The sequence below is a fragment of the Coprothermobacter sp. genome (genome assembly GCA_013824685.1).
In the GTDB taxonomy this organism is placed as follows: Bacteria; Caldisericota; Caldisericia; order Cryosericales; family Cryosericaceae; genus Cryosericum.
Genome location: PNOG01000022.1, coordinates 1 through 95265 on the forward strand (window position 1 = coordinate 1; position 95265 = coordinate 95265).

86 protein-coding genes are annotated in these 95265 nt (G+C 60.8%); 65 read left to right on the forward strand and 21 right to left on the reverse strand.

All coding sequences use genetic code 11. From position 1 onward, the window contains the following. The first annotated feature begins 76 nt into the window (after positions 1-76). The 8 genes from C0398_07100 (at position 77) to C0398_07135 (ending at position 10453) form a co-directional block, all read left to right on the forward strand. Positions 77-1510, forward strand: a complete 1434-nt coding sequence (locus tag C0398_07100; protein ID MBA4365742.1) for a nicotinate phosphoribosyltransferase — start codon at positions 77-79, stop codon at positions 1508-1510. A 17-nt stretch (positions 1511-1527) separates the two neighbouring features. Beyond that, positions 1528-2076 carry a nicotinamidase gene (locus C0398_07105; GenBank protein ID MBA4365743.1) on the forward strand — a complete coding sequence of 183 codons (549 nt, stop codon included), beginning with the start codon at positions 1528-1530 and terminating at the stop codon, positions 2074-2076. 167 nt (positions 2077-2243) lie between these two features. Beyond that, positions 2244-5246 (forward strand): hypothetical protein, encoded by a 3003-nt coding sequence (locus tag C0398_07110; protein ID MBA4365744.1) that lies wholly within the window; start codon positions 2244-2246, stop codon positions 5244-5246. A gap of 9 nt (positions 5247-5255) precedes the next feature. Continuing rightward, a complete protein-coding gene (locus tag C0398_07115; protein MBA4365745.1) occupies positions 5256-5915 on the forward strand; it encodes a hemolysin in 660 nt (219 codons plus the stop codon). Position 5916: 1 nt separating this feature from the next. After that, the gene (locus C0398_07120; GenBank protein MBA4365746.1) at positions 5917-6792 is read left to right on the forward strand and encodes a hypothetical protein; all 876 of its coding nucleotides are present in this window, start codon (positions 5917-5919) and stop codon (positions 6790-6792) included. A gap of 66 nt (positions 6793-6858) precedes the next feature. Further along, complete coding sequence (locus C0398_07125) at positions 6859-7500, forward strand: addiction module toxin RelE (protein MBA4365747.1); 642 nt, start codon at positions 6859-6861, stop codon at positions 7498-7500. After that, positions 7497-9542, forward strand: a complete 2046-nt coding sequence (locus C0398_07130) for an excinuclease ABC subunit B (protein MBA4365748.1) — start codon at positions 7497-7499, stop codon at positions 9540-9542. Before C0398_07125 ends, C0398_07130 begins: the two co-directional genes overlap by 4 nt. 206 nt (positions 9543-9748) lie before the next feature. Beyond that, entirely contained in the window at positions 9749-10453 is a 705-nt protein-coding gene (locus tag C0398_07135; GenBank protein MBA4365749.1) for a hypothetical protein, read from the forward strand. Positions 10454-10555: 102 nt separating this feature from the next. Here C0398_07135 and C0398_07140 read toward each other — a convergent pair whose 3' ends face one another. From C0398_07140 to C0398_07170, 7 genes are all read right to left on the reverse strand, one after another. Then, positions 10556-11845, reverse strand: coding sequence for a hypothetical protein (locus C0398_07140; protein ID MBA4365750.1), 1290 nt, complete (start codon positions 11843-11845; stop codon positions 10556-10558). A gap of 98 nt (positions 11846-11943) precedes the next feature. Next, positions 11944-12798, reverse strand: coding sequence for a hypothetical protein (locus tag C0398_07145; GenBank protein ID MBA4365751.1), 855 nt, complete (start codon positions 12796-12798; stop codon positions 11944-11946). Further along, entirely contained in the window at positions 12798-13961 is a 1164-nt protein-coding gene (locus C0398_07150) for a hypothetical protein (GenBank protein MBA4365752.1), read from the reverse strand. The genes C0398_07145 and C0398_07150 overlap by 1 nt, the downstream gene beginning before the upstream one ends. A gap of 67 nt (positions 13962-14028) precedes the next feature. Beyond that, positions 14029-14778, reverse strand: coding sequence for a hypothetical protein (locus C0398_07155; GenBank protein MBA4365753.1), 750 nt, complete (start codon positions 14776-14778; stop codon positions 14029-14031). A 2-nt stretch (positions 14779-14780) separates the two neighbouring features. Further along, a complete protein-coding gene (locus C0398_07160) occupies positions 14781-15752 on the reverse strand; it encodes a hypothetical protein (protein ID MBA4365754.1) in 972 nt (323 codons plus the stop codon). Between the two features lie 132 nt (positions 15753-15884). Then, entirely contained in the window at positions 15885-16646 is a 762-nt protein-coding gene (locus tag C0398_07165; protein MBA4365755.1) for a hypothetical protein, read from the reverse strand. A 49-nt stretch (positions 16647-16695) separates the two neighbouring features. Next, on the reverse strand, positions 16696-17409 hold the full coding sequence (locus C0398_07170; GenBank protein MBA4365756.1) for a hypothetical protein: 714 nt from the start codon (positions 17407-17409) through the stop codon (positions 16696-16698). Between the two features lie 117 nt (positions 17410-17526). Between C0398_07170 and C0398_07175 the strand changes: the two genes are divergently transcribed. Genes C0398_07175 through C0398_07200 form a run of 6 tightly spaced genes read left to right on the forward strand, consistent with a single transcriptional unit; the run spans position 17527 to position 24003 of the window. Continuing rightward, positions 17527-19995: a copper-translocating P-type ATPase gene (locus C0398_07175; protein ID MBA4365757.1), complete on the forward strand. Its 2469-nt coding sequence runs from the start codon at positions 17527-17529 to the stop codon at positions 19993-19995. A gap of 26 nt (positions 19996-20021) precedes the next feature. Beyond that, entirely contained in the window at positions 20022-20237 is a 216-nt protein-coding gene (locus C0398_07180; GenBank protein MBA4365758.1) for a hypothetical protein, read from the forward strand. A 25-nt stretch (positions 20238-20262) separates the two neighbouring features. Next, positions 20263-20949, forward strand: a complete 687-nt coding sequence (locus tag C0398_07185; GenBank protein ID MBA4365759.1) for a hypothetical protein — start codon at positions 20263-20265, stop codon at positions 20947-20949. A gap of 9 nt (positions 20950-20958) precedes the next feature. Then, positions 20959-21231 carry a BCR family protein gene (locus C0398_07190; GenBank protein ID MBA4365760.1) on the forward strand — a complete coding sequence of 91 codons (273 nt, stop codon included), beginning with the start codon at positions 20959-20961 and terminating at the stop codon, positions 21229-21231. Positions 21232-21242: 11 nt separating this feature from the next. Next, positions 21243-22628: a hypothetical protein gene (locus C0398_07195; protein MBA4365761.1), complete on the forward strand. Its 1386-nt coding sequence runs from the start codon at positions 21243-21245 to the stop codon at positions 22626-22628. 1 nt (position 22629) lies between these two features. Next, on the forward strand, positions 22630-24003 hold the full coding sequence (locus tag C0398_07200) for a hypothetical protein (protein ID MBA4365762.1): 1374 nt from the start codon (positions 22630-22632) through the stop codon (positions 24001-24003). A gap of 121 nt (positions 24004-24124) precedes the next feature. Here the strand turns inward: C0398_07200 and C0398_07205 are convergent, their stop codons facing one another. Then, positions 24125-29830 carry a hypothetical protein gene (locus C0398_07205; protein ID MBA4365763.1) on the reverse strand — a complete coding sequence of 1902 codons (5706 nt, stop codon included), beginning with the start codon at positions 29828-29830 and terminating at the stop codon, positions 24125-24127. Between the two features lie 198 nt (positions 29831-30028). Then, complete coding sequence (locus tag C0398_07210) at positions 30029-31960, reverse strand: hypothetical protein (protein ID MBA4365764.1); 1932 nt, start codon at positions 31958-31960, stop codon at positions 30029-30031. Positions 31961-32277: 317 nt separating this feature from the next. Here C0398_07210 and C0398_07215 point away from each other — a divergent pair, with 317 nt between their 5' ends. From C0398_07215 to C0398_07305, 19 genes are all read left to right on the forward strand, one after another. Beyond that, positions 32278-33714: a phosphomannomutase gene (locus C0398_07215; GenBank protein ID MBA4365765.1), complete on the forward strand. Its 1437-nt coding sequence runs from the start codon at positions 32278-32280 to the stop codon at positions 33712-33714. Between the two features lie 20 nt (positions 33715-33734). Next, entirely contained in the window at positions 33735-34619 is an 885-nt protein-coding gene (gene galU, locus C0398_07220) for a UTP--glucose-1-phosphate uridylyltransferase (GenBank protein MBA4365766.1), read from the forward strand. 45 nt (positions 34620-34664) lie between these two features. Beyond that, on the forward strand, positions 34665-35534 hold the full coding sequence (gene rfbD, locus C0398_07225; GenBank protein ID MBA4365767.1) for a dTDP-4-dehydrorhamnose reductase: 870 nt from the start codon (positions 34665-34667) through the stop codon (positions 35532-35534). Next, positions 35531-36271, forward strand: a complete 741-nt coding sequence (locus tag C0398_07230; protein ID MBA4365768.1) for a spore coat protein — start codon at positions 35531-35533, stop codon at positions 36269-36271. The genes rfbD (C0398_07225) and C0398_07230 overlap by 4 nt, the downstream gene beginning before the upstream one ends. Further along, on the forward strand, positions 36271-36837 hold the full coding sequence (gene rfbC / locus C0398_07235; GenBank protein ID MBA4365769.1) for a dTDP-4-dehydrorhamnose 3,5-epimerase: 567 nt from the start codon (positions 36271-36273) through the stop codon (positions 36835-36837). The genes C0398_07230 and rfbC overlap by 1 nt, the downstream gene beginning before the upstream one ends. Continuing rightward, a complete protein-coding gene (gene rfbD, locus C0398_07240) occupies positions 36834-37691 on the forward strand; it encodes a dTDP-4-dehydrorhamnose reductase (protein ID MBA4365770.1) in 858 nt (285 codons plus the stop codon). Before rfbC ends, rfbD (C0398_07240) begins: the two co-directional genes overlap by 4 nt. Beyond that, positions 37684-38685, forward strand: a complete 1002-nt coding sequence (rfbB, locus tag C0398_07245) for a dTDP-glucose 4,6-dehydratase (GenBank protein MBA4365771.1) — start codon at positions 37684-37686, stop codon at positions 38683-38685. The genes rfbD (C0398_07240) and rfbB overlap by 8 nt, the downstream gene beginning before the upstream one ends. 74 nt (positions 38686-38759) lie before the next feature. Next, a complete protein-coding gene (locus tag C0398_07250; GenBank protein ID MBA4365772.1) occupies positions 38760-39068 on the forward strand; it encodes a hypothetical protein in 309 nt (102 codons plus the stop codon). 136 nt (positions 39069-39204) lie between these two features. Beyond that, complete coding sequence (locus C0398_07255; protein ID MBA4365773.1) at positions 39205-40212, forward strand: 3-oxoacyl-ACP synthase; 1008 nt, start codon at positions 39205-39207, stop codon at positions 40210-40212. Then, positions 40115-40840 (forward strand): hypothetical protein, encoded by a 726-nt coding sequence (locus C0398_07260; GenBank protein MBA4365774.1) that lies wholly within the window; start codon positions 40115-40117, stop codon positions 40838-40840. Before C0398_07255 ends, C0398_07260 begins: the two co-directional genes overlap by 98 nt. Then, positions 40794-41210 (forward strand): hypothetical protein, encoded by a 417-nt coding sequence (locus C0398_07265; GenBank protein ID MBA4365775.1) that lies wholly within the window; start codon positions 40794-40796, stop codon positions 41208-41210. Before C0398_07260 ends, C0398_07265 begins: the two co-directional genes overlap by 47 nt. Continuing rightward, a complete protein-coding gene (locus C0398_07270) occupies positions 41207-42331 on the forward strand; it encodes an erythromycin biosynthesis sensory transduction protein eryC1 (GenBank protein MBA4365776.1) in 1125 nt (374 codons plus the stop codon). Before C0398_07265 ends, C0398_07270 begins: the two co-directional genes overlap by 4 nt. Continuing rightward, on the forward strand, positions 42328-43386 hold the full coding sequence (locus tag C0398_07275; protein ID MBA4365777.1) for a hypothetical protein: 1059 nt from the start codon (positions 42328-42330) through the stop codon (positions 43384-43386). Before C0398_07270 ends, C0398_07275 begins: the two co-directional genes overlap by 4 nt. After that, a complete protein-coding gene (locus C0398_07280; protein MBA4365778.1) occupies positions 43383-44228 on the forward strand; it encodes a glycosyl transferase in 846 nt (281 codons plus the stop codon). Before C0398_07275 ends, C0398_07280 begins: the two co-directional genes overlap by 4 nt. Further along, entirely contained in the window at positions 44225-45202 is a 978-nt protein-coding gene (locus tag C0398_07285; protein ID MBA4365779.1) for a hypothetical protein, read from the forward strand. The genes C0398_07280 and C0398_07285 overlap by 4 nt, the downstream gene beginning before the upstream one ends. After that, positions 45192-45971: an ABC transporter permease gene (locus C0398_07290; GenBank protein ID MBA4365780.1), complete on the forward strand. Its 780-nt coding sequence runs from the start codon at positions 45192-45194 to the stop codon at positions 45969-45971. The genes C0398_07285 and C0398_07290 overlap by 11 nt, the downstream gene beginning before the upstream one ends. Beyond that, positions 45968-46705 (forward strand): sugar ABC transporter ATP-binding protein, encoded by a 738-nt coding sequence (locus C0398_07295; protein ID MBA4365781.1) that lies wholly within the window; start codon positions 45968-45970, stop codon positions 46703-46705. Before C0398_07290 ends, C0398_07295 begins: the two co-directional genes overlap by 4 nt. Continuing rightward, on the forward strand, positions 46692-47648 hold the full coding sequence (locus C0398_07300) for a rhamnosyltransferase (GenBank protein MBA4365782.1): 957 nt from the start codon (positions 46692-46694) through the stop codon (positions 47646-47648). The genes C0398_07295 and C0398_07300 overlap by 14 nt, the downstream gene beginning before the upstream one ends. Further along, a complete protein-coding gene (locus tag C0398_07305; protein MBA4365783.1) occupies positions 47635-48990 on the forward strand; it encodes a hypothetical protein in 1356 nt (451 codons plus the stop codon). Before C0398_07300 ends, C0398_07305 begins: the two co-directional genes overlap by 14 nt. A 230-nt stretch (positions 48991-49220) precedes the next feature. Here the strand turns inward: C0398_07305 and C0398_07310 are convergent, their stop codons facing one another. Both C0398_07310 and C0398_07315 read right to left on the reverse strand, forming a co-directional pair. After that, positions 49221-50261, reverse strand: a complete 1041-nt coding sequence (locus C0398_07310) for a cytochrome C biogenesis protein CycH (protein ID MBA4365784.1) — start codon at positions 50259-50261, stop codon at positions 49221-49223. Positions 50262-50581: 320 nt separating this feature from the next. Continuing rightward, the gene (locus tag C0398_07315; protein MBA4365785.1) at positions 50582-52624 is read right to left on the reverse strand and encodes a hypothetical protein; all 2043 of its coding nucleotides are present in this window, start codon (positions 52622-52624) and stop codon (positions 50582-50584) included. 241 nt (positions 52625-52865) lie between these two features. Between C0398_07315 and C0398_07320 the strand changes: the two genes are divergently transcribed. The 24 genes from C0398_07320 (at position 52866) to C0398_07435 (ending at position 81918) form a co-directional block, all read left to right on the forward strand. Then, positions 52866-55304, forward strand: a complete 2439-nt coding sequence (locus tag C0398_07320; protein ID MBA4365786.1) for a hypothetical protein — start codon at positions 52866-52868, stop codon at positions 55302-55304. 96 nt (positions 55305-55400) lie between these two features. Further along, positions 55401-56693 carry a hypothetical protein gene (locus C0398_07325; GenBank protein ID MBA4365787.1) on the forward strand — a complete coding sequence of 431 codons (1293 nt, stop codon included), beginning with the start codon at positions 55401-55403 and terminating at the stop codon, positions 56691-56693. Beyond that, positions 56690-57688, forward strand: coding sequence for a hypothetical protein (locus tag C0398_07330; GenBank protein ID MBA4365788.1), 999 nt, complete (start codon positions 56690-56692; stop codon positions 57686-57688). The genes C0398_07325 and C0398_07330 overlap by 4 nt, the downstream gene beginning before the upstream one ends. Positions 57689-57700: 12 nt before the next feature. Further along, on the forward strand, positions 57701-59032 hold the full coding sequence (locus C0398_07335; GenBank protein ID MBA4365789.1) for a hypothetical protein: 1332 nt from the start codon (positions 57701-57703) through the stop codon (positions 59030-59032). Positions 59033-59230: 198 nt separating this feature from the next. Next, the gene (locus C0398_07340; protein MBA4365790.1) at positions 59231-60532 is read left to right on the forward strand and encodes a UDP-N-acetyl-D-glucosamine dehydrogenase; all 1302 of its coding nucleotides are present in this window, start codon (positions 59231-59233) and stop codon (positions 60530-60532) included. Beyond that, positions 60529-61599: an oxidoreductase gene (locus C0398_07345; protein MBA4365791.1), complete on the forward strand. Its 1071-nt coding sequence runs from the start codon at positions 60529-60531 to the stop codon at positions 61597-61599. Before C0398_07340 ends, C0398_07345 begins: the two co-directional genes overlap by 4 nt. Continuing rightward, positions 61589-62338 carry a UDP-3-O-(3-hydroxymyristoyl)glucosamine N-acyltransferase gene (locus C0398_07350; GenBank protein MBA4365792.1) on the forward strand — a complete coding sequence of 250 codons (750 nt, stop codon included), beginning with the start codon at positions 61589-61591 and terminating at the stop codon, positions 62336-62338. The genes C0398_07345 and C0398_07350 overlap by 11 nt, the downstream gene beginning before the upstream one ends. Beyond that, complete coding sequence (locus C0398_07355; GenBank protein MBA4365793.1) at positions 62335-63489, forward strand: erythromycin biosynthesis sensory transduction protein eryC1; 1155 nt, start codon at positions 62335-62337, stop codon at positions 63487-63489. Before C0398_07350 ends, C0398_07355 begins: the two co-directional genes overlap by 4 nt. Positions 63490-63498: 9 nt before the next feature. Further along, positions 63499-64665, forward strand: a complete 1167-nt coding sequence (locus C0398_07360; protein ID MBA4365794.1) for a hypothetical protein — start codon at positions 63499-63501, stop codon at positions 64663-64665. Then, the gene (locus tag C0398_07365; GenBank protein MBA4365795.1) at positions 64662-66065 is read left to right on the forward strand and encodes a hypothetical protein; all 1404 of its coding nucleotides are present in this window, start codon (positions 64662-64664) and stop codon (positions 66063-66065) included. The genes C0398_07360 and C0398_07365 overlap by 4 nt, the downstream gene beginning before the upstream one ends. Continuing rightward, positions 66062-66328: a hypothetical protein gene (locus C0398_07370; protein ID MBA4365796.1), complete on the forward strand. Its 267-nt coding sequence runs from the start codon at positions 66062-66064 to the stop codon at positions 66326-66328. Before C0398_07365 ends, C0398_07370 begins: the two co-directional genes overlap by 4 nt. Before the next feature lie 15 nt (positions 66329-66343). Beyond that, positions 66344-67540: a hypothetical protein gene (locus C0398_07375; protein ID MBA4365797.1), complete on the forward strand. Its 1197-nt coding sequence runs from the start codon at positions 66344-66346 to the stop codon at positions 67538-67540. A 195-nt stretch (positions 67541-67735) separates the two neighbouring features. Further along, positions 67736-68380, forward strand: a complete 645-nt coding sequence (locus tag C0398_07380; protein MBA4365798.1) for an acetyltransferase — start codon at positions 67736-67738, stop codon at positions 68378-68380. Next, positions 68358-69416: a UDP-glucose 4-epimerase gene (locus C0398_07385; GenBank protein ID MBA4365799.1), complete on the forward strand. Its 1059-nt coding sequence runs from the start codon at positions 68358-68360 to the stop codon at positions 69414-69416. Before C0398_07380 ends, C0398_07385 begins: the two co-directional genes overlap by 23 nt. After that, positions 69379-70542: a capsule biosynthesis protein CapF gene (locus C0398_07390; GenBank protein ID MBA4365800.1), complete on the forward strand. Its 1164-nt coding sequence runs from the start codon at positions 69379-69381 to the stop codon at positions 70540-70542. The genes C0398_07385 and C0398_07390 overlap by 38 nt, the downstream gene beginning before the upstream one ends. Further along, positions 70539-71660, forward strand: a complete 1122-nt coding sequence (locus C0398_07395; GenBank protein MBA4365801.1) for a UDP-N-acetylglucosamine 2-epimerase (non-hydrolyzing) — start codon at positions 70539-70541, stop codon at positions 71658-71660. Before C0398_07390 ends, C0398_07395 begins: the two co-directional genes overlap by 4 nt. Beyond that, positions 71642-72883: a hypothetical protein gene (locus C0398_07400; GenBank protein ID MBA4365802.1), complete on the forward strand. Its 1242-nt coding sequence runs from the start codon at positions 71642-71644 to the stop codon at positions 72881-72883. Before C0398_07395 ends, C0398_07400 begins: the two co-directional genes overlap by 19 nt. A gap of 76 nt (positions 72884-72959) precedes the next feature. Continuing rightward, positions 72960-73853: a hypothetical protein gene (locus C0398_07405; GenBank protein MBA4365803.1), complete on the forward strand. Its 894-nt coding sequence runs from the start codon at positions 72960-72962 to the stop codon at positions 73851-73853. A 32-nt stretch (positions 73854-73885) separates the two neighbouring features. Then, positions 73886-74836, forward strand: coding sequence for a hypothetical protein (locus tag C0398_07410; GenBank protein ID MBA4365804.1), 951 nt, complete (start codon positions 73886-73888; stop codon positions 74834-74836). Beyond that, positions 74659-76710: a polysaccharide biosynthesis protein gene (locus C0398_07415; GenBank protein MBA4365805.1), complete on the forward strand. Its 2052-nt coding sequence runs from the start codon at positions 74659-74661 to the stop codon at positions 76708-76710. The genes C0398_07410 and C0398_07415 overlap by 178 nt, the downstream gene beginning before the upstream one ends. Positions 76711-77381: 671 nt before the next feature. Continuing rightward, on the forward strand, positions 77382-78554 hold the full coding sequence (locus tag C0398_07420; protein ID MBA4365806.1) for a hypothetical protein: 1173 nt from the start codon (positions 77382-77384) through the stop codon (positions 78552-78554). 279 nt (positions 78555-78833) lie between these two features. Beyond that, on the forward strand, positions 78834-79742 hold the full coding sequence (locus C0398_07425) for a hypothetical protein (protein ID MBA4365807.1): 909 nt from the start codon (positions 78834-78836) through the stop codon (positions 79740-79742). Between the two features lie 69 nt (positions 79743-79811). After that, positions 79812-80714 carry an NAD(P)-dependent oxidoreductase gene (locus tag C0398_07430; protein MBA4365808.1) on the forward strand — a complete coding sequence of 301 codons (903 nt, stop codon included), beginning with the start codon at positions 79812-79814 and terminating at the stop codon, positions 80712-80714. A gap of 37 nt (positions 80715-80751) precedes the next feature. Beyond that, entirely contained in the window at positions 80752-81918 is a 1167-nt protein-coding gene (locus C0398_07435; protein MBA4365809.1) for a hypothetical protein, read from the forward strand. 278 nt (positions 81919-82196) lie between these two features. On the opposite strand, the gene mviN is transcribed toward C0398_07435, so the two are convergent. The 5 genes from mviN to C0398_07460 form a co-directional block, all read right to left on the reverse strand. Beyond that, positions 82197-83927 (reverse strand): murein biosynthesis integral membrane protein MurJ, encoded by a 1731-nt coding sequence (mviN, locus tag C0398_07440; GenBank protein MBA4365810.1) that lies wholly within the window; start codon positions 83925-83927, stop codon positions 82197-82199. 82 nt (positions 83928-84009) lie between these two features. Beyond that, the gene (locus C0398_07445) at positions 84010-84783 is read right to left on the reverse strand and encodes an abortive phage infection protein (protein ID MBA4365811.1); all 774 of its coding nucleotides are present in this window, start codon (positions 84781-84783) and stop codon (positions 84010-84012) included. A 71-nt stretch (positions 84784-84854) separates the two neighbouring features. After that, positions 84855-85448, reverse strand: coding sequence for an abortive phage infection protein (locus tag C0398_07450; GenBank protein MBA4365812.1), 594 nt, complete (start codon positions 85446-85448; stop codon positions 84855-84857). A gap of 252 nt (positions 85449-85700) precedes the next feature. Beyond that, positions 85701-86252 carry a hypothetical protein gene (locus tag C0398_07455; GenBank protein MBA4365813.1) on the reverse strand — a complete coding sequence of 184 codons (552 nt, stop codon included), beginning with the start codon at positions 86250-86252 and terminating at the stop codon, positions 85701-85703. After that, the gene (locus tag C0398_07460; protein ID MBA4365814.1) at positions 86218-86553 is read right to left on the reverse strand and encodes a hypothetical protein; all 336 of its coding nucleotides are present in this window, start codon (positions 86551-86553) and stop codon (positions 86218-86220) included. The genes C0398_07455 and C0398_07460 overlap by 35 nt, the downstream gene beginning before the upstream one ends. Positions 86554-86723: 170 nt before the next feature. Between C0398_07460 and C0398_07465 the strand changes: the two genes are divergently transcribed. The 6 genes from C0398_07465 to C0398_07490 all read left to right on the forward strand — a co-directional run bounded on the left by C0398_07465 (position 86724) and on the right by C0398_07490 (position 91347). Next, complete coding sequence (locus C0398_07465; GenBank protein MBA4365815.1) at positions 86724-87116, forward strand: hypothetical protein; 393 nt, start codon at positions 86724-86726, stop codon at positions 87114-87116. Beyond that, complete coding sequence (locus C0398_07470) at positions 87116-87358, forward strand: hypothetical protein (protein MBA4365816.1); 243 nt, start codon at positions 87116-87118, stop codon at positions 87356-87358. Before C0398_07465 ends, C0398_07470 begins: the two co-directional genes overlap by 1 nt. Before the next feature lie 153 nt (positions 87359-87511). Continuing rightward, complete coding sequence (locus tag C0398_07475; protein MBA4365817.1) at positions 87512-87847, forward strand: hypothetical protein; 336 nt, start codon at positions 87512-87514, stop codon at positions 87845-87847. Between the two features lie 22 nt (positions 87848-87869). Continuing rightward, positions 87870-89873 carry a hypothetical protein gene (locus tag C0398_07480; GenBank protein ID MBA4365818.1) on the forward strand — a complete coding sequence of 668 codons (2004 nt, stop codon included), beginning with the start codon at positions 87870-87872 and terminating at the stop codon, positions 89871-89873. A gap of 438 nt (positions 89874-90311) precedes the next feature. Next, complete coding sequence (locus C0398_07485; GenBank protein ID MBA4365819.1) at positions 90312-90698, forward strand: hypothetical protein; 387 nt, start codon at positions 90312-90314, stop codon at positions 90696-90698. Continuing rightward, positions 90688-91347, forward strand: a complete 660-nt coding sequence (locus tag C0398_07490; protein ID MBA4365820.1) for a hypothetical protein — start codon at positions 90688-90690, stop codon at positions 91345-91347. The genes C0398_07485 and C0398_07490 overlap by 11 nt, the downstream gene beginning before the upstream one ends. On the opposite strand, the gene C0398_07495 is transcribed toward C0398_07490, so the two are convergent. The 3 genes from C0398_07495 to C0398_07505 form a co-directional block, all read right to left on the reverse strand. After that, positions 91344-91901 carry a cysteine hydrolase gene (locus C0398_07495; GenBank protein MBA4365821.1) on the reverse strand — a complete coding sequence of 186 codons (558 nt, stop codon included), beginning with the start codon at positions 91899-91901 and terminating at the stop codon, positions 91344-91346. The genes C0398_07490 and C0398_07495 overlap by 4 nt on opposite strands. Positions 91902-91973: 72 nt before the next feature. Then, complete coding sequence (rpiB, locus tag C0398_07500; protein ID MBA4365822.1) at positions 91974-92435, reverse strand: ribose 5-phosphate isomerase B; 462 nt, start codon at positions 92433-92435, stop codon at positions 91974-91976. A gap of 4 nt (positions 92436-92439) precedes the next feature. Further along, entirely contained in the window at positions 92440-92919 is a 480-nt protein-coding gene (locus C0398_07505) for an acid phosphatase (protein MBA4365823.1), read from the reverse strand. A gap of 108 nt (positions 92920-93027) precedes the next feature. Here C0398_07505 and C0398_07510 point away from each other — a divergent pair, with 108 nt between their 5' ends. Beyond that, a complete protein-coding gene (locus tag C0398_07510; GenBank protein ID MBA4365824.1) occupies positions 93028-93495 on the forward strand; it encodes a hypothetical protein in 468 nt (155 codons plus the stop codon). 104 nt (positions 93496-93599) lie between these two features. Here the strand turns inward: C0398_07510 and C0398_07515 are convergent, their stop codons facing one another. Together C0398_07515 and C0398_07520 are read right to left on the reverse strand one after the other, a co-directional pair. After that, positions 93600-93941 (reverse strand): hypothetical protein, encoded by a 342-nt coding sequence (locus C0398_07515; GenBank protein ID MBA4365825.1) that lies wholly within the window; start codon positions 93939-93941, stop codon positions 93600-93602. Further along, positions 93928-94164: a hypothetical protein gene (locus C0398_07520; protein MBA4365826.1), complete on the reverse strand. Its 237-nt coding sequence runs from the start codon at positions 94162-94164 to the stop codon at positions 93928-93930. The genes C0398_07515 and C0398_07520 overlap by 14 nt, the downstream gene beginning before the upstream one ends. Positions 94165-94307: 143 nt before the next feature. Between C0398_07520 and C0398_07525 the strand changes: the two genes are divergently transcribed. Continuing rightward, the gene (locus tag C0398_07525) at positions 94308-94967 is read left to right on the forward strand and encodes a recombinase (GenBank protein ID MBA4365827.1); all 660 of its coding nucleotides are present in this window, start codon (positions 94308-94310) and stop codon (positions 94965-94967) included. Positions 94968-95265: the final 298 nt, after the last annotated feature.

Below are 95265 nucleotides of genomic sequence, written 5' to 3' on the forward strand. Positions count from 1 at the left end.
CAGTGGCCCCAGGGACACATTGAGGCTATACTGAACATAGCCAGGTTACCGGCATCGTGTTGAAAGGAGCATAACCATGGACAAACGACGTGGGCAGGCGTATCACCGCAGATTCTCGCCACTCTATACGGACTACTACGAGTATTCCATGACGCAGGGCTACTACCTCTCCGGCAAGGGGCAGGACCAGGCCGTGTTCGATCTCTTCTACCGCCAGAATCCCTACGGAGGAGGGTACGCCATCGCGGCGGGCCTCCGTGACGCTGTCGACTACGTACTCAACATGCGCTTCACGTCGGAGGAACTAGGATACCTGAGTTCGCTTGGCTACCGGGACGATTTCCTCCGGGTGCTCGAGAAGACGCGGTTCACGGGCGACATCACAGCCGTGCCCGAAGGCGAGGTCATCTTTCCGGGGGAACCCATCATCAGTGTCAAAGGACCACTCATCGAGACCCAGCTCCTGGAGGGTCTCATCCTCAGCACCGTGAACTTCCAGACGCTCATCGCGACCAAGGCACGCCGCATGGTGTGCGCGGCCGAGGGAAGGAGCGTCTACGACTTCGGTCTCAGGCGGGCGCAGGGAGACGGCGGCATGGGCGCGAGCCGGGCGTGCTTCGTGGGCGGCGTCACGTCGACATCCAACGTCCTGCTGGCGTTCGAAGAAGGCGTGCCCGTGGGCGGGACCATGGCCCACAGCTGGATCCAGAGCTTTGGCTCGGAGCTGGAGGCGTTCCGTGCCTACACACAGATGCATCCGGATGACTCCGTCCTGCTCCTCGACACCTATGACACGCTGAAGCAGGGACTGCCCAACGCCGTCATCGTCGGCCAGGAGCTGGAGGCACACGGCCACCACCTCTGGGGCGTGCGGCTGGACTCCGGCGACTTCGCGTACCTCAGCAAGAAGGTGCGGGCCGTGCTGGACGAGCATGGACTGAGCCACGTCAGGATCTCGGTCAGCAACCAGCTCGACGAGTACGTCATCGAATCGCTCGTGGACCAGGGCGCCCCCATCGACATCTTCGGTGTCGGGACACGCCTGGTGACCGGCCACAACGACGGCGCGCTGGACGGCGTCTACAAGATGGTCCAGCTCAGGGACAGGCCGATCATCAAGATCTCCGAAAACCCGGCCAAGATCAACATTCCGGGCGAGAAGGAACTGTACCGGTACTATGACTCCGGGGACGGTCTCTGGCTGCTCGACGGGCTGTGCCTGGCACGGGGTGACGACGAGCCGACCGTCCTGATGCACCCGGACTTCGACTACAAGAAGACCGAGGTGGCAGGGTTGAAGCGGGAGAGTATTCGCAAGGAAATCGTCAGGAATGGCGAACTCGTGTACGCCTTTCCCACCCTGCTCGAGACCGCGGCATGGGGCGCACAGCGGTTTGCCCTGCTGTACGGGGAGCACAAGCGTTTTGCCAACCCGCACGCCTACCACATCGGCGTGAGCCGTGAGCTGTTCGACCTCCGTCGCAGCCTGATCGAGGTACGCTCATCGTGAGCCAGGAACGCTTCAGCCTGGACACCGCTCTGCTCGTCGTCGACGTCCAGAATGACTTCTGCCCCGGGGGCGCCCTGGCCGTCGCCGGCGGGGACGCCATCATCCCGGTCATCAACGCATGGATACCACGGTTTGCCACAGTCCTGGCCTCGCGCGACTGGCACCCCCCGGACAGCGTCCATTTCACCAGCTGGCCTCCTCACTGCGTCGCGGGCACGTATGGCGCGCAGTTCAGAGCCGGGCTCGACACCGGGCGCTTCCTGCTGGTCCTGGACAAGGGGACAAACAACGTCGACGACGGCTACAGTGCGTTCGAGGCGACCAGCGAGGACCTCGAGAGCTGGCTCCGCAGCCGGGGCATCGAGAAGCTGTATGTTTGTGGCCTTGCGACCGACTACTGCGTTCTGCAGACGGTGCTCGACGCCCTTCGCCTCGGGTTCGGCGTCACGGTCATCCGTGACGGCATTGCCGCTGTGGAGGTCAACCCTGGCGACGGACAGCGTGCCATCGACGCCATGGAGGCGGCAGGCGCCCTTGTAACAGGGTGTAACAGGGGACAGCCCTAATTGTTGTAACACCTTCTTGTAACACGGGACAGTCCCAATTGTTGTAACATCCTTCCGGCGGAGCAGTATTCTGACTGGAGTGCAAGCGCAGGAGAAGGCCAGGGTTGGCTGTTTGCTGTTCGGCCACATCGCGGCTACGCCGAAAGAATTCATCTTCGAGGAATGAGGTGCACGCAGACTTGAAGCAGACACGCCTGTCGAATCGTCAGACCATCTTTGTCCTGATCGTTGCGCTGCTTGTCTCCGCAGCGCCTGTGGCAGTCTCCGCGGGCGGCACGAACCCACCGGACACCTACATCCGTGCGCGTCTCAAGGATGCAGCCCTGCGCTACAACGTGCCGTCGGCCATCCTGATGGCCATCGCGTATCAGGAATCGGGATGGCGTCAGTTTGACGCAGGGGGAAACACGGTGATTGGCTCGAATGCCACGTCGCAGGACATCGGCATCATGCAGATCAACACTTCGGTGCGCACTGACATCGACCGTCTCATGACCGACATCGACTACAACATCGAGATCGGAGCGAAGATCCTGGACGGAAAATGGAAGCTGGCCCCCGGTATCGGTGACCGCGACCGGAACGTCCTGGAGAACTGGTACTATGCCATCTGGGCCTATAATGGCTTTTCGTCCACCAACAACCCCAACACGCCAGGCGGCCGGCACTACCAGGACCGTGTGCTCGCCCTCATGGCGCGCCAGGTGCTGGGCAGCGACGGCCAGCCCCTCTGGCCGCCGGTTGTGGTCACACTGCCCAACCCATCCATTATCACGGACCCGCCCGCATGGATCCCGACACCCCAGCCCGTGCACTATGGCGACCTGTATGGAGGATTCAACCAGGGAGACAACTTCCGGGTGCTGGAGAGTCCGGCCGGCGCAGTCCTCTCGACAAATGCACAGACAACGGTCGGGTTCCTCGTGCAGAACGTGGGGACGACGACGTGGGATGTCACATACGATGCGTTTCTCAGCGCAGGGGACCCTGTGGTCGCAATGCTGCTGGGGCAGGGCTCCGGTCAGCAGGTTCTGCCCGGTGGCACCGTCGCCCTGACGTTCACACTGCCACCCGGGCTGCCGGTCGGGGCACTGAACCTGAGCCTTGCGATGCGCAGGAATGGCTCGCCGTTCGGTGCCGCATGGCTGTCTCAGGTGACCCTCGTCGACATTGCAGCGACCGCAACCGTCCCGGACAGCGCCCTCCTGGGCAGTATGCTCGAGGTGCCCATTCTTGTTTCCGGTACCCAGTCCATGACCGTCACCCCCAGCTTCGAACTGCGCGACATGCAGGGCAGTCTGATCGATAGCTCGGCCCTGGTTGCAAGGCGCTATGGCACCCCTGCGGGTATCGTGTCCATGACCATCCCCGGCGAGCAGACAGGGGGGATCCGCTACTTCCTCGGCAGGACAGCCGTTGGCATTCTGCAGCCCGGCCCGTACCAGTTGACCGTGACCTTCATCTCCGGGGCGTCGGCCATGGCGGGCGTGTCGAGTGCCCTCGCCTTCGCCACGACCACACATCTCCTGCAGGTGCTCCCTCCCGAGCAGCCCGGATTGCTCATCGTCGATTCCTTGCCGCTCGGGGCTGCCGTATCGATCGACGGTGTGTCACAGCCCCTGCCGACACCGTGCGCGGTCCCGACGACGCCCGGTCCGCACCTCGTCCAGCTCACGGAGGCCAGTTCCGCCCCGTTCGAGACGACCGTGGACACGGCCGCGGCCCCCGTGACCCTTGTCGGGCCGACCCTGACACCGATGGCGACCATCCCCGTCGTCCTGACACCCTCGCCGGTGAACCTCGATTTCGGCGTCCTCAAGGCAGGTGTTGGCGTCACCGGGCAGCTGATTCTGCAGGTAACCGGCATCGGCGTCTCCGAGGGTGTCGTGTCCACGTCCGCCAACTGGATCCGGGTCAGCCCGCTCACCTTCGACGGCAGCCAGGCGTTCACGGTCGGCATCGACGCCCGCTGGGTCGATCCCAATGCCAACAACGTCGGCACGATCACATTCACCATGGGAGACGTTCGAGGGAGCATTCCCGTCAAGGCGGGGTTTGCCCCGACCCCGACCGTCGGGTTCATCCTGTCGCCCCAGAGCGTGCGTGTCGGCGAGGGTGACGAGTTCGCCCTCGACCTGAAGGCGCGCAATCTGCAGATGCTGTTCGACCACGTGGATCTCACGGTGGCCTGGGACCCCGCACTCGTCGTCCTGCAGGGCGCTGAGGCGTCGGCATCGCTGACGACCCCCGTCGAACCTTCTGTGGAGCCTGGCATCCTCCGCATCCAGAGCGACGTCACAGGACTGTCTGGCGGGGAGACCGTCCTGGCGGCCTTGCGGTTCACAGCCATGGCTCCGACCGACAAGACTGGGATCAACCTGCGCGGAACCGTCTCGCTCGGCGGCGCCCCCGTCCGCGCGACCACGGGCGGCTGTGCGGTCAGCATCAGTCCACGCTTCGTGCCGCCCGGGACTCCCGGCGGATTGACGGCGACGGGAGAACAGGGGCAGGTGAGGGTAAGCTGGCAGACGTCGACCCCGGGAAGCTATCCTGTTGCGCGCTATGACGTCTACCGCATGCAGGGGGCGCCGGACATCGAGACGGCCGAACTCGTGGGTGAGGCGAAACCCGGGGCGACGCAATTTGTCGACCGTGGGCCGCTCGAGCGGGCCACCTATTACTACTGGGTCATGTGCGAGGACACCCGGGGGAACGTCAGCAACCCAGCGGGGCCTGCCAAGGCGCAGCCCATCATCGTCACGAACCCCATCACCAAGGTGACCCTTGTCTTCACCCTCGACAAGCCGACGGTCGTCATGAACGGCGTGACGGTACCCATGGAGACGGCGCCAGTGATCGAGAACGGGCGGACCATCCTTCCTGTCCGATATATCGCCACGCCGCTGGGGGCGCAGGTCCTGTGGAACGCCAAAGAACAGAAAGTCACGCTCATCGGCAGCAAGAAGGTCGAGTTGTGGATTGGCAAGCCGACGGCACGGGTTGATGGCGTTGACGTACTCATCGATCCGGCCAACCCGAAGGTGGCGCCTCGCATCAGCGGTGGCAGGACCATGCTTCCCCTCCGCTTCATCAGCGAGACCTTCGGTGCCGAGATCGTATACGATGCCAAACTGCGCACCGTCACCGTCACCCTGAGCAAGGCAACCTAGGAGACATTCGTGGTCAAGTTCAAGGAACCCTTCAACGGCATCTCGCACCTGCTCGGAGGCCTGGCCGCCATCGTCGTCACCGTCCTGCTTGTCAGGGCGGCCGTCATCAGCGGTGGCAGCAGGGCGGGTGTCCCCTTTCTCGTCTATGGTCTCAGCATGGTCCTCCTGTATTTCTCGAGCGCCTGGTACCATCTGCTCGACGTCAGTCCGAAGACGCACGTCATGCTGCGAAGGCTCGACCACATCAGCATCTCCATCCTCATCGCGGGCACCTACACGCCCATGTGTCTCATCGCGTTGCGGGGCAGCGTTGGCACGTTGCTCTGCTGGGGCGTGTGGGGATTGGCCGGGGCCGTCATCCTCACCGACGTCTTCTGGCTCGACGCCCCACGGGGCATCAAGGCCGGACTTTACGTTCTGCTCGGCTGGTTCGCCGTGTGGGCGACGATCCCACTTCAGCGTGCCATCGGGTGGGGCGGCATCGCCTGGATGCTGGCTGGAGGCCTGGCCTACAGCGTCGGGGCTCTGCTGTACGCGATCAAGAAGCCAAATCCCTGGCCCGGTGTCATTGGCTTCCACGAGATCTGGCACCTGTTCGTGCTGACCGGCAGTGCAGGCTTCGTCGTGCTGGTCTGGCGCTACGTATTGCCCATGGTGAAGGCCCTCTGACATGAGCCTGCAGTTTGAAGCGCTGACGCCTCATCTCTGGACGGCGAAGTGCCACGGATACGCCATGAACACGGGCATCCTGCACGACAGTGGGCATGCCGCGCTCATCGACCCGGCTCTCCTTCCCGACGAGGTGGAGGACGTCGTCGCCTTCTGCGAGGGACAGCAGCTGAAGGTCGAAACAGTCGTGATCACCCATCACCACTGGGACCACATCCTGGGAGCCGCGCGGTTCCCAGGTGCCCATGTTGTGACCCACCAGGCGTACGTCGCGCAGACCGCCCTCGACCTGGAGCACACGCGGCGTTCGATAGGGCGCTTCTACGAGGCGGAGGGCGTCGCGACGGCCGCCCCGTTCGACCCGCCCATGCCCGACCAGACCGTCGACCACATCGTCGGGCTCATGGTCGGCGGGTTCCGTGTGCAGCTGGTTCATACGCCCGGGCATGCGCGCGATCACCTCTCGGTGTACGACCCCGAGGCCACATGTCTGTGGGCCGGGGACCTCCTGAGCGACCTCGAGATCCCGTTCGTGAGTGACCGGCTCGATGCGTTTGAGCGCACACTCGGCATGTTCGCGGCGATGCAGGTCGACCTGCTGGTCCCCGGTCATGGAAGCCTCACGCGCGATGTCACCGAGATCAGGCGCCGCATCGAGGCAGACCGTGCGTATTTGTCCGACCTGCGTGCGCGGATCGAAGCAGTCGTCCTCGCGCGCGGCAACGTTCAAGCGGCCGTCGCGGCGTGCGCCGACATGGTCTTCCGCAACCCGGGCGAGAATGCCGAAGCGCACGTCATGAACGTCGAGCAGGTCTTCCTCGAATGCGATGGCTCCGCCCTGGCAACCTCCCGTCTCGGCTGGGCCCGCGAATTGTGACTCCTTTGGGGTCAGGCACTTTGACATTCACAATTGATAAACCACTGCATCAAGGAGGCATGGGAGATGGCTAGACCACTGCGCATCGAGTATGAGGGAGCCGTGTATCACGTGACCAACCGGGGCAACGGCCATGAGATGATCTACCGGGAAGAAGCTGACTGGAAGGCCTTCCTGGGCATCATGAGTGATGTCGTCTTGAAGTTTGGCTGGCGGATCTACACGTATTGCCTGATGGGCAACCACTACCATCTGCTGCTGGAGACCCCTCAGCCCAATTTGTCCCAGGGGATGAAGGAACTGGACCAGCAGTACACTAGACGGCATAACTGGAGATACGAACATTCAGGACACGTTTTCCAGGGTCGTTATTGGTCAGGGCTTGTACTCAATGACAACTACCTGGTCGACGCGGCGAGCTACCTGCTGCTCAACCCCGTGCGGGCTCAGCTGGTGCACTCGCCGGAGGAATGGCGCTGGTCGAGTTGCGCGGCCATGGCCGGGCTTGTCCCGTCGCCTTCATGGCTCGATATAGACTGGCTGCCAGTCGACTACCGCAGTGCACCGGGCGACCCGAATGGTCCATTCCTGTCCTACGTCCGGGAGTGCATTGGCAAGCCGCGTCCGGCGAACCTGGAGACGCAGCGTCACCACACTCACAGGAATGTGAAGGCCATTGTGCCTGACCCCACGGGGGTTCACAATTGAGCATCTTCAAGCTGAAGGCACCGTTTGAACCGTCAGGGGACCAGCCGCAGGCTATTGCCAAGCTGATCGCCGGGATCCAGGGGGGCGACCGCTTCCAGACGCTGGTCGGCGTCACCGGTTCTGGCAAGACGTTTACGATGGCAAGCGTCATCAAGGAGTTCGACCACCCAGTCCTTGTCCTGAGCCACAACAAGACGCTTGCCGCACAACTGTACAGCGAGTTCAAGGCCTTCTTCCCTGAGAACGCGGTCGAGTACTTCGTCAGCTACTACGACTACTATCAGCCCGAGGCGTATGTCCCCACCATCGACCTGTACATCGCGAAGGACGCCGACATCAACGAAGACATCGCCCGCCTGCGGCACTCGACCATCCGATCGCTCGTCGAGCGCAAGGACGTCATCGTCGTCAGTTCAGTGAGCTGTATCTATGGCTGGGACTCGCCCGAAGAGTACCGGGAGGGACTGCTGACGGTGACGCAGGGCGCCGCGATGAAGCGCGACGACATCGCCCGATCACTCATCGGGCTCCGCTACGAACGCGTCGAGGACGTGGGCAAGGGTGGCTCCTTCCGTGTGCGCGGGTCGACGGTGGAGGTCATGCCCAAGGAGACGGAGACCGGCATCCGCATCCGGCTGTCGCTGGACGGGACGGTCGAGAAGATCCAGGAGTTCGACCTCGGTTCGCGCCAGGTCATCAAGGAGTACAAGGAGTTCATCTTCTTCCCCGCCGCGCAGTTCGTGACCAGCCCGGAGCGCATCGAGAAGTACATTGTGCTCATCCAGAAGGACATGGAGGACCGCGTCGCAGCCTTCACCTCGCTGAACAAGTTCGTGGAGGCTCAGCGCATCGAGGAGCGCACCAAGAACGACATCGAGATGCTGCGCGAGGCCGGCTACTGCAACGGCATCGAGAACTACAGCCGCTACTTCAGCGGCCGCGCTCCCGGTTCCGAGCCATACACGCTGCTGAGCTTCCTGCCCAAGGACTTTCTACTTTTCGTGGACGAATCGCACATCAGCGTTCCACAGATCCGCGGGATGTTCAACGGCGACCACCAGCGCAAGCAGACGCTCATCGACTACGGCTTCCGCCTGCCGTCGGCGCTCGACAACCGTCCGCTCATGTTCGACGAGTTCATGCGGTACGTCCAGCAGGCCATCTTCGTCAGCGCGACGCCGTCGGACTATGAGTACCAGGTCTCGACGCAGGTCGCACAGCAGCTCCTGCGCCCCACGGGCCTCGTCGATCCGCTCATCGAAGTGCGCCCCAGCAAGGACCAGGTCCCCGACCTGATGGGCGAGATACGACAGCGCGTCGAGAAGCAGGAGCGCGTGCTCGTCACAACACTGACGAAGAAGAGCTCGGAACTGCTGGCGGACTACCTCCAGCAGGAAGGCATCAAGGCGCAGTACCTGCACAGCGACCTGGATGCACTGGCACGCGTGCACATCCTGCGCCAGCTGCGCTCGGGCGACATCGATGTCTTGGTCGGCATCAACCTCCTGCGCGAAGGCCTGGACCTGCCGGAGGTCTCCCTGGTCGCCATTCTGGACGCCGACAAGGAAGGGTTCCTGCGCAGCGAGACGTCTCTCCTGCAGACCATGGGCAGGGCCGCCCGCAACGTGTCCGGCACCATCATCATGTACGCTGACGAGATCACCGGTTCGATGAGCCGCGCCATGGCGGAGTCGCGCCGGCGCCGGGAGTACCAGCTTGCGTACAACGAGGAGCATGGCATCACGCCCCAGACGATTCACAAGGCGATCTCAGAGCTCATCGACCTGCCGTGGCGCAAGCCGGACGAGGTGGAGAAGCTGGGCAAGGAGATGCTGGCGAGGATGTCGCCGACCGAAGTGCAAGCTCTGGTCATCCAGCTCAACGAGGAGATGCTGGCGCACGCCGAGTCGCTGGAGTTCGAGGAAGCTGCTAAGCTGCGCGACAAGATCGCCCAGCTGCGCGCACTGCTCACCGGCGAGAAGCCTCCCAAACCACAGGCGCCGGGCCTCATGCCCCATATGGGCAGGCACAAAAGCCGCTGACCGCTGCTCTCATGGCATGGACCTTGCGCGAGGACGCAGGATCTCCTTGTTGCGCGCTTGACAGCGACATGACGGGTGGTAGCATGGGGCGGCTGCAGGAGAGAGCCGGCACAACGCAGTGACACGGAGGTTGCAGGGCGTATGAGTGAGTGCACACCTGACTGGGAGAACCCGGCATCATGAGGACCTGCGCGAGATTGGGAGTGATGTTTCTTGCCGCTCTCGTCGTGATCGTGGCCTGCACAGGCGTTGTGCGTGCACAGCCGGTTGAGACCGCAATTCCTGCGGATGCACGCATCCAGAGACTGCTGGACCTGCATATCCTCTTGGGAGCCCCCGATGGTGACCTTCAGCTGGAGCGTCAGGCGAATGGCGGCGAGTTCGTGGTCCTTCTCGAGCGCGTCCTTCAGCAACCAGAGTCGACGTCACAGAGCCTTGGGACCCCCTCCGAAGGCGGCGAGGCGAACGGATGGATACGCGCCTACGCATGGACGAGAGGTGTATGGGACCGTGTGCTGTACGTGCGGGGGAAGATTCGGCACGTCTGGTTTGGACTCCGCTACAGGCTGGTAGAAGGCTCCGGATGGGGCATCGAGCGCAGCCACTGGATGTTCACGTCGTTGCGCGACGCCTACCTCGACGGCGGACTGATCGACCTTTCGTTCCAGCCCAAGAAGCGGATGAGTGGCAGTGAGGGCATCAACATGCTCCTGACAGCGGCCGGTTTCGGCGGCGAGGTCGCTGCCATGCAGGCTCAGATGAATGACCCTGTCGGTGATGAGGCTCTGCGTGTCGTCTGCAGACAGCATGGATTGGACAACGTCATGGACTACGCCGGCAAGCCGCTGACCCGTCGAGGTGCCGCGTTGCTGGCTTGGCGACTCCTCGCCGAACGGACCGGCTCAGACTGAAGAAGGCAGGCAGCAGCGCCTGAACCTGCAGTCCGCGTCTCCTCCTGCCATCCAGGGACCGGGCCTCTCTCGTACCCGATGCCCTGCGGCACCGCCAATCGGCTAGTCGGCCTGTACGGGAATCGTCGGTGGGCAGACCATGCTGGGGTGCTGCATCGCGGGATGGTGACGGAAGGACAGGACGAAGAAGAGGAGGTAGATGCCATAGATGGCGGCCGTCAGGACCATGGGCAGGGTGAACCCCGTCTTCTGAATGAGCCAGCCTCCCAGTGCCGTCGAAACGGCCCAGGACCCGGTCCATGCCATCTGGAAGATGTTGTGGGCTACAGAGCGCTTGTCGGATGGCACCAGCTCCAGGCAGAACTTGTCCGTGACTGGCGTTGAGCACATCATGAGACCTGCGCGCATCCAGAATGCCAGGGCGGCGATGACGACATTGTGCGTGAGGGCCATGATAACCAGGAACACAAGCGAACCTCCGACGGTGACGGCGATGGTGCGCAGCAGGCCTGCCCGCCGGACGAGCCATGGGGCGAGCAGGACACCGACCGTGAGGACGGCGTTGCTCATGGCGAACAGATTGCCGACGACCACCGTGCTTGCGTGAAAGCGGTCGGTGAAGTAGAGGTTGAGGTAAGGAATGCTCAGCCCGGCGCCAAACCCGATGATGACGTTGACCGCCGCGTATCGGAACGCGAACCGCTTCCACGAGGGCGTGACCTCCGGCTCGTTCTGGAGGGTGCTGTGGGTGTCCACCGCCTGCTCGCCGGTGCTACTGTGATGTTCCCGCAGGCGGATGAAGACGCCGGTGCTCGCAAGGATGAAGGCTGCTCCCACAAGCAGGGTCAGGCGGAGCCCGGTGACGGGCGATGCCCCGAACCGGGAAAACAGGCGTGGCAGGAGTCCTCCCACGGCTGACGCGATGACCGACATGACCGTCCCTGTGGTGAACGCGAGGCTGAAGGCGACCTGCCGGTCCTGGGGGTCGGTGCTTCGCATCATCTCGGGATTAAAGGTGGCTCCGTACAGCATGGTGCTGGCCGAAATGCCGACTTGCAGGACGACGAGCAGCGCGGGCACCAGGATGTTGGCCTGAACGGCGCCGAACACGGCGATGAGCGCGCACGAGAGGACCAGCGATTTCCTGCTGCCGAGGCGGGTCACCAGCAACCCTGCCGGGATGGCAAGCGCAAGGGACCCGATCGTCCCGAGGGAGTTCAGCCGGCCAAGGAAGGCCTCACCCAGCCCACCCTGCTTGAGATACAGGTTGAAAAAGGTCATGAAAATCCCGTTTCCAAGCCCCAGCAGGGCTGCGCCGGCAAGCAGCAGCCGCATGTTCGTGCCAAGGTGGCAGATGGCGGTCCAGTAGCGTCTGAATTCGTGTTGTATCATCTGTCCTTTTCCACCAGCAGGATATTGTTCAGGTTCCGAAACAGTTTAGCCTGTATGGGCTCTCCCGCAAGGAGTCGGCCTTCACACGCCTCGGCCTGCTACGAGATCGCGGACGCGGTGAACAGGAGGACGCCGCCCACGAGAACGGCAGGGCCCATCTGCTCCCCGATGAACAGGACAGCGAGCAGGGTGGCGAACACGGGTTCCAGCGAGTAGATGACGCTGGCCTGCGCGACGGTCACGTCGTGCTGGAAGCGGTTCTGCAGCAGCAGCGTGATGACGGTCGTGAAGATGGCGAGGTACAGCAGGGATGGCCATGAGACAGGGTTCACGGCGAGTGTCTGCTTCGTGACCAGGGAGTAGGCGAGCGAGCACATGGCGACGGCCAGCAGCTGGAAGAACGTGGTGGCGTAGAAGGAATCCCTGTGCGAGAACAGGTGGATCATGAAGACCTGGACGCCGAACGCCAGGGCGGACAGCAGCGTCAGGAAGTCGCCCATGCCCATGCCGCCGACACGGATGGTGAACCCGAACGAGATGATCCACAGACCGTTCACCGCCAGGATAAGTGCCAACGCGACCTTCCATGAGCGCTTCTCGCGCAGGAAGAGGAACGACAGGACCGGCGCGACGACGACACACAGGCCCGTGATGAAGGCATTCTTGCTTGCCGTCGTCATCGTGAGTCCCGTGACTTGCAGCATGAACCCGAGGTACTCCGGGATGCCGATGGCAAGCCCCTTCAGCAGGTTGGGCCACGTGAACTCGATCCTGCTGCGGAAGAGCACGTATACGACCGCCGCAGCGATGGCAAAGCGGATCAGGATCAGGAGCGCCGGCGAGATACTCCCCAGGCTCTCCTTCATGACGGCAAACGTCGTCGACCAGAGCACGACTGCCAGCAGCAGGAGCAGCTCGGACCTGCGGGTGGACCTCACGGGGCGCACGGCCATCAGGCATTCTGGACGGCCGGTCGGCGCAGGAGCAGGACGCAGGCTGCCCCGATGCTCGTCAGGACGCCCGCCATGATGAAGCTTGCGAGATAGCTGCCGGTCGCGTCACGGACGATGCCGCCGACCGCTGGGCCGAAGAGGACACCAAGGTTCAGCATGCCGGCCAGGATGCCGTATCCCAGGCCGCTTTCCCTGCCGTGCAAGAGGTAGGGGGCCAGACCGAAGACGGCTGCCGGGGCCAGTGCGAAGGTGAAGCTGACGCCGAGGAACAGGGGCAGGACGCTGCCAGGGAGAACACCGAGCAGGATCACACATCCGGCGAACATGAGACAGGCCAGCACCGCCCCCCGGCCCTGCCAGCGCCTGCGGTCCAGGACGTGGCCCATGAACGCGGACGCGGCGACAGGGAACAACATGAGGATGCTGGCCATGGTCCCTGCTGTCTGCGGAGACATGCCCCGGCCGACCAGAAGGTCGTTGGCGAACGTCAGGAGAACGAGCGCTCCCGCGTTCCAGAACAGCCAGACGAGGCCGAGGACCCAGACCTGAGAATTCAGGCGCCGCAAACCTGCGACGAGTGAGACCGGGGCCTCCTCATGCCGCGATGCGGGGTCCTGGTAGAACAGGACGTATGCGACTGCCACGACGCAGGTGAAGGCCAGGCACGCCCACACCGGCGCCTGCCATCCCCGTGCAGCCGCGAGGCGCGAGAAACCCAGCTGGCTGATCAGGATGCTGGTCGGGACCGCCGTATTCATGGTGCCCATGGCTGCGCCGAGGTACCTGGTGCCTGCGAAGTTCTGGCTGATGATCTGCGCGCCGAGGATGGACAGCGTCGCAGAACCAATGCCCATGGCGAGGCGTGCCATCAGCAAATTCGTGTAGGACGTCGAGCATGCGAACCAGGCCTCGGCAGCGATGAGACAGGCGAGACCCAGGAGTCCGACGGTCCGGCCGCCCCAGCGGTCGGCAAGGTAGCCGACCAGCGGCGAGACGACAATGCCGAACAGCGCCAGCGACGACATCAGTGCCCCCGCCTGCCCGGCGGTCATGCTGAGGGTCGTCTTCATGACGGGGATGACGGGAGGGAGGAACTGGAGCGAGAGCCCGAAGGCGACGGTCAGAGCGTATCCGACGACCAGGTACTGCAGTTTTCTGTTCATGGGACTCCTTTTCGGCAATTGTGAATCCCTTGGGGTCAGGCACAATGGGATTCACAATTTCAGGTTGTCAGGGTTTCTGCAACGTCACGAAGCGGACAGCATTTCTGAATTCGCGCACGCCGCCGCCTTCGCGGACGACCTCGGCCAACTCCTCCGGGTCCCGGGCGATACAGCCCGACAGCGCGTCGACACCATAATCGAACATGAGCACCGAGAGGGGCGTCGAGGGGCCGATGAGTATGACCCAGGCGTTGCAGGCGAGTTCCAGCAGGCGCGGGAGGCTCTTGTTGGTGAGCGCTGAGCCGGTGATGGCGACGACGTCGAGATGCGGGAGGAGGTATTCTTCAGCCTGCTGGGGCAGGTCGCCTTCCTGTGGCCGCTGTTCGAAGACGGTCAGACTGCCAGAGGCGGAACGGATCTCGTCGGTCCACGGGAAGTGTCCGATGAGTCCGACCTTCTTGCCGGCTGCTTTCCCAAGCAACAGGTCGCGCCCGTTGGCCTCCTCGGCGCCCGCGAAGCGGGAGGTGATGTTGCACGCTGCACAGATGGCCGCCATGCCGATCGCCGCCTCTCGCGGGTTCCAGGAAAGCGAGAACTCGGCCAGCTCCACGAGCGGTTTGCCCCTAAGGTGGAAGAACGGACTGTGCCCATTCATGGTCGTGGGCCGCAGAGACATGGACAGTCCCGTGGCATGCTCCGTCTGCACCAGGGACCAGATCTGGCCGGCGATGACGTCCTGGGCAGGCTCGTCGTCACACTGTGCGATCAGGTCACGGTACAGGGCGTCGTATTCGAGAGGAGATGTGCGGCGTCGCACGGCTAGTTCTCCAGGGACGGCAAGTCTTCGAGATCGACCTCGCCGGTCTTGCTCCTCAGGTGCTTGCGGTTGAGCCAGGTGAAGCCCTTTTCATACGTGATGACGGCCATGTCGATGGGTCCGCCGACGCCGGTCATATCGCCCGGGTCCATGAGCACGCCGTCACTGAAGCGCTGGATAGCGGTCGTGGTCTCGATGGCGAGCTGACAGAAGTCGACTGCGTCCTGCAGGGTCATGGTGCCCCACTGGATGCTGTATTCCACCCCGCGCAGCTGCTGCTGCACGGCGGGCTCGCCGAGCTTGGCTGCGGCCTCGCGCACGATCGGGATGCCCTGAAGACGCGGGTCGAACCCCAGGACGATGCGCGTGACGACGTCTGTCTGCCCGATCCAGCCCGCGCCGAATTCCTTGCCCTGCTTGCGGCTGTCGCGTGCCTGGTCGGTGGCGCCGGGGACATAGACCATGTAGACTTCACTGCTTCTATCCTTGTTGTACCCAGCCAGGATGAACTGTAGTCCGTCGGGAGCAGCAACGGCTTCCTGGACCTGACCCTGCTTGTTCTTGAAGTGGAACACCACGCGGGTCGGTTCTTCCTTGAGGTCCAGCAGTTCCATGCCCTGGCGGGCCATGTCCGTTTTGATGCCGGCGGGGATGGCCTTCAGCTGGTCGCGGTAGGGGACGCGGGCGTCGAAGTACTGCGCGAGTTCCTTCGAAACCTCGCCGACGGACAGCTTGTCGACGGGGATCGTCTGACGGAAGTCATCGATGAATCCGCTGACGTTCTTCATCACGCCCTGTTGAGGCAGGAATGCGAGACCTGCGATGACCAGCCCCATGCGCGAGCCGATGCGGAAGACCTTGGAGGCCGAGTCTGAGCCGACACGGGCCATCCCCTTCTGATTCCGGTACGTCTGACGGCTGTCTGCCGCGAGCACGATTCCTTCGGGAATCGTAACGTTAATGCCGAGTGACATGCGTCACCTCCCATGCGGTGGTATCCCCTATAGCATGAGCAGGTTTGACCCAAACGCAACCGTCCGGCATTCGCGTTCTTGCTGTAGGGTCAGGTGCTCATTCCAGCCCTGGGCGGTAACTTCGACGTTTTCCTACGGCGTACCGGGAATCACGATTCCCGGGGGCATCATGCCTCCAGGACCCATCATGCCTCCGCGATGGTCCATCATGTCGTCCATGCCGGTGACGGGGCGGATGCCGTCTGCGGTGATGGTGGTCTTCACCCGCCGTCCGACGACCCGCACGACCGTGCCCACAGGGATATCCGAACCGGCGGGGAAGTAGGTCTCTTCGGTGATGATGACTAGCCAGCGCTCACCCGTCAGGCTGTCGACGACCCACTGCTCGGTCGTGCGGGACATGACGACGCCGATCACAGCACCGCCCTGCATCCCGCCGAAGGGGTTTCCCCCACGCTGAAACAGCTGCCGTCCCGGACCAGCGCGGAAGGTGAACCGCGTCAGGTTGGTCGCGTAAGCACCGCAGGCCCCGGCCACGACCGCGACGACAAGCGCAGCGACCAGCCACCAGCGTGCAACCCGGTACAGACGAGCCGTGCGTCGCAGGACGACGAATGAGAGGATACCGAGGAGGGCGACGAGGACCAGGAGCTGCCACGGGAAGTCGAAGAAGGCAGGAGGCCCCCACCGCGGGCCAAGTCGCAGGTCCGCGAGCGTCCCGTTCTGGACGAGGATATACACACTGCCCGCCAGTCCGAGCGCGGTCAGCGCAAACAGGAACGCCACGGCCGAGTGCTTCAGTATGCGCTCAAGCCGGAAACGCCACGTCGCGCGCGGCTCCAGGTGCTGTTCCTCGATTTGCTCGAGAATCTTCTGCTTCAAATCATCATCCATGAGTATCCTCTCTCAATTGTGAATCCCATTGTGCCTGACCCCAGGGGATTCACAATGTTGGCGGTTGTGCCGGAGTTGCCTCCAGCAGTTTCCGCAGCTTGCTCTTGGCCCGGCTCGCGGTGGGTCCCACCGAGTTGACCGCGACCATCAGAATATCCGCTATCTCGCTGTAACTTTTGCCTTCGACCACTGACAACAGCAGAACGTCTCTGCTGCGCTGGTCCAGCCGACCCAGCGCCCGGCCTACCGCTCCCTCCAGCTCCTGGTGCAGGGCCTCGGCTGGGACATCGGTATCGCCGGTCAGGATCTCGACCGTTTCGCCGTCGAGCTCCAGCTCGGTGGGCACGGTCCCATGCCGTTTGCGGGCCATGTTCACCGCCGCATTGTGGACGATGCGGTACATCCACGCGCTGAACGTCAGGTGTGGGTCGAATCCGGCCAGGTTGCGGTAGGCTTGGAGGAACGCCTGCTGGATCACATCTTCCGCTTCCTGCCGCCCAATGAGACGGGCCGCGTATGACGTCAAGGGTCGCTCGTACCGCTCGACCAGCATGCCAAAGGCGTCCCTGTCTGTGAGCGCCTGTCGAACCAGCTGCTCGTCCGTCGGCTCCTGAGCGCGCATCTCCATACGTCTATGATACGCCTGACTTCCTGGTTTCGTACAGGCAACATTGCGGAGAAGCGGCAGGGACGCCTTGGCACAGTCCGGGAATTGCTCAGCGACGTCAGAGGACCGCGTTGCGACAGCACGCCGCGCCTTCACAATTGTCTCGTTGCAGATTCTGGCGACTTAGGTAGGATGAATGCACACCCCTGGAGGGGTGGGGTACCAACCGACATGGAACACGTAGCCGCTCGTGACGGTAAGTGGGAGGAAGAGTTGAAGACAAAGGACCTCGGAATCACTGGCATGACCTGCGCCGCGTGCGCAGTGGCTGTCGAGCGCTCGGTGAAGAAGCTGGACGGCGTCGTCTCAGCTGTGGTCAACCCCGCCACCGAGAAGCTGACCGTCGAGTATGACGAAGCCCGGGTCGACGATGAGGCGCTGAAGGCTTCCGTCGAGAAGGCCGGATACGGCGTTGCGCAAGCATCTGGCGCCAAGACCGTCGTGATCCCGGTGCGTGGCATGACGTGCGCGGCGTGCTCTGCGGCTATCGAACGCGCGCTCCGCAAGCTCGCTGGCGTCTCTAGCGCCTCGGTGAACCTGACCACGGAGAAGGCGACCGTCATCTATGACCCGTCCATCGTCCGTATGTCCGCTCTCAAGACTGCCATCACCGCAGCCGGCTACACGCCTCTCGACGTGGAAGTCACCGCGGCGAATGTCGACGAGGACGCCGAGCGCAAGACGCAGGAGACCCGCTCCCTCTGGCAGCGGTTCATTGTCTCCGCTCTGTTTGCGGTTCCCTTGCTCTACCTCGCGATGGGCCCCATGATACCGTGGCTGGGCTGGCGCATTCCCGCCTGGCTGAGTCCCATGGACTTCCCCCTGCGCTACGCGCTGGTGGAGGTTGCGCTGGTCATCCCGAGCATCGCGGCGGGCTACCGTTTCTACATCGTGGGATTCCGGGCCATCTGGCACCGGGCCCCGAACATGGACTCGCTCATCGCAATGGGCACGTCCGCAGCCATCCTCTATAGTGTCTACTCGACCTGGCGTATCGCCCAGGGCTCGTTCGGCTCCGTGGGGGATCTCTATTTCGAGACCGCCGGCGTCATCCTCACGCTGATCCTGCTGGGCAAGTCGCTGGAATCGGTCTCCAAGGGGCGCACGTCACAGGCCATCAAGAAGCTCATGGGCCTTGCGCCCAGGACCGCCATCGTCGTGCAGGGCGACCGTGAGGTCGAGCTGCCGGTGGCCGAGGTGGAGGTCGGTGACCTTATCCGCGTCCGTCCGGGCGAGAAGGTCCCGGTAGACGGCGAGGTCGTGACCGGCGCCACGTCGATCGACGAGTCCATGCTGACGGGCGAGAGCATCCCGGTGGAGAAGCATCCGGGCGACAAGGTGGTGGGCGCCAGCATTAACGGCAACGGTTCCATCACGTTCCGCGCCACGCACGTCGGGGCCGACACGGTCCTGGCTCAGATCGTCAAGCTGGTCGAGGACGCGCAGGGCAGCAAGGCGCCGATCGCTCAGCTGGCGGACGTCGTCTCGGGGTACTTCGTGCCCATCGTCTTCGTCATCGCCGTCCTGTCCGCTGCAGCGTGGCTCATCGCCGGCAAGGGCAGCGTATTTGCACTGACCATCTTCATCTCTATCCTCACGATCGCGTGCCCGTGCGCACTAGGGCTCGCGACACCCACGGCCATCATGGTCGGCACCGGCAAGGGTGCCGAATACGGTGTCCTCATCAAGGGTGGCGCGGCACTCGAAATGGCACACAAGGTGCAGACGGTCATTTTCGACAAGACCGGCACCATCACGCAGGGCAGGCCGGTCGTCGCCGACGTCGTGACGGTCCCCGGTGTGGAACGGGCTGAGGTCCTGGGTCTGGCGGCCTCCGCCGAGAAGAACTCGGAGCACCCGCTTGGAACCGCGATCGTCAGAGCGGCGCAGGAGGAGAACATCGCGCTGCAGCCCCTGGAGGACTTCGCCTCGGTCCCGGGACGCGGCATCGAGGGCACCGTGGGTTCCACGCACGTCTTGCTGGGCAACGCCGCCTTCATGGCCGAGCATTCGGTGGACGTCGCTGCACTTGCATCCGCCGTCGACCGCTTTGCCGAAGACGGCAAGACCCCCATGTTCATCGCCCGGGACGGTACGGCCATCGGTGTCATCGCGGTGGCGGACGTGGTCAAGGAAAGCAGCGCTCGTGCCATCAAGACGCTTCACGACATGGGGATCGAGGTCGCCATGATCACCGGCGACAACCGCAGGACGGCCGAGGCCATTGGTCGGCAGGTCGGCATCGACCGCGTCCTGGCCGAGGTCCTGCCACAGGACAAGGCGCTGGAAGTGAAGAAGCTGCAGGCAGCGGGCAGGCGCGTCGCCATGGTCGGCGACGGCATCAACGACGCTCCGGCGCTGGCGCAGGCAGATGTCGGCATTGCCATCGGCAACGGCACGGACGTCGCCATCGAGTCAGCGGACATCGTCCTCATGAAGAGCGACCTGATGGACGTCGCGACGGCCATCCAGCTGAGCAAGGCGACCATCCGCAACATCCGGCAGAACCTGTTCTGGGCGTTCAGCTACAACACGCTCGGCATCCCCATTGCCGCAGGCCTGCTGTACGCGTTCGGCGGCCCGAAGCTCAACCCGATGATCGGCGCGGCGGCCATGTCGCTGTCGTCCGTCTCGGTCCTCACGAATGCACTCAGACTGCGCGGCTTCAAGCCTCGCAGGTAGCATTCATACAACAAGGGAGGAATCACATGAAGAAACTCATCAAGGTGCAGGGCATGATCTGCAAGCATTGTGTCATGCACATCACTGAGGCACTGAAGGAGGTCCCCGGGGTCACGGACGTCGTCGTGAGTCTGGAAGCCGGCACGGCGACCGTGGACACGAATGCTCCGGTCACCAACGAGGCGCTTGCTGCTGCCATCACCGACGTCGGCTACACGCCCGGCCCGGTCACGGACCTGTAGTCTGCGCGAAGGGAGAAGAACGCACATGAGTGTCACACGAATCCTCACCGTATCCCTCGTGCTTGCCGCGGTTGTGTTCGGCGCTGCATTCATGGCGCCGGATGTGGTCGCGGTCCATGCAGTCCGGTCCTACGATACCCTCTTGCGCGCTCCAGAGATGTCGGTTGCGCGCAACGATGCTGCTGGAGCCTGGTTGCTTACCTCGCCAGGAGGAGAGACGCTGACGTTTGGCGGTGGCACTGCGACTGGTTCGAACGAGCTTGTCGTCACGTTGGACGCTCGCCCCTTCCTGGCTGCCGGCCTCAACCCGTCCCTGCTTCCTGCGGGTTCCCAGGTTGAGGGGGACGGTGCATCCGCCCGCATTGTGATGCGGTATGACAAGGGGACCGGGAGCTTCAGCGACGGTGCCGAGACACAGCCCTTGCAGGCTCTGCAGGACCTTGTCCGCAACCACCGCATGATGCTGGGCTACCACGCTGCGCTCGGGCACTTCGGGCTGGCGCTGGGTGGCGGCAACATGGTCGAGTGGGCGAAGGACCAGCAAGCCAACGACAAGGACCTCGTGTTCGTGCTGAACCCTCAGCCGTTTGCTGATGCAGGGGTGAACGTGGCCAACGTCCAGGGCTGGGTCCTGGCGGATGTGCCCGTGATGGACGCGCAGGGACGGAAGTCCACAGCGCGGAAACTGCTCAGATTCTACAACCTTGTCTAGGAGGGTATGATGGATCACTGTTCATGTGAAAGCAGGAAGGCTCTGGACACGCTCAGGACCGCCCGGGGTCAGATCGACGGCATCATCCGCATGATCGAGGAGGACCGCTACTGCATCGACGTCTCCAAGCAGATCCTTTCGGCCGCAGCCCTGCTGAAGAAAGCCAACATCACGATCCTCCGTCAGCACATGAACACGTGTGTGAGCGATGCTTTGGAGCACGGTGCCGGCCCGGAAAAGATCGACGAGATCATCCTTATCCTCGACAAGTATATGGAGTGACAGGAGTAACCATGAAGAGCACGAAAGTCTACGTCGGCGGTATGCATTGTGATGCATGCTCGACTCTCATTACCAGCCAGTTCAAGAAGGTCGAGGGCGTGCGTGGCGTCAAGGTCGACCTTGGCGCGCAGACCGCCGAGATCCTCTATGACAACCGTGCGCCGAGTATGGCGGCCCTCAGGGCACGCGCTGAGAAGTATGGCTACACGGTTGCGACATCCCGTCCTGCACCCGCAGGACAACAGAAGATGCCACTGTGGCAGTGGGCTGTCGCGGCTCTCATCGCCGGGGGTCTGGTCGGGCTCTTCGCCCTGCTCCAGCGCTCGGGCCTGATGAGCGCGCTGGGGACGTCATCGACGGGAGCCAGCTACGGCGTAGCCCTTCTCGTGGGCGTCGTCGCGTCGCTGAGCACCTGCCTGGCGGTCGTCGGGGCCATCGTCATCGCGTTTGCTGAGACATACCAGGCGGCTCCGGGCGAGAGCGCTGCGTCGGCTGTCGTGCGCCCGAACATCCTCTTCCATCTGGGTCGCATCGCTACCTTTGCTGTTCTCGGTGGTGTCCTCGGACTCATCGGCGGGGAGCTGTCCATCTCCGGCCGGTTCATGTCGGTCCTGACCATGGCCGTCGCCGTGTTCATGTTACTCCTCGGCCTCAACATCCTGGGGCTCGCCCCGTCACTGACGCGTCTGGGCATCAAGATGCCCGCGCGCCTGACATCGGGCCTCGACCGGATGAAAACGTCTCGCAGTCCGGTCATGCCACTCGCGCTCGGGGGCCTCACCTTCTTCCTCCCGTGTGGGTTCACGCAGAGCATGCAGATCATGGCGCTCGGGTCAGGCAGCTTCGTGCGCGGCGGGCTCATCATGGCCCTGTTTGCGGTGGGGACCCTGCCCGTGCTGTTCACGGCGGGCATCACGGCCTCGTGGACGCGTCAGCACAAGGTGGCAATCGTTCAGAAGGCTGCCGGTCTCCTGGTGATCGCATTCGCACTCTTCACGCTCAGTTCGGGTGCGCGCCTGTTTGGTTTCACCGGCCGCATCACGCCCGGCACGACCGTGACGACACCGCCCACCACCACACCTCCGGTCACAACTCCACCCGTTACCACACCACCGACCACGACGCCACCGACCAGCCAGCGTATCGAGATGCATATCAAGTACTCGGGATTCGAGCCGGCGGTCCTGCACGTGAAGAAGGGCGCCTCCGTGACCTTTGCGGTGTTCGGTGACGAAGTGACTGGATGCACGAACCGCATCATCATCCCGAGCCTGAACATCTCCAAAGACATCGGCCCCGGCGAAAACCTCATCACTTTCACGCCCACAGCCGCTGGCAACATCCCCTATTCGTGCTGGATGGGCATGGTCCGCGGCACCATCGTCGTGGACGACTGAGGTGGCAGCCGTGAACATCAGAAGGGGAATCGCCCTTATTGTCTTGCTGGGAATCATCATGAGCTGTGCGTGGGCTCCATCTCTGCGGTCTGCCGACGCAGTGTCCGTGAAGACCATCGTCCTGCGGGTGGGTGACCCGATCATGCAGGTGGACGCCGTGCGCACCTTCATTGACTCGACTGGGGCAGTCCCGGTCATCATCCAGGAACGCACCATGCTGCCGGTACGCGCAATCGTCGAGGCGCTGGGCGGTACAGTGTCGTGGGATGCAGCACGCAGGGCTGTCGGCGTCGTTCTTGGCACGAAGACCCTGGAACTCATGATCGCCAAGTCGTTTGCGACCGTGAATGGCATACCGGTGGCGATCGACCCTGCCAACGCACTCGTCGTTCCCGTCATCGTGAAGAGGCGAACCATGCTGCCCGTGCGGTTCGTAGGTGAGCAGCTTGGGGCGACGGTAGGCTGGGCTCCCGCGACCCAGGTGGTGACGCTCGACTTCGGCGGGACGACCGTTCCGGTGCCTTCCGCACCCGCCCTCATAGCGCCGGCTGACACGTCGTCGTCCACCGACACGACGCCGTCGCTGAGCTGGAATGCCGTGAGCGGGGCGGCGACGTATCGGGTCGTCATCCGTAAGGGGACGGACGTCATCCTCGACCGGTCAGGTCTGACTGCCCTTTCGTTCACCGTTCCCGCAGGGCTCCTGACTGTCGGAACCTATAGCTGGACCGTAACAGCGACGGGACCCGGAGGGACCAGCGCACCACAGGCGAAGCCCTTTGTGTTCATGGTGAAGGAACTGATACTGCCACCTGCTGCACCCGTTCTCACGGCGCCTGGCGATACGTCTTCGTCGACCGACAAGACGCCGTCGCTGAGCTGGAATGCCGTGAGCGGGGCGACGACGTATCGGGTCGTCATCCGCAAGGGGGCGGACGTCATCCTCGACAAGTCAGGCCTGACCTTGCTCACGTTCACTGTACCGGCGGGGCTCCTGGCGGTCGGCACCTACAGCTGGACCGTGGTGGCGACAGGACCAGGAGGGACTAGCCCATCACAGGTGAATCCCTTCACGTTCACCGTGAAGGATCCGGTGGCCCAGCCGCTTGCTCAGACCGTCGAGATGCACGTCAAGTACTCCGGCTGGGACCCCTCGATCATTCACATCAAGGCGGGAGCGCGGATTACCTGGAACATCTGGGGAGATGAGGTCACGTCATGCACCAACCGCATCGTCGTACCCAGCCTCAGCATCTCACAGGCGCTGACGTCCGGCAAGAACGTCATCACCTTCACTGCGCCCGCCACAGCCGGCACCGTCCCCTTCGCATGCTGGATGAACATGGTGCGGGGGCAGTTCATCGTCGACCCGTAGCAGACAGCCTCAGCGTATCATACAGGCCCGCACTGCCCGAACACGAGTTGTGCGGGCCTTGCGCAAACCGCCCCCGGCAACTTGTCGGGGGCGGAGGGAGTGTGGAAGATAAGGCTTGGCGTTACGGCCAGTAGGTGAAGGAGATGGTCCGGCTCAGTGCGTCCCAGGCAAGGTCGAGGCCCAGGTTCTCTGCGATGAACCGGAGAGGAAGGAAAGTCCGGTTGTTGATGATGACAGGAACGACCTTGGTGTTCATGCCGTCAATCGCAACCTTCTTGCCACTTACCAGACCCATCGGGTCACCGATGGTCACCGCCACGGTACGGCTGCCGAGCGTGACTGTTGCGGTCCTGGTGGTAGCGTTCCAGACGACCTTGCCTCCCAGGGTCTCGATGAGAGCACGGAGTGGAAGCAGGGTGCGGCCATTCTGGATGACGGGCGCAGCGTCGAGGGCAACGAGCATGCCGTTCACGTCCATCTCAGCCTTGCCAATGGTGAGCGTGACGGTCTTGAAGGAAGGAAGCAGGGCTGAACGGGTATAGGTCACGATGAAAGTGGAGCTTACCGTGTGACCGACCTTGTCCTTTGCTTCGATGACGATACTGTTGGCTCCCTTTCCAAGGATGAGCGTCTCACGGAAGGAACCGTCCAGGAACGGGATCACTTCTGTTCCGTTGATGGTCATCGACCTCAGGCCTGAGACGGCATCTGTGACACTGCCGGTAATGGTCAGCCCGGGTTTCGTGACGGAAGCAGGGAGTGCAGGATCGAAGATCAGCACTGGATTCTGGCTGTCCAGGTAAATGACCAGCTTCTGGAGCGTGTAGTTGCCGGCAGCATCGGATGCACTGATCTCAACGTCATTGCGACCTTCTGCAAGGGGCACAGGGTAGGTGACGGAACCGGTCCCGACCGGGTCCACGATCACGATACCGTTCGCCTTGATAGTCCACTTCGCGGACCCGCTGTTGTCGTCCAGCATGAATGTGAGCGGGAAGGGAGAGGCCCCCACCATGAAGGTCTGGACCGGCCCTCCGGACCAGCCGGTCACGCCAGCCATACTCCTGAAGTCCGGCAGGGTGATGGTGGGCGCCAGCATGTCAGGCACAGGCCTGAACGTCACGGCAATCGTGTGGTTGCTCTCGACGTCCGTGAGGGTCACGGTGTAGCTGAGCTTCCAGGCCGCATCCTTGAGGATGACCCCGTCGACGGCCAGGGTGTCAATCAGATAGCCGGGGTCGGGCTTGACAGCGTAGGCCTGTGTCGCGTGGTAGGCAAGCGGGCCCGTGCCGGGGGTCACCTTGCCATGAAGACCGGCGGTAACCGTGATGACGAATGCGTCAACGGCATAGAGGATACCGACGTCACCTGCGTTTCTCACTCGTACCCTGCGACCATACGCGTACTCGCCGGACAGGCCGATGCTCGACAGGTAATCTCCAACTCTCAAGTCCACGGGAAGCGTCCCGACGTACCCGTCGATGAACACGACGATGGGGCCTGAACCATCATCGGTCACGCAGGTGCCCGCGTCGATGATTTGTGTGACGAAGCCCTCTGCCTTCACAAGCCAGCCTTCGTTTTCATTGTGTCCCAGTGCGCCGGTCGTGAATGCTCTCGGTAGAGGTTCAGTCGTCCATCCAACCCAGATGAAATCGTCGGTAAAATCGCTGAACTGAAGTTCAATGTCGCCGTTGTACGCATCGACAACACCTTTCATCTGAAGGACCGCACCCAACGGGATTCTGACATCTGAGGGAATCGTACCGAATACCGTGATTCCGCCGGTTGCGTCCTGGAGGTAGATCACGTCGAAGAAAGTGCCAGAACCGGCAGTGACGACACCCTCGATGGTTACGGTCTCCCCGAGCCTGTCTGGAATGCCGTCGCTGTTCAGGTCTTCGCGGACTTCTGCGATGCTCAGTACCCTGGTGTAGTTGCACAGCCAGTCGACAAGGTTGAGTGAGAATGCCTCGTTGTTGCATGCCGCCTGTTCATCCACCCAGTTGCCCAGTTCGTAGTTCGAGAAGATCGACCTCCCAAGAACCGCGACTCTCGAACCGGTCGGGAGCGTCTGGACGGCCATGGTCGGCATCTGTGCGCCGCCCGGGTTTGAGTGGTAGCTGTACGTGTAGTACCCGACCCCAACGTGGGTCAGGTTTGTCGTGTCATCCTCATCCCAGCTTGTCTGGTTGGCATAGCCGAGCACTTCGATACTCTTCGCCGGGTCCGACACGAGAGGCGTCCTGGCCGGTGTTATGAGCGTTTCGCCACTGAAGAATCTGACATTGGAGATGTCATCTCCGATGCCGCTGGGGGTCTCGGGGAAGTTGAGGACGTTGAGGGACCACTGGTATCCGTAGTTGTTGACGTCATCGTACACGTTGTCGCTATTGAGGTTGATCCCGATGCCCATCGACGTGAGGAAATCGTTGTAGCGTGTGGGATCCTCACCATAGTTGGACTTGCCCGCAAAGAGCAACGCGCCGCCACCGCTGACGTACGCACTGATGGCTGCCTGCTCGTCGACGGAGATATCTCTTCGGCCAGTCCCACTCTGAGGATATGGGATGATCAGGAGGTCGACATCCTGAAGAGTGGCAGTGGTAAAGGGAGCGTTGTTCTCGAGGACCTTGTAGCCGTTGTTCTTGAGCAGATCGGCAAACTCCGTCAGGTTGTACAGTCCTGACGTCGACGTGTAGTCGTTCTTGTGGTACCTGTCGATCACGACAGTATGGTCGATCGTCTCGATGACCGTGATGCCGAGAGCCGCCGTATTGTCGACGACAGGGTCCTCGGGGGGGCCGGACAGCACGGCGTAGACCGTGACGACTCCACTTGCCGCAGGTGTCCAGGTGATGGACACGGTATCGCTTCCACCGACTGCCACATCGACCGTGCCTGTGCCAATCAGCGTCCCACCGTCCGCAGGATTGCCGAGATAGAAATGCGCGCTCAGCGAGCTGTATGCGAACAGGCCAAAGTTGTTGACCGTCGCGGTCAGCGTCAGCGGCTCATTGGGGAATGCGACCGAAGGCGAAGACGTGAGGTTGGTGACGCGCAGGTCGACGTCGCTTGGCGGAGTCCAGATCGGAGAGGAAATGGCAATGTCCCCGTCAGCTTCGACCACCTTGAGGTAGTACCAGTTACCGCCGCCCGGATTCGTATAGGCGTAGTCCCAGCTCATGCTGTTCGAACTGCCCGTCGTCGAGGCAAGGACCCGTCCTCCCGTCGTGATGATCTGTATTGAGGCGATCCTGTCGGCCGAATCGGGATCGACGAGCTCGACATGGAAGCTGATGGTCTCTCCCTCTGTACTTGGGATGGTTGAGCCCATCCAGTACCCGTTCGCAAGGAAGGAAAGCTGGAGGTTCCTGTCTTCCGTCCCGTAGGTCCTCATGGCCTTCATTGCAGCAAGAACCTCTGCTTTTGTGAGCGAACTGGCCACGATACCCGTGAGGTTGTTGGGGGGGAAGCCCCAGTTCGCAGCATGGTTGTCCTGGTTGTTGGTGGCACCCACGTGCCAGCCCTTGTCAAGAGCATAGATGTAGGACGCCTCGAGCCGCGCATAGGAATAAGGGGGGGAGCCGTTGCCGACTTCCTGGAGTGTCACTTTCTGGTCGACAGCGGCGTCATAGCCGAAGGAACCGAAGTCCTGAAGGGTGAACGGATGGTTGAATTCGGCGATGGCATCCGGCTGCGTCTTCAACCAGGCGTAGAATTCTGCCAGCGTGTCGTAGTTTGCATCATTCCTGCTGACATAGGTCGACGTGTTGTAGACATTCATGTGTCCTTCGGCGCTATTGGTGTATTCGAACCCTGCAAGCCCGACAAATGAATCATTCTGGGTGAAGCTGCCTGCCTGCGTCTGCGTGTCCGCCCATTCGGCTGAACTGACGCTGTTGGAGTGATCGGTGATGGCAAGGAAATCGACATTCGCCGTATCTCTGGCATAGGCGAAGGCGTCAGCAGGAGTCAATGCGCCATCGGAATACGACGTATGCGAGTGGATATCGCCCAGATAGTGGCCTGGCGTCGCCAAGGATTGGATCACGGTGAAATACCAGCTGATGTTCTTTGTGTTCCCGACATCGTCGCTTACGCTGACGGCAACGGTGTGCGTACCCAGCGCAAGGTCAGCTGCAGGAACGTACGTGACATCGGAAGAGGTCACTGTCGAGAGACTTGTGACATTGACGGCGTCGACCGAGATAGAGACAGAAGATGTGTCGATGGGGCTCTCGGCATCGCTGAACTCGGCCGAAATCGCAGGCCTCTTCTCATAGATTGTCGAGTAGCGGGGGGGAGTGAGACCGAAAATGTCAGGCGGTGTAGAATCACCTGAGACGGTGGGGCCTGCTGTTGTAACAGCGGGGGCTCCCGTGGCATTCGCACCGCCCAAGTCCTTCGCCTCGAAGGAATACGAGTAGTCCCCTGGCATCAACGTTGCTGAGTAGGTATAAAGCTTTCCGTCGGTATAGGTCGTGTCGCCAGCATCAGCTTCGTTCATGGCAAACGGACTGCCGACGGTCTCTACGCTGCTTTTCAGGATGTGAACAACGGGATAGCCAGCTTTCGGAGCGTCGTTGTCGGCATCCGCGTACTTGACGCGGTATATGAAGGTCGTCAGATTACTCCCCGTCTGTGGATCCAGACCGTCAGACACGTAGTTCGGTTCTCCCGTCCAGTCCAGCGTGGGAGCCACGCCTGCCGTCATCGTATGAGACCCGAGATGCGAGAAATCGTTGACTGCATAAGCATCCCACTGCAGGGAGGGGTCGAAGGCATCGGTGCCGTCGGGATCGCCCTTCATGACTGAGGGCTTGCGCACCAGCGTGTGATCCTGGGTCGTAATGGGGGAAGTTCCCCAATAGGTCCCGGGGTCAACGCCGATCTGACCAAACACGTCCACGTGAGAGCTATCCGAAACTCGATCAAGCGAAACGGCGTCGTCACCGTTGAAGTTGATGACCGTGGAGCTTATGACATCAGCTACGGCCAATATGGCTGCGTCGGCACTCCCGTGCGCGATGACATAGCAGTCACCTGCGGCAAGAGTACCCGTCAGCAAGAGTGTCTGGCTTGGACTTCCAGCGCCATTCGTGTACAGGCACAACTTGTACTTCGAAAGGTCTATCGCCAACCCTCTTCCGTTGTACACTTCTATCGCCTTGTTGTAGCTGGTGCCTTCGATGTACTCGGAGATAATGAAGCCATCGTCGGCCATCGTATGAGTTCCGAGATATGTGTACGTGTCCTGGGGATAGAAGTCCCATTCCAGCGATGGATCGAAGGCGTTGCTCCCGTCGGGATCACTCTTCATGACTGACGACTTGCGCACCAATGTGCGGTTGAGCGTATTGTTCGTTGCATCGCCCCAGTAGGTCCCGGGGTCGAAGCCGATCTGACCGAACACGTCGACGCGAGATCCGTCCGAAACACGCTCAAGCGAAACGGCGTCGTCGCCGTTGAAGTTGATGACCGAGGAACTCAGGACATCCGCCACGGAAGTGATCGCAGACACTGCACTTGCATTTGCGATAACGTAGGTGTCGCCCGCAACAAGAGTCCCCGAAAGCACGAGTGTTGCAGTCGCCGAAACCGAGCCGTTGGAGTACAGAACAAGCCTGTACGCCGAGAGGTCGATACTGCTCAGCGTGCCATTGTAGAGTTCTATTGCCTTGTTGTAGCTGCTGCCTTCCATGTACTCCGAGATGATGAAGCCGTCGTCTGCAAATGCTGCAGCCGTGGGCACGGGTCCAATGGCGCCGGAGAACAGTGAAACGATCAGACAGACCGCGATGAGAACCGACAGACACTTCCTCATGATCCCTCCCCCTTGGAGTCCAACAGATTATGGATTGTTGCTACTGGGTTCTAGTTTCCTGCGCTTGGAGCCGTCTTCAAAGCCTCATGAGTCTAGGTTACCTTTGCTCAAGATTCTGTCAAGGCGTCAGTCATTTCTAGTTAGAATTTGCAGAGCCCCGGCCCGTGGCACGGGCCGGGGGCTGCCTGTCACTCTATCCTACGGTGTAAACGTTATCGTTATCGCCTTGGTGGTTGGGTTCCATTCGACGTCCAGTGCGAGCCCTTGCGAGACAAAGCGGAGAGGAAGGAGCGTTCTTCCGTTCTTGATGAGGGGAACGACCCTGGGATCGCTGTCGATCTGGAGCAACTGACCATTCAGCAGTGCCACGTTCCTGCCGATCCACAGCTCCACTGTCATGGCTTTCCGCACGATGGTGACTCTCCGTTCCGACGCTTCCCAGGCGATAGTCCCTCCGACCGCTTCGACGACTGCGCGGATGGGGAGAAACGTACGTGAATTGAGGATGATGGGGGCTGCCTCCAGAACGACTGGGCTGCCATCCACAAGCATTGTGCTACTCCCGATCTTCAGCTCAATGACTCTCTTGACCTCTACAGCGAAGGAAGCCGTGACAGTCTTGTCTGCATCCATTGCGATGGTCGTGGGGTTCTTCGTACCCGTGAGAGCGCCGGACCACCCGGTGAATGTGTAACCGGCAGTTGGGGTAGCTGAGACCGTGACAATAGTGCCAGCGAGGTACGAAGTCTGATCAGGGGTCTTTGTGATCGTGCCGTTGACCGGAGACGTAACCGTAAGGGCATAGGCGTCGGGCGCGAAGGAGACGTGAATAGTGTGACTGGCTTGAACGTTCGTGAAACTGTAGCTGGTCACAACCCCAACGGAGACACCGTCCACCGTGACATCGAGGATGTGGTAGCCTGCGTCCGGAGCGATGGTGAACGTCTTGCTCCCACCCTCGGGGACGGTCTGCAGGGCGTCTGGGGTGATGGTGCCTCCCGTCCCCGCAGAGGGCGTCAGCGTGTCCGTGTGAACAGCAAACGTGGCGGTAACAGTACTATTCGCGTTCATAGTAGCGGTTGTTGGGTTTGTGCTGCCCGTGAGATCACCAGACCAGTTCACAAAGCGATACCCAGCAGCGGGGGTAGCAGTGAGGGTGACGGCAGTACCAGACGCATAGGATGGGGCATCGGGAGACCTGCCGATGGTACCACCGGTGGGAGGAGAAGAGGTGGTGGTCAGGGTGAAGGACTTCTCCTCCCACAGGCAACTGGAAAGAGGAGTAGTCCGCACGGGGGCGTTGGTCAGCTGGACCCATTCGCGAGGACTGGCTGAGATGAGTCGCTGGTCGGTCGTGTGAGGCTCGACGCAAGTGCCATTGTAATTGGCGTACCCTGCCACAGGGTGCCCTGGGGTTTGCAGCGCCCCACATGTGTAGACCGGGTTGCGCCATCGGACTTGGGCACGGGGCGTGGTAGCAACGACGCCGTAGCCGGTTTCCATCCAGACAACACAGCCATCAATAGAGCTTCCTTTGGAGTAGATCTCTCCCAGGTCGCGCTCTGTGTTTGTGCTCAGGTCCGTGATCCGGAATCCCCATGCCCAACTACCGTCGCGTTGCTGGGCCTCACGTTCAGCGTGGTAGTGATACCATCTTCCTATCACCCAAGGTTGATCAACCACGATGCTCTGGGTGTCGCCCATTCGCCTCAGGCTGTAACCACCCCAATTCGCCTTCTGGCCACCGGCTGCCCATTGCAGACCACCATGGGCAGCGCCTCCCCCATCTGAGAAATTCGTCTGGATGGCGAAATAGTACAACCATTCTGGGTCAGGATCAGAAGGAAAGGCATCGATGCAGACATCGATGCCATAGGAGCGCACGTCGCCGGTGCCTGCAGGATACGCCAGCGACGTATGAGTACTGCGAGGCTCACCGTAATCAATTGGAATGGAGGCGGCAAGGGTGATCAGGTCGATGGCAGGAGACGGGATATTGCCTGATTGCGGAAGCTGTGTCCAGGTCCCCGTGTCTGCTGCCCGTGCGGTGGGGGCACCCATCGCCACACCTGAAAGGATCAAGACAAGACACAGAACCAGTGTCAAGACAAATCGGACCGATTGTTTCATAGTCAAGTCCTCCTTTGAACTCCTGTGGTTCTCGTACCACTATCATTACCGTAACTGCGCGTGCGGAGAATGTCAAGCGTTCTGTTCACCTGGCGAGTGACCTTGCCAGCCTGCGCGGTGACGTGGTGCACGCCGCCTGCGTCCGGGCAGTGTGTGCCTGTTGCCATTGGGACCCTCTTTTCGTTTGACACCTCTGCGCCCTCGACTATCATGGATAGAAGAATCCAGACATGGCGGGAACGTATGGCGGCCGATGAACCGTTGCTTGGACAGGCAGTTACTGGCCATGGCAGTTGAGAGTGTACGGGAGGTGGCTCATGGCGTTCGACAGGTCGATGTTTCGCATGTACGATATCAGGGGTGAGGTCGGCAAGGAACTGACGCCCGAAGTAGCCCGGCGTATCGGTCAGGCGTACGTTCACCTTGTGCGACAGCGGACGGGCGCGGGCTTGCCGACCTTCGCGGTCGGCCGTGACGTGCGGCCTAGCAGCGAGGACCTTGCTGATGCGCTCATCGACGGGATGACGAGCCAAGGCGGCAACGTCGTCGACATCGGTGTCGTGCCCACGCCTACCCTCTACTATGCCCTGTTCTCTCTGCACGTGGACGGCGGGATCATGATCACCGGCAGCCACAACCCTCCGCAGTACAACGGGTTCAAGGTCGCCATCGGCCGGGAGACGCTGTATGGCGACGACATCCAGCGCATCGCGGACCTGGCGGAGATCTGCCGCCCCATCGTGTCACAGAGTGGGACCGTGTCGCGGCTCGACCTGCTGTCGACCTACCGTGACGAATTGGCAGGCCAGTTTGGGCATGGACCTCTGGGCGGAGCGGGCAAGCCAAGACTCAGGGTCGTCATCGACTGCGCCAACGGCTGTGCAGGACTGGTCGTTCCGGCCCTGTTGAAGAAGCTGGGCGTTGACGTGGTGTTCATGTATGTTGAACCGGATGGCACCTTTCCCAACCACCACCCCGACCCGGCCCGCCTGGATACGCTGGAGGGATTGCGCCGGCGCGTGCTCGCCGAACATGCGGACTTTGGCATCGCCTATGATGGCGACGTCGATCGCATCGGCGCCGTCGACGAGAAGGGCGACATCGTCTGGGGCGACAAGCTGACCTACATCTATGCCGCCGACATCATCGCGCACTGGAAGGGTCCGGGCAAGGCCAAGGTCATCGGGGAGGTCAAGTGCTCCAAGACCCTCTTCGACGGTGTGGAGAAGCTGGGTGGCACTGCCATCATGTCGCCGACGGGGCACTCGCTCATCAAGAAGAAGATGCGCGAGGAGAAGGCCCAGCTGGCGGGCGAGATGAGCGGCCACATGTTCTTCGCAGACCGCTACTATGGGTACGACGACGCCATCTACGCTACCCTGCGCCTGCTGGAGATCGTAGCGAACGGCCTCAGGGCCGACCCGAGGTTCGTGTTCTCCGACCTGCTCAGGACACTGCCGTTCATGGTGGCTTCCCCTGAGATCCGCAGACCCTGTCGCGAGGAGGAGAAGGACCACCTCGTGCGTGGGTTCGTCGACGCGTTCCGTCGGAAGTTCCCCAAGATGGCGCACACCATCGTCAAGGTCGTCACCATCGACGGCGCCCGTATCGAATGGGCGGACGGCTGGGGACTGGTTCGCTCCAGCAACACCGAACCCCTGCTTGTCCTGCGGTTCGAGGCGACGACGCAGGAGCGGATCGACCAGTTGAAGAAGGCGTTCGACGAAACGCTGGCATCGCTGGGTACGCCATGAGCGAGCGCAGAGAGGGTGCGATGGGACATACGGGAGTCCGTAAGGCGGTCATCCCGGTCGCCGGCATGGGGACGCGCCTCCTGCCGCTCACCAAGTCGCAGCCCAAGGAGATGCTGCCGGTCGTCGACAAGCCGGCCATCCAGTATGTCGTGGAGGAGGCCATCGATGCCGGCATTCAGAGCATCCTGATGGTGACGGGGCGCGGCAAGCGTGCCATCGAGGACTACTTCGACCACTCCGTCGAGCTGGAACACGAGCTGGAGGCCCATGGCAAGCTCGACGACCTGCGCGCAATCCAGCGCATTTCGAACCTGGTCCAGGTCTACTACGTCCGCCAGAAGCTGCCGCGTGGTCTGGGAGACGCGATCCTGCAGGCGCGCGCCTTCATCGATGGCGACCCGTTTGCCGTTCTCCTCGCGGACGACATCATCGACGGTCCGACACCCTGCCTCGTGCAGATGCAGCAGGTCGCGCGCCGGTACCCGGGCATGGTCGTCGCGGTCATGGAGGTCCCGCGGGAGGAGACGTCCAGCTACGGCATCATCGAGGGGACCCAGGTTGCGCCTGGCGTCTGGGACGTGAGCCGCCTGGTGGAGAAGCCCGAGCCCGCCGATGCACCCAGCAACCTCGCCATCGTGGGCCGCTACATCCTGACGCCAGGCATCTTTGACGCCATCGAGCACACCGAGCCGGGCAGGAATGGCGAAGTCCAGCTGACCGACGCCATCGAGGCCATGCTCCCGTTCAAGAAGGTCTACGCCTGCGAGTTCAAGGGGACCCGGTACGACATCGGGGACCGGATGGGCCTGCTCAAGGCTAACATCGCCCTTGCGCTCCAGCGTCCGGAGATGGTAAACGACCTGCGGGAATTTCTGAGTGAGACCCTTGAGACCCTCTTCGACTAATCTTGGTACACTGTTCATTACCCCCGTGAGTGGTAAGTTCAGAGCATGACCGTCGTCGTGATGGGGGCCGGAGGGCGCCTGGGCAGGGAGTTCAGGGACCGGCTGTCGTCGCTGGGCGACCTGACCGGCCTGACGCATGTGCAGTGTGATGTCGCCGACAGCCTGGCGGTCGAGCGTGCGGTGCTGGAGCTCCAGCCGACCGTGGTCATCAACTGTGCTGCCCAACCCAGCGTCGACGCGTGCGAGAAGGAGCGTGACCAGGCGTACCGCATCAACGTCCTGGGCGCGCGCAACGTGGCGCACGCCGCCTACAAGGTGGCGGCCAAGGTCGTGCACTTTAGCACGGACTACGTCTTCGACGGCACCGCGGATAGGCCATACGTCGAGTGGGACACGCCCAACCCAATCAACTGGTACGGGCGCACCAAGCTCATGAGCGAGGAGGCTGTCCAGCGCGCAAATCCCGACAGCCTGATCCTGCGCATCGCCAATGTCTACGGCGCGCACGGCGACAACACCGTGACAGCAGTCGTGCGGTCCGCGCAATCGGGCACGGCGCTCACCCTCCCCGACGACCAGATCATGAGTCCCACGAGTGCGTCCGAGGTCGTCCAGCAGACCATGTTGCTCATCCAGCGCGGCGCCACCGGCCTCTATCACGTCACTGGGAAGGGCCAGACCTCGAGGTATGAGTTCGCCCGCGCCGTTGCGACGATCCTCGGGCTGGACGTTCAGCTTGTCGCCGTGCATGCCGCCGACATCCCCGGCCGTGTGCCGCGCCCCCTGCGGACGCCCCTCGCGCACGAGCACCTTCGCCTCGAGGGTCAGGACATGATGAGCGAGTGGAACCAGGCTCTATACGAGTTCCTCGTCGATCACAAGTGTGTGCTGTTGCATGGAGGAGAGGATACATGAAGGGCATCGTCCTTGCAGGAGGCACCGGATCGCGTCTCTATCCCCTGACCACCGTCACCAACAAGCACCTGCTCCCCGTGGGCAACTACCCCATGATCTACCATCCCGTCGCGCGTCTCAAGCAGGCGGGCATCACCGACATCCTCATCGTGACCGGTCGTGATCACATGGGGGACGTCATGGAACTCCTGGGCAGCGGGCACGACTTCGGCCTCGACTTCACTTACAAGGTGCAGGACCAGGCAGGCGGCATCGCCCAGGCACTGGGCCTTGCCCGCGGCTTCTGCTGTGGCGATTCCTGCTGTGTCATCCTGGGCGACAACGTCTTTGAGGACGACCTGACGCCCGCGGTCACAGCATTCATGGCACAGGGGTCCGGCGCGCGCCTGCTCCTCAAGCAGGTCGACGACCCGGAGCGCTTCGGCGTGGCCGAACTCTCTCCTGACGGTCATATCCTGGGCATCGAGGAGAAGCCGCACCAGCCGAAGTCCAGGTACGCCGTGACCGGCATCTACCTGTACGACAGCGCCGTCTTCGACATCATCGACACGCTCAGTCCGTCCCACCGGGGCGAGCTGGAGATCACCGACGTCAACAACGCCTACATCCGTGCGGGGACCTGCACGTACGCCGTGCTCGACGGATGGTGGACGGATGCCGGCACGTTCCCGTCACTGCGCCGGGCCAGTGAGCTCGCCGCCGACCTCCACCTCGGCTTGGAGGAGGTGCCACGCTGATGGGAGAGCAGTTCACCTTCCACACGACCGACCTACCCGGTGTGCAGTGGATCGAACCTGTCGTGCACGGGGACGACCGTGGCTTCTTCATGGAGACCTACCGCGCCCGTGACTTTGCCACCGCCGGCATCTGGGACGTCTTCGTGCAGGACAACCACTCCCGGTCAGCGCGGGGTGTCCTCCGCGGCCTGCACCTGCAGAAGACGCATCCCCAGGCCAAGCTGGTCCGCTGTACCTCCGGCGCGGTGTGGGACGTCGCAGTGAACGTCGACCCCGCATCCCCCACGTTCGGCCGCTGGTTTGGCATCGAACTCTCGGGCGCCAACAGGCGCCAGCTCTACATCCCTGCAGGCATGGCGCACGGGTTCCTGTCGCTTGCAGTCGGTACCGAGGTCGTGTACAAGTGCTCCACCGAGTACGACCCGGGAGACGAGGCGGGGATCGTGTGGTCCGACCAGCAACTCCGCGTGGGCTGGCCGCTCCAGGACGTCGGCACCCCCGTCGTCTCGCTCAAGGACGCCGGCCTTCCAACCTTGGCGCAATACCTGAAGGAGCGTGCAGGGTGAGGCTCCTCGTCGTGGGCGCCGACGGCCAACTGGGCAGTGATGTCGTCCGCCTTCTGTCCCCCACGGTCGAGGTGACCGCCCGCGTCATGGATGAGCTGGACGTCACCGACCGCGGTGCTCTGCGGCAGGCCATGGAAGCGTCGCATCCCGACGTCGTGGTCAACTGTGCAGCGTACACTGCGGTGGACCGTGCCGAAACGGAACCGGACGCCGCGTACCGCGTCAACGTCCTGGGCGCACGCAATGTAGCCCAGGCCGCACGGCGCGTCGGCGCCCGCGTCGTGTACTTCTCCACCGACTACGTCTTCGACGGCACGGCGACGCAGCCGTACGACGAGGACGCCCCCACGGGTCCCCTCTCCGTCTACGGCAGGACAAAACTACTGGGCGAGCAGGCGACCCGGGAGGCCAACCCCGACCACCTCATCCTGCGCCTCGCCTGGCTGTACGGCAGCACAGGGCACAACTTCGTTCGCACGATCCTGCGCCTTGCCCGTGAGAAGGACGAACTGCGCATCGTGGACGACCAGGTCGGCTCTCCCACCTTCACCGAGGACGTCGTGCACCAGCTCTGGACAGCCATCGAGGACGGCTGCTCCGGGACCTATCACTGCGTGAACGCCGGGCAGGCCAGCTGGTATGCCTTTGCGAGTCGCGTCGTGCACCGCCTGGGCCTGAATGTCCCCGTCGTCCCCATCCACACCGCAGACTACCCGACACCTGCCCGCCGTCCCGCCTACTCCGTCCTGGCCGACCGCAAGTTCGAGCTCGAACAGCTGAACAGCATGCGCCCCTGGGAGGACGCCCTCGACGACTGCCTCCTGCGGTACCACGAGGTGCTGTCCCATGGCTGAGACCATGCTCGTCACCGGGGGCTGCGGCTTCATCGGCTCCTGCTTCGTCCTCCAGCAGATGCAGCGGTATCCTGATATCCATCTCATCAACCTCGATGCGCTGACGTATGCCGGCAACCCGGACAACTTGCGAGAGGTTGCGGATGATCCTCGATACACCTTCGTGCAAGCCGACGTCGCCGACCGTCCCGCCGTGGAGGCCGTCTTCGCGCAGTATCATCCCACGCTGGTCGTCCACTTCGCCGCCGAGTCCCACGTGGACCGCAGTATCGATGGCCCCGACGTTTTCGTACGCACCAACGTCCTGGGTACCCAGGTCATGCTGGACGTGGCCCGCAGGCAGTGGCAGGAGGACACGTGTATGGACACGGCCCGCTTCCTCTACATCAGCACGGACGAGGTGTACGGCGACCTACCCATCGAGAGCACTGCAAAGTTCACCGAGGACTCTCCCCTGCACCCCAGCAGTCCCTACAGCGTCTCCAAGGCAGCGGGCGACATGTTGGCCCAGGCTTATCACCGCACGTACGGCCTGCCCACGCTCATCACCCGCAGCTCCAACAACTACGGTCCCCGCCAGTACCCCGAGAAGCTCATCCCCCTGACCATCAAGAAGGCGCTGGCCGGTGAGCCCATCCCCGTCTACGGCGACGGCCGCAACGTCCGCGACTGGCTGTACGTCGAGGACAACTGCCGTGCCATCGACACTGTCCTGCGCAAGGGAACCCCCGGAGACATCTACAACGTGGGCGGGGACAACGAGCTGAGCAACATCGACCTCGTTCACCTGCTCCTCCACGCCCTCGCCGCACAAACCAGCAGACCCGAAGGCGACTACACCAGGCTCATCACGTTCGTCCCCGATCGTCCTGGACACGACAGGAGATATGCGGTTGATTGTGGCCGCGTGGCGCGATTGTGGGAGCAGAGTATTGCACCGGGAGGGCACAAGGAATTCGCCTGTCGCCTGTCAGCGCTTATACACGGATTCTGATGAGAGCAGCCGGCTGCTAATTGGCCCGTTGCCAGAGTGTCTATTTAGGGGTTCATACAGAGAGGAGATGTGAAATGACGAAGAGCGAGCGTATTGGGGAAGTGGTTCGGAGTTCGCTGGAACAGCTCAATTCGGAACGGTTGCCCAATCAACGGATCTCCTTTGATCCGTCAACGTTGCTGGCAAAGCCCAGAGGGACTCTGGATTCGCTATCCCTGGTGGGGTTGATGGTCGACTTGGAAGTGGGTCTCGAGAACGAGTTTGGCATTACCATCTCACTGGCGGAGGTGGCAGGGACACCCGATGGAGCCGGCATGTTCGTCACCGTCGGAACGCTCACTGCGGCACTGCTGCAGCAAGTAGAGGGATTGGCGGATGTCTGAGCAGTCGACCGCTCTTGTGAACGTCAGCACGGCATGCATCGGCATGGCATTGGATATGTACAGCCTTGGAATGGACGGGCGGCTCCGGAATGTGGAAGCATGACGTCTCAAGTGCTTCGGTTGGGAGGAGTGTGAGATGGGAATTGGGATAATGGGCATCTCATATGCGCTACCGAGCTCTACAGTCTCAAACCAAGACCTTGTGGCGTTGCACCCGTCATGGAACGTGGGCGAACTTGCCGTTCGTACGGGTGTTGAGTTGCGGCACGTGGCGCGCACCGGCGAAACCGCGCTCGACCTGGGTCTTCGGGCTTGCGAAGCACTGTTTGCGGATTGTCCACAGTTGCGCGGGGCTGTCAGAGGGATTCTGTTCTGCACGGAGAGCCCTGACTACATTCTTCCACCAAATGCTTGTGTCCTCCATGGGAAGCTTGGACTCGACAACAGCGTTCTGGCGTTCGATTTCAACTTGGCGTGTTCCGGCTTCGTCTACGGCCTCGCGATTGTCAAGGGGCTCGTCCAGACAGGCATGGGAAGCGACATGATCCTTGTTTGTGGCGACACCTACTCCAAGTTCATGCATCCCGACGACAGGGCGGTCGTGTCTCTTTTCGGCGACGGTGTCGCTGCCTCTTGGATAGGGCAGACGACAGGCAAAGGTATTGTTGACGTAGTCTGTTCGACCGCAGGCAGTGAGTATGAGCGCTTCATTGTCCCTGCGGGAGGATGTCGAATGCCGCGGGATGCACAGACGGCAGTGCCTGCCCTTGACGAGAGTGGCAATGCTCGGAGCGCGGAGAATATCTATATGGATGGTATGGGGATTCTGACGTTCGTGACTTCGAAGGTCCCCCGACAGGTCCGGATGCTGCTTGATCGAAACGGTCTGAAGGTTACTGACATCGATCTCTTCGTGTTTCACCAAGCGAGTGCCCTCGTCCTCGACTCGTTGACGCGCCTGCTCCACCTGAGCACGGAGCAGGTCTACAGGAACCTGTCTCAGGTCGGCAACACGGTATCTGCCTCCATCCCCATCGCACTCAAGGATGCCAGTGACCAAGGCCTCATCCATACCAGGTCAAGAGTTCTGGTGTCTGGCTTCGGCGTCGGCCTCTCCTGGGCCACAGCCATCCTGGAGTATTGACGCTACCATGACGCGGCCGGAGCCAAAGCCTCTGCAGATAGTGCTCCACGGTCATTCCGTGCGACTTCGGGAGGCGAAGGTGGCAGATGCCTCTTTCATCGTAGCACTGAGACGCGACCCCCTGCTCTCAGATTTCATCCATCCCACGTCATCCTCGGTGGCAGCCCAGGAAAGTTGGCTGTTGACCTATGCGTCGAGGCCGGACGATTACTACTTCATCTGTGAGGATAGCGATGGAAAATCATGGGGCACCGTTCGCATCCCAAGTGTCCACGCAAGCGAATTTGAGATCGGGAGTTGGGTGTTCCTCCCCGATGCTCCAGTGGGCGCTTCGATACAGGCGATTCTGCTCGCGTATCGGTTCGGTTTTGAACGCCTGGGGTATGACGTTGCAGTGTTCGACGTCCGGCGAGGCAATGAACGTGTATGGAGATTTCATGAGGCTTGTGGGGCAAGAAGGAATCGCCAGGATGCAGAGAACTTCTACTACAGTCTCGACAGAGCGGCGTTCTCGCGTGCGTGGGTGCGCTACAGTAGCATCGTTGCCTGCCCTGACCCCGTAGACTGGCTACAGGAGGTACATCGTGCTGAGCGAGTGCAGACTCATCGAACTTCCCAAGATCACTGACCCGCGGGGAAATCTCACGGCTGTCGAGGGGGGTATCCAGATTCCTTTCGAGATACGCCGCGTGTACTACTTGTACGACGTTCCGGGCGGGGCGACGAGAGGAGGGCACGCGCACAAAGCGCTGGAGCAGCTCATCATTGCTATGTCTGGGAGCTTTGACGTGGTTCTGGACGATGGGAAGGAGCAGCGCCGATTTCACATGAACCGATCCTACTATGGGCTCTATGTGTGTCCAATGACCTGGCGCGAACTGGACAACTTCTCGTCAGGCTCGGTGTGTCTGGTGCTGGCATCACAGAGGTACAGTGAAGATGACTACTACAGGGATCACACTGCATTCCTGCACGCCGCTGGAGTTCCGAACCCGTGAGGATACCCTTCCTTGACCTGACCGCGGAAAATGCGGAGCGTCGGGCCGATCTCGACGCCTCCTATGCTCGTGTCATGGACGCAGGGCAGTTTATTCTTGGGCGCGAGTGTGAGACCTTTGAGGCCGAGTTTGCAGGGTACTGTGGAGTCCGTCACTGTGTTGGCGTCGCAAACGGTCTGGAGGCGCTCGAACTCATACTCCTGGGAATGGGCATCGGTATCGGGGATGAGGTGATCGTTCCCGGCAACACATTCATCGCGACATGGCTTGCCGTGACGCGAACTGGTGCCAAGCCCGTGCCTGTTGAACCAGACGCCCACACCTACAACATCGACGCCGACCGCATTGAAGCAGCCATAACGTCTCGCACAAAGGCTATCGTTCCCGTGCACTTGTATGGTCAGCCCGCCGACATGGACGCAGTGAACACCATCGCACACCTCCATGGCCTCAAGGTCATCGAAGATGCGGCACAGGCACATGGAGCGCGCTACAGGGGAGAGCGAACGGGTGGATTGGGGGACGCTGCGGGGTTCAGCTTCTACCCCACAAAGAACCTGGGTGCATTGGGTGACGGAGGGGCCATTCTCACAGATGATATGGGACTTGCAGAACGTGTGAGAATCCTTCGCAACTACGGATCCAGGATCAAATACGTCCATGAGCTGGCCGGGTACAACAGTCGACTCGACGAACTTCAGGCAGCTTTCCTGAGAGTGGGGATCCCGGGGCTGGACCGGCGCAACGCAAGACGAAGGGAGATCGCCGCACTGTACGGCCGAGAGTTGGCTGGAGACTCCCGCATCGTGGTTCCGGTCGTTCCAGAGTGGGCCGAGCCAGTGTGGTACGCCTACGTCGTACAGGTGAACAACAGGAGCAGGGTTCAGGAGATGCTGAGAGCTCGTGGCGTTGGCACTCTGGTACACTACCCGGTACCGCCCCACCTGTCAGGTGCGTACGCATCGCAGGGCTTTGATGTGGGTCAGCTGCCGATCAGTGAAGCACTGGCAGACCGCGTCCTGAGTCTCCCGATGGGTTCTGCAATGATTGACGAAACCGTGGTTGTCGTGGCGGACGAGTTGAAGAACGCTGTCTCTCAGGCTGGCGCGGAAGCAGAATGAGCGATCCTCGATTCGGCGGCGTCGCGACCACGACCAAACCAGGTGCAGATGGCGTGGCAGCCAACTCGTTTCCTCTTGTGTCCATCAGTATCATCACGTACAACCAGGCCCAGTGGATACGCGCGTGCATCGAGAGTGCGCTGGTCCAGGACTATCCCAACCTGGAAATCGTCGTGGCTGACGACAGAAGCACCGATGGAACAAACGAAATCGTACAGTCTCTGGCGCTGGAGTATCCAGGTATCGTCAAGCCCGTTTTTTCGCAGGTGAACGAGGGCATCACTCGCAACAGCAACAAGGCCCTGAGGCACTGTAAAGGCAAGTATGTGGCACTGTGCGCTGGTGACGACGTCCTCTTGCCGGACAAGGTTCGTAAGCAGGTCGCGTGGCTTGAGGAGGACGACCGCAGAGTGCTAGTTGGCCACTACGTGGATGTCAAGAACGTGACCCTCGAAACATCGGAGGGGATCTACAGGACGGGCCCGGCAGGCGAGCAAGGCGTGGGGTGCCGGGAAGTCGTTCGCCACGGAGCAGGGTCGACCTTCCTGGGCAGCTCAGTCATGGTCAAGCGGGTAGCTCTTCCACGATGCGGCTTTGACGACCGTATCGACGTAGCGTCAGACTGGAAACTCATCATCGATGTCATCGGAGAGTCGGGCGCGTGGGGAACTGTCCCCGAGGTGTTGTCAGTCTACCGGAGGCATGGTGGCAACACGACGCTGCTGAGACGGCGACAGATCATGGACGATACCATCAGGACGCTCGGTCTTGTGGAATCGGAACGGCCTTGGCTGAGGGCAGAGGTCACGCCGATACGGCGGCTCTACGAATACGCATGGAACAAGGAGCTCTTTCTGGAGGCTGACCCCGGTGCCGACAGGCGCACCATCGCCAAGGCAATACTTCGACCGCCTCCTGGCGTGCCGAGGTGGAAAGCACTGGCGCTCCTGGTTGCGATGTGTATTGGCGGCAGGCGATTGCGCGATGTCCTGAATGCCAGAGAGGCACGCAAGCGTGTTGGGTCACCGTCTCACCCGCTTGGAGCCGACACATGAGTTCCACATCCTCGCAGCCTCTCATCAGCATATGCGTTGGCTCGTACAACCATGGCAAGTTCATCTCAGCAGCACTCGACAGTGTGCTGGCCGACACCTACGGCAACAAGGAGGTCGTCGTAGCCGATGATGGTTCGACGGATGGGACGGCGGACCTAGTCGAAGCCTACGCGCTCCGTCAAGGAGCGTCCAGCGTACCGATCCGGTTGATCCGGAGGTCACACAGTGGCGCCGCGCAGACGTTCAATGCTGCCATCTCCGCGGCAGGAGGGGCGTATCTGGCGCTTCTGGCGAGCGATGACCAGCTGGTGTCTGGCGGGTTGGAGGCGAGGCAGTCCTATCTGGCGTCACACGAAAGGAAGTCGGTCGTGTTCGGCGATGCCCGCGTGATCGATGCTGAAGGATCTCTCACATATGGCAGTGCTCTCCGTGACATGTGGCATACCGATCCGCGACGGTACACCGATGACGCAACCCTCAGGCATGAGTTCATTTGCCACTGGGCTATGCCCGGCAGCGTGATCATGCTCGCGAGGAGTGCAATCGACACGGTCGGCCTGTTCGACCCCACACTGTCGGTCGAGGACTGGGATTTCTGCCTGCGAGCTGCTGCCCGAGGGGCAATAGGCTACGTCGACACCCCCGTTGCCTGCTATCGTCTTCATGGTGACAACAGCAATCTGTCGTCGACAGCGCGTCTGGGCCACTTGGTGGACCTCAGGAGTACGTCATTGCGGCGCATGGGTGACTTTCGATTTCATGACCGCCTTGCGCTTCTCGGCTACGCCGCTAAGTGCACAGGGAGCATCACGCTCGAAGCCGTGCGTCGGGTGTTCCGATGAGTGGACAAGTCACCATACTCCTAGCTACCCACAACGGTCACAGATGGCTGGCACCGCTGGTTCATAGCATACAGGAACAGACGTATCCCGACTGGCGACTCATGGTGCTGGATGACGGTTCAACTGACGACACGCCCGAATTGACGAGAGATCTCCTCGAACGGGAGAAGCGTGCGGTTCTCCAGGTGAGCACGCTTCACAGGGGGGCAGTCGGCACATTCGAGGAGCTGCTCTCTACGGTGTCGACCCCATACTTCGCCCTCTGTGACCAGGATGACGTCTGGCAGCCGCGTAAGCTCGAGGAGTCTGTTGAGCTTCTCGAGAGGACGGGTACAGAGCTGGTCTACACAGACCTCGTGGTCGTCGATGAAGATCTGTGCCAGGTCGCGGCTTCCATGTGGAAGTACTCTCAGATTGTGCCGGTGCGCGGCAAGGCACTGATCCCATTGCTTCTGAGGAATGCTGTGACCGGCTGTACGATTGTCGGACGCACCGCTCTCCTCACGAGAGCACTTCCCTTTCCTCCGGGGATTCCGATGCATGACTGGTGGCTGGCCGTCGTCGCGGCCAGCGGGAGAGGCGTTGAACCCTTGACCCATCCTAGTGTGCTCTATCGTCAGCACGGACAGAATGAGCTCGGTGCATCCGCCCTGTCGTTGAGCTCCCTCAGGCGGCGCCAGTCCCGTCAGGGTGGATCGCTCTCGCAGTATCTGGACGGACGCATCCAGTCGAGGCTGGCAATGGTCATGGCACTTCGGGCCATGGGAATCGACAGAGAGCCGCGGTTCTTGTCCTGGTTCTATCGGAGGACCGGCGCAGTGCGTTTCGTGGTGGCTCCCGTGTACTTTATCTATGCGTTGACCCATGCAGGGATTCTTGGCGTCCGTGCGTTGGGGGTTGACCTGATGCTGAGTTGCTGGCCGGTAGGCGTTACCAGGACCCGGCTGGTCACGGGGGGGAACAATGTCGAGTAGCCGGCGCATTCGCGCAGTGCAGTTCAGGGACCTGGTGCGTGAACTGACGCGCAAGGAGTTGAAGGTCCGCTACCGCAACAGTTTCCTGGGCTACATCTGGTCGGTTGCATCGCCGGCTGCTCAGGCTCTCGTGTACTTCTTCGCATTCAAGGTCGTGGTCCGCATAGCGGTCGACGACTACGGGCTCTTCCTGATTGCCGGCTTGTTCGTCTGGCAGTGGTTCATCAACTCGCTGACTGTCTGTACCGGCGTTTTTCTCACCAACGTGTCGCTCATCAAGAAGGTTGCTTTTCCTAGACAAGCGTTGCCCCTGGCGAGCGTGCTCAATGATTGCCTCCATTTCCTGCTGTCGCTTCCGGTCATTGCCGTCGTGGCTGCGGTCTATGGGGTGTTCCCTCGGCTGTCATGGCTCTATGGACTGCCGATCCTGGTGTTCCTGCAATTCCTGCTTGTCCTAGGATGCGGATTGCTCGTGTCGTCGATAAACTTGTTCTTCCGGGATCTTGAGCGCCTGGTGACAATCCTGCTGAGTATTGTTTTCTACGCCACGCCGATCATCTACCCGCTGGACATGCTGCCTTCGCGATTCCGGCCTCTCGTCTTCCTGAACCCGATGACTCCGCTCGTGGTAAACTACCGCAGTGTCTTGCTCGATGGCGTACTCCAGTGGCAGTACGTGGGGTTGTCGCTTGCGTACGGATTGGTCTGGTTGGGCATTGGCTGGTGCGTGTTTGCTCGCCTGCGCTGGCGGTTTGCGGAGGCGCTATGAACTTGGGGGAGATTCGTGTCGAGCATGCCAGCAAGAGCTACCCTCTCTACTACAGGCTGACCGCGGGGTTCAAGAGTTTCCTGTTTCACCTCCCGTCTGCCCTGAACAGCATGCGGAATGCTCGTTTTGAAGCACTGCACGATGTGACATTCAGTCTTGCACCAGGGGAGTCGCTGGGCATCATTGGGCGCAACGGGGCCGGGAAGAGCACCATGCTGTCTCTGCTGGCAGGGGTCATGCTGCCGTCAGAAGGGATCGTGCAGACGTCTGGCCGCATAGCCCCGATTCTGGAGCTGGGCGCCGGGTTTCATCCGGACCTGTCCGGAGCAGAGAACATCATCCTGAACTCGGTGATTCTTGGGTCGACGCTTCGTGAGGCGCAGGATCACTTCAATGACATTGTTGCGTTCAGCGAACTCGCGGAGTTCATCGAACAGCCGATACGAACTTACTCGAGCGGGATGCTGGTGCGGCTTGGGTTCTCAGTGGCCGTGCACATCCGACCCAAGATCCTCCTGATCGACGAAGTCCTAGCGGTTGGCGATGCCCCCTTTCAGGCCAAATCCCGGAAACGTTTGCTTGAGCTGCGAGAAGGAGGCTCGACCCTGGTCCTGGTCTCGCACTCGATGGAGGCCGTACGCGGCGTCTGCGACCGTGCCATCTGGCTCGAGCATGGCAGGGTGCGGGGCGAAGGCTCGGCGACCGGCGTGACTCAGGCGTATGAGTCTTCCTGACACCGCTGTCACAGCTTTGGTCACCCTCACTCTGAACGCCGGCACGACTGCAGTTGCTGTGATCGCAGGCGTACAGTCGCAGCGCCTGCAGCCGCAAGTATGGCTGGTGCTGGATTCGGGCTCCTCCGACGGTACAGTGCAAGCCTTCACACAAGCCGGTGCCGACGTGGTGCCAGTGGACAGAGCACTGTTCGACCATGCCGCAACACGGCAGATGGCGGTCGACCGGCTGGATGGGGCAGACGCCGTCGTGTTCATGACGCAGGATGCCGCGCTTGCGGACGCCGACGCGCTGGGCACGCTGGTTGCGTGCCTGGAGGACCCGCGGATCGGCGTGGCATATGGCCGGCAGGTCCCACGGCCGGGTGCAGGCGCCATCGAGCGCCATGCCCGGCTGTTCAACTACCCGGATGCCGGAGCCGTGCACATGATGGACGATGCGGCGAGGCTCGGCATCAAGGCGGCCTTCTGCTCCAACTCCTTCGCCGCTTGGCGGCGCTCAGCACTGCTTTCGGTGGGGGGCTTCCCGTCCCCGTGCATCCTGGGCGAGGACATGCTGACTGCCGCACGGCTGCTTCAAGCCGGGTACGGCGTCGTGTACTGTGCCGACGCTCACGTGGTCCATTCGCATGCCCTGACGGCAGGTGGGGAGGCCCGGCGCTATTTCGACACCGGCGTCATGCATGTGGACAACGCGTGGCTCCTTGAGGCATTCGGGTCCGCCGGGGGCGAGGGGATACGCTTCGTCTGGTCCGAGGTGCGTTACCTGGCGACGCGCGGCGCAGTCCTGCGTATTCCCGAAGCCCTCGTGCGCGACGTTGTCAAGCTGGCCGCGTACCATCTGGGACGCGCGTATCGGCTCCTGCCCAGGGACTGGTGCCGCAGGATGAGCATGAACCCAGGGTACTGGGACCACGGGAGGGGAGACCATGCGACGACGTAGCCTGCGTCCTCTCCTTGATGCCCTCTGCCTGCTGGCGGCGTTCCTGCTGGCCCTGCTGGTGCGCTTCCGCTTCGAGACGTCGACCATCGACGTGCAATGGTATTGGGTATCGCTGGGACTGTTCGCCGGTGTGGACATCGGCTACCTGTACCTGCGGGGGATGTATGACAACGGGCACGTCACCGCGGACCGGACCGCCGTCGTGGTCGACGGACTCGTCTACGCGACGTTCCTGTACCTGCTGGTGGCCTACCTGGTCAAGAACACGCTGTTCTCCCGCCTGACGCTTGTGTACTTCCTTGTCCTGTCCTTTGTCCTGCAAGTAGCACTGGAGAGGGTCATGGTCGCCGTCCGGCGACGCAGGTATGCGCGCGGCATAGACCTTGTGCCTGCCGCCCTTGCCGGCAGTGTGGACGACTTGGCAGCAGCCGGCCTGGACGCGCTCAGCCTTCAGCGAGGGCTGGGGATGCGGCTGCTGCAGACTGAGGGTAGGGTGGTCACGGCGGGTTCCTCTTCCGAACTTGAGGTACTGCTGGACGTCGGCACGGCACGCGCCGTCTTGCTGGCGTCGCCCCTGCCCGACACGTCACAGATCGTAGAACTGTGCCTGCGTCGTTACGTCACCGTCTATGCGCTCGGCGGCACCGTGCACACTTTGCCGTATCCCTCCGATGTCCTGTTCGTGGACCACACGCCGGTGCTCAGGGTGAGGGACCTCCTCGTTGCCGGCGTGGGCGCGCGCGTCAAGCGCCTCATGGACGTCGTGCTGGCGGGGCTGGGTGTCGTGATCCTTTCACCGCTCCTGCTGGTCCTCGCGGTGCTGGTGAAGCTCACGTCGCGCGGGCCCGTTCTGTTTGGGCACCGACGCCTGGGCGAAGGGGGCAGGCCCATCTGGGTCTTCAAGTTCCGTTCCATGATGGTGGACGCCGAGGCGCGCCTGCAGGTCCTGCTTACCGCCGATCCCTCCCTGCGCACAGAGTACGAAGCGACGTACAAGCTGAGGAACGACCCGCGAGTCACGCGGCTGGGACGCTGGCTGCGCCGGACGTCGCTGGACGAGCTGCCCCAGTTGCTCAACGTCCTCCACGGTGACCTCTCACTGGTCGGACCGCGTCCTATCGTCGCGGACGAGATTGCCAAGTATGGCCCAGCGTCTGCTGCCATCCTACGGGTTCGTCCTGGTGTCACCGGCCTGTGGCAGATCAGCGGGCGCAGTGACCTGGACTATGCCGAGCGCGTGCGGCTGGACATGGACTACATCACGCACTGGAGCCTATGGCTGGACCTGCGCATCCTTGCGGCTACGATTCCCGCGGTTCTGCGCAGAAAGGGAGCGCGCTAGTACGGGCAGTACAGGGTCAACTGGTAAAGAGCGCTATGAGTGGTAAATCAGCGCCCGAGGCAGAGGCAGGATCGGATTCCCGCTTGCGCGGGAATGATGGATGAAAGGCGGGAAGGTCTTCCTCTTTTTCCTCTGCTGCTGCCTGGCAGTCATGAGGGTTGAATTTCTGACAGGTAGACATCCAAAGCTTCTGCCCAGAGGACGTTGAGATATCTTCCTTGCGTCAGTTTTCATGAGACTGTTCTCTGTGGCCGTTCGGTGAGCAGGTTTGTCACGATGCGAACGATGACGTCCTTTTCATCCGGCTTGCTTTCTGCGATCAACAGTGTCGTAGCCACGAGGGCGGCGTCCGAGAACCGGCGTTCGCCAGATGCATCGTACAGAGCATAGTTCTTATCGAGGAACCACAGGAACAGTGCAGCCCCGATGCGTTTGTTTCCATCAAAGAACGCGTGGTTCTTCACCACAAGGTACAGCAGGTTGGCGGCTTTTGCCTCGACGCCGGGGTACAGATCGGTACCGTCCCAGGTCTGCATCACTGCGCCCAGAGCGCTCTGGAGGCTGTTGTCTTTCTCCCGTCCAAACAGCTCCGAACCTCCGAAGCGTCTGCGCAGGTGCTGCACGATGCGGACTGCCTCGTTGTACTTCAGGGCATGGATGACTATTGTACCAGTAGCAGGAGCTGCCACGCGCTGATAGTCGTAGTCGTCCAGCAAGTCGAGCGCGAAGCTATACTCACCCACGACACGCAGGAGTGCTGTTGCCTCATCCCCCGTGAGTTCTCGCCGATTGGCCACGTCGGCAACCAGGCGGATGGCCTGATTGAGTTCCTGCAGGCGCCGCTCGTTGACTGAGTAGCCTTTGAGGAGGTGATCGCGCAGCACATTTGTGGCCCAGATGCGGAACTGTGTGCCACGTTTTGAGTTGACGCGATACCCGACTGCAATGGCAACGTCGAGGTTGAAATACTCGACTTGGTAGGTCTTTCCATCGGTGGCAGTTGTTGCATTTTTTGCAACAACTGAACTTCTCTCAAGTTCGCCATCGATGAACACCTTTCGCAAATGGCGAGATATGACTGATTTGTCTCGTTCAAAGAGGGTGGACATCTGATCTAGACTCAGCCATACCGTGTCGTGTTCAAATTGTACTTCCAGTTTCGCTGTACCGTCGGGAGCGTTGTACAGGATGATCTCGTCACCACGAGCGCCGACGATCGGCGAGGAGTTCTTGTCTTGATCTATCAGTTCATGGTTCCGCTTGCCGGGCATCCTCTTCCTCCTCGCGTTCTGCGTCAGCTATCGAAACGGCGCTGCTGCTCTCGCATACTAGTGTAGCATCATTATTCTTTGGGGTCAGATGGTAACTCCAGCCCAACGTGGCAAGTTGAGCATCTGGGACGGAGACGAGCGGAGAAGACAACGCAATGAATGGATTCCCGCCCGCGCGGGAATGACGGAACTTCACCGGACAGCGAACCTACCATTTCCGAACTACGCCCCTTGCATCGGACAAACATGCAGAACACCCTTGGATAGAGAAACATCCTCGGGCTCAGGGGTCTCTTTGCCAGCTGACTCCAAAGGACCGGTCAGGGGGAGAGGTCGCGCAGGCGGGCCATGGCCTCCACCAGGTTGGGGTTGATGCTGCGGGAGTAGACCAGCTCGGAGCGCTCCATCGCGGTGTCACCCACGGCGCGGTAGCACAGAGACAGGCCGTAGTAGGCCCACTTGTTGGTAAAGCCCTGCTTGACCACGGTTGTCAGCAGTTCCTTTGCGAGGGCGGTCTCACCCCGTGCAAGGGCACAGAAGGCCTGCGCCGTTATGGCATATGGCTCTCCTTGTGCGATGACCAGTGCCTCGGCCGCCTTCGCCTCTGCGCCTGCCACGTCGCCATTGACGTAGACCATGGCCAGTGCCAGCCAGCCCTTGATGGCGGCCAGCGTCGGATACAGCCGTTCGGCCTGCTTCAGGCAGGTCAGGGCTTCGGGGCTCTTGAGGTTGAGCTCCATCATGCCCTGGCTCCACCACGGCCGGTAGTCCTCGGGCACCAGCGTCTGGGCCTGGACGAAGGCGGAGCGGGCCGCATCGGTGACTGGACCTGTCACCCCACCTGACAGCATGCTGGCATACGCACCACCCAGGAGACCCCAGTAGGTGTCGTTGCCGGGGTCGAGGACCAGGGCATCCGTCAGGCGCTCGGTCTTGGTGGTTGTCTCCAGTCCTCCCAGGCGCAGCGCGTACAGCGAGGCGGCCCCGCGCTGGATGGGGACCAGCGCCAGCAGGACGGCGAGCCCGCCCGCGACCAGGCAGGGGACGCGCCTGCGGTGGACCATCGTGCGGCGGTCGTCGCGGCTGAGCAAGTCATACGTCACGATGCGGGTCGACAGCAGGGCCAGGCAGAAGAAGAGGATGGAAGGCGCCACGGCATAGACGTAGTCGACGTCCATGCACATGTGGAGGAAGAAGGCCAGGGTGCCCGCCCACAGGCCGGTGACCCCCATGTCCTCGCGCGAGCCGAACACGCGGTCCAGGCCACGCAGGCCGCGCCGGGCGATCCAGGCAAACAGCGGCACGGTTCCCAGCAGACCGGTCTCGGCCAGGAAACGGAAGAAGAAGGAGTGCGGGTCGATGCGGCGGGACACGTCCGGCACCCACTCGAACGCAGTCCACGCGTGCGGGAACGTCCCCAGACCCGTGCCTGCCCACAGGTGTTCGCGGAACAGGCGCAGTGCCAGCACGATCAGGTGGACGCGCGTGTCGTTGGACTGGTCAGCGCCACCCGTGACGAACGCACCCAGTGCTGCCCCCTTGTCTGCGTTGAGCTCCGCTGTGGCCCAGGTCACGCGGTTGAGTACGGTGAGCCCTGCCGCTGCAGCGCCGACGATGAGCACGCGCAGGAGGACACGCCCCCTCCAGCCACGAGGTGCAAGCACGACCAGCGCACCCAGGCCGATGACGCCCGTCAGGAATGCCCCGCGCGACGTCGTGAGGTACAGCACCATGAGCAGGAAGCCCGCGCACGTATCGTACAGGAGGCGCCAGTCACGGCGCTTGTCCCCGGTCGCCATGCCGACGCTCAGCAGGGTGCACAGGACGAGGAACCCGGCAAAGGAGTTGTGGTATTGCCACAGTCCCCACAGCTGGCCGTTGACGACGAAGTGGTACTGCAGGTTGCCCGCCCACAGCGGCGTGAAGTAGAACAGAGGCGACATCGCCGCCATGTAGTACGCGAAGGAGACGGCTGCCATGCCCACGCTAAGGAACAGGATGCCGTTGAGGTAGAACTGCAGGTCTCCGCGTTCCTGAACCAGGTTGAGGACCATGACCGCCAACAAGAGGGCCGCACCCAGTTTGGCCGCCTCGACCTGTGCGCCGTACGCGTAGGGGGACAGCAGGGTCAGGGCAACGACGGCGACCACCAGCAGCAACGACGACCAGTCGACCGACAATCCCACGAGACGGTGGTCGGGCAGCCACCAGAAGCACCAGGCGGCGAAGACGACCAGCGTGGCAGCCGCGAATACCCAGTCGGCTGCGTACAGGACGACGTCTCCATAACGGGTTCCCAGGGCGAGGCCGACCAGCAGGAGCAGAGTGAGAAGCATGAACAGTCGTTTTCTCATGAACTTCATTGTATGCGCCACACCTGTTGCTGCAACGTATGTTGCTCGTCTCCGTGCGATCGACACCCGCGCCACATGGCAAATAGAGCTAATTCAAGCCTGGTCTTTCACTTCTGTTGCCTTGACCAAGGCCACTTTGGTCCTATCCTATGAACTGTCGTTGGCTGCAAAGCGGCGGCAGAAGGGGTGAGCACAAGTGAAAGAGAATCGTGCGACTGGTGGTGCGACCCCCAGAAAACGCACATGGCATGTGTGGTATCTGTCACTGATCATCGTCGCGTCGATCCTGCTGATCGGTGCGTGGACACGCTGGATACGGCTGGAGCAACTGTCCACAGCGTGGCTGGGCCTTGTTGCGCTGTTCATGGTTGGCGTCCCTTGGCTGCGTCGTCGTTTCAGTGCCGGGTCACCTATCGCGGTGTCTCCTCTTGCCTGGTTGTTCGTTGCCGTTGCCGTGTTCGGTCTGGTGTCATTCGCCGTCTCGGTACACCGTGGTGCCACACTGCAGGAACTCCTCAAACTGATGGGACTCCTGGGCATGTTCCTGTTTGCCTTGACCTCTGCGGGGTCCGAAGACCGTCTGCATACCCTCAGCTGGGTGCTGTTTGGCGCAAGCGTCGTCGCCATGGCAGGATGCATTCTCCTCTATGTGCTATCGCCCCGGGTTGCGACAGGACCCATCGCGTCACTGGCTCATGCGCTGGTCGTGCGCGACGCTGGCGGACGGCTGTGTGCCTTCTTCAGCTATCCCAACGCACTGGCAGGGTTTCTCATCCTGCCCCTCTGCATTGGTGTCGGGATGTTCGCGTTCGGCCGTCGTGGCCTGGAGCGCCTGCTGGGACTGGCAGGCACCGTTGTGCTGATGAGTGCCCTTGTGCTGACCGGGTCGCGTGGGGGCATGATCGTGGCGGCAGGAGTGCTCTTGATGCTCCCCGTTGCGGGCTGGCTGTGCAGATGTGTTTCGAATCGCCAGATGGCGCATGTCGCCGTCGCGTACGGGGTCGTCGCTGTCATGGTAGCGGTCAGCATAGCCGTTCCCGTTTCCCGCACTCGGGTGTGGAAGCCCCTTGTCCAGCGCTTTGTTGCTGTTGTCCAGGAGGTTTCACAGGGGCAGGCAACGACGGGTGGCTCACTGGGAGGTCGGCTCCAGATGTTCCGGGACCTTGGCCCCTATCTGCGGGCATACCCGGTCCTGGGCAGCGGTCTTGGTACTTACTCCAGTGTCTACATGAAGTTCCGGTCGCAGCTCTTCTTTGCCACCGACCCCCACTCACTGCTGGTCAAGAGTCTGGCTGAAGGCGGTATCCTTGGTTTTCTCCTCGAGCTGAGCATGATTGCTGTTCTCCTTTGGTTGGGCTTCCGTGCTGCGCGTCTCTCCAGCAACAAAGCTCTCACAATTGCTGTCGTGGTGGGTATTGCCGGTACGCTGATTCATTCCTGTTTTGACATCGACTCCATGTTCTACGTCTTCGGCGTGGTGCCCGCAATCCTGCTGGGCTCGTGCGCCGGGCTGACCATGCAGGCTGGGGCCTCGTTCTGGGTCCTGGGCCGGCCGGTGCGCAGGGCAGCAAGTCCTGTGCCGGGCGCGAAGCACGTGAAGATCTCTCGTCCACGTTCTCGTAAGGGGGTGCCGACGACGGGACTCGTGGTACTTGGTCTGGCGGCAGTCGTGTTCGCTCTGGCCACGTCGGCCGAGGCGTGCTTCGTCGCGGGGCTGCGACGGGCGCCTGCGAGCATGAGCGCATGGAGTCTGCCGCGTGAGTTCACGGTGGCGCAAGGGCTGAATCCGCTCGACGCCCGATATCCGTTGCAGGCTGCAGCGTCTGCTCGTAGTATTGCCAGGGTTGTACCGGCCACGTTGGCGGTGACATATCGTGATCAGGCCAAGGAATCCTACCAGCGTGCCATTTCTCTGGATCCACTCAACCCAGCAGTCCAGATCCAGTATGCGCAGTTTCTGTACGAAGTCGGGGACAGAGGTGCTGTTGAGGTGTTCCGGCAGCTTACGACACTGGACCCCATCGACCCTGGTACTTGGACGTCACTGGCTCATGCGCACATCGTGTTCAATCACAATCCAGCGTTGGCTGAGCAGGCCATCGACCAGGCACGGCGTCTGGATCCCACGTACTATGACATTGCCAACGTGACCGGCCAGATAGCCCTGGACAAGGGAGATGTTGGTGCTGCCGAGGCAGCCTTCCGGCAGTCTGTCAAGAGCAACCCGTCACAGCAGATAGGTTGGTCTGGACTGGTGGAAGTTCAGCGTGAAACCGGCGTGCAGGGCAAGCTCGTCGCTGCGTTGTTTGATGCCTCGGTGAATGCGCAGGATGGGTCTGCGTTTGCTGCCGAGTTGCGGCGTCTTGCACCAGTGGCACAGTGGACGTCGCCGGCAGCTGGCACGTCTGTTGTTCCAGGTGGCACTGTTGCTTTGGCGTGGAATGTGACCGGCATAGCGAGCTCGCTGGAGTATCAGACGATCTATGCTGCCCCCGCCAAGGGCGACTGGATCCTAGTAGCGGATGGTCTAAAGCCTTCGGCTCGTAGCCTGACGTGGCAGGTTCCTGCAGCCATACCCTCGGGTCCTTGCCGTTTGTTGGTGTATCTCCGTGCACCCAAGCTCATGGCAGGATCGGACAGAGGATGGGCGTCGACTGCCTTCAGTTCTCCAGTCCAAGTGGAGCAATGAATCATTCTCGGTTTCAGTCGTTCCGATTGCAGAAACCGACATATGCTAGCGAAGGGACCGGGACAGGTTCAGGAGGGTTTGTGAAGGAGGACAATCATGGAAGATGAACTCACGTTGATGGATGTGTTCAAGGTCCTGGCACGCCGGTGGAAGCTGATTGCGGCTGTCACCCTGGTACCTACGATTGTGGTAGCTGGCGTGCTGCTGTTTGCTGTCAAGCCTACATACACCTCGACAGCAGTCGTGATGGTGTCGGAAACGAAGGCCACCGTCACGGTGGCGAACCCGGACCAGCTGGCTGACCCACTGGTCAACATGCCGTCTGCTTCCGTTGTGGCTTACCAGAGCCTGGCCAAGGACCCATCGCTGAGTAAGGACGTCATCGACAAGGCAGACTTGGCAGGCGAGCCTTGGAACATGACAGTCCGCAAGTTGGCAAGCGCAGTCAAGATCAGTTCCGTCAAGGACTCCAGCCTTATCCAGATCGATGTCAAGCTGAGTGATCGCGACAAGGCTGCAATCGCCGCAAATGCGCTGGCTGATGGGTTGGTCGCCCGTGGCGAGTCTATCAGCAGGACATCCATGCCTGCAGCACAGCAGGGGCTCAAGGATACGTATGACACGGCGAAGACTGCTGTAGAGAACATCGAGCAGGAGCTGGCTGCCCTGTACAGCAAGCGCGACAACGTCAATGACTTGAAAAACGTCCGTGAGACCATCGCCGGACAGTTCAACAGCTACCGTGCACAGGTGCAGACCCTGGCGACGGAGATCCGCGCCCTTCAGCTCAATCTGGCGACAAGGCAGTCAGCATTGGCGAGTACACACCAGTACCTGACCACGACCAAGTCCATCACGGACGACCAGACGCTGCTGGACGTCGCGAAGGCGACGAGCGGGCAGAGTGTGTTGGACCTGGCGAGACTCAACATGACGTCACAGCAAATCAACCCGGTATGGCAGTCCCTGACCAGTGACGTGACCAGCCTCAAGACCGACATTGCGTACAAGACCAGCGTGAAGGCCCTGTATGAGAAGACGATGCCAGGACTGGAGTCCCGCGTCCTCAATCTCGACAAGCAGGTCGACATGGAGAACCAGACCATTACCAAGGCGGAACGCAAGAAGGACCTGCTGGCAGCGGAGTTTAGTCTGGCTACCACCAACTATGTCTCGTCTCTCAAGCTCGAGGGCAATCCCTTGCCGCCCGTGCGTCTGGTCCAGCGTGCCATACCTGCCGATGAGAAGGACGCCGGAGGACGAGCAGTCAAGCTGGCTGTCACCATGGTGGCGGCGCTGTTGCTTGGTATCCTGTTGGCCTTCCTCATTGACTACATTCAGACCGCGCGTGCAGCGGAAGCTGCGGGTCGCCGGGGGGAGGAGTCGTGAACATGTCCAAGATGAACAGGGGAACCTCAACTCTCCTGGTGTCAGTTCTCTTGATGTACCTGACACTAGCAACCCCCGGACACGTGTGTGCCGCATTGTCCTCGTCCTTGACAGGGACCATCAACGTTGCGTCAGGCAGCGTCACTATTCAGGGGAAGACAGATGCAGGGGCCCTGGTCGTGGTCAACGGGCGTCAGTCCAGAGCGAGTGCGACAGGGGCCTTCTCTGCGTCGTTTCCCCTTGCCGGAACCGCGACTATCGCGGTGCTGGGCAAGAGTGGGCCCGGGTTTTCGATGCTGTTGAACCTCCCAGTTATCCCCACGGTTGCCAGGTATGTGCTCCCTGTCATGACCTTTAGCTATGACGGGACCAGCAGGACACTTGGTCTGGCTGGCAAGCTGATACACAAGCCTATAGGCGCTGTGAAAGGATATGTGACGGACACAGAGACGCGCGCGTCGATCTCTTTTGCAGTGGGCAAAGACTATCGGTTCAGCACGACGCTCCGTCTGGGCACCGGGCTCAACACCCTGCACTCGTATGTTCGGTACCTGTTGCTCATGCGCTACACGCTGCCCGACTTCACGATCACGGTCGGTCCTGTGCCACGTACCATCATCAGTCTCCAGATCGGCATTCCGCGCATGACCGTCAGCGGTACGGTCAAGGCTATCGATGCACAGGGGACCAAGCCCCTCATCACCAATAGTACGACCATGGTCCCCATCCGTGCCATTGTGGAGTCGCTCGGTGGGAGCGTCAGCTGGAACGCAGCCGCTCGTCGTGTCGACATCCGGCTGGGTTCGCGCTCAGTCATTATGTGGGTGGGCAAGACGACAGCAACGGTCAATGGCAGCAGCAAGACGATGAGCATCGCCCCCGTCATCATTGGTGGTCGTACGATGATTCCCCTGCGTTTCGTGGCCGAGAACTTGGGCTGCCTCGTCGGTTGGGACCAGCCCACGAAGAGCGTCACGGTGGTGTATGGTGGATAGAGCTAGTCACGCATGAGCGGAGGAGTGCCTTACGGCCAGCCAGAGAGGGTAGACATGACCACTGAAACCGCAGCGCGACCCCCCAAGGTGTTGATCATAAGCCAGGGAGCGCCCGGTGTCGGCAAGGACGCCAATTCCATCATGTTGTGGCGACTGCTCAAGTACTTTCCAGCGAATTCGTACATGGTGTTGTCATCAAACAAGAACTGGCCAGACGGACGGGTGCCCCAGGCACAACGGGAAGATGGCCACCGGTGCTTTGTAGGATCCGTTGTGCGCTCTGGAATCGGCGGGTCAGGTGGGGAAACTTTCAGTGTGGTCCATTCAACGCATTCTACCCTGCGAATTCTCAAGGACTGGCTTTGGAGGCCTGTGAAGTCTGTACTGCACCGAATTGTGGATCCCGTATCCGCTGTTGTGCAGACTTGGTCAGCTGCCGGGACAGCAACTGCTATTGTCGAGAACGAAGAGATTACGTCTATCCTTGCTATCTCAGACGTCGGTCCGTGCTTGATGGCGGGGTGGATAGCGCATGGGCGCACTGGTATTCCCCTTGACCTGTTCATCTATGACCTGTGGAGGGGGAATGTATTGTCTTGGTTCCAGCAACTCATGGCGTCACTGTTCCAGCGCCGCGTTCTTGCGGCTTCAAGGAGGGTCTTCTCCGGAAGTGAGGGAGTCTGCGAGTACCTGGACGCCGAATTGGGCATAGAGTCGGTCGTCGTTCGCAACTCCGTCATCGCTCGTGGCGTGACGTCGGTGGGCTCTCGGTCTGTATCTGGATCGCCGATGGTCGTATTGTATACCGGAGGCGTCTACTGGGCACAGCTTGATGCAATCTTGGACTTGATTGCAGCTGTTCGTGACATGGTCGATATCGAGTTCCACATCTACTCGCGTCAGTCGCAGGGACAGCTTGCCGTCATGGGAGTGACAGGGAACAACGTCGTGGTGCACCAGGGACTGCCAGAAGATGAAGTCAGAGACCGCCAGGCCACTGCAGATGTGCTGTATTTGCCGATGTCGTTTGGCAAGAAGGGAAGGCTCATCATCGCAACGGCTCAGCCAGCCAAGTCCGTTGAATACATGGCATCGGGGGTGCCGGTCCTTGTTCACGCTCCTGCTTATGCATTCGCAACTCGATACGCACGTGAACACGACATTGCCATTGTCGTAGACCAACCAGGGCCGGACGAGCTGACGCGAGTGCTGATGGCATTGATTTCGGACAGAACCGACGCTCAGAGAAAAGCAGCAAGGGCGGCGGAATTGGCAAGCAAGAGCCATGACTCCCTCGAGGTTTCTCATCTGCTGCAATCGTACTTGTTGTATGAACGAGCATAAGGGGAGCATTGCGTGAGGATTCTGCGTTTCGGGAGCGGAAACTGGACCTCAACAGGATCCGGTCGGGACCACGGGGAAGATGGCTTATGCTGCCTCGTCGCTTGCTCAGCGACAGATGCGCATGATGCTGTCAGCCGGCCGCCAGTGGTCATGCATCATCCGTTCCCTGATCTGGAACTGCCATAAGGAGTGCATCGCATGGAAGAATGGAAACCGCGTTCAGTAGGTGTCATTGGTCTCGGGTACGTCGGTTTGCCACTCGCTGTGGGATTCGCCCAGGCGGGGTTGACCATCCATGGTGTGGAGCAGAACGCCGACAAGGTGGCCCGAGTAAAGGCCGGCGACTCCTACATCGATGATGTGGCGCCTGCGCGTCTTCAGGCGGTGGTTGCAAGCGGCGCCCTGACGGCATCCACCGAGTTCTCAGTCCTTGAAGGCTGTGACGCCGTCGTCGTATGTGTGCCGACACCGCTGACCATCAACAAGGCTCCCGACGTCTCGTACATCGAGAACGTCTCACGCGCTCTCGTGCCGTATCTTCACAAAGGAGAGCTCGTCGTGCTCGAGAGCACGACCTATCCCGGAACGACCGATGAGGTCATGTTGCCCATCCTCGAGAGCAGCGGTCTCAAGGCGGGAGTGGACTTTTATCTTGCGTTTTCGCCCGAGCGGGTGGACCCTGGCAACGCTCACTACAACACGCTGAACACACCCAAAGTGGTTGGAGGACTGGACGCTGCTTCGACGGAACGTGCCTGTACGTTGTACGCGCTGGTCGTTCCCCAGGTCTATCCCGTCAGCTCGTGTCGGGCGGCCGAGATGGCCAAACTGCTTGAGAACACCTTCAGGCTCGTCAACGTCTCGCTCATCAACGAACTTGCGGTCCTGTGCGAAAAGATGGGCATGGATATCTGGGAGGTCATCGAAGCTGCCAAGACCAAGCCATATGGCTTCATGCCGTTCTACCCAGGGCCTGGCATCGGGGGGCACTGCATCCCCATCGATCCCTTCTACCTGTCGTGGAAAGCCAAGGAGTACGATATCGACCTGGAGTTTGTCGAGACGGCGGGCAAGGTCAACGATGCCATGCCTGGCTACGTCATAGACAAGGTAGCGTTTGCGCTCAATTCAGTCGGTCGAGCCATGCGTGGCGCACGCGTGCTCGTACTCGGTGTCGCCTACAAGAAGGACATCAGCGACCTTCGTGAGTCCCCTGCGCTCAAAGTGCTCGAGAAGTTGCGCAGGTGGGGAGCCGACGTCAGCTACTTTGACAGCCATGTAGCCGAGGCACGTGTTGCAGAAGTGACGCTAAGGTCGCTCCCCCACCTGGACACCGATGTGCTGCACAGCGCTGACTGCGTGCTGATCCTGACCGATCACAGCTCGGTGGACTATGCCATGGTCGAGGACAATGCGCGGCTCATCGTCGACACGCGCAATGCGATCAAGCACAAAGGTCCCAAGCTCTTCAGGCTTGGGGATGGGACAGACAGACAATGAAGAACCCAGTGCGATTCGCGCTCATAGGGTGCGGACGTATCGCCCCCAAGCATGTCAGCGCCCTCGCCAAGATCCCGCAGGCGCGGCTGGCCTGTGTGTGTGACTTGGTGGCGTCCAAAGCCGAAGCAATTGGCGAGCAGCTTGGCGTGCCGTGGTACACGGAGTACCGCGACATGCTGGGGCATGAACCAGTCGACGTCGTGAACGTCTGTACCGAGAGCGGCAACCATGCCAGCGTGTCAATTGATGTCATGAAGAGGTTTGGCTGCAACGTCATCGTGGAAAAGCCGATGGCACTGTGGCTGTCGGATGCTGATGCAATGATCCAGACGGCATGCGAAGTGGGCGTCCGGCTGTTTACTGTGAAGCAGAACCGGTTCAACGGTCCGGTCCAGCTGCTGAAGCGTGCGCTGGATGAAGGCAGGTTCGGACGTGTCCTGATGGTCACGTCGCGGGTCCGGTGGCACCGGGCACAAGAGTATTATGATCAGGCGCCGTGGCGGGGCACATGGGTCCAGGATGGTGGCTGTGTCGCCAACCAGGCCATCCACTACGTGGACCTCATGCAGTGGCTTGGCGGGCCGGTGTCCTCCGTCTACGCAGCATCGCGCCGTTTTCTTCATCGCATGGAGGCTGAGGACGCTGCGGTAGCGACATGGCAGTTCCAGTCCGGCGCTCTCGGAGCCTTCGAGGCGACGACCTGTGCTAACCCAAAGGACTTGGAAGGTTCCATCACGGTCCTGGGCGAGAAGGGAGAGGTCGAGATCGCAGGGTTCGCTGTCAACCAAGTGCGCACATGGGCATTCGTCGAAGAGCGTCCTGAGGACGTGCGAATTCAGGACGCCAATTATGTTCCGGACAACGTGTACGGATTTGGCCACGAAGCACTGTTTCGGTCTATCCTCGACTCTCTGTCCACCGGACAGCCGAATATGTTTGAGGGTGGTGAGGGTCGCAAAGCTCTGGAACTTGTCACGGCCATGTATGAGGCGATGGAGACCGGGATGCCGGTGAAGCTTGGTACATTATATCCCCACAGTCGTCTCGGAGGTTCGCATGTCGATTAGTCCAGACGCGCGCATCGCACCAGACGTGGTCGTGGGCGACAATGTGGTCATCGAGGCCGACGTCGCGGTGGGTGAGGGCTGTGTGCTGGGGCACAATGTGGTCATCCGGACTGGAAGTCGCCTGGGCTGCCATGTCATGGTGGGGGACAACACCGTCATTGGGCGGCGTCCCATGCGCAGTGTTCGGTCTGCACTGCCTCCCGTGACGGACTACGGTCCGTGCAGCATCGCGGACGATGTCCAGATCGGTTGTGGCTGTGTCCTGTATGCAGGTGTCTCCATCGGGTGCCAGGTCATGGTAGCCGACTTGGCGACCGTGCGCGAGGCGGTCACCATCGGTGAGCAGACGATTATCGGACGTGGCGTTGCCATCGAGAATCGCTGCACGATAGGGAAACGCTGCAAGCTGGAGACCAACGCGTACATCACTGCGTATTCTGAGCTGGAGGACGATGTCTTTGTTGCCCCCATGGTGGCAACATCCAATGACAACTACATGGCACGTGGCAATGAGCGCTTCAAGCATTTCAAAGGCGTTACGGTCAAGCGCGGTGGCCGCATCGGCGTCAACGCGACCATTCTGCCTGGCCGGACGGTCGGTGAGCAGGGTGTCGTGGCGGCTGGGTCTGTCGTGACGCACGATGTCCCTGCACAAGTCATTGTCGTGGGCAATCCAGCACACGTCTTCCGGGATGTGCCAGAGGACCAGCTGCTGGAGAACCAGGAGGGAAAGAAATGAGCAGCGTGCAGAAACAGCAGATCCCGATGGTCGATCTGGTAGGCGAATACCACGAAATCAAGGATGAAATTGACGAGGCAGTCCACCGCGTCCTTGAGAGTGGGCACTTCATCTTGGGTGAGGAAGTCGAGGCCTTCGAGCATGAGGTTGCCAGCTACCTGGGCGTCCGGCATGCCATAGGCGTTGCATCCGGATCCGATGCCCTGTTGCTTGCGCTCATGGTGCTGGGTGTTGGACCGGGGGACAAGGTCATCACGACCCCGTTCAGCTTCTTTGCCACAGCCAGCTGTATCGTGCGACTCGGAGCGACGCCGGTGTTCTGTGACATTGATCCTCGCACCTTCGACCTTGATCCTGGCAGCGTGCGTCGCTACCTCGAATCATCATACACACCAGCTGTCAAGGCCATCATTCCCGTGCACCTGTACGGTCAATGTTGTGACATGGACCCGTTGCTCGAGCTTGCGCGCACGTACAGTCTCAAGATTGTGGAGGATTGCGCTCAGTCCTTTGGGTCCACCTACAAGGGGCGCCAGTCGGGCGGTATCGGGGACATCGGGTGTTTCAGCTTCTTTCCTACCAAGAATCTCGGTGCCTACGGCGATGGTGGCATGGTGACGACTAACGACGACGGGCTGGCAGAGCATGTGCGCATGCTCCATGTCCATGGGGCGCGCCACAAGTATCACCACGAGGAACTTGGCGTCAATAGCCGGCTGGACGCCATGCAAGCCGCCATCTTGCGTGTCAAGTTGAAGCACGTTGACGAGTGGACTGAGCGCAAACGCGCGCTGGCAGCCGCTTACGACAAGGAGCTGGCGAATATCGAGTGGCTCCAGGTGCCCTACGTGATGCCGGAGTGCAGGCATATCTATCACCAGTACACGATCAAGGTGCCTGCGGAGCGACGGTCGGCGATCCAGGAGACTCTGGCGCAGGCCGGTATTCCGACACAGGTTTACTACCCTGAACCACTACACCGGCAGCCCTGCTTCGTGGGCCAACAGGAACTGCCAGAGGAGCCCTTGAACGTCGACGCGATCGTGCCAAGCGTGTTGAGTCTTCCGATTGGACAGAGTCGCCAAGGCTCGGACGTGGGAGTTGCGGGAGCACTCCATGCTGCACTGGCGCAGACTGACAGATCCAGTTAGGCGTTGGTGATGCACGTCCTGTTCATACCTTCTTGGTATCCGACGGTAGCAGCACCCGGTTCTGGCTCGTTTTTTGCGGACCAAGCCGTTGCGCTGTCGATGCTCGGAGCCGAGGTTGGTGTGTGCTATCCGGAGCTCCGATCCTTGCGTGCTCTGAGCCTTCCGTCTCTTGTTGAGAACCATTTGCAGTGGACTTGCGCCGAGGAGCGAGATGTACACGTCGTACGATGGCATGGCTGGAATGTGCCGTCAGCTAGAGTAAGGGCTAGACTATTCGTCGAAGAATGTCGTAGGGCCTACTGGATCTACGAGAGAAGGTTCGGACGTCCCGACATCATCCATGCGCAGAGTGCCCTCTGGGGCGGGGTTGCTGCCATGCAATTGTCCGCTGAAGAAGGTATCCCATTTCTTGTCACCGAGCACTCCTCGGCTTATCCGCGGCATGAGATACGTCCATGGGAGTGGCCTTGGGTCGAGCGCTGCTTTCGCGCATCGTCGCTAGCGGGGTGCGTCAGTCCATTTCTGGCGGATGAACTTCGCACGGCACTACCTGAAGTGTCATTCACAGTGATACCCAACATGGTTGATGCCACGTTCTTTACCCTTTCCCCCGCCCCCAAAGGCAACTCGACGCCGAGCTTTCTTACAGTTGCCGGTTTGAACCAGAAGAAGGGGATAGATGTGCTCTTGGAGGCCTTTGCTCTCTACAGACAGTCGGGGGGGCGTTGGAATCTGGAGATAGGTGGGGATGGCCCACTTAGGCAGCAGCTTATGCAACAGGCAACAAGACTGCATCTTGAGGAATCCGTGAGGTTTCTAGGCCAGCTCACCCGGGGGCAGGTCCGTGAGGCAATGTGGCGGGCCTCAGCTTTTGTTCTCCCAAGCAGGGTTGAGACATTTGGGCTCGTCGTTGCAGAGGCTCTGGCGACCGGCCTGCCAGTCATCGCAACGAGATGTGGGGGGCCTGAGAGCATCCTCACCCCAGATGACGGATTGCTGGTTGAGCCTGATGATCAGCTGGGGTTAGCCAATGCGCTCGCGACCATGGCGCGGACAGCCTCGTCTTACGTTGTAGAGGACCTTCGTGAGCGGTGTGTCAAACGGTTCGGTTCTGTCGGGGTTGGGGGACAGCTTCTCGACGTCTACGCCCAGATAGTCCACAGGGGGAAGGGGTGAACTTGATGGTGCGCTCACGAGCTATCCTGATCCACGTGTCTCAGGCGGTCGCATTCTTGCTGGCTGTTTCTGCACCGTTGGGGTCGTATGCGTCAGGATTTCAGATGTTTGGCCAGAACGTCTTTCTCTTCCGTCTTGTCATCCTAGCTGCACTGCCTCTAGCACTTGCTACGGCCACGCGGCACTCGAAGAGGCTGAGACGACCGGCTCTCGCGCTGATGCTTGTCGTGGCGGTCTGGTGGCTCCTGGGCGCGGTTGGCTTCCAGTGGTCACCGGGCGTTGAGGCTGGCCTCAAGTCTCTGGCTGCTGTCGCCTTCGGATTGGCGTTACTTGTGCTTGTTTGGCTGCTTCCATGTGAGTGGGGCCAGATCGGGGATGCACTGATTACCGGATGGCAGGTCGGCTTCATTATCACATCGGTCATTGCGGTGTGGGAGATCGTCTTCATGCGGCATTTGCCAGGATATCTACTGGATACCGCACCCGCGTATTTCCTGATCAACAGATTCGCAATGGCAACGCTAGGGAATCCGAACAACTATGGCGCCTATCTCCTGTACGTTCTGGCCATTTTCTTTGGAGGGGCAGTCTCCGTGACTTCTACGCGCGCGCGTGTCCTGCAATATCTTGGGGTGGGACTGGCAGTTGGGCTGTTGGTCATGTCTGGTGCGCGATTAGCACTGCTGGGATGCATGGTCGAGGTCGTTGTGCTGATCGCTGCATCAACGCGTCGCCAGCGCGGACGTGTGGCGATGTCGGCATTCTTGCTGGTTGGCATTGCATATGTGGTGATGGTCAACTGGGGAGACTACGGGCTGGCGAAGCTACTTGTACTGAGTTCTAGTTTCTTAAGTGATGCTTCGGTAGTGGCCAGGGCTAACCTGATGATTGACGCAGCGTTCTTGTCATTCCAGCACCTTGGCTTGGGGGTCGGCCCTGGCGGGTTTGGACCGTCAGTAGCATCGGGGGCGGCCCCCTTGTACACCTTTGGCCTAGTGAATCCGCACTGCTTCTTTGCCGAGATTGCATCTGAGTATGGTGTATTCTCGCTTGCCGCATTCGCCTTGTGGTTGGTTGGGCTCCTGCGCTTGGCGATACGTCCTGTCGGCGATGGCAGGACGATATCACCCGGTGCAAAGAGGTACCGATTGATTCTGTTGCTGGGTCTCACCGGATACATGTTTGCCGCTTTCGAGAACAGTACCTACATGGCTGACTCGACCAACTGGCTGTTCCTGACCACTTTGGCTGTCCTGGCCACTTCGCTGAGGCCCGAGACGAGGAGGGCCGAAGCGAAGGAGCAGCGCTCAGCGAGCGGATGGTCGATATCGGCTGAGGGTGGTTCCGGGTCTGAGCTGAACGACGTGCCGGACAACCTGCGGGCGGGAGTGGGCAGATGATGGACCAGCCGAACGATTGCATGAAGACGCTGGGTCACGTTTCTACGGTGCACAGTGGCTTGGATCCTCGCATATTCTGGAAGGAATATGTGTCATTGGCTTCTGCTGGCTATAAGGTTATGCTGCTGGCGCTAGGCGCGACTGGCGGCCAATTCAGCAGCGGTCGCCGAGGCGACCATAAGAAGGACGAGTCAGGGTGTCCTCCTGGCCGCCGTTCTGAGCTGCCGACAGAGCCGCAATCAGCAGTGGAATTTGCACCTTGAACCGGAGGAGAGGAAATGTCCAATCGGTTAAGAATCGTACATATCTACCAGTGGTACATGGATAGTATGGGATACCAGGAAAACTACCTGCCTCGGTATCAAGCTAGTCTGGGAAACGATGTCACGATTATCACTTCTACTCGGAGTCCTCAGTATCCGAACACGCCCTTGCAGTGCATGAGGTCGGGAAAACACGAGGACCACGGAGTAACGATCATCCGATTGCGGACTGTGTCCATTGTTGCTCCTAGCGGGAATACCCTCGTATTCATGTCTGGCCTGTATAGTGCGCTCAATCGAGCAAGGCCCGAAGTCGTTTTCCATCACAATACATCTGAGGATTCGTTGCGTGCCGCTGGCGCCTACAAGATCAGACATCCGTCTACTCTCCTGGCTTTGGACTCGCATCTGAATTTCGCCAACAGCGGCAAGAGCTGGGTCTCGGCACGCTTGTGGCATGGGTTATTCTGGCGGTGGCAATTGCAGCGAGTGTTGCCTTTGGTGGACAAGGTCTTCGCCGTCACTCCTGCATGTGCCCAGTTCGAGCGGGAGGTTCATGGGATTCCTGCAAACCTGGTTGAGGTTCTCCCCCTTGGATGCGATGACGAGAACCAGCCACCGCGCGACGAAGCTCACGCTTGGCTGCGGCACAAGGCGAATTGGCCGTCGGACACACGAGTGGTTGTCATTGCCGGCAAGCTGGACCGGAACAAGCGTGCAATCGAGACTGTGAGTGCCTTTCGCATGTTGGATGACGAGGCAGCACGCTTAGCGATTGTTGGTTCGATCGGACCGGACATTTCGCAGGAGTTGGTCGGTGCTATTGGCGGCGACACAAGGATAGGGCTGTTTGGCTGGGTGTCTGCAGACGAACTCGCGTGGTGGTTGAGGGGGGCAGACATTGGCGTCTGGCCCGGCACGGAGTCTTCCGTGTGGGTGCAGGCGGTCGGGAGCGGGCTCCCTGTCATTCTCCATCATGTTCCGGGGCGTGAGGATTTGACTGCAGGAGGAAATGGCATTCTGCTTGAATCGGCTGAACCTGCTGAGATCTATGAGTGCCTCAAGAAGGCTCTGGATGATGCCTTCCTTCCGAACCTGGTGAAGTCGGCGAGTGAAGTAGCCCCTCGTTTTTCATATGCTGCAATAGCTCGACAGTCTCTGACCTTCGCGTCGGCCCCCGAAAAGATGATCGCTGGTGAAGAAACGAGGTGATGACGCGTGGATATCCAGGAGGTCTACCAACAGAGGCAGTTCGCCGACAGAATCACCAGATCATTGATGAGAGGTTTGGCCCCATGTGTCAGCGGCCCATTGCTGGCAGTACCGCTGATTGGCTAAGGCCCGATGATGTTATCTCTGCTACAATGGAGTTAAGTGGAGAGACACTGTTTGCAGGGAGCTGTGGCCATGGGGACTGGTCGCCAGAGAATAGAGGAGTCCGGAATGCTAAGGAATATGCCATGGTTCTATGCGACGGTACACCGAGTGCGTACAGAGTTCAAGAAGCTCATGTTGCATACAACTGGAATTCACACGACAACGCACCTTGCGGGATGGAGCAGACTTGCCAGCGACATCAAGACACATGAGTATGTCTATATTGGCCCAAGCTGCACTATAGGTCCTGGCGTGGAAATTGGAGCCTACACGATGCTAGCACCACGGGTCGCCATAGTCGGAGGGGATCATCGGTATGACAGACCTGGGGTACCCACGGAGTTTTCGGGTCGTGCAGCACTGCGAAGGACATCGATAGGAGCTGACGTGTGGTTGGGTTTTGGATGCATCATCATTGCTGGAGTGACCATCGGTAGAGGGGCAATCGTAGCAGCAGGTGCTGTCGTGACACACGATGTCCCCCCCTATGCCGTTGTTGGTGGTGTACCAGCTAAGTTCATCCGTTGGCGTTTCGCAAGTACTGACGACAGAGCAATTCACGATGCTATGCTTCTTGAGCGCCCGCGGGCGGGTCACTATGCGGGAGCCTTTGCGGCAGCAGTAGACTCACGACAGGGAGAGGAGGGTTCAGATGAGCGCACGATTTCAGGGTGACAGGCGATGCACGTTGATCACCGGTGGTACCGGCTCCTTTGGCCATGCCTTCTTGACGTACACGCTTGCTCGGGGTGTGCAGGAAGTTCGGGTCCTCAGCCGAGACGAGTTCAAGCAGGAGGTCATGCGCAAGCAGCTGCACGACCCGCGGGTCAAGTTCTATCTGGGTGACGTGCGGGACCGTGCCAGTGTCGACCATGCCATGGAGGGCGTCGACCATGTGTTCCATGCTGCGGCGCTGAAGGAGGTGCCCTCCTGCGAGTTCTTCCCGGTTCAGGCGGTCATGACCAACGTGCTGGGGAGCAACAATGTTATTGAGTCAGCTATCGCTCACGGGGTAAAGAGTGTCGTGTGCCTGAGTACCGACAAGGCAGTTCAGCCGATCAACGCCATGGGCATGAGCAAGGCGCTCATGGAGAAGACGGCATATGCGGCAGCGAGGGACAGCGGGCACACCAGACAGACGGTCATCACCGTGACCCGCTACGGCAATGTGATGTGTTCCCGTGGCTCAGTCATTCCGCTGTTCATCGAGAAGATGAAACGGGGTGAACCGCTGACGGTCACGGAACCCACGATGACCCGTTTTCTGATGTCGATGGACGAAGCTATTGGACTGGTGTTGTTTGCCATGGAGCACGCCGAGCCAGGCGACCTGTTCATCCGCAAAGCGCCGGCCTGTACCATCGGTGATCTGGCACTGGCTCTCAAGGAGCTGTTCCATTCCGACGCGCCCATTCAGGTTATCGGATCGCGTCATGGCGAGAAGCTGCACGAGACGCTGGCGACGGCTGCCGAATTGCACCGGGCGGAGGACATGGGCGACTACTTCCGCGTGCGCATGGACGACCGCGACCTCAACTACGAGAAGTACGTGAGTGAGGGTGACCAAGGTGTCCTGATGACGAACGACTACACCTCGGCTTTGACCCAGCGCCTGTCGGTGCAGGAGATCATGAACAAGTTGGCTGCGCTGCGCGAGGTGCACCATGAGGTGAATGGCGGGACAGGCTCGTCGTTCTCCCGTGGGAGCTGAGATGCATATTGGTATCACAGGTGCGGATGGGTTCCTCGGCTGGCATCTGCGGAGTTTGCTGCACGGAGATACGACAGAAGATACTGCTGTGCCCTGTGACCAAGCATCCTTTGCCGACGACAATGCGCTCGACGACCTCGCCGCGACATCCGATGCCATCGTCCACTTCGCCGGCATCAACCGTGGCACCGACGATGAGGTCCTGAACGGCAACCTGGCCATCACGGATCGGCTCATTGCTGCCCTACGCCGGTCCGGCCGCATGCCCCACATCTTGTTTGCCTCCTCCATCCAGATCGATCGTGACAATACCTATGGCGAGGCCAAGCGTGTCTGCGCCCAGCACCTGCAGACATGGGCGGACAGCTGCGGGGCGCACCTTACCACCGTTGTCCTGCCGAACGTCTTTGGCGAGTTCGGCCGTCCGTTCTACAACTCAGTGGTTGCGACTTTCTGCCACCAGCTCGTGCATGGGGAGGAGCCCCACATTGTAGCGGATGCTCCCCTCGAACTTATCGCGGCTCAGGATGTAGCTGCCAAGTTCGTTGCGCTCGCTCATGACGGGGCGGCGGGCGTGGTCCGCGTGCCAGGCCACAATCCCCTGCTGGTCTCTGAGATCCTGAGTCGTCTCCAGGGGCTGAATGCCTCGTATTCCGGTGGTACGCTTCCCCTTCTTGCTGACTCGTTCGACCTGCAGTTGTTCAATACGCTGCGCTCCTTCCGCTTTCCCGACCAGGTTCAGGGCATCTTCGACGTCCATACAGACCCACGTGGTACGCTATGGGAGGTGGCGCGGTCACAGGGAACCGGTCAGACGTTTGTGTCATGGACTGAGCCCGGGGTCACAAGGGGCAACCATTACCATCGGCATAAGGTGGAGCGCTTCGCTGTGCTGAGTGGCAGCGGACGCATTCGCCTGCGGCGACTGTTCACTCCTGACGTCCATACCTACGATCTGACTGGCGAAGCACCGGGCTACGTGGACATGCCGACCTTTTGTACACACAGCATCGAGAATACCGGGTCAGCACCGCTCCTGACCCTGTTCTGGTCAGGTGAGCTGTTTGATGCGGGGAAGCCAGACACTTGGAGTGAACCCGTTCTGGCACAGGAGGCAGGAAGATGAAGGTTATGACTATCGTCGGGACCCGTCCCGAGATCATCCGTTTGTCTCGTGTTATTCCCTGCCTCGACGCGCACGTCCAGCACGTCCTGGTCCACACCGGCCAGAACTACGACGATGAGTTGAATGGTGTGTTCTTCCGTGACCTGGGCCTGCGCGCGCCCGACGTCGATCTGCATGCCGCAGGTGCGACAGCGGCTGAGACCATCGGGCTCACCATTGCACGCATCGACCCTGTCTTGCAGGCTGAATCCCCGGATGCAGTCCTCATCCTCGGCGACACCAACAGTTGCCTCACTGCCATTGCCGCGAAACGGCGTCACATCCCGATCTTCCATATGGAGGCGGGCAACCGGTGTTTCGATGAACGCGTGCCCGAGGAGACCAACAGGCGTATCGTCGACCATATCGCCGACATCAACATGCCCTACAGCTCTATCGCACGAGAGTATCTCCTGCGCGAAGGCGTCGCCCCCGACCGCGTCATTACGACGGGCAGCCCGATGTACGAGGTCCTCCATCACTACCTGCCGGCAATCCAGGCCAGCGATGTGCTGAGCCGACTGGGACTCACCCCCGAAGGGTACTACGTCGTGAGCGTGCACCGCGAGGAGAACGTGGACGATGAGGCACACTTTGATGCCTTCATTGCCGTCCTGCGCCACTTGAGCAGTCTGGAGAGACCTATCGTCGTGAGCACGCACCCGCGCACGCGCAAATGGCTCGACGAGCGTCATGTGCAGGTGCCCCTTGGTGTCAGCTTCCTGAAGCCGCTCGGGTTCCTCGATTATGTCCGGCTTGAACTAGACGCACGGTGTACACTGTCCGACAGCGGAACGATCACGGAAGAATCTAACATCCTGGGATTCCCCGCGCTCAACCTGCGCGAGGCACACGAGCGGCCCGAGGGGATGGAGGAAGCTGCGGTCATCATGACGGGGTTGCGGCCCGAACGCGTTATGGAAGCGCTCAAGGTGGCTGAAGCCCAGCCCCGCGGAGCCGACCGTACGCTGCGTCTGGCCCCCGACTATGCTGTCCCGAACGTATCCGAAAAGGTTCTGCGCATCATCCTGAGCTACACAGACTATGTGCGCAGGGTCGTGTGGAACCGAACCACATGAAGCAGGATCGTCTGCTGATTCTGACCGAGTATTTCTACCCCGACACGGCTTCGGGGACCGGTCGCATTATGACAGAACTGGCAGAGGACCTGGTCAAGAAAGGAATCTGTGTTGACGTAGTCTGTGGGCAGCCTTCGTATCTTGCGCACGAACGCGTTTTGTCACGGGAAGATTGGCATGGCGTCAAGGTGACTCGCCTGTCCGAACTGAGGGTCAGTCGTCATTTGGGCGCCGGTCGTACCGCAAGTTGGGCCTGGTTCATGCTCCAGTGTTTGGTGCACGTGCCGTTCTGGCGGCGGAAATACCATCGCATTCTTGTCGTCACCAACCCAGCACCAGCATTATCGCTAGGGTGGCTGTTCAAGCGTGGGCGTACTGCCGCCGGGTATGTTGCTCTCGTGCATGATCTCTTCCCTGAGAACGCCGTAGCAGTCGGCAAGTTACGTGAAAACTCATTGGCAGTACGTGCTATGAAATCGCTCAATCGGGTTTCTCTGCTTGCGGCCGACACTGTGGTGACAGTGGGAGAAGACATGAAAAGATTGCTTTGCGCAGACTATGGACTGCGACTGGAGAAGGTGCACGTAATTCCCAATTGGGCCTCCCAGGTAGAGACTCCTAGCCTGGTCAACATCGAGGCTGTTGACTACTGGCGGCGTTCTCTGGGGTTGGGCGACCGGTTTCTTGTGTTGTACGCTGGCAACTTCGGTTTCGCTCAGGATGCGGACCTGCTTATCCGGTGCTTGGCAGCATGCAGTCACATGACAGACGTTCTGTTCTGCTTCGCCGGAGGGGGCGGTCAGTATGAACGATTGCGCAACGAGGAGACGAGCGGAGCCATTCCAAATCTGAGGGTTGTACCTTTCCAGACTGGAACGAGGTACTCCAGTCTGCTGAAGCTGGCTGGTTGTGGCCTTGTGTCATTACATCCACATCTCAGGGGAATGGCCGTGCCAAGCAAAGTCACCACTTACATGGCCACCGGTTTGCCCGTCATCTGTTTGGCTGAACAAAGCAGCGATCTTGCCAATATGGTTAAGGAGACGTCCAGCGGCATTAGGTGCCAGTCTCCCGAGCAGTTCGCTGATGCGGTCCGGCTCATAGTATCGGACAATGAGCTGAGAAGCAGGCTGGCTAGGAACGCGCTCAGAGCTGCGGAAACCAAGTATTCGCGCTCTCAGTGCATCTCATCGTTTGTTGAAGTGCTCTCAGGATTGCCGTAGCAGCTCGTCATCAACGCAGCATGAAGAGGGACAGTGATCTGGAGAAACACATGTCAGTGGAATTGATGGTGATCTGATGAACTGCTTCATGACAGGGGCAACTTCTACGGTAGGAATGTTCGCCCTGCGCTCCGTGCTGGGCGATGGAGAGGTTGAACATGTCTCAGTCCTCAGCAGGTCTCCCGGTCGATTTCCACTGACGCACGAGAAGTTGACGGTCGTCTCTGGGAACCTGCTTGAGCCCGGCCCGTGGGAACTAGCAGCAAATGGGTGTGACATGGTTGTGCATGCTGCGGGGATTATGTTCTTGCCACAGCTCCTTCCCCTGATGCGGACAAGCGCTGCACGGCAGCTTGTTGTGGTCGGGACAACCGGGGTGTTTTCCCGGTTCAAGTCGGCGTCACAGGAGTACGTACACGATGAGGAGCTTCTTCGGTCATTTCTGATGGAGCACCCAGCAGTTCGGTGTGTTGTGCTGCGCCCAACAATGATCTATGGGCATGCTGGCGACCGTAACGTGTCTGTCCTGCTGTCGTGGTTCAGGAGGCACAGTGTCTTCCCCATGTTCGGCGATGGTCATGCCCTGATTCAGCCTGTCTATGACGCTGACGTGGCATCTGCCGTTGTCGCAGCCGTGCGGCAGCACTGCGAACCTGCTGGGTTCTACAACGTGTCTGGCCGAGCACCGCTGTCCTATCGCCAGTTCATCGAGGCCATTGCGGCGGCGGTCGGTACCACGCCCCGCTTTGTGCATCTGCCAGTGAGCGCGTCAGCAGCATTGTTTGAGGCAGCCCATTTCCTCATTCCCCGTTTTCGCTTCAGCGGCGAACAAGTCTGGCGCACCACCGATGACCGTGCCTTTGACTGGTCGGCAGCAGGGGCGGCTTTCGGCTTTGCGCCGCGTTCCTTTGAGGAAGGACTCACGTTACAGTTGGCACGTATGGACTCATCAGCGGGAGCCGAACGGTGATTCTACTCGCCTGGGCGATAGGAGCGTGCTTCATGACCTTCGGCGTTGGCCTTCTAGTCGCGACATATGGTGCCAACATAGGGCTTGTCGACGCTCCCAATGGGCGCAGCAGCCATACCGAGGCGACGCCGCGGGCAGGCGGACTTGGCATTTCCATTGCAGGTGTTGTGGCCGGGGTTGCCTATGGATTGCCCGTTGCTGCCTGGCTGCCCATGGCTGGCATCGGGTTCCTAGGTCTGGTCGACGATCGGTGGCACGTCGAATCTCGCTTGCGCCTCCTCGTGCAATGCATGTTGGCAGGCTTGAGCACACTGTGGCTGCTGAGGCAGACCAACCTGCCGGTCTTGATTGTGGGAGCCGTGGCAATCATGCTTGTCCTGCTCCTCGTTGGCACAACCAACATCTACAACTTCATGGACGGTTCAAATGGCATGGCCGGGCTCATGGGGGTTGTCGTCTTCGGGATGATCGCTGTGCTATCGTTTACCTTTGCAAGGGATACAGAGATCGCCAAAACTGCGCTCATCATCGCTGCCGCATGTTGTGGATTTCTGCCGCTCAATCTGCGCGGCAGGGCGCGCGTCTTCATGGGGGATGTTTGTAGTACATTTCTGGGGTTCACTGCAGCACTCCTGGCACTGCGACTGTGGATGGAACAACCTGTATGGGGCTTGTGCGCACTGGGGTCGATGACTGTCTTCTACGTTGACGCGGGATTGACGCTCTTGGCTCGCCTGCGCACGCATAAACGATTGTTTGAAGCTCATCGCATGCACGCCTATCAGCGCCTGGTCAACGAACTCGGATGGGCACACCCTGCTGTTGCAGTCACGTATGCTGGAATTCAGTTGGCTGTCAGTATACTGGTTCTTGTCTCGAGCCGCTGGGGCTGGGGTGCCGTTGTTGGGGTGCTCACGGGTGTGGTGATTGTCCTCTCATGCCTATACTGGTATGTGCAGACGAGAGCCGTGAGGAGGACATGATGGCATTGCGATGGAAGCGACAGAATGGATGGATGGCTGTGGTGGGACGGCTGGCTGTGGACGTAGCCATGCTCAACGTCGCCACGGTCGTGGCTGTTCTCGCTCGGCTCGACTTCCGTGCGGCGCCGTGGTCTCTTGTCTACACCCTGAGGTTCCCAGGGCTGGTGGAGAACCTGGTGTTTGTCGCAGTGTCTGTGCTCCTGCAGACGCCGCTGGCGCTGTGGTCGTACAGCAGTCTGCGGGATGTGGTGCGTGTGGCCATCGTCGTCGGACTCACGAAGGTCCTGGCCCTGCCGCTGCTGCTAGCCATGCGTGGAGAGGTACAATGGTCGCGGGGTGCATTTGCAGCATCCGCCGTACTCTGTTTCCTGTTCATGGCAGGCGTGCGCGCCATAGCACGGTGGCGGTATGGGCGACACACATGGCAGGCGAGGGTCGAGGAACCGGCTCAGCATACCACGCCCGCGGCCCGTGTTCTGATCGTAGGGGCCGGCGATGCTGGGGACATGGTCTTGCGCGAGTTCGAGGCGCACCCTGAGCTGGGCAAGGTGGTCGGGCTGATCGACGACGACCCGGCCAAGCGGGGGTGCACCGTGCGCGGTAAGCGCGTGCTTGGCCCTGTGGCCACGATCGCAGATATGGCACGACGTACCCAGGCTACGCAGGCCGTCATCGCTATCCCGTCGCATGCTGCAGCCGTGACCCGTGCGGTCCTGTCCATTCTGGCTGACACTGATGTGCAGGTGCGGACCCTGCCGGGCATGTGGGAGCTCGTGGACGGATCCATCCACGTGGACGACCTGCGCCCGATCCAGCTGGAGGACCTGCTGGCCAGGACGCCGGTGTCTACGGACCTGGGGCCGGTGCGGGCCTATGTAGAGGGCAAACGTATCCTCGTGACAGGCGCAGGCGGTTCCATCGGCTCCGAGATCGTCCGGCAGGTGGCGCGGCTCAACCCGTCACAGCTGATTATGCTGGGCAGGGGGGAGAACCGCATCTTCCGCATCGACCGCGAGCTGCAGGAGCGCCAAGGCGTGACGTGTTCCGTGCCCGTCATCGGGGACATGCGCGATGAGGCCCGCATGACCTGGCTGTTCGATACGTACCGCCCCGACATTATCTTCCATGCCGCAGCACACAAGCACGTGCCGCTGATGGAGCAGAACCCAGAGGAAGCCATCCTCAACAACGTCGGAGGGACACGTACCCTCCTGCGGCTGGCTGTGTCGCATGGGGCCGAGCGCTTCGTCAACATCTCCACCGACAAGGCGGTCAACCCGATCAACTTCATGGGCGCGAGCAAGCGTGTCGCCGAGCTGGTGGTCCAGGTGAACGACGGGCGTGAGCGCCTGCGGGCGACCAGCGTCCGCTTCGGGAACGTGCTGGGCAGCACGGGCAGTGTCACCGATGCCTTTCAGAAACAGCTGCAGGAGACCCGCACGCTGCGGGTCACCGGCCCCAACATGGAGCGCTTCTTCATGCTCATCCCCGAGGCAGTGCAGCTGGTCCTGCAGGCCGGTGCGCTGACGCAGGGAGGGGACATCTTCATCCTGCGCATGGGCGAGCCCATCCGGATTCTTGACCTGGCACGCAGCTACATCAAGCTGGCTGGGCTGGAGGTCGGGCGCGACGCCAGCATCGTCATCACCGGCAACCGCGGCAACGAGAAGATGACCGAGGAGCTGTGGTCGTCCGTGGAGCACGTCGTGCCGACCAGCTACGAGAGCATCATGCGTGTCGAGTGTCCCGCGTGCGCAGACCTGGCCGTGCTTCGCTCAGCTGTCGACGCCCTGCTGGACGCCGCACGCAGTCATGACGCCACTGCCATGCGCGCCGCACTGCACGCCATCGACCCATCGATCAACATCCCGTAGACGACAGACAAGGACAAAAGCTGGATTCCCGCCTGCGCGGGAATGACGGAGCAGGGGATCTGGGTGGTTGCCGACGTTACCAGCGGCATGCCAAGGGAGCTGGCTTCCACCGGCGCGACCATCCTGAACATTGGACGACGCCACGTCATCTGGGGATGGCTGGAAAAACGCCGTCCAACGAGACGGTGGACCCGACTACGGTACTGGGTGGTTTCTGACATCAACCCGCGATGAATCAGTTCTCTTTGGGGGCAACCGACAGTCTGGCGGCGGGGTGACCCAGACCGAAGACAGGTCGCCTTGCAGATGAGTCCTCCGGTGCCGTCCGTTCACGCGCTCGCCCACTTGACAACAAAACGATCCCTAAGATAATTATCCCAGTAGGTTTCGGTTGTTCTCTTTGACGCTGGCACACGGACCGCAAGGTCATCGAAGTGACAGCGCGTGAAGACGGAGCAGATTAGCTCCCAGTCTCTGTGGTCGCCGTGGCGGCCATCACCCATGTTCTGTCTGCCCTGCTTTCGGCTTTTCTTGAACCTGCATGATTGAGCTGTCTTGTTCATATGGAACGATGGTCATTCGATTCTGGCGAACTAGAAGAATACATTGCGACATGGCTCTCCTTGGCTCGCGAAGGCGAAATTCCAATCAAGGAGATGGAGGGGTCAACAATGAAGAAACTACTTTCTGTATTGCTCGTGCTGGTTCTGGCCACCGTCCTGGCCATGCCAGGAGTATCGACTGTTAGTGCCGCCACGGCCAGCATGACCGTGGTGAGCGATGATATTGGGACCGACATCGCCATTACCAAGGTCTATAACAAGGCGGGAGGGATCACCTCGGTCGTCGACCGTAGCAGTTCACCGCTCCCGGTCGTCAGGGCTTCCGAGCCGTACGTCTACGCGGCGGAGCCACCCGATGCTACCGGCACGGTCTGGGACACCGGCATCGCGTGGTTCCAGGCGAACGGATCTTCAGCCGACTGGATCTGGGAGACCCGTCTTTCCAATGGCCCGGCAAGCTATTCGCCGGCTGACCCCCTGTTTGACCCACTTGCTGACGTCAATGGGCGGGTCGTACTGTTTCGGACGGCATTCACCGTCCCTGGCAACCCGGTCACCGCGACTCTTCGAGTCGCCGCGGACAACGGCTACGAAGTATGGGTGAACAACGGTACCCACTACCGCAGCCCGGCTCTGAGTGGGGCAGGGTGGGAGATGTCGAATCTGCGTGAGGGGAGCCTGCCCGGTTCCGCCTGGAAGAGTCTTGGTACGTATTCATCTCTTGTTGTAGACCTTGTCAGCGGCACCAACACGCTGTATGTCTTGGCGGGTAACGAGTACTACGCGCCTGACGACGGCAACTATGGAACACCAGCATGGTACAACAACCCCGGCGCCACCATCTTCCAGCTGGACGTAGAATACCAGGCGACCGGCTACACGCACACATGGGGGTACTGGAAGACACACTCGTCACGCGGACCTGCACCATACGATGATACTTGGGCGATTCTGGGTGAGAACACCCCGTTCTTCCTTAGCGGAAAGACATACTTCGGCGTTCTGCAGGAGAACGTCAGCGGTGGAGACGCCTACTACCAGCTTGCTCACCAATACGTCGCGGCGAAACTCGATACGCTGGATGGAGCGTGGATGCGCGGAGACGTTCAGACTGCCTTTGATCAGGCGACAGCACTGCTCAGCCTCTACACGCCCGCCGAAGTCATGAGTTTCAAGAAGGGGTTACCTGCTCAGAAGGCTATTTTCACGCAGTTTAATCAGCTTGCCGGCATCTTGGACGCGTACAACAACGGCAACATGGGGACTCCTCATGCTCCCTAGCCTCTAGACGCGATACGCGCATGTTTCTTCCGGGGCGGGGATAGCACCCCGCCCTTTCTGCTTCCAGGACAGCATCTCAACTTATCGGCGAGAAGAAGGAGTCCGTTGTCCAGTACGTCGAACTGACGGCTGGACGTCATCCAGTGTGTTCATTTGAGCGGGCGGGAAGGTCGTACCTTACCTGAACCGTCCTTGCAGGTCAACGTCAGGTATGAAGCGGAAAATGAGAGATGGTTCGTACGACGAGCGGCGGCAGGAAAGCCAGGGGGCGTTTTGAATATGGACGGTAGGGGTAGCTTGACAGACTGCAGGTCGGCGGACAACGAGACTGGATCGGCATCCCTGCCCCGTATTTCGGTGATTACGCCTGTCAGGAATGGCAATCCCTATCTGCTGGACCTCTTGGAGAGTGTACAGAAGCAGGACTACCCATTTGTTGAGCACATCGTCATCGACGATGGATCGGATGATGGAGGTTGGACGCTGCAAACGCTCCAGGCATCGGCCGGCATCCGGTGGTGGGGTCACCCCAACTGTGGTCAGTACCCCACTCAGAACGAAGGACTCAGGGCGGCAACTGGGGATTTGGTGACGATCATCTGTGCCGACGACATGTATGCGGGCTCGGGTGCGCTGTCCGCCGTTGCGCGCGCTTGGCATCCTGGAGTCAAGGTGTTGTATGGTGACAGTCTCGAACTGGATGCCGGCGGTGCACCCTTGCCCTATCAGGTTACGGGACATGGGCCGCTGTTTTCCAGCGATCTCCTGACGTGGTGCGTTGTCCGACACAGTTCGGTGTTCATCGATCGACAGTTCGTCATGAACAGGAGACTCTGGTTCGATGAGTCCTTTCACCTCTGTGGCGATTGGGAATGGCTGATACGCGTATTCGCAGCAGCGAGGGACGACATACTCTATGTCCCGGGGAGGCTTGGGGCGTACAGGAATCATGCACTGCAGACCTCGCAGCAATCGTGGTACGCGAAATCGGTCGATACAGAGCGCATGAGAGTGTTTGCTATGTACGGTGGCAGTGTCACCGCCTATCGTTACGCCATGCGGAGCACGGTATGGCCGCGTCGCTGGCAGAAAGCGCGCGGCCTGATGCGTGCAGGCGATCTCCGTGCGGTCTGCAGATGGCTGTTGGCAGCAGTCAAACGCTGCCTTGCGGTCAGGACGAGCGCGTAGGCAGCATGGTGAAGCTTCCATCGTGTTCTGCGAGCTGTTGCTTCAAATGCCAGACTCGACCGCAGGTGGATGACTTGCAGAGGGAGAGGCCCCGTGAATGAGGTCATGAGCAGCAGGACGAGAGTCGTTGTCCTGGGGTCGCGCGGACTGGCCGGCCACATGATTCTGGACTACTTGTCGAGAATAGACCACTTTGAGGTGGTCGGCATCGACCGCGGGCCTGCATCTCGTTTTGTTCAGATTCGCGCTGACGTCGAGAGTTCGAGCCGGCTTCTGTCTGTGCTGACGGCGGTGAAACCGGCAGTTGTCGTCAACTGCATAGGTGTTTTGAATGCCGCTGCAGATGCTGACCTCAGGCGTGCTATCCTGCTGAACAGCTATTTGCCATACGAATTGGCAGCCTGGGGAGACGGCCTCGGCTTCAAGCTCATTCACCTGAGCACCGATTGCGTCTTTGCTGGGAACACCGGTGACTACACTGAAACAGCTGTGCCGGACGGTACGACTGCTTACGCGCGCACGAAGATGTTGGGAGAAGTACAATCGGGCCGTCACCTGACATTTCGGACGTCCATCGTCGGTCCCGAGATCCGACCAGACGGGAACGGACTCCTGGAGTGGTTTCTTCGGCAAACCGGAGTTGTGCCGGGGTATGCCGGTGTCCAGTGGACCGGCGTCACATCACTGGTTCTGGCAAGAGCGGTGGAGGCAGCCATCTCGTCTGATCTGTGTGGACTGTATCACCTGGTCTCGGACACGTCAATCTCGAAATATCGGCTGTTGAAGGAAATGGCCAGAGCCTTCGGCGTACACGGGATCCGGATTGTCAGACAGCAGAGACCTCACAGCCGTCGGACTCTCATCTGTACGAGGACGGATTTCGACTTCCGGGTTCCGGACTACCGCTCCATGCTGGAGGAACTGGCCAGGACCGTGGAAGACTGGCCGGAGCTTCGATGGTCGCTGCATTGAACCATCGTTGTGCCATGAGCTTGGCTGGGGATGGTTGATGCACGTTCTGTTCATTCCCTCGTGGTATCCCACTCCTGGACAACCCAGCTTGGGACCGTACTTTGTCGACCAAGCGCTTGCCGTACTGGCGCTCGGGGTCGAAACCGGCGTCTGTTACCCTGCACTGCGGTCATTGCGAACGCTGTCTCTTTTCTGCATTGCCCAGAACCACTTTCAGTGGACCTGCGCTGACGATGCCGGCGTGCATACGGTACTCCTGCACGCGTGGAACCCGGTCATTCCGCATATCCGTGCCACAATGTTCGTCCAAACCAGCCTGCAAGCATTCAGGATCTATGAACAGAGGTACGGAAGGCCCGACATTATCCATGCCCAGAGTGCCCTGTGGGGAGGCGTTGCTGCCATGCGACTTTCCAGGCAGACAGGCATCCCCTATGTCGTCACCGAGCACTCATCGGCCTATCACCGAAAGATGAACGGGCGATGGGAGCCGTGGATCGTACGGTGCCTTGGTGGCGCAGCGCGGACCATTTGCGTCAGTTCGAGCTTGGCACACGACGTCTCTGCCGTGGCGCCGGATGTACCCATTACCGTCATCCCGAACATGGTCGATGCAGAGTTCTTCACTCTCCCTCCTGCGCCCAGAGTCTCGCCACAGCATAGCTTCCTGACCGTAGCCAATCTGAACAGCAACAAGGGGATAGACACGCTGCTGGAAGCGTTCGCTCTCTACCGGCGAGCGGGCGGCTCGTGGACTCTGAACATAGGCGGCCAAGGTCCCCTGTGGCTGAACCTGATGTATCAGGTACAGCATCTGCTTCTGGAGGACGCGGTGCGCTTCCTGGGACCACTGACACGGATTCAGGTGCGGCAGGCAATGTGGGAGGCCTCGGCCTTCGTTCTTGCGAGCAGGGTCGAGACATTTGGCCTCGCAGTAGCCGAGGCGCTGGCGACCGGCCTGCCCGTCGTCGTGACTCGCTGCGGAGGGCCTGAGGACTTCGTCACGCCCAATGACGGACTGCTCGTGGAGATCGACAACCCTCATGCGCTAGCAGAGGCGCTGACGGAGGTTGCTGAGTCGCGCCGACTCGAGGATGATGAAGGCCGCAGGAAACGCTGCGTCAGCCGATTCGGTTCCACCAAGGTAGGAAGACAGCTCCTCGACGTCTATACCCAGGTTGTGGGCTCCCCCAAGACCAAGTAGTGGACATCGACCAAGCCCACGAAATGTCGGTCGTCGACGTCCTGCTGGACGCCGCGCGCAGTCATGACGCAAACGCCACGCGTGCCGCACTGCACGCCATCGAGCCGTCCATCAATATCCCATAGACAAGAAGAGGCAAATACAAAGGATGGATTCCCGCCTGCGCGGGAATGACGGAGCGATATGGGGTCAGCTGGTAAACAGCGGCCAAAGTGGCAAGTTCAGCACCTGAGACCTGGCAAGGAATGGATTCCCGCCTTCGCGGGAATGACAGACGACTACCTGCTCCGCAGCCGGCGAGCCAGACCTTTGAAGCGGTCCATGATGGCCTGCCAGCCGTCGAGGTGCAGGGCGATGCTGCACACCGCGTAGGCAAGGACGGCGACGCCACAGACAGCCATGGTGCGGAGGAGCAGTGGAATGAACGCCGTGACTGGGGCGATCCAGCTGAGGCCCAGCCAGGCGATGAGTCCGACGGGGACGGTCGCCAGCAGGGTCCTGAGTATCTGGGCCCAGAGCGGGTACGCCCGGGTGTGCCGGTCCTTCGCGCGGAAGTAATGGCGCAGGAGGAGGGCGTAGATGATCGTGCCCAGCGTGACGGTGATGGTGGTGGCGAGCGCGATACCCGCAGCCCCCAGATACCTGCTGAGGATGATGTTGCCGGCCATGTTGGCACCCACGATGCCTAGACCGACGAGGAGAGGCGTCACCGTGTTCTTGAACGCATAGAAGACCTTGGCCAGGATGGGCAGGACCGCTTGGAACACGAGACCCAGGGCATACATCTGGACGCAGGCGGCCGTGATGGTGGTCGCCGTCGTGTCGAAGGCCCCACGCTGGAACAGCAGGCGGGTGATGGGTGTTGCCAGGACCACGATGCCCACGGACGACGGGATGACGATGTAGGAGAGAAAAGCCACGGTGCGCCGTACCTTGTCGTCCATGGCATACAGGGCCGAGCCGTCCACGGCCATGGCTGAGAAGGCCGGGAAGGTCGCCGTCGCGATGGGGCCGGCAAGCAGGGTAATCGGGATGGTCCAGACGCGGTTGGAGAAACTGAGCGCCGCGATTGCCCCCTCCGGCAGGAGGGAGGCGACCCAGCGGTCCACCATGACGTTGAGGGTGCCCACGCCACCCGCGAGCACCAGCGGCATGAGCAGGGCGGCAAACTGCAGGATGGCGGGCCAGTCCATGTGCCGGACGTCGAAACGCCTCAGGAAGCCATACCTCTTGCTGGCCACGAGGATGACCAACGGGACGAAGCTCACGACGGCCAGCAGTGTCTGTCCCAGTGTCCAGGCATGGATGCCCAGGCGGGAGGAGAACACGAGCAGACTGACCACCACGGCGACGTTGCCCAGAAAGGTCCACATGAGTGCGACGAGGAAGCTGCTCTCGGCCTGCAGGAGGCCCGTGAACAGGCCGGTCATGATGAGCATGAAGCCCATGGGGACGAGGAGGCGCGTCACCTGCACGGCCAGGTCGTAGCGGGCGCCCTCGAAGCCGCGGGCGAAAATGTGCACCAGCTGGGGGGCAAAGACCCACACGCCCACGCACACGAGCGCGAAGATGGCACTCCACACGAGCGTCACCTGGTCGACCAGCAGGCGGGCACGTTCCGGGTCCTCCCTCTTGTGGCCCAGATACCAAGGCACAATGAGCGTGCTGAGTCCTCCCGCGAAGAGGCCGAGTACCAGGCCGGGGACCATCATGCCGACAAGGAAGGCGTCCGTCTGGCCGGTGGCGCCGAACTGGCGTGCGATGACCACCTCGCGGGCAAAGCCGACGAATTTGCTGAGGAACGTGACCACAGCGATGAGCACCGCCGCCTGGGCCACCGACTGCTTGTGCAGGAGGCGGGTCAGGGACGATCGGCGCGACGTATTCGTTTTCTGGTCGTTCTCGGGCATTACAGAGGTGCCTCCCCTTCTGGAGATAACTTCAACAGTATAGTGGCGACCCATGCGCTGTCCACTTGTAACAAGGGACAGTCGTAGTTGTTGTAACATGCTGTCGCCCGATGGAAGAAAGGCCGGATTCCCGCCTCCGCGGGGATGACAGAGGCACAAACAGACGACCTCAAGTGCGCCGTCATACCTGTAACATGTTTAGAGAATCAAGGATTTCTCTAATCGTTGCACATATGTCCGAAAAGAGAATGTCTCTGGCGTAATCGAAGTCGCTTTGGTAGTCATGCCAACGCCTATTCATGACCTCACTGTCACCTACCGTCTGCAGAATTTCGCTGTAGCGTTCCATGATGGATAGAGAGTTCCTCTTGGTGGCCGTTGCAACGAGAGCCATGTGCAGAGTATCAAGGTTGATATTCTGCCACTGGAGTTTGCGAAGGATGAAAATGTCATAGTAGTCTCTTGAACGGGTGTTCTGGTCGCCACGAGAGATGACGGTTTCCAGTTTCTCAGCCATCACTGTCTCGAGGTTATAGGCCAGGATCTTTATGCTGCGCGGCTCAAGGAGCAATCTAAACTCGTAGACTACTTCACGAGGAGTAATCTGATCACCTGTGGTGATATCGATTTTGAGTGGCACGACCATTGGCAGGTATGTTGCGTCAAGCATCACACGCAGCCCCGAATACTCATCACCTTCGCGGATTTCCTCAATACGTTTCACGGAGAAGGTGATGTCATCACTGAGCGAAATGCCACAGATTTCTTCAAACATATGCCTTACGGGATCCTGGTCAACTGCCAAGCCTCGGATGGTTGCATCCATATCCATTGTGGCGCGAGTATCCAAGCCTACCATCGCAGCAATGAGGAAACCACCTTTGAGAATGAAGTTGGAATGATACTGCGAGACCGATATGCGTTCCAGCAAACGCTCTAACATATAGTTCTGCATGACGATTTGAGCCGAAATGTTCTTGCTCTTTGAAATGTTGTTAATGGTGGCTTTTAGCTGCATCGCGTTTTTCAAACAAGCACCTCCAAGTATGACTGCAATTTCTTCCCCACACGGAATATCTTCGCATACTCAGAAAGCAACGGAATGTCTTGTTGCTTCAGGCGGGTATATCGCCTAAATGCGTCTGCGAGGACCTGTATATCGGTGTTGCTTCGACCTCTCAGTAGATCGCACAGAGTTCGCTCCGCATTATAAACACGGATGGGATTTCCACCGGGGGATTTGGTCCAAACAACACCAATATCGAAGTGTTCTTTCTTCACTCGAATGTATGTCACATTCTCTTTTTGTAGAGACGTGGTGTTGTATCCGAGTGGAAATGTCATTGAGAACTTGATCGGTGTACGGTCAGTCAAATCATGAATAAATAGAGCGGTTTCGTGAGAGAAAATGCCTCGTCTAAGTCGCGTTTGGAGACCATACATTTCATCGTTGAGAACAGTTGGTATTACGTAGACGCCGCGTTCCACATGTTCAAGCAAGCCCTTGTCAACGAGACCCTTCAAATGTCCGCGCAAGATCCCGGCTTTGGTCACCTCCGCGGTCGTTACTGTGCCGTTGTTCTTGTGTGCCATTTGAAGAATTCGATCTGCGTAACTCATGATTGCTCGCCTCCAACAAGACTCTTCTGGAAAAAGCAGTATTGACTTTCTTGCACAGTATTATACAAAAAGTGTGCAAGAAAGTCAATGACAAGCGAACGATATGAGGTCAGCTGGTAAGGAGCGGTCAAAGTGGTAAGTTCAGGGCCTGAAACGGAGACGTGGATTCCCGCCTCCGCGGGAATGATGCAATCTGGTAGGAATGACGGATCAAGGACTGGATTCCCGCCTGCGCGGGAATGACGATTGGCCCTATTCTCCGAGGCACTGGGCAACCGAAATGCGCGTCGCCGTGAGTGACACGTCGTAGGTGGAGGCCATGCGCCGCGCTAGCTGGTCGAGCGTTGCCTCGGACGGCCCCAGGCCTCCGGCATGGGCCTGGATGAGCACGGTGACACTGGCGAGGACCGCCGCATGCGGGAGCAGGAGTTCGGCCGCGAAGGCGTCACAGACATGCTCGCGCCAGCACTGGTCGGGCAGGGCGTCGAGATAGCGGCGCAGGAGGATCTCGCTGAGCTCGTGTGCCAGGGTGAAGCGGTAGCGCGCCGGCTCGTCACGCCGCAAGCCCTCCCGGATGGCGGTGTAGGCTTCACCGTGCTCAAACACCGTACAGCCCAGCACGCCCGTCGTCAGGGGGAAGTCGTCGAGGGACGTGCACACGTCGTCGGCCAAGGCATCCAGGTCTGCGACGGTTGTCCCTGCGATGACCCGGGGAAAGTGCTCGCGCACGTGCTGGGCATACGCCATCAGGCGTGGTGGGAGGCACGTTCTATCGGCCACGCTTGCCCCGCTGTGGCCGGGCATTCCGGATATAGGAGATGAAGGCGTGCACTGCCTCGATGTCGTTTGTCGAAAGGTCTCCCTGGTGACGCAGTGCCACGTCCAGTTCGTCCCGGGGCTCCATGGGCTGCTCCTCCCGCATGAGGTCGGCCACCTCGACGCCAAACGCGGCGGCCACCTTCGCGGCGGTCCGCAGATTGGATGACTCTCCCTCGAGGATGCCCCCGACGGCGCCGGGGGAGATGCCGGCAGCTGCAGCCAGTTCTCGTTGACTCCAGCCGCGTTGTGCAAGTAGTGCCTGGACATTCTCCTTGAACCCCATCATCTGCTCCTTTCACATTGCATGAGGAAACGCAAGCGCTTCAGTCGTGGCGAGCCATGCCGTGTACCGGGGCTCCCGCCGCGTAAACCCTCACCAGGACTGTCCTTCAGTATCGTGCCCTTGTGGTGGCTACCATATTATACACGACAGTGCAAATAAGTACACATAAGAAAATGCTGGGAGTACTTGCGTTGTTCAAAGATTGTGTAAAATTATGCACACCAAGGAGAGTTGGCGTGAAAAGAAATGATGCCTGGTTCGTACCACTGTATGACGGTTTGCGCCCTGCCATCGTCGGCATGGCGCGCAACTACGCACGGACGTGGGGGCTGGACGCCGATGACCTGATGCAGGTCGCCGGGTATGCGCTCTGGTCCTGTTGCAGCCGCTACCGGGACCGCCCGCTGGACGAGCAGCTGCGCATCGGCAACACGGTGGCGAGGCGTACGATGCTGCACTGGTGCGACCACGAGGGCCATGCGCCCACGCATCTTGGCACAGCAGGGACGGCACCATGGTTCACTGCCGGCGCCGGCGAAGCCTTTCTGGCACCTCAGGAGGAATGATGAGCGACCTTGCGGCGCGCCCGACAACGTCGGACATTGCGGGGCGGGTCACTCTCGGCCTCAGCATGATCGACAGGGGGAGGGCTGCCATCATCCGTGACCGCTTCTGGCGCGAGCGCACGTGGCCGGTCATTGCGAAGGAGCGCCACTGCTCTGTGACGACGGCCGTCAAGCGCTTCAAGCAGGGCATGGACGACCTGAGGCGCGCCATCTTGCTGGTCGAGGGCAGATTGCCGGAATGACGCAACGCCGCGGAAATGGCGGGGAGGGAAGAGGGTCCTTTTCTCGTCGTCCCCGCGAAGGCGGGGACCCATGCGTCATGGCACGACTGGATTCCCGCCTGCGCGGGAATGACAGACCACAGGATGGATTCTCCCCGTCGAGGGGGTGATGCCATGGGCGGGGCCGGCAGGCGCCTTCTGGGACAGGCATTGATTGTCGGTCCGAAGCGGACATCTTACGAGGCTGGCAGCATCAACTGCTTGGCGCTGTCGTGCCTGAAAGAGGCAGCCACGATGAACGATGTGGCGAAACCAGTCCATGTACAGGAGCCCTTCATCGTGAATCTTCCTTCGCACACATCTTGTGACAGCCTGCAGACATTGCTGGAAGACTCCGGAACGTCAGGACGCCGTGAGCAGCGTAGCGTTGACAGTCTATCCGTGTGGCCTAGAATAGTTGTGGAAGACAGCCCCGTGGCCTGCGCGCACTGCGGTCTTGGCGTCGCCTGAGGTCCGTGTCCCTGGAGGTTCCATGAGAAAGCTCGTTGCCTTGCTGACTGTTCTTGCAGTCATGACGTCGTTCCTCGTCGGCCCGACTCATGACACAGCTTCTGGCAGCTCTCTTCCGGTCAAGGCTGCTACCTCGGCCGAGTACGCAGCTGTCCAGCCGGGCAACGTCCTGCCAGGGGTGGCTGCACGACCCCTGGGGTTTGTCCATTCACCTGTCGACCTGTCACACCTGACTTCGTTCCAGCCGAACGATCAGAACGTCCTCACAGCCCCTGCACAGTACGACCTGCGGACACTCGGCCGTGTCAGCCCGGTCAGGGACCAGGCCAACTGCGGCTCGTGCTGGGCATTCGCGACCTATGGGTCGCTTGAGTCTGTCGTGTACCCGACTGAGCAATGGGACTTCTCCGAGCAGAATCTGAGAAACCTCGCCGGCTTCGACTATGGGACCTGCAGCGGCGGTGACGCGCCAATGTCCATCGCCTACATGACACGGTGGGCCGGGCCGGTGCGAGAGGTAGATGACCCATACAACCCAGCAGTGTCGGTATCGCCGTCGGGCCTGACCGTGCCACGGTACCTCTCGGACGCTCTGGCGATCCCTGACCGGTCGGGCTCTCTCGACAACGCTGCTCTGAAATCGGCCGTGCAGCAGTGGGGGGCAGTCTATACCTCCATGCTGTGGCTGGATGGGTCTTACGCTGCCGGAACACACTCCTACTACTATGGTGGCGGGCTTGGGAGCAGCAACCATGCAGTTGCGATTGTCGGATGGGACGACTCCTACAGCCGCTGGAACTTCGGCACCACGCCTGCGAGTGACGGGGCCTTCATCGTCAGGAACAGCTGGGGGACGGGATGGGGTGAGGCCGGCTACTTCTATGCGTCCTACTACGACACCGTGATCGGACACGACAACTGGGTCTTCGTCCTCGGGACGGGCACGTCGGCGGACACGCATAACTATGGTTACGACGACCTTGGATGGGTCGGGTCTCTGGGGCTCGGTAGCCCAACTGCGTGGGGAGCCAACGCGTTCACGCTGGACGCCGGCAGCGGCTCCGAGGTCGTCGACCGCGTCGGGTTCTACACGACCGGCAGCGGAGCATCATACACCCTGCGCATCTACGGCACTGTTTCCGGGGCTGTGTTCTCCGACCTGCTGGCGCAGGAGTCGGGCGTCTGTGCCGAAGCGGGATACCACTCTGTCTCTCTGGCCTCGCCCGTGACAGTTGCACATGGACAGAGGATCGCCGTGGTCGTCGGGCTAACGACGCCTGACTACAACTATCCCCTTGCCTACGAGTACCCTGAAGTGGGATACTCATCAGCCGCGCGTGCCGCGGCGGGACAGAGCTACTACAGCACCAACGGCACCTCATGGAGCGATTTGACGTCATGGTCGTCAAACGCCAATCTGTGCATCCGGGCATTCACGCGCGACGCTGTCATCGCCGTTCCTCCCTCCACTCCGATCCTCTCCTCCCCGGCAAGCGGCAGCACGACCGGCTCCCTCACCCCGACCCTTGCCTGGATCTCCGCAGCGGGCGCCTCCTCCTATACCCTGCAGGTCAGCCTGAGTGCCACCTTCGGGACCACGGTCGTGAACCAGAGCACCACCGGGACCTCCTGCACGACACCCTCCCTCGTCGCCGCTACCCTCCACTACTGGCGTGTGAACGCGACGAACGCCGCCGGCACCTCGGCCTGGTCCGGCACCTGGAGCTTCACCACCCCCGCGGCTCTTTCGGGCGTCACGCTCCTCACTCCTGCAGACGGCTCGACGGTTGCCGCGCTGACTCCGACCTTCACCTGGGCAGCGTTCCCCTCTGCCACCCGGTACGTCTTCCAGCTCTCCACCACGCCGTCCTTCACCTCCTACGTCGTGAGCACGGGCACCCCCGGTCTCTCCTGGACCCTGTCCTCTCCCCTGACCGCCGCCACGATCTACTACTGGCGCGTCAAGGTCTTCCTGACCGACGGCAGCATCCTCGTCTCGAACGCATGGAGCTGCAGAACACCATGAAGCTCCTGTCATCGTCGGACGCAGCGGCACGAACGGCCGCCTGTATGCATCGGGGCGGGTCCGAGTGCTGATACGCCGCATTCGCAAGCTGGCACATCGCCTGTCGGAGGCACGACCTCTTATTCATTGACGCCATTGATTGGGGTCAGCTGGTAATTAGTGGGCAGAGTGGTAAGGTCAGCACCTGAGACGGAGCGAGGAATGGATTCCCGCCTGCACCGAGAGCACCCCTCGCCTTGAACAAAAGGGCTCGGGGGGGGGAATGACGGAACCTCACCGGACTCGCCGGGACCTCTGGCGGTCTGACTGCAGTGGTAATCACACCTGCGCATGAACGTCAGTTTTGAAGAGGAGATTGCCAAACTTACATAGCTTGCTATGCAAGGAGCTGGTTGACTTGTCTAGCAAGATATGTATGATGCTCACAGGAGGCCCTGCATGAGCATCATCATTCGCAAGACGGGCAACAGGGAGTATGTGTACGTGGCGCACCGTGACGGGGTGCGCATGATCCAGTCCTACATCGGTCCGCTCGCTCGGCCCGAGGTGCGGCGGAGGGTCGAGGCGGCACAGCGGGCGATGGCGATGCCTCCGCATAGTACGCGCCTGTTCACGGGTGCGGATCCTGGCGAGCTCCACCTGCAGAGGAACGCTGCTTCCATCATCGCGTGTCTGCTGGAGCGAGGCGACATGGAGGATTTGAGGTGGCTCGCGTATGTCTACCCTGCGAGCGCTATCATCGACGCGGTCCTCTCCGCCGATGTGTTGTCCCCGAGAGCGCGCAACTTCTGGCTCGTGTGGTTCGAGGTGCCCGATGCATCCTGAGTGCGTTGAGGAGAAGGCGCGCATCCTGATGAGCCGGCTGGGACCGACCCTCGGCATGCATGGAGGGGTCCTGGCAGGGGGGACGGGGTTAGCGCTGCACCTGGGGCAGTGCATCTCGGGCGACTTGGAGTTCTTTGCTCAGCGTGCGTTCAGACCGTCGGACATCCTCGAGGAATTGCGGGCGCTTGCCGGCGTTGTAGAGTCAGTGGCGATGGGGGATGACGCAATGACCGTGCAGGCAGACGGCGCACGGCTCTTGCTGATGCAGACCACAGCGCGCTTCGCGGAGCCTACCACAAGGGTGAACGGTTGCGACGTGGCCGGTGTCATGGATATTGCAGCTATGAAGCTCATGACTATTGTACAGAATGGCACCCGCAGTGACTTCGTGGACTTGTATGTCGTTCTCCAGGCTCTCCCCTTCCGCCGGGTAGCGCGCAATGCGTTGGAGCGGTATGGCATGACCGCCCTCGAGCCGCTTGTCGTCGGCAAGGGACTCGTATGGTTCGAGCACGCCGATGTTCAGGGGGACCCCGTCTACGTCGGGACTCCTGTCAGATGGGATCACATCAAGGACTTCTTTCGGTCGAGCCTGCGGCAGTTCGTGTTCGACCTCGACGCTGAGCGGCAGGCCCTGGAACGGGGTTAGGTCGCCTGGATCAGTGGCACAATTGCGTCGACATTCATGACCTTGCCGTACGTGCCATCCAGCGCAGCCAGGAAGGCCCGCTGGACCATGGCCGCAGGCACCGTTTCTCCAGCAAACGACAGGTCCCGCGTAGCACACGCGTCTGCAGCGACGATGCACTCGAACCCATAGTCGCGGGCAGCGCGCGTCGTGGCGTCGATGCACATGTGCGTCATCATGCCGCAGATGATCAGACGTGAGACCTGATCCGTCCGCAGCAACTCCAGCAGGTTCGTGTCCCGGAAGGAGTTGGGGTAATGCTTGCGGACGACGGCTTCGCCAGGCAAGGGCCTGATGCTGGTGTAGAGACTCACGCCGGGAGAGCCCGGCCTGAACGAGGTCGCATCGGGGTCCACGGATACGTGCTGGATGAAGACGGCTGGCAGGTGGTTGTACCGGAAATGGGCGAGCAACTTTCGGGCCTGAATGGCTGCTTCGACAGGGCCCTCGAGGGGCATGGCGCCGCCGGAGAAGTACTCCCTCTGAATGTCGACGAGCAGGAGAGCGGTTTTCACTGATCAGACTTCGAACCTACCACTCTGACCGCTAATTACCAGCTGACCCCAAAGAGAATGTACCACTCTGAACTATTTACCAGCTGACCCCAAAGGGCATTCGAGGGCGGCGATCTTGTCGAGGCGTGGCTGGTGACGCCCACCCTGATAGGTCGCGTTCAGCCAGGTGACCACGCAGTCGAGCGCAACCTCCTCGGCTGTCGTCCGACCGCCTAGTGCAAGCACGTTGGCGTTGTTGTGTTCCCTGGCCATCCGTGCCGTGTAGCCGTCGTGGACCAGCGCGCAGCGAATGCCGGTGACTTTGTTGGCCGCAATGCTGGCACCGATGCCGGTACCGCAGATGACGATGCCGACTGTGGTGGCGTCTGCCATGACCTTGTGGGCCACTGCGGCTGCGAAGTCGGGATAGTCGACGGCATGGTCACTGCTGTCGGTGCCCATGTCCTCAACCTCGTGACCCTTGAGCGTCAAGGCATGGATGAGGAACGACTTGAGGCGAAATCCACCGTGATCAGAGCCAATGACGATCTTCATGTGCTCACCTCGGTCTGAGAAATGGGATGCGAAGAGACAGCAGCGCAATGAGCAATCCAAGCGCCATGCCTCCGAGTACTTCGAACAGGGTATGACCGATCAGCTCGGTGAAGTGTTTGTAGTCGAAGCGGTCCCACAGCTTGAACTCTTCGAAAATGGCGTTCAGGGTCCGCGCGTGTCTGCCGACTTCCTGCCGGACGCCTGAGGCGTCGAACACGACGACGCCGCTGAAGATCATACAGATGGCAAACAGGGGGGACGCGAAGCCTTCCGAGAATCCCACCATGGCCGTGAGGGCCGTGACGCTGGCGCTGTGCGAGCTGGGGAAGCCGCCGTTGGAGAAGAGGAGGGGCCACTTCCATTCATGATACTCGCCGTAGTGGATGAGTGGCTTGATTCCCTGTGCAACAAGGTCCGCGATGATTGCAACAATCAGGATCTTGTTGTCCCAGAGGTTGTTCACGCTCACCCCTTCAACTGGCATTGATAATCCACACGAAGAGTATACAGTGATGGGGTAGTTTGTAAACGCGCACCAAGGCGGCGGATCGCATCAGTCCTTGCAGCCGCCCACGCTCATAGGAGGATACCTGTGTCAACACTTGCATCGACAACGACTGCGGCTCCGGCTACACCGACGAGCACGGGGCCAAGCTTTTTCGTCCTGCTGCTCTCCGGCCTTGCCGTCATGTTCCTGGGCAACCTGCTGGGGCGCTTCCTGTCCACGCGTACCGGCCGGACGGTCAGCCGCAAGCTCTATTTTATGATCACCATACCCATCATGATTGTCTTTGTTCTGGTCGTGTTCGCAATGGGCAGGAGCCTGTCCCCGATCGGGCAGTATGCCCTGTTCGCCGCCTACATCCTTGGCTTCTCGATCCTCGGCGGGTTTGTCGAGGCTCCCCCTATGCCAACGCGTACTAGGGGACCGTCCAGCAATGCGAATCCCGGTGAGGAGCTGCCACACATGACGACGGGCAGTGACACCGTCGAAGGCGAGGGAAAGGACATCACGCAGGACTCGCCCGTCGACGACAAAACCGAGCACCACCATCACTGATCCTTTGGGGTCAACTGGCAAGTAGCCACAGAAGTGGCAAGTTCACAACCACCCCGCTCCCCTGGAGCGGGGTTTCCTCATTTACGGGTTCAGCTCCGCTCTCGTCACGTCATGTCGATGAGGTTGCGGATGGTCTGCTCGACGGCGCGCATGGTCGCGTCGCCAACGTGGCCAAGGCGTTCCAGAAGACGGCCTTTGTCGACGGTGCGCATATGAGTGGCCTTCGTCTTGGAGTCGTGTTCGGTGCCACCTTCGCCCCTCGGCACGAGGACTTCGAATATGGGCGTGACCTCGTCCAGTCCCTGCGAAGTCAGCGGGACGACGAGCACCGGCCAGGCGAACGCGTTGTATTCATCGCGGGAGATCACGACTGCAGGGCGCTTCTTCTGGATCTCCTTCCCACACGTCGGGTCGAAGTTGACCAGCCAGACGTCACCCTTGCGCAGTGGTTCCATCGTCGATCCCCCCGTCCAGTTCCGAGCACAGCGCCCGGTCGGATTCCGACTCCCTCGTGCAGTAGTCCCGTATCTGTGAGGCGACATCACACTGTCGCGAACGGGCGACGTGTGCCTGCAGTGCCTCTCTGACGAACGCCGACTTGTTGCTGTGCCTGCGGAGCTCCTGGTACAGCTCGTCGGGCAGGGTTACCGTGATCCTTCGCTGTGGCATGGTTCCTCCCTCAATTCGTGAGTTGTCCGACTCATCATGGCGCAATCGCGGCCCTCGTCAACGTCTCTGTGTCGCTGAGAGCCCCAGTGATTTGCGCCTTCGCCTGCATGCGCTACAATGCGGCCAGGCGAGGAGGAATTTGGATGACTGCGAAGCCCGAGGAACGACATATGCCGCTCGTGCCCATCCTGATGCACATCTGTTGCGCCCCGGATGCCACTGTGCCGGTCGTGCGTCTGCGGGCGAAGGGGTACGAGCCGGTCGGGTTCTTCTACGACCCCAACATCCACCCGAAGGAGGAGTACGAGCTCCGTCTCGAGCAGGCACGCAAACTTGCCTTCGTCGACAACTTCGAGCTGATCGTCGGTCCGTACGAGCCCGAACACTGGCTGGCGGCGACGCGTGAGTTCTGGCACGAGCCGGAGGGCGGCCTGCGGTGTCCCCGGTGCTTTGGGGTCCTGCTCGATGCCGCCGCGCACAAGGCGGCCGACCTTCAGATACCCGTATTCACGACGACCCTGCTCATCAGCCCGCACAAGGACGTGCATGTGCTGGAGCAGGTCGGGCGGGAGAAGGGGGCGCTGTACGGGGTCACGTTCCTGCCCGAGGCCTTCCGCAAGAAGGATGGCTTCAGGGAGTCGGTGAATCTCAGCAAGGAGTATGGCCTGTATCGCCAGAACTACTGTGGCTGCATCTACTCCAGGATAGAGTCCGAGCAGTGGCGCGCGGCGCATCCGCACGGCAGCTCCTGGTCGCGAGAGGACCCGAAGGACGGCTCCGGGAGTGGTGTGTCCCGCCGATAGATCGGCTCATCGCCCCCATTCCCGCCTTTCCCTCCGTCATTCCCGCGCATGCGGGAATCCAGTCCTGTCACGACGCATGGGTCCCCGCCTTCGCGGGGACGACGAAACAGCTGATCCTTTCCCTCCATGTAGGATGAGTCGATGCGGTGTCCTTGACATCATCTCCGTTCAGCGTATAGTTACAGGTGTTCGGTTACAGCAGGTCTCGCAGGAGCCCCGTGAACGAAAGTGCGAAAAGGGTTTGCTCTTGACAGGCCGAAGTAATCGAGTAGAATCAAAGTTTGTCGCCTCACCCCAC

Coding starts and splice junctions, on each gene's coding strand:
- C0398_07190 (MBA4365760.1), top strand. CDS start 20,959: ATGGATCACTGTTCATGTGAAAGCAGGAAGGCTCTGGACACGCTCAGG.
- C0398_07120 (MBA4365746.1), top strand. CDS start 5,917: ATGAGCCTGCAGTTTGAAGCGCTGACGCCTCATCTCTGGACGGCGAAG.
- C0398_07230 (MBA4365768.1), top strand. CDS start 35,531: ATGAAGGGCATCGTCCTTGCAGGAGGCACCGGATCGCGTCTCTATCCC.
- C0398_07435 (MBA4365809.1), top strand. CDS start 80,752: ATGCACGTTCTGTTCATTCCCTCGTGGTATCCCACTCCTGGACAACCC.
- mviN (MBA4365810.1), bottom strand. CDS start 83,927: ATGTTACAACAACTACGACTGTCCCTTGTTACAAGTGGACAGCGCATG.
- C0398_07445 (MBA4365811.1), bottom strand. CDS start 84,783: ATGCAGAACTATATGTTAGAGCGTTTGCTGGAACGCATATCGGTCTCG.
- C0398_07295 (MBA4365781.1), top strand. CDS start 45,968: ATGAACTTGGGGGAGATTCGTGTCGAGCATGCCAGCAAGAGCTACCCT.
- C0398_07290 (MBA4365780.1), top strand. CDS start 45,192: ATGTCGAGTAGCCGGCGCATTCGCGCAGTGCAGTTCAGGGACCTGGTG.
- C0398_07260 (MBA4365774.1), top strand. CDS start 40,115: ATGCCAGTGACCAAGGCCTCATCCATACCAGGTCAAGAGTTCTGGTGT.
- C0398_07185 (MBA4365759.1), top strand. CDS start 20,263: ATGAGTGTCACACGAATCCTCACCGTATCCCTCGTGCTTGCCGCGGTT.
- C0398_07315 (MBA4365785.1), bottom strand. CDS start 52,624: ATGAAGTTCATGAGAAAACGACTGTTCATGCTTCTCACTCTGCTCCTG.
- C0398_07350 (MBA4365792.1), top strand. CDS start 61,589: ATGTCGATTAGTCCAGACGCGCGCATCGCACCAGACGTGGTCGTGGGC.
- C0398_07475 (MBA4365817.1), top strand. CDS start 87,512: ATGGGCGGGGCCGGCAGGCGCCTTCTGGGACAGGCATTGATTGTCGGT.
- C0398_07480 (MBA4365818.1), top strand. CDS start 87,870: ATGAGAAAGCTCGTTGCCTTGCTGACTGTTCTTGCAGTCATGACGTCG.
- C0398_07465 (MBA4365815.1), top strand. CDS start 86,724: ATGCTGGGAGTACTTGCGTTGTTCAAAGATTGTGTAAAATTATGCACA.
- C0398_07310 (MBA4365784.1), bottom strand. CDS start 50,261: ATGCCCGGCAAGCGGAACCATGAACTGATAGATCAAGACAAGAACTCC.
- C0398_07165 (MBA4365755.1), bottom strand. CDS start 16,646: ATGGATGATGATTTGAAGCAGAAGATTCTCGAGCAAATCGAGGAACAG.
- C0398_07390 (MBA4365800.1), top strand. CDS start 69,379: ATGGCGGGACAGGCTCGTCGTTCTCCCGTGGGAGCTGAGATGCATATT.
- C0398_07360 (MBA4365794.1), top strand. CDS start 63,499: ATGCACGTCCTGTTCATACCTTCTTGGTATCCGACGGTAGCAGCACCC.
- C0398_07280 (MBA4365778.1), top strand. CDS start 43,383: ATGAGTTCCACATCCTCGCAGCCTCTCATCAGCATATGCGTTGGCTCG.
- C0398_07355 (MBA4365793.1), top strand. CDS start 62,335: ATGAGCAGCGTGCAGAAACAGCAGATCCCGATGGTCGATCTGGTAGGC.
- C0398_07160 (MBA4365754.1), bottom strand. CDS start 15,752: ATGTCACTCGGCATTAACGTTACGATTCCCGAAGGAATCGTGCTCGCG.
- C0398_07395 (MBA4365801.1), top strand. CDS start 70,539: ATGAAGGTTATGACTATCGTCGGGACCCGTCCCGAGATCATCCGTTTG.
- C0398_07100 (MBA4365742.1), top strand. CDS start 77: ATGGACAAACGACGTGGGCAGGCGTATCACCGCAGATTCTCGCCACTC.
- C0398_07145 (MBA4365751.1), bottom strand. CDS start 12,798: ATGGCCGTGCGCCCCGTGAGGTCCACCCGCAGGTCCGAGCTGCTCCTG.
- C0398_07275 (MBA4365777.1), top strand. CDS start 42,328: ATGAGCGATCCTCGATTCGGCGGCGTCGCGACCACGACCAAACCAGGT.
- C0398_07255 (MBA4365773.1), top strand. CDS start 39,205: ATGGGAATTGGGATAATGGGCATCTCATATGCGCTACCGAGCTCTACA.
- C0398_07125 (MBA4365747.1), top strand. CDS start 6,859: ATGGCTAGACCACTGCGCATCGAGTATGAGGGAGCCGTGTATCACGTG.
- C0398_07430 (MBA4365808.1), top strand. CDS start 79,812: ATGACTTGCAGAGGGAGAGGCCCCGTGAATGAGGTCATGAGCAGCAGG.
- C0398_07525 (MBA4365827.1), top strand. CDS start 94,308: ATGACTGCGAAGCCCGAGGAACGACATATGCCGCTCGTGCCCATCCTG.
- C0398_07335 (MBA4365789.1), top strand. CDS start 57,701: ATGAGCGGAGGAGTGCCTTACGGCCAGCCAGAGAGGGTAGACATGACC.
- galU (MBA4365766.1), top strand. CDS start 33,735: ATGGGACATACGGGAGTCCGTAAGGCGGTCATCCCGGTCGCCGGCATG.
- C0398_07370 (MBA4365796.1), top strand. CDS start 66,062: ATGATGGACCAGCCGAACGATTGCATGAAGACGCTGGGTCACGTTTCT.
- C0398_07375 (MBA4365797.1), top strand. CDS start 66,344: ATGTCCAATCGGTTAAGAATCGTACATATCTACCAGTGGTACATGGAT.
- C0398_07405 (MBA4365803.1), top strand. CDS start 72,960: ATGAACTGCTTCATGACAGGGGCAACTTCTACGGTAGGAATGTTCGCC.
- C0398_07450 (MBA4365812.1), bottom strand. CDS start 85,448: ATGAGTTACGCAGATCGAATTCTTCAAATGGCACACAAGAACAACGGC.
- C0398_07415 (MBA4365805.1), top strand. CDS start 74,659: ATGGGCACACCCTGCTGTTGCAGTCACGTATGCTGGAATTCAGTTGGC.
- rpiB (MBA4365822.1), bottom strand. CDS start 92,435: ATGAAGATCGTCATTGGCTCTGATCACGGTGGATTTCGCCTCAAGTCG.
- rfbB (MBA4365771.1), top strand. CDS start 37,684: ATGGCTGAGACCATGCTCGTCACCGGGGGCTGCGGCTTCATCGGCTCC.
- rfbD (MBA4365767.1), top strand. CDS start 34,665: ATGACCGTCGTCGTGATGGGGGCCGGAGGGCGCCTGGGCAGGGAGTTC.
- C0398_07380 (MBA4365798.1), top strand. CDS start 67,736: ATGGGGACTGGTCGCCAGAGAATAGAGGAGTCCGGAATGCTAAGGAAT.
- C0398_07205 (MBA4365763.1), bottom strand. CDS start 29,830: ATGAGGAAGTGTCTGTCGGTTCTCATCGCGGTCTGTCTGATCGTTTCA.
- C0398_07325 (MBA4365787.1), top strand. CDS start 55,401: ATGGAAGATGAACTCACGTTGATGGATGTGTTCAAGGTCCTGGCACGC.
- C0398_07520 (MBA4365826.1), bottom strand. CDS start 94,164: ATGCCACAGCGAAGGATCACGGTAACCCTGCCCGACGAGCTGTACCAG.
- C0398_07195 (MBA4365761.1), top strand. CDS start 21,243: ATGAAGAGCACGAAAGTCTACGTCGGCGGTATGCATTGTGATGCATGC.
- C0398_07210 (MBA4365764.1), bottom strand. CDS start 31,960: ATGAAACAATCGGTCCGATTTGTCTTGACACTGGTTCTGTGTCTTGTC.
- C0398_07135 (MBA4365749.1), top strand. CDS start 9,749: ATGTTTCTTGCCGCTCTCGTCGTGATCGTGGCCTGCACAGGCGTTGTG.
- C0398_07345 (MBA4365791.1), top strand. CDS start 60,529: ATGAAGAACCCAGTGCGATTCGCGCTCATAGGGTGCGGACGTATCGCC.
- C0398_07485 (MBA4365819.1), top strand. CDS start 90,312: ATGAGCATCATCATTCGCAAGACGGGCAACAGGGAGTATGTGTACGTG.
- C0398_07305 (MBA4365783.1), top strand. CDS start 47,635: ATGCGACGACGTAGCCTGCGTCCTCTCCTTGATGCCCTCTGCCTGCTG.
- C0398_07340 (MBA4365790.1), top strand. CDS start 59,231: ATGGAAGAATGGAAACCGCGTTCAGTAGGTGTCATTGGTCTCGGGTAC.
- C0398_07140 (MBA4365750.1), bottom strand. CDS start 11,845: ATGATACAACACGAATTCAGACGCTACTGGACCGCCATCTGCCACCTT.
- C0398_07285 (MBA4365779.1), top strand. CDS start 44,225: ATGAGTGGACAAGTCACCATACTCCTAGCTACCCACAACGGTCACAGA.
- C0398_07460 (MBA4365814.1), bottom strand. CDS start 86,553: ATGATGGGGTTCAAGGAGAATGTCCAGGCACTACTTGCACAACGCGGC.
- C0398_07250 (MBA4365772.1), top strand. CDS start 38,760: ATGACGAAGAGCGAGCGTATTGGGGAAGTGGTTCGGAGTTCGCTGGAA.
- C0398_07300 (MBA4365782.1), top strand. CDS start 46,692: ATGAGTCTTCCTGACACCGCTGTCACAGCTTTGGTCACCCTCACTCTG.
- C0398_07215 (MBA4365765.1), top strand. CDS start 32,278: ATGGCGTTCGACAGGTCGATGTTTCGCATGTACGATATCAGGGGTGAG.
- C0398_07180 (MBA4365758.1), top strand. CDS start 20,022: ATGAAGAAACTCATCAAGGTGCAGGGCATGATCTGCAAGCATTGTGTC.
- C0398_07470 (MBA4365816.1), top strand. CDS start 87,116: ATGAGCGACCTTGCGGCGCGCCCGACAACGTCGGACATTGCGGGGCGG.
- C0398_07425 (MBA4365807.1), top strand. CDS start 78,834: ATGGACGGTAGGGGTAGCTTGACAGACTGCAGGTCGGCGGACAACGAG.
- C0398_07150 (MBA4365752.1), bottom strand. CDS start 13,961: ATGAACAGAAAACTGCAGTACCTGGTCGTCGGATACGCTCTGACCGTC.
- C0398_07490 (MBA4365820.1), top strand. CDS start 90,688: ATGCATCCTGAGTGCGTTGAGGAGAAGGCGCGCATCCTGATGAGCCGG.
- C0398_07420 (MBA4365806.1), top strand. CDS start 77,382: ATGAAGAAACTACTTTCTGTATTGCTCGTGCTGGTTCTGGCCACCGTC.
- rfbC (MBA4365769.1), top strand. CDS start 36,271: ATGGGAGAGCAGTTCACCTTCCACACGACCGACCTACCCGGTGTGCAG.
- C0398_07385 (MBA4365799.1), top strand. CDS start 68,358: ATGAGCGCACGATTTCAGGGTGACAGGCGATGCACGTTGATCACCGGT.
- C0398_07505 (MBA4365823.1), bottom strand. CDS start 92,919: ATGCCAGTTGAAGGGGTGAGCGTGAACAACCTCTGGGACAACAAGATC.
- C0398_07455 (MBA4365813.1), bottom strand. CDS start 86,252: ATGCCCGGCCACAGCGGGGCAAGCGTGGCCGATAGAACGTGCCTCCCA.
- C0398_07410 (MBA4365804.1), top strand. CDS start 73,886: ATGACCTTCGGCGTTGGCCTTCTAGTCGCGACATATGGTGCCAACATA.